Origin of the sequence: Paraburkholderia sp. BR13444, assembly GCF_040948755.1 — a bacterium.
GTDB classification, from domain to species: domain Bacteria; phylum Pseudomonadota; class Gammaproteobacteria; order Burkholderiales; family Burkholderiaceae; genus Paraburkholderia; species Paraburkholderia youngii.
The window spans coordinates 114,293-226,094 of record NZ_JBFPKM010000005.1; the positions used below are offsets into that span (position 1 = coordinate 114,293).

The following is a 111,802-nucleotide window of genomic DNA, read 5'->3' on the forward strand; positions in this document are numbered from 1 at the left end:
GTCGACGAATACCGACAAGCCCTGCGGCGTGCCCAGCAGCGGCGATGCAGTGAAGCCGCGATAGAACAGGTTCATCTGATACGGATTGCCCTGAGCGTCGGAGATCGAGACGCTAGGCAGATTCGCCGCGAGGTAATCGGTAAGCGTCTGGCGTCCCTGCCGTTGAATATCGGCCGCATGGACCGTCTGCACGTTGGCCGGCACCTGCGTAAGCGGCGTGCCGATGCCGAGCAACGGCGTGGTGCCCACGACGACGATCGGTGCGAGGGTCGTGGTGGGTGTCGTGTTGTTGTTGGCGTTGTCGTCGGCGGCCTTGGAAGGAGCCGCGGAAGACGCCGACGCCGCGACCGGCGGCTCGGCTTGCCCCTGCGCCCATACGCCCGTGGACAAACCGGCGAGCGCGCCACCCACACAGAAGGTGATGCCGGCGCGCCGCTGAAGCCGGCGTTTGCGGCGTGCTTGAGATCGCATGCTCATCGTTGTTGTCTCCTGCCGGCTTGTTATGCGCGCGTGCCGCGCGTTGTTCGACGTTGGTGTAAAGCTTCGCATACACGTCTGTAAGCCGCGCGGGAGCTTTTCCCGATCTGCCGGGGAAGCGTTCCCAAACTCGCGCGAAACCCGCTGCGCGTACCGGCGCTGAGTAGAATGCAAGCGTCATGTCAAGCGAACCGATTCATTCCTCCTCTGCTGGCCGCCCGCCGCCATCGTCACCGATATGGCGCGACCTCGGCTGGGTCGTCGCCGTGACCGTGCTCGCGGCGGCGCTCGGCGCCGCCTTCGATCTGAGCGAAAAGATCTACCGGTTCACGCGCGGCATGGAGCGCTTCCAGCTCGACGAGTTGCCTGGCACGCTGTTCGTGCTTTCGATCGCGCTCGCATGGTTCGCGTGGCGACGCTATAGCGATGCGCGCCGCGAAGCGCGCCATCGCCGCATGCTCGAGGAACAGGCCGAACGACTGCTCGCCGACAACCGGCGCCTCGCCAGTCAGGCGCTGCAGGCGCAGGAACTCGAGCGCCGCCATATGGCGCGCGAGCTGCACGACGAGCTGGGTCAATACCTGAACGCGATGTCGCTCGACGCGGCGCGCATCCGCGATCTATCGGGCGAGCGCGAGCCGGAGATTCATCGCATCGCGCTCGGGCTGATACAAAGCGCGACGCATGTGTACCGCGAGATCGGCGGCATGATCCGCCGCCTGCGGCCGATCGGTCTCGACGAATTCGGCTTGCCGACCGCGCTCGAACATTGCGTCGACGGCTGGCGCGAGCGTTTGCCCGAGGCGTCGTTCTCGGTGACGATCGAAGGCGATTTCAGCGGCCTCAGCGATGCATTGACGATCACGCTGTACCGGCTCGTGCAGGAAGGACTGACGAACGTGTCGAAGTTCGCGCGCCGCTCGCGCGTCGAACTGTTCATGGTGCGCGCGCCGCGCGAAGACAACGGCACGCAGATCGACGAGATCGTCGTCACGATGGCCGACGACGGCCCCGGCACCGATCTGACGAAGCCGCGCAGCGGGCTCGGGCTGATCGGCATGCGCGAGCGCGTCGAGGCGCTCGGCGGCGAGTTTCACGTCGCGAGCGAGCCGCAGCGCGGTTTTCTGTTCTGCGCGCGCGTATCCGCTCAAGCGGGGCTGGCCGAGCCCGTGAACTGAAGTCCGAGGCGGCTTGCCATCTGCGCGAGCTGCACGCCGTTGTCGGCGCCGAACTTCTGCCGGATCACCGATTGATGGTTGGCCACCGTCTTTTGACTCAAGCCGAGCTTTTCGGCGATGCTCGGCAGCGTGTAGCCCTGCACGAGCAGCCGCAGCACTTCGAACTCGCGCGCGGACAACTGACGCCCCGGCGGCCCTTCGTTGAACGCGGTGCGAAGCGCGAGCGCCTGCGAAATGTCCGGGCTCAGGTAGCCGGCGCGCCGGGCGATCGAGCGCACCGCTTCGACCAGCACGTCCGGCGCGCTCGCCTTGGTCACGTAGCCGAGCGCGCCTGCGTCGAGCGCGCGGCGCACGAAGATCGATTCCTCGTGCACGCTGAAGATCAGCACGCGCGCGTTGGGCTCGCGCGCGAGCATGCGCCGCATCGCTTCGATGCCGCTCGCGCCCGGCAGCGACACGTCCATCACGACCACATCGGGCCGCAGCGCGCAAAAACGCTGGTAGGCCTGCGCGGCGTCGGCCGCTTCGCCGCACACCTCGACGTCGTCGTTCAATTCGAGCAGACGCCGGTAGCCTTCGCGCACGACCGCATGATCGTCGACGAGCAGAACGGAGATGGTGTCGGCACTCATGATTGGGCTCCGGGTGATGCTCGGTTGTCGCCGGCGGCGTCAAGCTCGCGGGCCGCCGCCGCGAGCTTGCGCGAGTTGGCGTCGTTGCGGAACAGGATCGGCTGTTCGCGCGCCGCTGCTGTCGCCGCGGATTCCGACGCCGCGTGCCGCACGATCTTGACCACGTTCTCGTGAAACGGCGATTTGTCGCAGACAGGGTCGGCGTTGGCCGCGTCGCCGGTCAGCAGGTAAGCCTGGCAGCGGCAGCCGCCGAGGTCGTGTTCCTTTTCGTCGCAGCTGCGGCACGGCTCCTTCATCCACTGCAAACCGCGAAAGCGATTGAATGCGTCGCTGTCGTACCAGATCTCGCGCAACGGCATCTCCTTCACGTTCGGCAGCGTCAGGCCGGGCAGGCCGCGCGCAGCGTGACACGGCAGCGCGGCGCCGTCGGGCGCGACGCCGAGGAACACCGCGCCCCAGCCGTTCATGCAGCGCTTCGGGCGGCGCTCGAAGTAGTCGGGCACGACGAAGAAGATCTTGCAGCGCTCGCCATGAGTCTGGCGATAGCGCGCGACTACCGCTTCGGCTTCTTCGAGCTGCTCGCGCGTCGGCATCAGTTGCGCCTGGTTCTCGCGCGCCCAGCCGTAGTACTGCGTGTTCGCCAGCTCCAGATATTCGGCGCCGAGTGCCAGCGCCATCTCGATGATCTTGTCGACGTGCGGCAGGTTGTAGCGATGCAGCACGCAGTTCATCACCATCGGAAAGCCGTGCCGTTTGAGCGCGGCGGCGACGCGCTGTTTCAGCTCGAACGTGCGCGTGCTGCTCAGGAAGTCGTTCAGCTGCTGCGTCGAGTCCTGAAACGACAGCTGGATGTGATCGAGCCCGGCGGCCTTAAGGTCGCCGAGGCGCTGATCGGTGAGACCGACGCCCGACGTGATCAGGTTCGTGTAGAAGCCGAGCCTGTGCGCTTCTTCGACCAGCACTTCGACGTCGTCGCGCACCAGCGGCTCGCCGCCCGAGAAGCCGAGTTGCACCGCGCCGAGCGCGCGCGCCTCGCGCAGCACGTCGAGCCATTGGCCGGTGGTCAGTTCGCGGTTGTGATCGGTGTAGTCGAGCGGGTTGTAGCAGAACGCGCAATGCAGCGGACAGCGATAGGTCAGCTCCGCGAGCAGCCACAGCGGCGGCGGCACCGCGGCGGCCGCGCTGCTTTGCGGTTGCCCGCCGGGTTGAGAGCCTGGTTGAGAAAGATCGGTCATCGCACTACTCCAGCCAGCCGCGCCCATGCGCGTCGGCGATGAAAGCCCGCACCTCGTTGCCGATGCCGGTCGCGTTGAACGCCTGTTCGAGCTCGGCGATCAGCGTATCGATATCGCGTGTGCCGTCGCAGCGCTTCAGGATTTCTCCCGCGCTTTGATTGAGTTTCACCATGCCTTCCGGGTAGAGCAGCACGTGCGCGTTCTGCGCGGGCTCCCATTGCAGGCGGAACGGCTTCGCGATCGTGAGCGGCGTGGCGGGGTCGGCGCGTGTGGTGTCGTTCATTGCGGAAACGCCTTCTCGATCGAGTCGAGCATGGTCCACAGAATGTCGAGCTTGAACTGCAGGATTTCGAGCGCGCGTTCCTGCTGATCGCGTCGCGTGAAATGCGCGAGCGTGACTTCGAGTCCGTGCTGCACGTCGCGCTGCGCGAGCGAAATGCGCGAGCGGAAGTACGCGAGACCCTCGGGTTCGATCCACGGATAGTGCTCGGGCCAGCTCGCGAGCCGGTCGCGATGCACCTGCGGCGCGAACATCTCGGTCAGCGACGAGCACACCGCTTCCTGCCACGGCGCACGGCGCGCGAAATTCACATAGGCATCGACGGCGAAGCGCACGCCCGGCGTCACGTGTTCCAGCGACCACAATTCGTCGCGCGTGAGACCGACCGCGTCCGCAAGTCGCGCCCAGGTTTCGATGCCGCCTTCCGCGCCTTCGTAGCCGTCGTGATCGAGAATACGCAGCACCCAGCGGCGGCGCGTCGCGCGGTCCGGACAGTTCGACAGCACGGCCGCATCCTTGAGCGGAATGTTGATCTGATAGTAGAAGCGGTTCGCGACCCAGCCGCGAATCTGCTCGCGCGAGCAGCCGCCGCTATTCATCTTCACGTTGAACGGATGGTGGATGTGGTAGGCGGTGCCCTTCGCGCGCAACTGCGCTTCGAATTCCTCACGGCTCCAGGCGGGCCGGTCGATGACCTGGGTTCCCGCCGCACTTGCATCGCGTGTCGGTATCGTGTCCTGAATGTCTTTCGCGTTCATGCCGTCCGTCTCCGTTTTATCGTCGTTCACAGCCGCGCCTTGCTACCTCATCTCTTCGCACTCTTTACTGCGCACTTCAAAGCTCGAAGCTCATTCCGTCGTACGCGACCTCGATTCCATGCTCGCCTAGCATGCGCCGCTCGGGGCCGTCTTCGATCAGGATCGGATTCGTGTTGTTGATATGGATCAGCACTTTGCGCTTCGCGCCGAGCGAATCGAGCGTTTCGATCATGCCGCCCGCGCCGCTCTGCGGCAGATGGCCCATATCCGCCGAGGTCTTCTTCGACAGGCCGAGGCGGATCATTTCGTCGCCGGTCCACAGCGTGCCGTCGACGAGCAGCAGATCGGCCTCGCGCATCGCCGCGAGCACGTGCGGCTCGATCGCGCCGAGGCCAGGCGCGTAAAACACGCGCTGGCCCGATTGCAGGTTCGTCAGCACGAGCCCGATGTTGTCGCCGCGCTCGGGCGCCTCGCGATGCGGCGAGTACGGCGGCGCCTTGCTCGATAGCGGCAGCGCGTCGATGCGGATGCCAGGCAATGCGTCGACGACGAGCGGCGCGCCGTCTAGCGCGATGCGGCGATGCTCGACACCGCAGTAGTGCGACAGGATCGGCGCGACCGGAAAGCCGGAGCGCAGGTCTTGCCAGACCGCATCGGTCGCGTACAGCGGCAGCGGCGTGTCGCGTTCGCGCAGCATCAGAAGGCCGGTCACGTGGTCGATCTGCGCGTCGATCACGAGCACCGCGGCAATGCCGCTGTCGCGCGCGCGCCGCGCCGGCTGAAGCTCGGGATGCGCGGCGATCTGCGCGAGCAGATCGGGCGACGCATTGACGAGCAGCCAGTCCTCGCCGTTCGCGCTGACCGCGATCGACGACTGCGTGCGGCGCGTCGCCTTCACCGTGCCGCGACGCACGCCGTCGCAATTGCGGCAATTGCAGTTCCACTGCGGAAAACCGCCGCCCGCCGACGAGCCGAGTACCTTGATCTTCATGCCGCGTGACGCATGCTGCTGCGCTCCTCGTCGATGGTGGGAATGAACATCGCGGCGAGCGCGCTCGCGACGCGTGCATGCAGTGCGGGGTCGCTCGCCAGATGGCCCGCCGCGCTCACGGACTCGACACGCGCGGAAGGAACCGCGCGCGACAGACGCCGCAGATTGCCGTGCGGACACACCGGATCGCGGGAGCCATGCACGGCCGCGATCGGCACGCCGGCCGTGGCCGCCTGCCGCGCGAGCGACAGCAAACGCGTTTCGCCGAGCCAGCAGCGATGCGCGAGGTAGTGCGCCTGAATCCGGTATTTGCCGATCAACTTGCGAGCGGCATGGCGTTCGGAATCGTGTGCGTTTCGCTGGGCCCCGCGTTGTTGTGCCGCGGCGCCTCGCGGCGATGCACTCGCCAGCACCGCGTTTTCATAACCGCGCCAGGCCAGCGCGACCGCACGTTGCCGCGCTCCGTTCACGCCATATTGCAAGCCGGAGCCGCATCGCGCGGCCAGCGTTGCGGGCTCGTCGCAGCGGGCAGCGGCACGCAGTCTCGACCACGCACGCGGCGCGCGCTTGCGCGACGCGATGAACAAACCGCGCACTTCGCGCGCGGATGTTAGGAACAGGCCGCGCAGCACGACGCCCGTGACCGACTGCGGACACTGTCCCGCATACGCGAGCGCGAGCGCCGCGCCCCACGATCCGCCGAGCACGCCCCAGCGCGCGAAGCCGAGCCGCACGCGAATCGCTTCGAGATCGGCGATCAGATAGTCGGTGCGGTTGTGGCGCACGCTGCCGTGCGGCGTCGATGCACCGGTGCCGCGCTGGTCGATCAGCACGACGCGAAAACGCCGCAGATCGAAGAGCCGCAGCACACCGGCCTGACTGCCGCTGCCGGGGCCGCCGTGCAGCACCGCGACCGGCACGCCGTCGCGCGCGCCGGCGAGCGCATACCACACGCGATGGCCATCGCGCGTGCGCAGCGTATGCACTTCGAGCGCCGCGGCTGCCCGCGTGGGGTGCGACGAGCTTCGCATCGTCATGGCAGCATCCTCGCGAGCAGGTTGTCGCGATCGATCCACTGATGCTTGAACGCGCCCGCCACGTGCAGCACGATCAGCGCGATCAGCGCATAGCCGATCGCATGATGAAGGCCGAAGAACAGCTCGCGCAGATGCGCGTCGTCCCAGCCCCACTTCGGCAGCGGGATGCCCCAGAAGCGCGTGCCGTAGCGGTTGAACGACGAGCCGAGATAGCCGGCGAGCGGCATCGCCACCATACAGACGTATAAAAGACCCTGCGTAGTGCGCGCGGCGGCGCGTTGCCACGGTGGCATCGGCGGCAGGGCAGGCCGATGAAGCACCACCCGCGCGACGATGCGCATAAGCACCAGCAGGAAAACCGTCAGTCCGAGCGACTTGTGCAGGTTGATCAGCGTCGCTTTGACAGGCAAGCCCTTCGGCAATCCGACCATATAGAGGCCGAGCGCGAGCAGACCGATGATGCCGAGCGCGATCAGCCAGTGCAGCGCGATCAGCAGCCCGGCATAGCGCGGGCCGCCGGCGCTGGCAGTTGCGTTGACGTTGATATCAGGCTTCGCGTTTCGAGAATCCGCTGTTGTCATGCCCTGTCTCCATGCAACATCGTGGCGGGACGTTTCTTTTTTGCCGAATAGCGTTTCAGTCCTGGGCGACATAGCTGCCTCACCCGGCGATCAGTATTTCGCCGCGGCCGTCGACCGCGAGGTCGCCCGTAAAACGAACCGGCAGACGGTCCGCGCGCCAGTGCGAAAACGGCGCGATTTCGGCCGCGAGGCTGCGTATGAGCAATGACCAGAATACGTCGAAACCGTGTCCGCCGCCGGTGAACGTCGGGGGCGGCAAACCCTCGGGTCGTTGCGCGAGCAGCAGCGTGCCGCGCCTCATCGCATACGCATAGTGTGCGCCCAGTTGCCCCGCCACGCCGACGGTTCCCGCCACCAGCCGCGACGCCGCGAAGTCGCCCGCGTTGCCGCCGACCAGCACGAGGCCGCGGCGCATCCGGTCGGCGAGCCGCGCGCCCGCGTTGCCGTGGATCGTCAGCGTGCCGCCGCTCATGCCTTCCATGTCGCCCGTCAAAGCGCCGGCCGCGAAGTCGCCGCTGTCGCCGCGCACCGTCACGTGTCCGCCGCGCATTTCGCAACCGGTGAAGTGCCCCGCGTCGCCGTCGATTTCAAGCAAGCCGCCGCTCATCCTGAAGCCGCTGCTGTCGCCGACCGGGCCGCGCGCGACGAGCCGTCCCCCGTCCATCTGCGCGCCGAGCCGGTCGAGCCACCGCGCGGCGCCGTCGATCAGCAGCGTGGCCATGTCGTCGCCGGATGCGGGCGCGTCATCTCGCGAAACCTCGAATACGTCGCCGACCACGCAGCGCTCGTTGCCGGCCGGCAGCACGATGCGCTCGATCTCGGCCACGCTCATGCTCGCCAGCGCCGCCGGTGACAGTGCGGCCGCATCGACGCGAAAGCCGGGCGGTGTCTTCACGCGCAACGTGGTCGTGCTCATGCGCGTCCCCCGTTGAGTCCCGCCGCCAGCTCGTGCAGATGAAAGTGGTACGGCCCGAGCTTGCCGCCGTAGTTGCCCGCCGAAATGCGCAGCAAGCCGGCCGCGCGCCCGAGTCCGGTCGCCGCGCCGATACCGGCCGTCATCGCCGCGCCGACGTCGGCGTCGGTCAGGCCGTCGATCACGATCTCCAGCACGCAGCCCACGTCCGCGCTCAACTCGCTGCGCGATGCGAGGCCGATCAGGCTCGGACAGAACGCGTCGTTGGTCGATGCGGTCGCGCCCGCGTACTTCGAGCCGATCTTCGAGCCCGACCGCACGATGCCGCCGGGAAACGGCATGATCACGTTCGGCAGCCGGCGCATCGCGGCGACCGCGGCTTCGGCGGCGGCGAGCGCCGCGCCTTGGTCGCGCGCGAGCAGCAGCAGATTGCCGCCGCCGACGGCCTTGACCGTCGCCGCCGTGTCTTCGCAGACGAACTCGCCGTCCATCACCGGCACGCGCCAGTAACGCGTGGGGCCGTTCCCCGTGTCGATCATCTTGGCGATCTGCCAGCCGTCGCCGAAAAAGCGCAGCCCGCTGCCGAGCGGCGCCGGGTCCGACAGCGGCGCGCGGCTCGTGGCCGGATCGATGCCGCTGTAGACGGCCGTGCTCGGACAGGTGAGCACGCACTGGCCGACGCGCCGCCCGATCTGCTTCGCCAGTTCCTTCGTCGACACCGCGAACAGCAGCACCGCGACGCCGGGCCGGCCGTCGGGCGTTGCCTCGGGCGCGAGCGTGCGTTCGATGCCCGCCTCGCAGCCGCAGCCGATCACCGAGGTCGCGAAGCCCGACAGCGAGTTCGCCGCGTGCATCGCCCAGGTCGGCGTGTGCGCGGTGATCACGAGCCGGGTCGCCTTCATCGGGAAGGCTTCGGCGAAGGTCGCGTCGATCGCGGTGCCGTTGATTTCGAGCGGGGCGGGAGCGTTCATCGTGGCCGCGTCAGGTTAGACATTCGACGGGCAACAGCCGCCCGCCGCGACAGCAGCGGCAGGCTTCGTCGTCGCTGATCGCGGCGTGCGCGAAGTTGCTCGCGAGATTCGCGTCGCTATACGCGCGCAGCGTTTTCTCGATACCGCGATCGAATTCGGGCGCGACGAAATGGATGCCGCCCGTCGGCGTCGCGACCAGCGTGCCGTCGCGCGCGACCAGTTCGCCGTCCTTGAACACATAGGCGGGCGACGTGAACATCCGCTCGCGGTCCGGCTCGTCGCGATAGACGGCGATGTCCGCCGCCGCGCCCGCGCCGAGATGGCCGCGATCGCGCAGACCGAGCAGCCGCGCGGGACCGGCGCGCGTGATGATCGCGATCTCGTACAGCGAGAATTCGCGCTCGAGTTCCGGCAGCGCGCTGGCGACCTGCGCTTCGGGATGCAGCTTCGCAAGCTGCTCATCGCGAAACGGTTTGTCCATCAGCAGGCGGATCAGATGCGGATAGCTGGTGAACGGTCCGCCGTTCGGATGATCGGTGGTCATCGCGACGCGCCACGGGTCGTCGACGAGCAGGAAGATTTCGAGGCCGATGATCCATTGCAGCGCGTTCACATAGCTCTGTTCGCGATAGCGGAACGGCAGGACGCCGCATCCCGCGTCGCACTCGATATCGCCGACCACCCACTTGTGCGGCCGCGCGAGCGGCGCGTTGCGGAACTGCATCATCGTGTCACCGGAGGCCGTGACGGTCTGTCCCAAGATGATCTGGCCGACGTCGATCGACACGTTCGGCCGCGCGTTTACGGCCTCGGCAATCTGCCGCGCGCCCGACGAGAACTTGCGTGTACCCTCAGTGCCATAGCTGTGAAACTGGATATGCGTCAGATGGATCGGCAGGCCGTCGGCGGCGTCCATCGTCGCGATCGTCGATGCGAGGTTGCCGGGCACGCCGAGGTTGCTCGTATGCACGTGCAGCGGATGCGGCACGCGCAGCTCGGTCAGCGCGCGCGTCAGCGTGCGCAGCACGTCGCGTGGCGTGATGCCGTAGTGCGCGTGCGGTTCGTCGACGTTGAGCGAGCGCTGGTTGAACTTGAACGCGGAGATGCCGCCGGGGTTCACCACCTTGACGCCGAGCGCCTTGCTCGCGTCGATGGTCCAGCCGACGTAGTCGCGCAGACGTTCGAAGTCGTCGCGTGCGGCGAGCATTTGCAGGAATAGTTCGTCGTTGCCGAGCATCACGTACGCGCCGTGATCGATGATCGGCGTGTCGCCCATTTCGAGGTGCGTGTGGCGCGCGTTCGACGGCATCATCGCCGGTTCGAACGCGGCCGTGTAGCCCATTTCGGCGTAGCGATAGCCGGTCGCGAGCGTGCCCGGCGCGCAGACGCCGCACGAAGGCAGACGCAGGTAGCGGCCGTTGTCGTCGCGCGCGGCTTCGTAGGCGGCCTCGCGCGGCGCATGGGCGCCCCGCGCAATGGCGCGATGGTCCTCGGGCAGCAGCAGGCGCGACAGATTGGTCTTGCCGCCGCCGATATGCGAATGCAGATCGATGCCGCCCGCCATCACGATCATCCCGGTCGCGTCGTATTCACGATCGACGAGCGTGGTGGAGGGAACATCGACGATGCGGCCGTCGCGAAACGTCAGATCGCGCCGCTCGCCGTTGACGTTGTTGATCGGGTCGAACAGTGTGCCGCCCTTGAGCCGAACGAGAGTCATGGCTGATCCTCGCGCGGATTCAGTCGGTCGCTCACTCGTCCGTGCAACTGCGCGGCAATCGACGCCACCGTTTCCAGCGCCACCCCACGCGCCGCGGTGAGCGGCATCACGACGGTACCGTCGACGCGAAACAGATGCCCGCCGCTATCGATGCCCGGTGTCGCGACCGGCACGAACACGGTGTTCGCACCGCGTGCGCTGGCGGCAGCCGCGAGCGCCGGATGACCGAGCACGATCAGCGGAAGCGCGGGATCGAGCGACGCGGGCCACGCGTGCGGTGCGAAGCCCGCGATCCACAGCAGCGCATCGACTTCGCGTTCCGCGAGCAGCCGCGTGGTCCGATAGCGGTACGGATCGTGATCGAGCGGCGCGGTGCCGGTGACGCGCGCCGGCATCGACACGCGCGTGCGCAGCGGCAAGCCTGACAGCCACGTGACGGTCTGATTGACCGTCAACGCGCCATCGTCACCGCCGAGTGCGACACATGCCGCGCGCGTCGTGCGATTCACGGCCTTGACGATCCGGTTCAGCGCTTCGATCAGCAGCGCCGCGTGCGGCGCGGGCAGTGCGGCTGGTTCATAGACGACCACCGTGTAACGCGCGCTGGCGATGCGTGCCTGAAGTGACGCGAGCGCGGTTGCCACGTTGGCGTGGTTGCGATTGCCGTGACTTAGCGCGGCCGCATCGCGTCCTTCGGCGAGCGCCGACCACAGCGCAAGCGTGTCATAGGGATCACTGTCGCGCAGCAGCGACTCGATACGCGTTTGCGCGAAGCCGGCCGCCGCCGGGTCCGCTTCGCAGCCGACGAAGACCAGTTCGCGCGCGAGCTCGGTGCCCGCCAGCGCGCGCGTGAAGAAGCGCGGGTACCGCAGCGACGGCTGACAGCCGAAGAACACCAGCAGGTCGGCGCGCGCGCGCACTTCGGAGAGCGTCGTGAAGAACGCGCCGCGATCCTGCAACGCGAGCGTCGCGGGCGTCAGCGCATCGCCGTGCAGATGATCGAGGATCGCGCCGCAGGAGGCGGCAAGCGGATACAGCGCGCGGGTGCCGGCGACGTCGGTGGCGAGGCCGCCGAATAGCGGGCGGCGCGCGTTCGCGAGCAACTGTGCGGCGCTCGCCAGCGCGGTATCCATGTCCACTTCGCTGCCGTCGACCACGCATTTGCATTTCACATCCGCCGCGCCGTACTGCGCGAGGGCGTGAGCGAGCCGCGAACATTCGGTGTCCGGTACTTCGAGCGTGCCGTCGTCGTGGGAAGCGGCGACCAGGTCGTCGCACAGCAATGGGCAGAACGGACAGATCCAGTCGCGTGTGAGCGTCGCAGCGCGCGTTGCGCTCGGGCCAGGGGTCGATGGATCGATGGCGGGACTATGCATGGGCCAGGTTTAGCAAGCTCCATGCCGATCTCCGGACGACGCATCGGCAGGCGAGCGCCGCGCTGAAGCGGGCCGCGCTTACGGTCATGCCGCTCTGCATTCAGCGGATCGACCTGCGTGAGGTACCGGCGACAAGCGTGCCCGATCGTGCGTCGGCGCGCGGGTTCGAACGCCCGCTGCGCCATACAAAATGTGTGCCGTTCTGGAGCAGAGTGTCACACGCAAACTGTCCGGCTTGTGTTGCGTTTACAGACAGCGCTGTCAGAACGCGTGGCATGGAAATTGTATGGAAGGCCTACGCTGAACCGGAAGGCGCGCAGTCGATCTGCCGGTCGTGCAGCGCGGACGCCACCAGCCAGGCGCTTGCGCCGGTGGCCGCCGCGGCGGCCAGATCGGCGCGATTGCGGATGCCGCCCGCGCCGATCAGCGTGGTGTGCGCGGCGGCTTGCGTGCGCAGGCGCTCGAATGTCGCGAGATCGGGGCCGGCGTAGCTGCCGACCTGGTCGAGCGTCATCGCGATCACGCGCGACGGCCACCATGCCGACGAGGAATCGAGCGCGGTCGCGGCGAGCAGTTCGCCGGCGCGATGATCGAGCGACAGGATCGGCGCGAGGCCGGCGCGCTGCGCCGCGTGCACGGCATGGATTTCGCGAAGCGTCTCCGAGCCGAACACCGGCACGACGGTCGCGAGGTTGGCGAGGTTGGAATTGGCAGCACGGCGGTCGGGTTGATCAACAGCAGCGTCGATGCGCTCGAACAGCGCGCGCATCGATGCGTAGTCCGCGAAACCCGCGTCGAGCCACAGCTCGATGCCGGGCAGCGCGGCGCGCAACGCGGCGAGCGTCGAAGCATGCGCTCCGCGCTGCAGGATGGCGCCGAGATCGGCGATATAGAGCGTGCGCGCGCCGCTGGCTTCGAGTAGCGCGCGGGCGGTAGCAAGTGGGTCGCTCGTCGCGACGAGGCGGGACTGGATGGGCCGATAGGCGCTCCGCTCGCCGCGTACCGCGCGGACGACCTGGCCGTCGAGCAGATCGAGAACAGGTATCACCTGCATAGAGGGGCGCTTTCCTTTGACCAAGATCTTTGTTTATGAGTATCTCACCGGCGGCGGCATCGACCCCGCGCTCGCCGGCGCAGGCAGTCTCGCCGATTTGAGCGCGCTGATCGTCGAAGGACGCGTGATGCGCGACGCGCTGGTCGCCGCTTTGCGTGAACTGGACGGCGTGCAGGTCACGTTCGCGACCTCGCGCTTCGAAACACCAGCGCCGGGCGACGCTCATTGTATGGCCGCGCCCGGCGAATCGATGACGGCGTTCGTCGCGCGCGTCGCGCGCGAGCACGACTACGCGTGGGTCGTCGCGCCGGAATGCGACGGCCTGCTGCTGCGCTTTCACGATGCGGTCGGCACCGCCCGGTGGCTCGGCTGCGCTAAGGAAGCGATCCGCGTCGCGTCGAGCAAGAGCGCGACCGCGGCATGTCTTGCCGCGCATGGCATTGCGACGACGCCGGCGCTCGAACCCGGCGACCCAGCCGCGCAGCACGGCGGTCGCTGGGTCGTCAAACCGGACGACGGCGCGGGCGGCCTCGACACGATCGTCTACGAGCGCTTCGCCGATGCCTGCGCCGAGTACGAGGCGCGCGCGGCCGCGGCGCGCAATCCGGTGCTGCAGGCGTGGGTCGACGGCGAGCCGTTGAGCCTGTCGCTGATCTGCCGCGGCGACGCGACCAAGCTGCTCAGCATCAACCGTCAGCAGATCGGGCTGAGCGGCGGCGACGCGCCGGGCGAGGTTGCGCGGATCGTCGAGTTCGACGGCGTACTGGTCGATCAGATCGACCAGCACAGCGACATGGGCCGCGCGCTCGACACGCTCGCGCATCGCGTCGCGCGGGCCATCCCGGGTTTGCGCGGCTTCGTCGGCATCGATGTCGTGTGGCATCCGCAACGCGGGCCGGTCGTGATCGAGGTGAATCCGCGTCTGACGGTCGCTTATGCGGGGCTGTCGGCGGTGCGCGGCAGCGGCCTGACGCGCGCGCTGCTGGCCGCGCACGGCGTGCGACTCGAGCGCTGCCGGGCGGCGCGCGCCAATCCGCTCACATTCGAGGTGCGTCCTTGAGCCCCGCCCGTTCGAACCCGGCGGCGCGGTTCGGCTGGGACGTCGGCGGTGCGCACGTGAAGGTGTCGCTCATCGACGGCAGCGACGCCGTGCTCGACGTCGTGCAATGGCCGTGTCCGCTGTGGCAGGGGCTCGACCATCTGCAACGGACGATCGACCTCGTCTTCGAGCGCTGGCCGCAGGCCCGCACCGAAGCCGTGCAGCATGCGGTGACGATGACCGGCGAGATGGTCGACCTGTTCGCGGATCGCGCTGAAGGCGTGCGCGCGATCGTGGCCGCGCTCGCGCAGCGGCTCGGTTCGTCACTGCGTTTCTACGCCGGCGACGCCGGCTGGCTCGCTGCCGACGACTGCCCGGCCGGCTGGCGCCAGGTCGCGTCGGCGAACTGGCTCGCGACCGCGAGCTGGGTCGCTACCCGCATGGCGAACGCGCTGCTGATCGACATCGGCAGCACCACCACCGACATCATTCCGATCGTCGACGGCCGGGTCGTCGCGCGTGGCGCGACCGATGCGGGCCGGCTCGCGAGCGGCGAACTCGTGTATCACGGCGTCGTGCGCACGCCGTTGTGCGGCGTCGCGCATCGGATCGAATTCGGCGGCGCCACGCTGAACGTGATGAACGAATGGTTTGCGACCACCGCCGACGTCTACCGGCTGACGGGCGAACTGGACCCGCTGCACGACGTGCAGCCGAGCGCCGACCAGGGACCGAAGACCCAGGCGGCGAGCCGCGCGCGGCTCGCGCGCATGATCGGGCACGACGCGCACGACGCGTCGGACCTCGAATGGCTGCAGTTTGCGCGGCGCTGGCGGGCGCTGCAGGTGCGCGAAATCGGCGCAAACCTGATGCGCGTGGTCGCCGCGCAGCCGGCGCTCGCGGCCGCGCCGCTGGTGGGCGCGGGCTGCGGCCGCTTCCTCGTCGCCGCCTTGGCGCGGGACGAAGCGCGCGGCTATATCGACTTCGGCGCGTTGGCGGGCGTGCCCGATGCCAGCGCGGCGTGGGCGGCGACCTGCGCGCCGAGCGTGGCGGTCGCGCTGCTCGCGGCGCGCGAACCGGCAGCGCAGCGGCGAAGCGCGCGTGGCGTGGCAGCGCGAGCGGCATGAGTTGACCGGCGCGGCGCCGCCCGAAGACGGGGCGCCAGCGCACGAGTAGCGCAAAGAGGGACAGTGGGGACGATTGGGCGAGCGGGACAAGTTCGGTGATGAACGAGGTTGCGAAACGACGCGACCCAGCCGGGCACTCAACTGGACGCGAGGACAACAGTCATGTGGGTGGTCAAGATCGGAGGCAGCCTGAGTCACGACCCGGCACTGCGCCGCTGGCTCAGCGAGCTATGCGAAGTCGGCGGCGGACGCGTGGTGATCGTGCCCGGCGGCGGCGATTTCGCGGACAAGGTGCGCCAGTACCAGGGCGAATGGAACTTCGACGATCTGGCCGCGCACAACATGTGTCTGCTCGCGATGACGCAATACGCGCTGCTGATGCAAGGTGTGTCGCCCGAACTGGTGATCGCGTCGAGCGAGGCGAAGATTCGCCGCACGTTGCGCGACGGCCACGTCGCCGTGTGGGTGCCGACCGCGCTGATGCGCGACACGCCCGACGCGATGAGCAACTGGGATACGACCTCCGACAGCCTTGCTGCCTGGCTATCGACGATGCTCAACGCGGAGCGGCTGATCGTCGTCAAATCCTGTCCGATCGCCGCCGACGATCCGCTCGAAATGCTGGCCGCGTCGGGCGTAGTCGACCGCAAGTTCGTCGACTACGTGACGGATGCGAACTATGTGGTCGAACTGCTCGACAAAAGCAACGTCGCGCTGATGCGCGACCGATTGCTGAACATTCCGGTGATGTGAGCGGTGGCTATAGCCGCGTCGCGCTCGTCGAGCCCGGCAGCGGCGCACCGCCATCGACGCGGATTTCGCCAGCCGGCCGATGCAACGCGCTCGCCCATTGCGCGACGCGCTCGGGATCGAGCCGCGAGCGGCGCCCGTCGGCGCACAGCGCGGTGCGAAAACCGGCCACGTCGGGCGCCAGCGCACGGATCTGCGGCAGTTGCGCCCAGCCGAGCGCACCGGCGATGCCCACCATCGCGCCGCGCTGACGCGCGAGCCGCAACCAGCGTGCGAGCGAGTCGACATCGACGTGATCGAACAGCGTGCCGCCGTCCTTGCTCGCGGTATCGAACATCAGGCCGGCAAAGCCGAGCGCCGCGGTGTGGCTGACGAGGTCGTCGTCCATGCCGCCGTCGCACAGCAGCACCGGCACGACAGTGGCCGGCAGATTCGCGAGCTGCTCGATGCAGCGCCGCGCGGCTGGTCCGCGCGCGACCCCGACCTTCACATAGTCGACGCCGGCGTCGCTGACGTCGATCACGCGCGTGGCGATCTCGTCGAACGCATCGGCCGGCACGTCGCCGATCGCCGCGCTGATCGGCTTGACCGGATAGCGCGCCCGCAGCTGTCGCGCGATGTTCGTAATGGCGCCGACCGACAGGCCGCCGAGCGCGCCATCGTTCGGTTCTTTCAGGTCGATCAGCTCGGCGCCGGCGCGTGCGGCATCGAATGCTTCCTCATCCGAGCGGACGCTCGCAAGCAATGCGGTCATCGGGATTCTCCGCGGCAAACGGGTTGAGGGTCTAACAGACCCTAATGATGGGCGGAAGCGGCGGCGTGATTCGCCGCCGCTTCCAGATTCGCGCGGTATCGCGCGACCGCGGCGACGAGCCAGCCCCATGCGGTGCGCTCGTTGTCGCCGGCGGTTTTGTCGATCGCGATCTGCAGATAGGCCATTTCGCGATCGACCTTGTCGGCCGGCAGCATGAAAAGCCGGCTTACCAGAATGGCGCCTTCCACGACCGCAGACTGCGCGCGATTGAAGCCCGCGAACGGCGCGTGGTTTTCGCGGTGCACGCATTTCATCACCAGTACCGGGCGCTCTTTGTCGTCTTGCAGTTCGTCGAGTTCGAGTTCGGCGTGGGCCAGCGATCCGGCCAGCCGCACGCTCGCGACACGGCTTGCGGCAACGGTCGGCCAATCGGTCGCGCAGTGCGTGACGCAGCCCGCGAAGATGCGCACGTCGGTCGTGAAATTCAGCACGGCCGCGCGCGTCGCGACGATGTTGTCGAGCGTAACCGACGGTCGGAAAGGCGCAAGGACGATGCGCTCACCCTCGTAGCGCGCGCCCATCGGCGCGATATGAGGACGGCCATCGCACGCTGCCGTGGTGACGATCGTTTCGTGGATCATGGTTGGGAACGTTTGTCCCGACAGCGCCGGAAGGCCGGCCGTCAGCAGAGGTCAAACACAAACGGGAACCGCAAAGGGGCCGCGGCGTGCGGCCCGGTTGCGGGCTTAACGCGTAGCGACATACATCACGATTTCAAAACCGAGGCGTACGTCGGTGTAGCTCGGAGTCGTCCATTGCATACGTGCTTCCTCCTTCGGTTGAAACTGCGGGTGGAACTGCGGTTCGAACTGCTCTGAGCCGCCGGCCCGGCGAATTTTCATGCCCGATCTCGACGGCAGCCGGCATCACGCAATCTCCATGCCCGTGCGTGTGCCGGCCGGCCTGGCGGGCGCGCATTCGAGGGCTAATACAGCGCTCGGCGAATTGCGCCACGCCCTGGCGCTCGGGCGGCTTGCCAGACGCAAGCGTCCGCGCGGTGTGGCGGAAACGAAGCAAAGTGTTCCATCGCGATTGGCCAAACCGATTGCGCTGTCACCCGTGCCCGTCTCCCACACTAGCCGATTCTGCTCCCATTGCCGTTTCATGGCGTGAAAAAGAAACTAACGATGTGATAGCGATAATCGATCCATTAAGTCTGCCAAATAAAATCGTGAATTCCCCTTGGGCGGGTCCGTGCCTACAGTGCAACTCAAGCGCTTCGTTCTTCCGGCAGTGCGCTTGCCACCTTCGAGGACACGTCATGAACGATTTCAGTCAACCGCCGATCCAGCCCGAACATCAAGCGCGCGACCCGCACAATCCGCGCGAGCGGTACGCGGCGGGCGTGATGAAATACCGCGAGATGGGCTACTGGCAACCGGACTACGAACCGAAAGAGACCGACGTGATCGCGCTCTTTCGCATCACGCCGCAACCCGGTGTCGAACCCGAGGAAGCGGCGGCCGCGGTGGCCGGAGAATCGTCGACCGCGACGTGGACGGTCGTGTGGACCGACCGCCTGACCGCCTGCGACATGTATCGCGCGAAGGCGTATCGCGTCGAACCGGTACCGGTGTCGCGCGCCGACGAGCCGCAGTACTTCGCGTACATCGCGTATGAACTCGATCTGTTCGAAGAGGGCTCGGTCGCGAACCTGACCGCGTCGATCATCGGCAACGTGTTCGGCTTCAAGCCGCTGAAGGCGTTGCGGCTCGAAGACATGCGCATCCCCGTCGCGTATCTGAAGACGTTTCAGGGACCGCCGACCGGCATCGTCGTCGAGCGTGAACGGCTCGACAAGTATGGACGGCCGCTGCTCGGCGCCACGGTCAAGCCGAAGCTCGGGCTGTCGGGCAAGAACTATGGGCGGGTGGTCTACGAGGGTCTGCGCGGCGGCCTCGATTTCCTGAAGGACGACGAGAACATCAACTCGCAGGCGTTCATGCATTGGCGCGACCGCTTCCTGTTTTCGATGGAGGCGGTGAACCGCGCGCAGGCGGAAACCGGCGAGGTCAAAGGGCATTACCTGAACGTGACGGCCGGCACGATGGAAGACATGTACGAGCGCGCCGAATTCGCGAAGGAGCTTGGCTCGTGCATCGTGATGATCGATCTGGTGATAGGCTGGACCGCGATCCAGTCGATGTCGCGCTGGGCCCGCAAGCACGACATGATCCTGCATTTGCATCGCGCGGGGCACAGCACCTACACGCGGCAACGCAATCACGGCATCTCGTTTCGCGTGATCGCCAAATGGCTGCGCATGGCGGGCGTCGATCATGCGCATGCGGGCACCGCGGTCGGCAAGCTCGAAGGCGATCCGCTGTCGGTGCAGGGCTACTACAACGTGTGCCGCGACGCGCACAACGCGGTGGACCTGTCGCGCGGCCTCTTCTTCGATCAACCGTGGGCCGGCTTGCGCAAGGTGATGCCGGTCGCCTCGGGCGGGATTCACGCGGGGCAGATGCATCAACTGCTCGACCTGTTCGGCGACGACGCGATCCTGCAGTTCGGCGGCGGCACGATCGGCCATCCGGCCGGCATCCAGGCCGGTGCGACAGCGAACCGCGTCGCGCTCGAAGCGATGGTCAAGGCCCGCAACGAGGGCCGCGACATTCTGCGCGAAGGGCCCGACGTGCTCGAAGCCGCCGCGCGCTGGTGCACGCCGCTCAAGCAGGCGCTCGATACGTGGCGCGACGTCACTTTCAACTACGCGTCGACCGATACGCCCGATTTCGCCGCTACGCCGACTGCGGCTTAAGAGAGCCGAGCTTTACCCGCCAGCGCTTCACGAGCGCATCCGCAACGTGGTGCTACGGCACCGCGCGGGGCACCGTTGACGCCGTTCTGAACGCGACATCCATCAACGAGGTTCGTCATGCGTATTACTCAAGGAACGTTTTCTTTTCTGCCCGAGCTGACCGACGAGGAAATCGGCCTGCAGATCGACTACGCGCTGCGCCAGGGCTGGGCCTGTTCGGTCGAATTCACCGACGACCCGCATCCGCGCAACACGTACTGGGAAATGTGGGGCCTGCCCATGTTCGACCTGCACGACGCGGCAGGCGTCTTGCAGGAGGTCCGAGCCTGTCGCGAGGCGCGGCCGCAGCACTACATCAAGGTCAACGCATTCGATTCGGAGCGTACCTTCGAGACGATGCGCCTGTCGTTCATCGTCAACCGGCCGGACGTGGAGCCGGGCTTCCGTCTGTCGCGCCAGGACGCGCAGGGGCGCACGCAGCGCTACAGCATGACGGGCTATGCGACCGACCGGCCGGCGGGCGAGCGCTACGGCTCAACGGGCTGAGCCGCTGATCGAGCACGAGGGTGCAAGACAGGCACACGACAAACGCGCAAGGAGGAGCAATGACTGACGCCGCCATCGTGGACGCACTGCCCGCGTCCACCGCGCACAGCGACGACGCCACGCCCCACATCGACCTCGCGGCGCTGTACCGCGACTCGGGCATCGGCGACGTGCTCGGCGAACTCGAACGCGATCTGGTCGGGCTCGCACCCGTGAAGACGCGCATTCGCGAAGTCGCGGCGCATCTGCTGGTCGAACGCGCACGGGCTTCGCTGGGTCTCGCGGGCAGCGCGCCGACCTTGCATATGTGCTTCTCCGGCAATCCCGGCACCGGCAAGACGACGGTCGCGCTGCGCATGGCCGAGGTGCTGCACCGGCTCGGCTACATCCGCCGCAATCATCTGGTGTCGGTCACGCGCGACGATCTGGTCGGCCAGTACATCGGTCACACCGCGCCGAAAACGCGCGATGTGCTGAAGCGCGCGATGGGCGGCGTGCTGTTCATCGACGAAGCGTACTACCTGTATCGTCCGGAGAACGAGCGCGATTACGGGCAGGAAGCAATCGAAATCCTGCTGCAGACGATGGAGAACCAGCGCAGCGACCTGGTCGTGATTCTGGCCGGCTACGCGTCGCGGATGGAAGTGTTCTTCGAGAGCAATCCGGGTTTCCGCTCGCGCATTGCGCATCACATCACGTTTCCCGATTACGAGGAAACCGAACTGCTCGAAATCGCCGAGCGGATGCTCGACACCATGCACTACCGCTTCGATGCCGCGTCGCGCCGCGCGTTCGCCGACTATCTGGCGCGCCGCATCCGGCAACCGAATTTCGCCAACGCGCGCTCGGTGCGCAATGCGCTCGACCGCGCGCGGCTGCGCCAGGCGAACCGCCTGTTCGCGAGCGCGTTGCAGGGCGGCGAGCCGATCGATGCCGCCGCGCTGACGCTGATCGACGCCGCCGATGTGCGCGCGAGCCGCGTATTCGACGAGCCAATGCAGCCGTCCTCGCCACCGCCTTCCACCGCGCGCGCCGTCACGGCGCCGCCGGGCTGAATCACGACACCATCGAAGGAGAACGCCATGCAGGACGGACGCACGACACTTTCGAAGTTCCTGATCGACACGCTCGATCGCCCGCCGTGTACGGACGACACGCGGGACACGGCGGGACTCTCCGCGCTGCTCATCGACGTAGCGGCCGCCATCAAATCGATCTCGGCGATGCTGACCAAGGGAGCGCTAGGCGGCAACTACGGTTCCGCGCAAACGCTCAACACGCACGGCGAGGAGCAGAAGAAGCTCGACGTCTCCACCAACGAGATTTTCGTGCAGCAATGCGAGTGGGACGGCTTGCTGGCCGCGATGGTGTCCGAGGAAATGGAGCACGTGTACCCGATTCCTCCGGAGTATCCGCGTGGCGAGTATCTGCTTGCGTTCGATCCGCTCGACGGCTCGTCGAATATCGACATCAACGGCGTGGTCGGCTCGATCTTCTCGGTGCTGCGCACGCGCGACCCGGCGGAGGATGCAAGCAGAGAAGCCGCGTTCCTGCGGCCGGGCTGCGAACAGGTGGCGGCCGGCTATGCCGTGTATGGACCCTCGACGATGCTGGTGCTGTCGGTCGGCAACGGCACGCATGGCTTCACGCTCGAGCGCGACATCGGCAACTTCGTGCTCACGCATTCGAACATCCGGATTCCGGAAGAGACCGGCGAGTTCGCAATCAACGCATCGAACGAGCGCTTCTGGGAGCCGCCCGTGCGCCGCTACGTGCAGGAGTGCAAGGACGGCCGCAGCGGCTGCCGCGCGCGCGACTTCAACATGCGCTGGATCGCGTCGATGGTCGCGGAAGTGCATCGCATCCTGATGCGCGGCGGGGTGTTCATGTATCCGCGCGACTCGAAAACTCCGGCGATGGAAGGGCGCCTGCGACTGCTCTACGAAGCGAACCCGATGAGCTTCCTGGTCGAGCAGGCGGGCGGCCTCGCGATCACCGGCCGCGAGCGCATTCTCGAGCTCGCGCCGCGCGCGCTGCATGGCCGCGTGCCGGTGATCCTCGGCTCGAAGAACGAGGTGGAGCGCATTGCGCGCTATCACGGCGAATACGACCGCGGCGAGGACAAGCCGTTCTCGTCGCCGCTGTTCGGCACGCGCTCGCTGTTCCTGCCGGATTTCACGGCGTGATCGGCGACTGAGCGCACAGACGTACAGCGCACCGCACCAGAAACACAGTCATCCGGAGACAAGCGCATGTCAGTCAAACATCCGATCATCGCGGTGACCGGCTCGAGCGGCGCGGGCACCACCACCGTCATGAAGAGTTTCACGCATATCTTCAGACGCGAGCACATCAATGCGCAGATCGTCGAAGGCGACGCGTTCCATCGCTACGACCGCAACGGCATGCGCGCGGCGATGCAGGAGCGCGAACGCGACGGCGTGCCGAATTTCAGTCACTTCGGGCCGGAGGCGAATCTGCTCGAAGAACTCGAAACGCTCTTCACGCGCTACGGCGAAAACGGCAGCGGGCAGTTTCGCCACTACGTGCACGACGCGGCCGAAGCGCAGTTGTACAAGCAGGACGGCGGCACCTTCACGCCGTGGGAGGACGTCGCGGCCAATACCGACCTGATGTTCTACGAAGGGCTGCATGGCGCGGCGGTGACCGACAAGGTCAACATCGCGCGGCATGCGGATCTGCTGATCGGCGTCGTGCCGATCATCAATCTCGAATGGATCCAGAAGCTGCATCGCGATCAGACGATGCGCGGCTACACGCACGAAGCGGTGGTGGACACGATCCTGCGCCGTATGCCTGACTACGTGAACTACATCTGCCCGCAGTTCTCGCGCACGCATGTGAACTTCCAGCGCGTGCCGACCGTGGACACGTCGAATCCGTTCACCGCCCGCGAGATTCCGCAGCCGGACGAGAGCTTCGTGGTGATCCGCTTCGCGCGGCCGAAGGGCATCGACTTCCAGTATCTGCTGACGATGCTGCACGACTCGTTCATGTCGCGCCCGAACGTGATCGTCGTGCCGGGCGGCAAGATGGGACTCGCGATGCAGCTGATCTTCACGCCGATGATCCTGCAACTGATCGACCGACGCTCGCGCGCCTGACGTTTTTCGAAGCGCACCCGACGCATGCCGACGTTCATTTCGCAAGGAGAATTTCGATGAGTGCAGTCGCGCAACCGCTTGACGCACCCGCCACGCGCCCGATGGCCGACGCGCTGCGCATGCTCGCGATCGATGCGGTGGAAGCCGCTAAGTCGGGACACCCCGGCATGCCGCTCGGCATGGCCGAGATCGCGGTCGCATTGTGGGACCGGCATCTGAAGCACAACCCGCGCAATCCCGCGTGGCCCGACCGCGATCGGTTCGTGTTGTCGAACGGCCATGGTTCGATGCTGCTGTATGGACTGCTGCATCTGACCGGCTATGACCTGGCCGTCGACGAATTGAAACGCTTTCGCCAGTTGCACGGCAAAACCCCGGGGCATCCCGAGGTGGGCGTCACACCCGGCGTCGAGACGACCACCGGGCCGCTCGGCCAGGGGCTCGCGAACGGCGTCGGCATGGCGCTCGCCGAGGCGTTGCTCGCGCGCGAGTTCAACCGGCCCGGGCATCGGATCGTCGATCATCGCACCTACGTGTTCGCCGGCGACGGCTGCCTGATGGAGGGCATCTCGCACGAAGCGGCGTCGCTCGCGGGAACGCTGAAGCTCGACAAGCTGACGGTGCTGTACGACGACAACGGCATCTCGATCGACGGCCACGTCGCGCAATGGTTCGCCGACGACACGCCCGCGCGCTTCGCATCGTACGGCTGGCATGTGGCGCGCGAGGTGGATGGCCACGACGTCGATGCGGTCGATCGCGCGTTGCACGCGGCGCGCGAGACCGGCCGGCCGACGCTGATCTGCTGCCGCACGGTGATCGGCCAGGGCGCGCCGTCGAAGGCCGGCACGCACGACGTGCACGGCGCGCCGCTCGGCGCCGACGAGGTGGAACGCATGCGCCGCGCGCTCGGCTGGCCGCATCCGCCGTTCGAGATTCCCGACGAGATTCGCGCGAACTTCGACGCGAGCGCGCGCGGTGCCGCCGCGGAAGCCGAGTGGCGCGAGCGGTTCGATGCGTATCGCCAGCACTACCCAGGGGAGGCGGCCGAATTCGAGCGGCGTGTGCGGGGCCGCTTGCCCGCGCATTGGTACGACACGGTTCGCGCACTGCTGCGCGATGCGGATTGCGCGGCCGAATCGATCGCGACGCGCAAGGCTTCGCAAAAGGCGATCGGCGCGCTCGCGCGCAGCCTGCCGGAACTGCTCGGCGGCTCGGCCGACCTGACCGGTTCGAACCTGACGGACTGGCCGGGCGCGGTCGCCGTGCGCAGCGACGAAAACGGCTTACGCGGCGGCAATTACGTGCACTACGGCGTGCGCGAGTTCGGCATGAGCGCGGTGATGAACGGCATCGCGCTGCATCGCGGTTACCTGCCGTTCGGCGGCACGTTCCTGACCTTCTCCGACTATGCGCGCAACGCGTTGCGAATGGCCGCGCTGATGAAGACGCGCTCGATCTTCGTGTTCACGCACGACTCGATCGGCCTCGGTGAAGACGGACCCACGCATCAGGCGGTCGAACACGCGGCGAGCCTTCGGCTGATTCCGGGGCTCGACGTCTGGCGTCCGTGCGACACCATCGAGACCGCGCAGGCGTGGGCCAGCGCGGTGGAGCGGGATGGGCCGTCGTGTCTGTTGCTGAGCCGGCAGAACCTGCGTTTCGTCACGCGCTCCGACGTGCAGATCGCCGCGATTGGGCGTGGCGGGTATGTGTTGCGCGACTGGCCCGATGAAGAAGGGCAAGAGCAACCGGCGCGTGTCGTACTGATCGCCACCGGCTCGGAAGTGTCGCTCGCGCTCGACGCGATCGCGCCGCTCGCGGCCGCCGGCATCGCCGCGCGCGTCGTATCGATGCCATCGACCACCGCGTTCGACCGGCAACCGCGCGCCTGGCGCGACGCGGTGCTGCCGCCAGGCGTGCCGCGTGTCGCGATCGAGGCGGGCGTGCGCGCGTTCTGGCGGCAATACGTCGGGCTCGATGGCGGCGTGGTCGGCATCGATACGTTCGGCGAATCGGCTCCGGCCGCCGCGCTGTTCGAGCATTTCGGACTGAACGCGCAGGCGGTGATCGACGAAGCGCGGCGCGTCGCGGACAGTGCGCGTTGAGCACGCCGCTCGACAAGATTTCATTTCATATCGAGGAGCACGCAATGGCCTTCATCACCCTGCGGCAACTGCTGGATCACGCGGCCGAACACGACTACGGCGTGCCCGCGTTCAACGTCAACAACATGGAGCAGATTCACGCGATCATGCGCGCGGCCGAGGCCACCGATAGCCCGGTGATCCTGCAGGCGTCGGCCGGCGCGCGCAAGTACGCGGGCGAACCATATCTTCGCCATCTGGTGCTCGCCGCGCTCGAGGCGCACCCGGACATTCCGCTCGTGCTGCATCAGGACCACGGCGCGAGCCCGGCGGTGTGCCAGCAGGCGATCCGCTCGGGCTTCACCTCAGTGATGATGGACGGCTCGCTATTGCCCGACCAGAAAACGCCGGCCGCGTATGACTACAACGTCGAGGTGAGCCGCCGCGTGGTGGACGCCGCGCATGCGGTCGGCGTGTCGGTGGAGGGCGAGTTGGGCTGTCTCGGCTCGCTCGAAACCGGCATGGCAGGCGAAGAGGATGGCGTCGGCGCAGAAGGCAAGCTGACGCGCGAGCACCTGCTGACCGACCCCGACGAAGCGCGGCGCTTCGTCGATGCGACCGGTGTCGATGCACTGGCAATCGCGATCGGTACTTCGCACGGCGCGTACAAGTTCAGCCGCGAGCCGACCGGCGACATCCTCGCGATCGACCGGATCGCCTCCATTCATTCTCGGATTCCGGACACGCATCTGGTGATGCACGGTTCGTCGTCGGTGCCGCAGGACTGGCTCGCGGTGATCCGCGAGTACGGCGGCGAGATTCCGACCACCTACGGCGTGCCCGTCGACGAAATCCGCCGCGGCATCGTGCACGGCGTGCGCAAGGTCAATATCGACACCGACATCCGTCTCGCGATGAGCGGCGCGATGCGCAAGTCGCTCGCCAATGCGCGCTCGGAATTCGATCCGCGCGCGGCCCTGAAGGCGGCCACCGCCGCGGCTAGCGCGATCTGCATCGAGCGTTTCGAGGCGTTCGGTTGCGCGGGGCAGGCGGCGCGCATCAAGCCGCTGCCGCTCGACACGATGGCGAGCCGCTATCACTGAGGCCACCGGTACGGAGAACGCAATGCGCGAGTTCCTGATTGCTCCGTCGCTGCTGTCGGCGGATTTTGCCCGCCTCGCCGACGAGATTCGCGACGTGACGGCGGCCGGCGCGGACTGGATTCATCTGGACGTGATGGACAACCACTATGTGCCGAACCTGACCGTAGGGCCGCTCGTGTGCTCGGCGATCCGGCCGTACACGTCGCTGCCGTTCGACGTGCATCTTATGACCACACCGGTTGATCCGCTGGTATCGGCGTTTGCCGAGGCCGGCGCGAACCTGATCAGCTTTCATCCGGAGGCGACGCTGCACGTGCATCGGACCATCGAACTGATCCGCTCGCACGGTGCGCGCGCCGGGCTCGCGTTGAATCCGGCGACGCCGCTCACGGTGCTCGATCATGTGCTGGAGATGCTCGACGTCGTGCTGGTGATGTCGGTGAATCCGGGCTTCGGCGGCCAGGCGTTCATTGCCGAAACGCTCGATAAGCTGCGGCTGCTGCGCGAGCGCGTCGATACGACGATGCAGCGCACCGGCCGGCCGTTGCTGATCGAAGTGGACGGCGGCGTGAAGGCATCGAACATCGCGCGTGTCGCCACGGCGGGCGCCGATGTGTTCGTCGCGGGATCGGCCGTGTTCGGCGCGAGCGATCGCGCGCAGGCGATTCGCGGCATGCGCGGCGAACTGGCTACCGTCGACGAACCCGCGAGCGTAGCGGCCATGCAGTGACGGCGCGGCGGGTTCAGCGCTTTTTCATCGTCTCGCCCGGCCCGCACCAGACGCTGAGATCTTCTTCCGGCCGGTCGATCGCGCAGCCCCAGTCGAGCGGCTGGTCCTGATCGAAGCGCTTGCCGAGCCGCCACGCGATTTCCGCGCGGGCAAGCTGCACGCCCATATAGAACGCGTGGCCGCCGTCGGTTTCGAGGTTCAGCTGCGGGTACAGCGCGAACGGATCGTCGCCGCGTCGATGGCCGTCGCGGTTGTACACGTGAATGCCGTCGGCGCTGATCTGCACGCGGAAATTCGGATCACGCACGGCGCGCGCGAATTCGTCGATTTCTTCGGCGCTGTACGGAAACGGCCGTTTCGCGTGGACCGTCGCGAGTTCGCTGCTGATGCCCTTCGGTAGCACTTGCGCATCGCGCGCGGCATGCATCACACGGCGCGCGACATCGGCTTCGCGCAGCGCGCGCCGCGCATGCAGACTCACCGAAGTCGTCAGCACCGCGCCAACGCGCAATTCCGCCGCCATGCCGAACAGCACCGCATTGATGCCGCTCGTGTCGGCCTCGGTCAACTCGGTCACGTTGCCGATGCCCATCATGATCGCGATGTCGGGATAGCGCTCGCGCAAGCGCACGTAGCGTGCGATCGACGTGGCCAACCCGAACGGAATCGGATCGAGAATCGGATCGGCGAGAAACGCGCGGCCGCGCGCGCTTAGCGCGTCGATCGCGGCGTCGAGCGAGGCTGGGTCAGCGGGTTCGCGCGCGACGAGGATCGGCGTCGACGGCACTTCGTCGGCGATCCACAGCGTATCGACGTTCAGGCTCATCAGATAGTCGGCGCCCGCGCGGCCGCCGCGCAGCAGTTCGTCGTTGCGCATCGAATCGACGCTGACGCGATAGCCTTCGGCCTTCAGGCGGCGCACCGCGTCTTCGAGATGCGGAAACGGCGTGTCCGGCAGACAGCCGATGTCGATCACGTCCGCGCCCTGGGCCGCATACTCGCGCGCCCTTGCCGCGATGCCGTCGAGGTCGAGCCGCGGCGCATCGACGATCTCCGCGAAAATCTCCGTGTCGTAGCGGCTCAGGTCGAACGGCTTCGCCTTGTGGCCGAAAAACTGCGGCAAGTCCTTGACCTCCTCGGGGCCGCGTTCGAACGACACGCCGTAGTGCGCGCTCAGCGTGTCGAGATCGCCGCGGCAGCGGCCCGGCACGATCACGCGCTGCGCGGCAAGCGGCGTGGGCACGCGGCGCTGGATCATGTCGGCGGTCATCAGCGCGGCGACCTGCAGGCCGATTTCGCGCACCTCCCAACTGAACGGCGCCGGCGCCATGCCGTCGAGCACGCGCCGCAGGCTCGGTTCGGCAAGCCGGCCGGTCAGGAAGAGGATGTGGTCCATGCGAGATCGAGGGTCGCGAGGCGTTGGGCGAGCGCCGCTTCGAGTTCGTCGAGCGAGCGCGCGAGCGTCGTGTATTCGAAGCGCGCCAGACGCTCGACGTTGTCGAGTTCGATCGCCCGTGGCCGCAGTTCGACCCATTCGTCCGGGCTATGCGTGATCACGCTCGGTTCGGTGTCGCATGCAAAGACGATGCCGGGAATGCATTGCTTGCCGGCCTGCGCGTACATGTTGGTCGGCAGCGTATCGGAGATGCCGTAAGCGCATTTGGCGACCGTGTTGCTGGTGGCCGGCGCGATCACGACCGTGTGATAGACGCCGTGATACAGCATGCCGACCGGCACGCCGCTCGCACTGTTGTCGCGCAGCACGCGGAACTGTTCGCGCAGCTTGTCGAGCGGCCAGCCGTACAGCGGCAGCACTTCCTCGGCCGCCGCGGACAGGAACAGATCGACGCGCGGCAAGCGCCGCGCGAGCGCGATCGATTCTTCGAGCATATGACCGGAGCCGGTCACGCACCACGCGAAGCGCGCATCCGGCTTGAAGTCGGTGAGATCGCGGGCGGCCTTGGGCGCTGACTCGTTGGGGGACGACTGGGTCATGCGTCGAGATCGAGCGGCATGCCGTCCGGCGGCGAGCCTTCGTGCGACAGCCGGATATGCAGCCGGCGCATCTTGCGGTACAGCGTGTTGCGGCTGATGCCGAGCGCCTTCGCGACGTTGCTGACGTTCCAGCGATGCTCGTCGAGCAGCGACAGCACCGTCTCGCGCTCGTTCAGCTGGATCGCGTTCAGCGAAGAAATGTCCGCTTCGTCGGCGAGTTGCCCGTCCATGTCCGCGTTTGCGAGGCGCAGCGCGGTCGGCAGATCGACCGCTGACGTGCGTTGCGTGACCTCGGGCGGCAGATGCTCGCAGCTGATCGGCTCGCCGTCGGACAGCGCAATGGCCATCTGCAACACGTGACGCAGCTGACGGATGTTGCCGGGCCACGCGTAGGTGAGCAGCGCGCGTTCGGCTTCCGGCGTCAGATCGGGCGGATCGTCGGTTTCGCTGGCGAGCAGATGATGGATCAGCGGCAGCTTGTCGACGCGCTCGCGCAGCGCCGGCAGATTCAGCTCGACGCCCTTGAGCCGGTAGTACAGGTCCTCGCGGAACTGGCCGCTCTGCACGAGTTCCATCAGATTGCGGTGGCTCGCGCTGATCAGCTGGAAATTGACCTTGACGGTGGTCTCGGCGCCGAGCGGCGTGACCTCGTGTTCCTCGATCACGCGCAGCAGGCGCGCCTGCAGCACGAGCGGCATGTCGCCGATCTCGTCGAGGAACAGCGTGCCGCCGCTGGCCTGCACGATCTTGCCGCGCCGACCTTCGCGCTGCGCGCCGGTAAATGCACCGGCGCGATAGCCGAACAGCTCGCTCTCGATCAGGTTCTCCGGCAGCGACGCGCAGTTCACCGGCACGAACGGACCGTCGGCGTGCGGGCTGATGCTGTGCAGCGCCTGCGCGAAGACTTCCTTGCCGGTGCCGGTCTGGCCGCGCAGCACGATCGGAATCTTGCGCTGGATCACGCGCGCGGCCAGCTGGATCTGCGAGGCCATGCGCGGGTCGCCGAATTCGAGGTGTGCGATCTCGTCGAGCTTCGGCACCGGCGCGTGCTTGTCGTGCTTCTCGTGTTTTTCCGGGGCGCTGCTGCGGATCGCGGAGTCGGTGACGATCACGCGCGTCACGCGCCCGCTGCCGTTCTGCGGCGTCTGCGCGACGAGGAAAAAGCGGTTCGTCGCATTCGCGCTGTAGACGGTGACCGGATGGAACGAGCCGCGAATGCTGCGCGCGATCATGTCTTCGAGCGACGCGTTGAACGCTTCCTCGATGCGCCGGCCGCGCAGCTCGGCGAGCGAGCGGAAGCCGAGCTGGAACAGCGCGCTGCGGTTCGCGGCGAGCACCGTGCTGTCGTCGCCGACCGCGAGCTTGCCGCCGTGCAGCGTGCCGACGAATTCCGGGCGGCTGTGGAAATGGATCATGTTGGCGTGCCGGTAGCGCGCATCGAGCAGACGGTTTTCGATCATCTGCCGCGACATGCCGACCAGTACCAGCGAGTGCTGCTGCAGCAGCTTCGAGCGGCTGGTGACGTCGAGCACGCCGGCGATTTCGCCGCCGTCGTCGAAGATCGGCGCGGCCGAGCACGTGAGCGACGTATAGCGCGGATAGAAATGCTCGTGCTGACAGACGGCGATGCAGTCGCGCTCCGCGAGACAGGTGCCCATGCCGTTGGTGCCGGCTTCGCGTTCGCTCCACAGCGCGCCGACGCGAAAGCCGTCGGCGGCGACCGCCTCGGCGAACGGCACGGACGACACCTGATGCACGATCACGCCGCCGGAATCTACGAGGACGACCGCGAGCTCGGGGTCGGCGAGCTGCTGATAGAGCGTCGTCATCTCCAGTTTCGAACACGCGATCAGATCGCCGAGCGCCTCACGGCGCGCGCTGAGTTCGTATTCGGTGAGCACCGGCGGCGGCACGAAACGCGCGGGGTCCAGCTGGAATTCGTTGATGCAGCGCGTCCACGACTGAGCCACGGGTTCGCTTGTCGGGCGCGTGGTCAACTGATGGTTGACCACGTTCAGAACTTCCCGGACGTGCGTACTGCTGTCAGCGAGCAACGACATGGGATTCGTCTCCGTTGCGTCATTTCGCAAGCGTGCCTGCATTGCACGCTGCGAATGCCGCTTTATCAAGCCTGTCTGCCCTTGGTGCGGCGGGTTCTGGGTCCGCCTGCTCCCTCGCGACCGGCCCTGCTACGAGGCGGGTATTTAAAACTGTACGCTCGATGCAAGACAGGTTCAACAGAAAGTGACTGTGGGTTTACCTCACCGTGCCCGGAATTTGCTTTTCTCGATGCGCGATGCGTTAAACGTTTTGCAGGTTGCATGCCTGTCGCAGCTTCGGAACAGAGTGTGCCGCGCGTCGCTCAGTTCTGCTGCTCAACTGTTGCACCGTTTGCTCTTCATCAAAGGTTGTTCAACCTTGGGCCGCGCCGCGGCGGAGACCATCATGGATCGTATCGATACTGTTCGCCTTGCCGCATTTTCCAGCCTCGGCGCCAATCCCGGCTCGCAAGCCGGCGCGTTGCCCGAGCGCCTCGACATCGTCTTCATCGAGAACTTCATCGGCCAGACGGTCATCGGTATCGACAGCAGCGAGTTGCATGTTGCGCAACCGGTGCGCGTGAATCTGGCGATCGGCGTGCCCGCGATCCGCGCGTGCGCGACCGACCGGATCGAAGATACGGTCAACTATGCGGCCGTGCGCGAGGCGCTGCTCGAGCTATTCGCGTCGCATCGCGTGCGGCTGCTGGAGGCGCTCGCCGAGACGATCGCGCAACTGTTGATTACCGACTTCGGCGCGCACTGGGTGCGGGTGTCACTCGCAAAGCCGGCCAAGTTCGCCGACCTCGCGGCCGTCGGCGTGCAGATCGAGCGGCGTCGCGGCGATGGCCCGGCGGCCGCCGTGGGTCTCCCGTGTTACGCGTCGCTCGGCAAGGGGCTGGTGCCGAATTGACGGGGAGAGCGGGGCGCGCCGGACGCCCGGCGCGCCTCGAACCGTCGTCATTTCGCCACGGTCGACGTTTTCTGCGGACCGAGTCCGCACGCCTGATACGCGCTCGTTTGCAGCGCGCGGAATTTCCTGGTTTGAGCCTTGGCGTGATCGACGCGGAATTCCGCGCCGCCTTCGCCGCCGAGCGTCGCGTACTTCGAGAAGGTCGACTGGTCGACGAATTCGTCGTACGGCAACGACGCGGCCATCTTGTCGATCACGCACGAGCACTTGTAGACGTTCGCGAAATCGTGGCCGTTATCGTCCATGCAGCTGAGCACGTATTCGACGCGGCCCTCGGTCGGATAGTTGTAGCCGCCCGCCCACGCGAGCGGCGCGGCGAGCATGAGCGAGGTAAAGGCGAGAAGCGCGCGACATCTGTTAGTCATTGAATGCCTCTGCGAGAGCATTGAAGCCGCTTCGCGAACCCGCTGCGCGAGGGCCATGCCTTGCGGCCGCGAGGCGACGGGATGCGCGAGGAGGCGGGGCCGCGAGCGGCGCCGCGTCTCCTGCGCTGCCATGCACCGTCAGTTCGGCGCGAACGGATGCGCGACGGTGCCCTTCTTGGATACTACTTCAGCCGCGCTCGGCTCGCCGCTGACCGCGCGCTTGATGGCCTCGCGCGTCGCCTGATAGTTGAACTGCTGGATCTTCTTGTCGTCCTCCGCCTGCCAGTGGATGAAGACGCCGACGCAGAGGAACAGATCGTCGGCTTCTTCCTGCGGGATCGTGCCGTCCTCGACGCTGTCGGCCACTGCTAGCGCGACCGCGTGCTGCGCTGGGCCGAACATCTGCACGGCCTGCTTGGCGCCTTTGATCGTCACCTTGTTGAACAGGATCGTATTGGGCTTCGTGATGAGATTCGGCGCGACGACGGCGAGCAGCGACGTGAAACCGTCCTTGTTGTTGGTGAGCGCGTTGCAGAACGCGGTTTCCGCAGCCGAACCTCGCGGTCCGATCAGCAAGTCGATATGCGCGACCTCGTTGCCGTCGCCGACTAGCGACTCCCCGATCATGACGCGGTTGATCTTGGCCATTCTGTTCCTCCAATGAGTAGGTATGGACCTGCTGACGAGGCGCCGCCCGCGATCGAGTCCAGATCAGCATCGCGAGAGCGGTGCGGGATTGCACGGCGGTACTAACTAACAGGTTCCGTGCCAGTTCTGGCACCCGGCATGCTGACGCGCCTGTTCGGGGCGTGTTCAGTGCAGACGATTCAGGGTTAACCGCGCCCTTCGACGCAGCGCGCAACGAACAGCGTGGCCACCGCGAGGTCCGCGCTGGTGCCGGGATTGATCGCGCGGGCCTTCAATTCGGCGTCCCAAGCATCGAGTTGCGGATCGCTTGCCGAGCGGCGCGCGGCGGGTCGCGTTTGGCGCCAGCGCGCGTGCTGTTCGCGTGCCACGAGCGTGACACTCTGCGCCAGCGCGAGGCCGTGCTTGCGCACAATGTGAGAGTCGGGCCAGCCGGCGAGGAACGCGAGAAACACATTGAGCATCGCGATTTCGCCTGGATCGACGGGCGCGGGTTCGGACGCTGGCGTCGAGGCTTCGAAGCAGGCGGTGAGGCCGGTGTCGAACAGGTCCGCGAAACCGTTCGCGTACTGCCGCGCGATGCTGTCGCGCTCGCTGGCGAGCCGCATCGCGGCGCGCAGGCCGATCGTCGGCGCTGCGTGGACCGATTGCTCGGGCGCGTCGCCGAGGCCGCCGGGATTGGCGAGCGCGATCGCGCGATAGGCGAGCCGCGCATCTTCGACGTCGAGCCGGCTCAGCACGTCGCCGACGGCCGCGCGCCACGCTGGCGCCGTCAGCGGCCGTTCGCCGGTTTCGTCGAGAGCCGCGGCGAGCGGCGCGATCAGCAGCACGATGCCGAGATTCGTATTGCAGCCTACCGCCGCGCGCGTGCGCGTGACCGCGTCGAGAATGCGCTGTCCGACACGGGCGCCGCGTGCGAACAGCGCGTCGAGCGATGCGTCCGCGCTGGCGAGGAACTGCGCCGCGTTCATGCCGTGGCCGGGGCTCTGGGTGCTGACGTTGCCGGGTTTCGGCGTGGTGACATCGAGCGCGCAGGCGGCGAGGAAGGCTGCGCGCGCACGCTCGACTGAGATTGCATGACGGACGGGCATGACGCTCAAGCCCGGCGCTGCGGAGACTGCACGGGCAACCCGGCGCTAGCGGCTTGCTCGGCTTGCTCGTTCGCGCGGCGCTGCGCGGCGAGCTTGCGATCGAGCAGATCGTCGACCAGCGCTGCGGCGACATCGAGCGGCACGACCGACTGCAAACCCCGCCACGCGGCCACGCCGTTGACTTCGAGCACGAGCGGCAGCGCGGCGTCGTCGGGATTCGGGATCAGGTCCACGCCCGCGTAGTCGAGCCCGAGCGCGGCGGTGGCGCGCACGGCGGTCTGCGCGAGCGGGACCGTCAGCTCGTCGGCCTCGCAGCGCGCGCCTTGCGCAACGTTGTGAATCCAGCCCTTGCCGCCGCTGCGCCGCATCGCCGCGACCGCCTTGCCGCCGATCACGAGCACGCGCCAGTCGAAGCCGGGCCGGGCGCCGGCAACGAAGCGCTGCAGATAAGCGACGTGCCGATAACGCGCGAGCGACGGCAGCGGCGCGAGCAGCCCGCCGCGCGCGCCGAGCCGTTTGAGCCCGTGGCCTTGCGAGCCGAACAGCGGCTTGAGCACGACCTGGCGGCCGGCGGCCGCTTCGCGCATCAGGACGCGTTGCGCGAACGCGGCGGACTCGCCGGCCCAGGTGGCCGGTGTCGGCACGCCGGCGCGATGCAGCAGGAAGCTCGTCATCGACTTGTCGACGCTGCGCTCGATCGCGCGGGCGTCGTTGTAGACCGGCACGCCCGACTCGCGCAGCGCGTGCAGGATGCCCAGGCGAAGCGTCACCTGCTCGAAGGTGCCACCGGCGATGCCGCGCACGAACACCGCATCCGGCAGCGTGCGGCCGAAGCCCGGGATCACGAGGCCGTGCGGCAGCCACGTGGTGTCGATGCGGCAATCCGCGAGATCGACGCAACGCGCTTCGGCGCCGCGCGCGCGGAACGCTTTTTTCAACCGGCCGGTGTGCCAGCCGGTTTCGTCGCTCATGATCGCGATGCGCAGGCCCGCTGTGATCATCATCGCGCGACGGGCTCGCCGCCCCACTGTTGGCGCAGCAGGCCGCCGTCGAGCTGGCCGCCATGATAGGTCGCGCCGCTTTCGAGGCTGCTGACCCATACCTCGGCGGGCGCGAACAGCGCGGGGTCGATCTGGTAGAAGTCGAAGTTGACGGCCGTGAACACCTCCGCGAACGGTCGGCCGTAGTCGCGCGAATGGGTGGACGGCAGGGTGTCGGCGAGACGTCGCGCGATCTCGTCGTGCCGGACCGTCAGATGCACGCGGCCGCCGTACAGGATCGCGTCGTTGGTGCGGCCCATCGCCTGAATGCCGTCGGGCGCGGGCGGCGGCAGCGGCGCCGAGCCCGTGCCGGCGACGATCTCGTCGAGCGGCACGCCGAGCACGTGCACCTTGTGCAGCGCCACTTCGACGACGCGGGCCACGACCTGTACCGTTCCCGCGACAGAGTGTGTCGGCGTGACGATCAGCGTCAGGTGGTCGGGCGCGAGGCCGCAGTCGTGCAGCACCTTGTCGATCACGACCTGCGGCGGCAGACGGTCCACTTCGAGCACCAGCGCGCCGCGTTCGTGGCGGTCGCGATAGCCGAGTTCGTCGAATAGCGGTTCCTTGACCGCGAGCGCGCGCGCGGGCCCTGAGCCGAGCGAAAAGAACTTCTTGCCGCCGGTCTGCTCCCCGGTCGCCGACAGGCTCCAGCCCGCGTACTGGCTGCCGAGGCAGGCGAGCACCGGCGCCGAGGTGCTGACCTCGAGCATCGTCGGCCACAGCGGCGCGGCGTCGAAGTTCGCGCGTACCGCGACGCTGCCGAGACCGCCCATGCAGATGCGCGCGATCAGCACGCCGGCGTCGAGACTGCCGCGGGCGTCGACGCCGGCATCGGCGATCACGGTGCCGGCGGGCGTACGAGTGAGCGCGACGCCGAGATGTGCCGCCTGATCGACGAGCCGGGCGACGAGGCGCTCTGACAGCGCATTCACGCTCGGCGGCGCGGTGGGCGGGGATGTCTCAATGGGCGTGGAGGCAGGCATGGTCGGGTTCATCGCAGGTTTCGATTCGTTGGACGACGCGTTCGTGCTGCGCATCGAGCGCGGTGCGCACCGCGTCCGTCGACGCCGCTCGCACGAGCAGCGTGCAGACCGGCTGCCCGACGTCGATGCGGGTATCCGGCATCGGCACGTCGCGGCATTGCGGATCGCGCAGGCAGGCGTCGGAGAACGCCGCGGAGACGTTGAACGGCCGCTGCGCGAACAGCACCCGCTGGCCGGCGCGCCAGCGCGGCGCGCGGGCGAGCGCGAGGCTCCCGGCCGACGGCGCGCGGCCGTGTCGGCACGCGTCGAGGTGGCAGGCGAGCAGGCCGGCTGGCCACGCATCGGGCGACGCGGTTTCGTAGAGCGCCATCGTCGACGAAGGGCGCGGGTTGATTTCGAGCACGTCGAACGAGGTACCGTCCGACAGAAAATCGCAGCTGTTGATGCCGACGAGGCCGGTGCTTGCGCATAGCGCGTCGAGCGCTTGCTGCACGAGCGCAACGAACGCTGGCGGCAAGTCCATCGGCCCGATCGAGCCCGCATGCACGAAGCGCAGATCGTCGATCGCGCAGGTGAGCTGCTCGGCGAAACCGATCAGATGCGCGCGGCCGTGCGCGCCGATGAACAGCGCCGACAGCGAGCGGCCCTGGCCAATGCGCTGGAAGTAGCCGTGCGCGGAGGCGGTCGTCAGGTCGATAGAGTCGGCGGGCTGGATATGCGTGCCGCCACAGCCATCCGCCTGCTTGAATAGCCAGCCCTCGGCTGTCGCCGGCCGCTCGAACGACACAGCCGGATGCCCGATGCGCAACGCGTCGAGCAGCGCGAAGAAACGCCGCGGCTCGCGTACGGCCGCGATCGCCTCGGCATCGTTGCCGAGAAAGCGCGGCAAGCCGGGTTCCCGGCACAGCTCAGGCATCAAAGCTTCGAGCCCGCTGCCGCAGATCCAGCCAAGCAGACCGGGCAGGCGCGCGACCCGCGCAAGCGCATCGACGAGCTGCGCCCGGTCGATCCCGAGCGCGCCATCACCGCCGCCGATGTCGAACCACAGTTCGGCGGCCTCGCGCGTGTCGCAGTCGCCGAAGATATCGAGCGCGGCGACATGCAGGCCGGCGCGCGCCGCGGACTGCGCGAGCAGGCGCGCGGACTGCCCGACGACCGCGACGATGGGCGCATGCATGAGCGGCCGGTGCGGCTTCATGACGGCCACTCTCAGCCGAGACCGGCCGCGACCGCGCGGGCCTCGTCGTAGGCTTCCGGGAAGCCCAGGTAGACCGGCTTGCCGCCCGTGCGCATGCGCATGAACAGGCGATGCTCGACCTGATACTTGACGTTGCCGATCGCGAGCGCGCCGATGCCGACCGCGCCCGCGTTCGGCACGCCGTCGATCGGCTTGCCATCGTTCATCACGTTCACGCCGGCGATGCCTTCGGGCGGCACCGCGTTGACGTCGGCGGCGACGAGCAGGCGTTTTGCATGCGCGAGGTCGTCGCGGCCGACCACCTGCACGCCCGCGACAGCAGTGGCAATCGCGATTTCCGCTTCGGCGAGGGCGCCGCGCAGCTCGTCGGACGTCGTGGTGCCGATGCCGTTGGTGACGATGCCGAAGCGCTCGTTCAGTTCGGCCGACGCGGCGAGCGCGCGACTGCGGTCGGTGTGGCTCGCGATCGTCACGTCGGCGCCGCGCGACGCGGCGATCGCCGCCGCGATGCGCCCGACCGCGCCGGCTCCGCCGAGAATCAGCACGCGCTTGCCGCCGAGTTCCACGCCGTGCTGCTTGCCCAGATGCCGCTCGACCAGCGCGACGAGCGCGGCCGCGGTCGTGTACGAACCGCTCGGATCGGCGAACACGGAGACCTCGAACGGCGGGAACATCGCGCGGCGCGCGGTGTCGAGCATGGCGACGGCCTGCATCACGTCGCGTCCGCCGATGAAGATGCCGGTGCGCGACACCCCCTTCGGGCCGCGCGAGAAGATCGCGTCCTGCGTGAGGTTCGCGACCATGCCGGCTTCGACGTTGCAATACGGCACGATGACCTGGTAGCCGGCGTCGGCGGCCATATTGACGTCGAACGGACTCATCTGCGGCGTGGCCGTGAACATGTGCAGGATGTAGGGCCTTTCAATGGTTTCTGACATGGAGGGCTCGTTGTAGTGGCAGTCTCGGGAAGGCGCGGGGCAACGCCGCGCCGCGCGTGGCAGCGCGTCAGGTGAGCGGCGGCCTGAGCGGCGACCTGAGCGGGGCCGCGCATCATGCGGCGTCGATGTGCGGCGCGCGCACCTCGGCGCCGCTGATCGCCGCGCCGCTATTGCGGCCCGCGACGACGCTGCATTCGATATGCGGCAGCGCGCTTGCTACGGCGCGCGCGGTCGCGAGCGCGCGCTCGGCCTCGCGCGCGTTCGCGAGCACCGCGAAGCCCGTCGGGCCCCACGAGGTCTGGCCGATGCCGGCGGTGCGCTCGGCGGCGACCGCGCGCAGCACGCGCTCAACGTCGGGACTCGCGAACACGCCGCCTTGCGCGCTCGCGAAGTATTCGCCGATGGTCTGCTGCAGTTCGGTGAGGCCGTGCGCGAACGGCGCGAAGTTATGTTCGGCGGCGCCGGGCAGGATCTGCATCAGCACCAGATGGCACAAATGCGCGGCGAGCCGCTGCGGAAACGGTGCGAGCGATGCGAGCGCGCTGCGTTCCTCGGCGCCGTGCAAGCCCTCGCGGCTGTTGTCGCTGACGAGCAGCACGCGCCACGGCTGCGGAAACGTCTGGCGCGACAGCAGCGGCGGCATGCTCTGGCGCAGATCGCCGGGCGGGCCGCCATCGAGCAGCAGGCCGCCGCACTCGAAGCCGAGTATGCCGATGCCCGAGCGCGCGCCGCGCCCGAGCAGGCTGGCGAGCTCGGCGCTCGTCGCCGGCTGGCCGACGAGGCGCGTGAACGCGGTGCCCACGGCGAGCGCCAGTTGGGTGCCGGAACCGAGGCCAGTATGGGCGCGTGGCGCCTCCAGCACGTCGATCGCGAGGGTCGCCGGCCCGTAGGCGGCCTGCAGCCGCGCGAGACTCAGCGCGATCCGTTCGCGCTCGGCCTCGCTCGCCACCCCGCCGATCTGCTCGCGCTCGGCGAGCCGCGCCTGGATCCGCGTGCCGTGCGTATCGATGACGAGCCCCAGGCTGCCGAACGCGCGCCCGAGCGACGCGTTCGGATCGAGAAAGCCCAGATGCAGCCGAGCGGGCGCATCGATCGTGATGGGGGCGCGTGGCGGCAGGCGGCGGAGCTGAAGCGGCATCTCGAGTGTCCTCAGGTGTCCTTGCGGGTGCGCGAAACCGGGTTCGGCCGCGGGGTGTGCGCAACGCGTCGTATCGCGTCGCGGGTTCCAGCGACAGTGCGCCCGGCGACGTCAAGCGAAAGCCGTACCAGGCGCGCGCAACGGCCACCGCAGCGGACTCGGCCCACGGGAACCTCTGAACGGGCGCGGCGCGCGCCACCCGGTTTCGCCGCTGCATGGACGCTGTGTGACGCCGAAGGCGCACTGTGTCACGCGCTGTTTCATCCGGCGGCAGGCGCGCGCGTCAACTGCCTTGCGCGGTTTTCGGCGCGTCGTACTTGATATAGCGGAAGCGCTGATCGTCGGACGGCGTGCCTTCTAACGGGCCCTCCTCGTGGCCGGGCTGCCAGTGGACCACCGATTCGATCTTCGTCGCGAGCGCGAAGTCCTTGTCGGTGATGCCCTTGGCGGTGTGCGTTTTGAGCTTCACGATCACGAACGCATACGAGACCGTCAGATCGGGGTGATGCCACGCGGCTTCCGCGAGGTGCCCGACGGCGTTGACCACCATCAGCGTTCCCTTCCAGCCCTCGGTGCGGTATTTGCGCCGCAGCCAGCCATCTTCCAGATACCAGTGCTGCAGCGGACCGACGAGGCGTTGCTGGATCTCTTCGTCGGTATAGACATGCTCGGTGTTTGCCATGGCGGTTAGCTCCTCGAATGCGCGAATCGTTCGCCGAACGAAGCTTCGTTGCAGGTGACAGGCCCGTGCTGCGGCGCGTGATTCGCAAAGGACACGATTCGTATCACGCAAGTGACACAGTATGTGCCGCATCGCGTGACGCAACCCCTTCAGCTTACCGCCGTGCAAGCATCGGCGTGCAACGCCCGTGTGCCGCGACAGGTCGCGCGTGCCGGATCGGCGGGCCACCGCACGCAAGAGCGGCAGCGTTGCCGCTATTCCGGCATGGAATATGCGTTGGCCGTTCATGCGTCGCGAAGCCCGACATCGAATCGGGATAGCGCGTTAATCGTTACCTGCAATCGAGAAGGCGCGCACGATGCGATGAGGTAGCGTGGGTCATTCGTGAGTTGAACAGCAGGACAATTCTGGAGGAGACATGAACTTACGCACTGTAGTTCTTGGGCTCGCGATCCTCGCATCCGCAGCCTTTAGCTCTCTGGCTGCGCAGGCCGATTCGCAGCTCGACGGACTGATGAAAAACCCTTCCAACTGGGCGGCCCAGGCGGGCGATTATGCGAATCACCGCTACAGCCCGCTCAAACAGATCAACGAGAACAACGTCGGCAAACTGCAGGTCGCATGGACCATGTCGACCGGCGTGCTACGCGGCCATGAAGGCGCGCCGCTCGTGATCGGCGACACGATGTATATCCACTCCCCGTTTCCGAACAAAGTTATTGCAGTCAACCTGAAGGATCAGACGTTCCTCTGGCAGTATCAGCCGAAGCAGGATGAACAGGTCGTCTCCGTGATGTGCTGCGACACCGTCAATCGCGGTCTCGCATATGGCGACGGCAAGATCTTCCTGCAGCAGGCCGACACCAAGCTCGTCGCGCTGAACGCGAAGACGGGCGAGGTGGTGTGGACCGCGCAGAACGGCAATCCGAAAGCCGGTGAAACCAACACCAACGCGCCGCACGTATTCGGCGACAAGGTGCTGACCGGTATTTCGGGCGGCGAGTTCGGCGTGCGCGGGCGTCTGATCGCGTACGACATCAAGACCGGCAAACCGGTCTGGACTGCGTACAGCACGGGCCCCGACAACGAAATGCTGCTCGACCCAGAAAAGACGATGACGTACTCGAACGGCCAGATGGTGCCGGTCGGCGCGGATTCGTCGGTGAAGTCCTGGAAGGGCGATCAGTGGAAGCTCGGCGGCGGCACCACATGGGGCTGGTATGCGTGGGACCCGAAACTCAACCTTGTTTACTACGGTACTGGCAATCCGGGCACATGGAACCCGACGCAACGTCCGGGCGACAACAAATGGTCGATGTCGATCTTCGCGCGCGACCTGAATACCGGCACGGCCAAATGGGTCTACCAGATGACGCCCCACGACGAATGGGACTATGACGGCGTCAACGAAATGATCCTGTCCGACCTGACGATCAACGGCAAGAAGGTGCCCGCGATCGTGCACTTCGACCGTAACGGCTTCGGCTACACGCTGAACCGCGAAACCGGACAACTGCTGGTCGCGCAGAAGTACGACCCGGCAGTGAACTGGGCCGATCGTGTCGATCTGCAAAGCGGCCTGCCGATTCGCAACGCGGCGTACTCGACGCAGGCGGCCGGGTCCGACCACAACGTGAAGGGCATCTGCCCGGCGGCACTCGGTTCGAAGGACCAGCAACCCGCGGCGTTCGATCCGAAGACGAGTTTGTTCCTCGTGCCGACCAACCACGTCTGTATGGACTATGAGCCGTTCGATGTCGACTACGTGTCGGGACAGCCGTATGTGGGCGCCACCCTGTCGATGTATCCGGGCCCGAACGAGGGCAACGCGATGGGCAACTTCATCGCGTGGGATGCGAGCAAGGGCAAGATCATCTACTCGAAGCCGGAGAGGTTCTCGGTATGGTCGGGAGTGCTGGCGACCGGCGGCGGCATCGCGTTCTACGGCACGCTGGAAGGCTACCTGAAGGCGGTTCGCATCTCGGACGGCAAGGAACTCTGGCGCTTCAAGACGCCGTCGGGAATCATCGGCAACGTCTTCACGTATGAGTATCAGGGCAAGCAGTACGTCGGCGTGTACTCGGGCATCGGCGGCTGGGCCGGCATCGGCATGGCGGCGGGTCTCGAGAAGCCGACCGAAGGCCTGGGCGCGGTCGGCGGCTATAAGGATCTCGCGAAGTACACCGCGCTCGGCGGCACGCTGTTCGTGTTCGCTATTCCTAACGAAAAGAGCTGAACGAACGGCTGAAATGAAAGGCTGAACCAGTGGGGCGGCTTGAACAGGCACGGCCGCCCCGTCAGCCTCGCGCAAAGCATTGAATTACCCCCACATCGCGCCCGTTGGCGGATGCGTCGCTGAAACGCATCGGGGCGCGGCTTTTTCCCAGATGGAGACACGTGCATGAAAGGCCGATCTATCCTGTTGCTCACCGCGTTGCCCGTAGCGCTCGTCATGCTGCCCGTCGGATACGCGCAGAACAATCCTTCGATTGCGCAGGTCGCGTACAAGGTAGTCGACGGTAACAAGGTCGACAGCAATACGCTGCAGGGCTGGAAGACGTGGCGCGCGCTCGCTTGCGAACGCTGTCACGGCGCGCAGCAGCAGGGCATGGTCGGGCCGTCGCTGATCGACGCGTTCAAGACGCTGGACAAGAACGAATTTCATCGCACCGTGTTCGGCGGCCGGGTAGATAAGGGTATGCCCGATTTCAGCGCGAGCCAGATGATGCAGAAGAACTGGGAAAATCTCTATGCGTATCTGAAAGGACGCTCCGATGGACAGATCAAGCCGGGCGATCTGCATGCCATCGACTCGAATTAACGCCGCGCCGTCATTGTTCCGGAGGCTCACGATGCGTGATAAGAGAAGCATGTCCGTGCATGTCAGCGTGCTCGCGGCCGCGTTGTGTGGTGCGGCGCTCGCGAGCGCCGCGGTCCGGGCGGATGGCCCCGCGCTGCCGAACAACGACGGCGCGGACGGCGTGCTCAGGGTATGCGCGGACCCGAACAACATGCCGTTGTCGAACGACAAGGGCGAGGGCTATGAGAACCGCATCGCCGCCCAGATGGCGAGCGACTTCGGCTACAAGCTCGAATACACGTATTTTCCGCAGCGCATGGGCTTCGTGCGCCACACGTTGCGCGAGAAGGCGGAGGGCAGCGAGCGCTATCGCTGCGACCTGATCATCGGCGTGCCGAAGGGCTATGACATGACGTCGACGACGCAGCCGTATCTGCGCTCGACCTACGCGATGGTGCTGCCGAACCGCCCCGAGTTCGCGAGTATCAAGACGCCCGACGACCTGCTGAAACTGCCGCCCGATCAGCTGCACAAGCTGCGCTTCGGGATCTTTTCGCAAACTCCGGCGGTGGACTGGCTGCTCGCCCACAACCTGATCGAACAGGCGGTGTCGTACCAGGTGCAAAGCGGCGATCCGGGCGTATACCCCGGCCAGATGATCGAACACGACCTGCACGAGGGCAACGTCGACGTGGTGTTCCTGTGGGGGCCGATCGCCGGCTACTTCGCCAAGCGCGCCGGTGATTCGGTCAGGCTCGTGCCGTTCCCGCCGCAGCCCGGCATCCGCTTCGACTACACGATTTCGATGGGTGTGCGCTACGGCGAGAAGGACTGGAAGGACAAGGTGGATCAATGGATCGGCGCGAATCACGACAAGATCGACAGCATCCTCGCGACCTACCAGGTGCCGATGCTCAAACCGGTCGACGCGCCGGCGGGCAAGCCCGGCGACGCATCGCAATGACGCGCGCGCGCGGCGCCTGGCTGCGCGCGGCACGCGCTGCGCTGATGGGGACGCTGTGCGTGCTGTGCCTCGCGCCGGCCGCAAGCCGTGCGGCAAGCCCGGCGAGCGCCGCGTCGGCGCCGGGCGGCGACGATATCACGCCGGCGGAGCGGCTGATTTTTCTGACCGATCATCTGCACGGCGTCGCCGCGCAGACCGAGCTCGACTACGCGCTGATCGATTCCGCGCAGCCGTCGCGCAGCACCGACGTCGTCAAGGTGCTGGTGGTCAGCGAGAACAACGCGAAGGGCGACGCACAGGTGACCGACCATACCGGCAGCGTGAACCTGCCGATCGGCGGCCTGCAGTGCAATCCGGCGATCATTTATTTCCTCGAACGCGACATCGCGGAGATGCAGGGTCTCACCGGCGGGCAGCGCCGCTATTTCCAGCAGCGTTTGCGTCTCGCGCTCGCCGCGGGGCCGCAGATCGAGAGCGTGCCGGGGGAGCTTGGCGGCAAGCCGGTCAGCGCGCGGCGCATCGTCGTGCAGCCTTATCTGAACGATCCGAACGGGGCGCGCTTCGCGCAATACACGGGCAAGCGCTACACGTTCGTGCTCGCCGACGGGGTGCCGGGCCAGGTCCTGCAGATTCGCACCGACGTGCCGGGCCCCAACAACGACTTTGCGCATCCGGCGCATTCGGAGTCGTTGAGTTTTCAATCCGCACTGAACAAGTTGCCATCGGGCAAGGTGCCGGCGAAGCCGTCGAATGCGCCGCGGGCGAGCCGTTGAGTCTTCGATGCAGAACGCGAGTTTCGCGACGAACCGGGTCAAGCTGAACTTCGTTCGCACGCTGACCCTGCGGCAGTTGCAGATCTTCGTCGTCGCTAGCCGCTATACGAGTTTCGCGCGCGCGGCCGAGGAGCTGCATCTGACGCAGCCAGCCGTGTCGATGCAGATTCATCAGCTCGAAGAGGCGGTCGGCCTGCGGCTGTTCGAGCGCGTCGCGCGCAAGCTCACGCTGACCGAAGCGGGCGAGGTGCTGACCCATCACGCGAGCCGCATTCTCGGCGAAATCAAGGACACCGAAGACGCGATGATGTCGCTGAAGCAGGCCGACAGCGGCTCGATCAACGTCGGCATCGTCAGTTCGGCGACCTACTTCGCGCCGAAACTGCTGGCGATGTACTCGCATCTGTACCCGAAGGTCGACGTGCATTTCTCGGTCGGCAATCGCGACGCGCTGCTGCGCATGTTGCAGGACAACGCGATCGATCTCGCGATCATGGGCCGCCCGCCGCCCGAACTCGATACGACGGCCGAGCCGCTCGCGAGCCATCCTCAGGTGGTGATCGCGCCGGTGCAACATCCGTTGTGCGGCGCGCGCCGCTTCGATCTGCAGGAGTTGAGCAACGACACCTTTTTGCTGCGCGAGCCGGGCTCAGGGACGCGCATGGCCGCCGAGGCGATGTTCCGTCAGCATCTGTTCACTCCCGCGAAAACCGTCACGCTCGGCAGCAACGAAACGATCAAGCAGGCGGTGATGGCGGGCATGGGCGTGAGCCTGATCTCGCTGCATACGCTGCAGCTGGAGTTGCGCACCGGCGAGATCGCGCTGCTCGACGTGAACGGCACGCCGATCGTACGAACGTGGCAGATCGTGCATCTGCGCACCAAGCAGCTTTCGCCGACCAGCGTGATGTTCCGGCAGTTCCTGCTCGAACATGCGGCGGTGCATCTGGAGCAGGAATATGCGCAGTTTGCGGGGGTGTTTGCGAAACGACAGGTCGGGGCGCAGCGGTAGCGCGATGCGTGCGTTGCGTGCGGCGCGGCGCGAGCGCGCTCGTCGGCTTGCTGATTAACGATGCGTAATAGGCGGCATCGATGGCACAGTCTGTACCCGTCTGTCGTGACAGGCTGCCAACTTTTCGCATTCGATTTAACTCTTGCGTCCCGCGCGTGCGAGCGGCATAAACCATGCTTGAACGGAAGGCTGGCGAGTCTTGAAGCGCGTCGACGTTCGGGCGTCGCGCAAATAAACGCCAGCCACCACGGAAGGGGATCGCAGCGATGGTTTCTGGCGAGCAGCTTCAGGACTGGCGTTCTCACGCCCAGCAGATCGAAAACGAAGTGGCGAGAGTCGTCGTCGGTCAGCAGCAAACGCTGAGGCTCATCAACGTCGCGCTGTTCGCACGCGGCCACGTGCTGCTCGAAGGCGGCGTGGGGGTCGGCAAGACGACCGTGTTGCGGGCGTTCGCGCGTGTGGTCGGCGGCGATTTCGAGCGCGTCGAAGGCACGATCGATCTGATGCCGGGCGACCTCGTCTATCACACCTATGTCGACGCCGACGGCAAGCCGCGTATCGAGCCCGGCCCGCTGCTGCGCCACGGCGAGCAGCTGACCACCTTCTTCTTCAACGAGATCAATCGCGCCCGCCCGCAGGTGCAATCGCTGCTGCTGCGTGCGATGGCCGAGCGTTCCGTGTGGGCGTTCGGCCGCGAGCATCGCTTTCCGCACATGACCGTGTACGCCGACCGCAACAAGGTCGAGAAGGAAGAGACCTTCGAGCTAGCGTCGGCGGCGCGCGACCGCTTCCTGTTCGAGCTGAACATGCCGACCCCGACCGACGAGGAGGCGCGGCGCAGCCTCGTGTTCGACACGAGGTTTCATGACGTCGACGACCTGCTCGCGCAACTGACACCGTCGATCGTGGCGTGGGAACAGTTGAACCGGATCGGCGCGGCGATCCAGCAGGGCGTGCGGGCGAGCGAGACGATCGAGCGCTATGTGCACGACATCTGGCAGGCGACGGAAACGCCGGCGCGCTTCGGCATCGCGCTCGACGGCGTCGACATGGAGCAGCTGATTCTCGCGGGCGCGAGTCCGCGCGGCATGAGCGCACTGGTGCGGGCCGCGCGCGTGGTCGCGTGGCTCGCGGGACGCACGCATCTGCTGCCGGAGGACATCCATGAGGTGCTGCTGCCGGCTCTGGGTCATCGCGTGTTTTTCACGCCGATCTACGAGCTGCGCCGCCAGGAGCTGGCCGAGGCGCTGATCGCGCGGATCGTCGCGAACGTCGCCGTGCCTCGCTGAACGCCGACGCGCATACACGATGAACGGCATCGCTGAATTCCACTATCGTCTGCCGATGCGCGCGGCCGGTGCGCGGCCCGGCTCGCATCCGGGCTCGAGTTTCGGCTCGGGCCAGCAGTTCGCGATGCACGGCCGGCTGTTCGACTATCCGGACCCGCGCCGGCTCGATCTGCGCGCGAGCTTGCGCGCGGCGCGCGACGAGTGGCTCGTGCGCGTGCATTTGCAGCGCGTCGCGGTTTCCGTGTTCGTGATCGTCGACGTGTCGGCGTCGATGCAGTTCGGCACCCGTAAAACGAAGCTGCAGGTCGTCGCTGATTTTGTCGAAGCGCTCGGCCATAGCGCGTTCCGGGTCGGCGACCGGCTCGGCATGCTGGCCTTCGATCGCGGCGAACGCGACGATCTGTTCATGCCGGCGCGCACCGGACGGGGCACCGGCTCGCTGCTCGCGAGCATGCTGCGCGAAGGCGTCGCTGATATCGCTGATCGTCAGGCGAATGGTCACGCCGAACGTCACGCTGAACGCGGGGCCGTCGAAGGATTGCGGCGTTGCGCGATCCGTATCGCCGGACGCCAGGCGCTGGTGTTCGTGGTGTCCGATTTCCACTGGCCGCTCGCGCGACTGTCGCCGGTGCTCGACATGCTGGTGCATGCGTGCGTGGTGCCGATGGTCGTATGGGACGCGGCCGAGACCACGCCGCCGCAGCACGCGTCGCTGCTGGCCGTCAACGATGCGGAGTCCGGCGAGGAGCGTCGCGTGTGGCTCTCGCGCGGCATGCGGGAGCGCTGGCGCGAAGGCGTCGCGCGCCGGCGCGACGAACTCGCCGCGGTGTTCGGCGCACGCGGCATCCAGCCGTTCTTTGTCGAAGGCGCGTTCGATCCGGAAGCGATGTCGCGCTACTTTCTGGAGCTGACGGTATGAGCGCGCGCGGGGTGCGCGGCGGCTGCGCGCGTCGGGCGGCGCTGCGCGTGCTGATCGCGTCGCTATGCGGCGGCGGCGCCTGCGCGATGGCCAGTGCCGCCGAGGTGGCCGCGCTCGTTCAGGAGCCGCGCGCATTCGGCTATGTGCTCGGCGATGTGCTGACGCAGCGCGTGCTGCTGGAGGCCAACGGTCGCGACCTCGGACCGGTCACGCCGCCTTCGGTCGGACGCACGGGCGTCTGGCTCGAACGCCGGCCCGTGACGCTCGAAACCGATGCGAACGGCCGCAAGTGGATGGTGATCGGCTATCAGGTCGTCAATGCCCCGCAGACGCTCACGCAGATCACGTTGCCCGCGTTGACGCTCACGTCGGCGGCCGGCACGCAGTTGCAGGTCGCCGAATGGCCGGCGAGCATCGGACCGCTGACGCCGCAAACCGCGTTCGCCGCGGGGGACTTGCAGCCGCTGCGGCCCGACCGGCAGGCGCCGATGCTGGGCACGGCCGGCTGGCGCCGGCAGATCGCGTGGGCGCTCGGCCTGTTGCTCGCGACGCTGCTCGTGTGGGCGAGCTGGTGGTGGGCGCGCAATCGGCGCGAGGCGGCGCGGCTGCCGTTCGCGCGGGCGTGGCGGCAGATGCAACGGCTGCCGGAGGCGCCCGCCGCTTCATCGAACGATGCGTGGGTCTGCCTGCATCGCGCGCTGAACGAAACCGCCGGCCAGGTCGTGCATGCGGCTTCGCTATCCGCGTTGCTGGCGCGTGCGCCGTATCTGCAACCGCTGCGCACGCAGCTCGAACGTTTCTATCTGGCCTCGGCCGAGCGCTTTTTCGGGCCGGCGCCGCATGCCGTCGAGAATGCCGGCGAGCTTTCGCTGCACGCGCTGTGCCGTGCGTTGTATCGAGCGGAGAGGCGCCATCAGCGATGACCATGAGCTTCGATTTCGCCCTTCCGTGGATGCTGGTGCTGCTGCCGCTCGCCGCGCTGCCGCTGCTGCGGCGGCGCAGCGACACGCTGGTGTTTTCGAACGTCGCATGGCTGCCCGCTGACGACCTCGGGCGCGTGGCGGGCTGGCTCGTCCGCGGTGGCGCGGCGCTGGCGATCGCGGCGATCGTCGTCGGCCTGGCGGCGCCGGGGCGCTCGCAGTTGCAGGTTCTGCGCACCGGCAGCGGCGCGCAGATCCTGATCCTGATGGACCGCAGCCAGAGCATGGACGAGCCGATAGGCAGCAAGGGTGTCGAGTCGCCGCGCGGCGACTCCAAGAACTTCGTGGCGCGCGCGGCGCTGACGCGCTTCGTCGAGCAGCGGCCGAACGACCGCCTCGCGTTCATGATGTTCGGCACCAACCCGGTGCTGGCGATGCCGTTCACCTACAACCATCGCGTGATCGAGGCCGCGGTCGCGGCCACGGCGATTGGCCGCGGCATGCCGGACACCGAGCTCGATCGCGGCATGCTGGCGGCGATCGCGCAGTTCGACGAGCGCTTGTCGTCGGGCCGCCGCGCGATCGTGCTCGTCTCCGATGGCGGCGCGTTGCTCGACGAAACGATGCGACGGCGCATCGAGGAGGGACTGCGACGCAACCGGATCGCGCTGTACTTCATCTACCTGCGCAGCAGCGTCTTCAGTCCCGATCTGAACGCGACGCAGCCCGCCAGCGGAAGCTCGGCCGAAGCGCAGCTGCATCGCTTCTTTCTGACGCTGAAGACGCCTTACAGGCTGTTTCAGGCCGAAGACCCGAAGGCGATGATGGCGGCGATCGCGGAGATCAACCGGCAGCAGAACGCAACGACGACGTTCGTCGAGCATCTGCCTCGCCAGGATCTGAGTCCATACTGTTTCGCGCTCGCGCTGTTCTGTGCGGCGCTGCTGGTGCTGTTGCACCAGTTGCAGGTCAGGAGCTGGGCATGAAGCGCGCGCTGATCCACACGCTGTTCGGCACCGCGGCGATCTGTTGCGCCGCGTGGGCCGGGTATGGCTTCGTTCGTCTGCAGCACGCGGAGCGAGTCAATCAGGCCATCGTCGCGACGAACGCCGCCGCGCGTGACAAGCAAGCCGGCGGCGACGCGCGCGAGGTTCAGCTGGCCCGTGCGATAGCGCTATCGAAAGCGGGCTCCTACGACGCGGCGGCGCGGCTCTATAACGGTCTGCTCGCCGAGGGCAGCCCGCCTGATGAAGTCGGCCGCGCGGCGCTGTTCGATCTCGGCAATCTGTACCTGCGCGAAGGCAGCGGCGACAACGCGCAAACAGTCAGGTCTCTGGCGATGATCGGCGAGGCCAAGGCGCGCTACCGGCTCGCGCTGCGCGCGGCGCCCGACGATTGGGACGTGCGCTACAACCTCGAGCGCGCGCTGTGGCTCGCGCCGGAAACGCCGTCCGCGCTCGCCGGACCCGATGTGAAAGAGCAGCACAACGTCACAGTGCGCGACGCGCGCAGCCAGGACCTGCCATGAGCGGCGTTCGGCGCGAGCGTGGCTTCGCAAAATGGCGTCATGCGTTGACGCCGCTCGCGCTCGTCGCGTTGATCGCGGCGGTCGCGATGCCGGACGTCACGTTGCCGCGCAGCACATTCAACTACATCGTCACCTTCGATATCACGCAAAGCATGGACGTCGAGGATGTGGTGCTCGGCGGCGCCCCGGTCAGCCGGCTCAAGTTCGCGCAGGCTGCGATGCGCGACGCGCTCGAGCGTTTGCCGTGCGGCTCGAAGGTCGGCTGGAGCGTGTTCACCGGGCAGCGGGTGTTGCTGCTGATGGCGCCGGTCGAAGTCTGCGGCAACTACGACGCGCTGCTGGTATCGCTCGACGGCATCGACGGGCGCATGCGCTGGACCAACTGGAGCCGCATTGCCGAAGGCGGTGTGTATTCGGCCGTGCGCGTCGCGAAGGATGTCGGCGGCGGCGCGGCCATCGCGTTCGTCACCGATGGGCAGGAGGCGCCGCCGCTGTTGGCGTCACGCCCGCTGATGGAAGGCATCAATGCGGCGCGGATCAGGGGCTGGCTGATCGGCGTGGGCGGCGACCAGCCCGCGGCCATTCCGAAGACCGATGCGAATGGCAACCGGATCGGCGTCTGGCAGGCCGACGACGTGATCCAGGTGCCGCCTACGCCCGGCTCCAGTGTGGCGGCGCAAACGCACGAGGAATTGTCCGAATTGCGCGGTGAGTACCTCGCTTCGGTGGCTCGGCAGACGGGCCTCGACTACCGGCGTCTGCTGAACGTGACGTCGTTCGGCGATGCGCTGCTCGAAGCGCGCTTCGCCCGCCGCGAACCCGTGCCGACCGATCTGCGCTGGTGTCCCGCGCTGCTCGCGTTGCTGCTGCTCGTCGCGCGCTTCATGCCCGACGCCGTTCTCGCATGGCCGCGCGCCTGGCGAAAGCGCTTTCAAACGATCGCTTTGCGCATCGCGCCGGCATTCAATGGCCGGCCAACACGCGTCGACTGACTACCGCGAGCGCGACCGTTGACGCTGCAACGGTTGAAGATGCAGGTATCCGATCTGACCGCGCAGTTGCCTGGGAAACCTCGCAAGAGTTGCCGGGGATCGTTCGATTCGCGACGCTTGGGCCAGAAGCTTTTGCCGGTCTTCGCCACACTGGCGAGATACCTCACACATTGACCTACCGGTACGCAAATCACTGACTACAATGTCTGAATGCAAGCGACGCTGCGAGGCGCGCGGTTCGAGTGACGCGCCGTGTCATGTGACGTTTCAATTCCTTCATGGAGGCATGCCGATGACGTGCCAAAGCGAGAGGATTGTCGGAGTGGTACTCGTCTTGATGAGCGGCTACGCGTTTGCGGGAGGCCTCTTCGGCGATGTGCCGCAAGCGATGATGGTCGCCAACATCGTCGCGTCGCCCGTCGAAGTCGTGCCGCCCATTCCCGAGCCTCGGCGCTACTTCGAGCAGCAGCGCTATGCGATGGAGTATCAGGGGGATCGGGGCAAGCCGTTCTACGCGCAAATGGAAAATTACTATAGCGTGGACCTTGCGCGCGATACCCAGCTCGGCACCGCGAAGGCCTTGGTGTCGTCCGGACCGGAGTTCGCAACGGTGTCCGAACCGGGCGCGAATGCCGCCGCGCAGAGTGCTTCGAATGCTCTACGTATGGGTCCATCTACCGCACCGCAAATATCCATCGTTCAGATGAACAGTTCAGTGTTGTCGATTGGCCAGTCACCGCAGCGACGCTTGTCCTTGACGGTCGACAACTGGGTGTTCTCCGGCACCGCGCGCGTCGCGATTCTGCATTCTCACGATACGGGCGCGACGCTGATCGTCAAACGCCGCTACTGAGTGATGTCGAGCGGCTGCGCCGCCCGCGCATGTCACGTCGACGAAAAGCGCTCGCGATACACCTGCGGCGCCACGCGCAGCTGACGCACGAAGCTGCAGCGCATCGTTTCCTCGCTGCCGAATCCGCATCGCGCCGCGATCCGTTTGATCGACCAGGATGTTTCGCTCAGCAAGCGTTGTGCTGCTTCGATGCGTAGCTGCTCGACCGCGCGCGCGGGCGTGCGGCCGGTTTGCGCCTTGTAGTGGCGCATGAAGCTGCGCTCGCTCATATGCAGCCGTTGCGCGAGCGCGGGCACTGACAGGTCGGCTGCGAGGTGCGACGTCATCCATGCGTGCAATTCGCCGAAACGGTCGTCGGCATGTTGCAGCGACAGCGTCGCGCTGAATTGCGACTGACCACCCGGGCGCTTCAGAAACACGACGAGTTCGCGCGCGACGTCGAGCGCCAACGCGCGCCCGTGATCGTCTTCGAGCATCGCTAGCGCGAGGTCGATGCCGGCGGTGACGCCTGCCGAGGTCCAGATATCGCCGTCGCGAATGAAGATCGGATCGGCTTCGACTTGCAGTTGCGGATAGGCCTGCGCGAGTTCGTCGCAACGCGCCCAATGCGTGGCGACGCGCCGGCCGTCGAGCAGGCCCGCCTCGGCGAGCAGGAACGCGCCCGAGCAGACCGACGCGACGCGTCTGCAATGCGGCGCGTGGCGTTGCGTCCAGCGGATCAGGCGTTGATCGGCCGACGCCTCCCGAATGCCTCGGCCGCCGGGAACGATCAGCGTATCGAGCGGCGTCTTCAGCGAGCGCAGTGAGGCGGCAAGCAGCGCGACTCCCGACGACGATGTGACGGGCCCGGCCTCGGCCGCCACGACGCGGGGTGAGTAGAGCTTGCCGAGCCCGCGCTGCGCGACGAGTTCATTGGCCGACGCAAATACCTGCAGCGGACCGCTGATGTCGAGCAGTTGCATGTTGGGGAAGGCGAGCAGCACGATGGAGCGGGGAGCGCTGGACATGTGAGCAAATCGGTGGCAGAAATCAAGGGGATAATGTAAGTCTTGCCAAACACTACGCGCATAGAATCGATCCGTCCAGCTGGAAGAAATGACAGACGGTGTATTTCGACTTCTCCTTCAATGCGACCCTGCGTCGTGAAGATCGGCGCGAACCCCCTTATCACCGGCTACGTTGACCGCGTTGCGGGATCATTGAGTGCGACGACACACGCGCTGTCCATATCGGGGCGCGGCAAGTGCGAGGACCTGGCGGGCTGCGCCGCGCAGTTCGATTCGTTCCAATTCACGAACATGGCTACCGCCGACATAGCGCCAACTGTCACCGGAAGACACGGCAGCGATTCTCGCTGACGCTACGGAACACGCGAACGCGAAACTGGCGGCTATAGATGCTTCATGGACGCAACACTAACGAGTTTCGACCCCCGACGAATAAGGCGGTTCAGCACAGCTTTTTTGTCCCGCGCCAGCAGGAATATGCAAAAGAAATTGAGATAACCGACGCCATCGTAAATAGTTGTCAAAACGGGCTTATCCCGAATTAATGCGGTTGACCGTGGTCCGTTTCGATGATTAATTGGCGAGGTATCGCCTGAAAACTCTAGAGGAGTGTAATGGAGCAACTGAGACAGCAAAGCAGCGGAAAGGATTGGACAGTCGAGGAAGAATGCGACCTTTGCCGTATCACCTATTCGATCTACTCAAAATTCCCGCCGATGCCGCACGCACAGGCCCTGAACGCCGAAACCGGCGAGTTTTTTCCGTTTGACAGGGTTCGTAATATGAAATCCGGCTACGCCATGGCCGAAGCCCTGGGTTACGCATGGGCGTGCAACTGTCGCGGACGCAAGCCAGCGTCAGCGCTAACGTCGAAGGATCGCACTCACGACGAGCAATACATACTCAAAGACGGTGACGGCCGGGTTATGCACGACACGTATTATACGGTTCGTCTGCCGTCTGGTTCTCTCGTCCACGGCGTGACGGATGGTTTGGGGCGCACTAAACGCTATAAAACAAACGGCGCTCAATCGATATATGTTTATCTTGGTCACAGAGAGGAGGCGTAATGCCGGACGCACTTGGAACGGCGGTAACGAACACAAATCCGAATTCATGCGTGGCAGTCCAATCGGGCAGACTCTGCAAACCTTGGCATGTCAGTCCGGAAGGATTGTCCTTTACTGCCGTATGGGAGTCCGGTGTATTAAATGGCATATACCAGGGGCACCAGGTGACAGAGGGGTTCATCTTAAAAGCCTATTTGGACAACGTTGGAATTCCCACGGTTGGATGCGGCCATCGCATTATTGCTGCTGATCATATTGAGGTTGGACAGGTAATTAGCCTCGAACGCGCAAGAGAATTTAGGCGGCGTAATGTTGCTGAGGTCGAAAGACGGCTGAATTCCGGTATTCATGTTCCCCTGTTTCAATATGAATACGATGCGCTTGTCAGCATTGTATATAACAGCGGGCCAGGTCGCGGTGCGGACGTGATTATCGGGAAAATTAATGCAGGCAATTATCGGGGTATGCATGAATTTATCCTTACGTATCGAATTGGAGACAACCACGGCGTTAGAAATCGCCGTTTTGCCGAGGCTCGCCTATTTTCGTCAGGGGTTTATGATGCGTCGCACTAAGACTCGATTTTTATGTTTAATCGCAGGAATACTGCTTCCTATTTTTGCGGCAGCAAAATCAAATTATGATTTTTCGGTGAAACTTTCAAATTCTGATTGTCTGCAACATTTGGGAGGCGGCAATGGAGACGTTGAATGCTATTCAGCATTGCAAAAAAAACTGGTGACCGATAGTCAGATTTTATATAAAAAGCTGTGCGCAACCATACCAAAAGGCAATATTCATGCGAAATTGCTGGACAAATACATGGCAACGCAGAATGCATCTGTCAAGTATTGCGAATTGCCGCGCAATGCGGGGGCGGAGTGGGAAACCGAGCACGGGGGCTCCATGTTTCCTGCCTTGCAGGCGGAGTGCATTTACAATCTACGCAAGGCACAAAACGAATTCTTAAGGGGCTTGCTTGATATGGCGGAAGGAAAATAACGAATGCACGAGCAGCACGATAGAACGAGGAGCGCTGAACATGCGAAGACGTGGCAGAAATCAAGGGAACAATGGCAGCCTTGCCAAACACTACGCGCATAGAATCGATCCGTCCAGCTGGAAGAAATGACAGATGGCGCGTTTCGATTTCTCCTTCGATAAGGTATCCCCATGAGCCTCCAAATCGGTTTTCTGGTGTTTCCGAAAGTACAGCAACTCGATCTGACCGGCCCGCATGACGTCCTCGCATCGGTGCCGGGCGCCACGATGCATCTGGTCTGGAAGACGCGGGAGCCGGTGGTGTCGAGCAACGGCCTCGTGCTGACGCCGAGCGTGACCTACGAAAGCTGCCCGCCGCTCGACGTGATCTGTGTGCCGGGCGGAAGCGGCGTGACCGCGCTGTTGCAAGACGAGCAGACGATCGACTTCGTTCGCCGGCAGGCCGCGAGCGCGCGCTACGTGACGTCGGTCTGCACCGGCGCGTTGCTGCTGGGTGCGGCCGGTGTGCTGCGCGGGCGGCGCGCGACGACTCACTGGGCGTTTCACTCGTTGCTGGAACCGCTCGGCGCGATTCCGACGCATGCGCGTGTGGTCCGCGACGGCAATCTGATTACCGGCGGCGGCGTCACGGCGGGCATCGATTTCGGGCTGACCGTGGCTGCCGAACTGGCGGGCGTCGAAGAGGCGCAGGCGATCCAGCTCGAACTCGAATACGCGCCAGCGCCGCCGTTCGACGCGGGCGATCCGGCGCTGGCGCCGCAAGCGGTGGTGGAGCTGGTCCGGCAGAGGTCGGCGGAAGGACTGGCGGCGCGGCGTCGCGTCGTGATGGAGATCGCAGAGAGAAGCTAGGTCTTGCTTGCGGGTGCGGGCCTTCCATTAAACTGTGAGGCTCCACCCGTTTTCCGCCAGTCGGATCGATGCGATGAAGTACCGCGAATTCTCCCGGGGGCACTCCCCATGCGTGTAGGCAAGCCCGTCAAGGCACTGCCGCAGCCGTCATGCGACTACTGCGGCAACCGCGCTTTGCTCGCGCGTTACGGCGACGAGTCCTACCCGTATCGCAGCGATCAAGGCCCGCTGTGGATCTGCACCGGCTGTCAGGCGTGGATCGGCGTGTATTCGCGCAGCAAACACAACCTGCCGCTCGGCCGCCTCGCCGACGCGGCGTTGCGCGAGTCGAAGAGCAGGCTGCACGACGCGCTTGAACCGCTCGTCGCCGCGAAGGTGCGCCGCGATGGCGTGAACGCATTCGAAGCCCGCGCGAAAGCGATCCGGTGGGTCGCGACCGAGCTTGGCTTCGATCCGGTTCCGGCGAGCATTCACGCGTTCACGCCCGAGCAGTGCGAACAGGCGCTGCGTTATGTCGAGGCGTTTGTCGAAGCCCGGCGTACCAGATAGCGCGATTTTCCGCAGCCCCGCTACATCTCCAGCAAAACCTCGCGCAGCGCATTCAACGACACATCGCGCGGATTCCTCGGCCGCTGTAACGCAATCGGCAGTTCGCGCGCGATGCGGCTCGGGCTGCCAACGCCCGCCGGGGACAACAGCAGCACGCGATCGGACAGACTCAGTGCTTCGTCGAGATCGTGCGTGACGAGCAGCACCGTTGTGCCGCGCGCGTGTTTCAACGCCAGCAGCAACTGCTGCAGTCGCGCGCGCGTGATCGCATCGACGGCGCTGAACGGTTCATCGAGCAGCAGCAGTTCCGGCTCGTTGAACAGACCTCGCGCGAGCGCGACGCGCTGCGCCATGCCACCGGATAGTTGCTTCGGCAGCGCGTCGCGCACGCCAGCGAGACCCACTTCGGCGAGCAGCGCATCGACGCGCGGATCGTCTCCCGCGTGCGGCCCCGCGGCAAACGCGATGTTGTCGGCCACGCTGAGCCACGGCAGCAGGCGCGGTTCCTGAAAGATCATGCCGACGCGCGGCGACGGCGCGAGCAAGGGCACGCCGTCGATCAGCACGGCACCCGTGGCTGCGCGATCGAGTCCCGCCACCGCGCGCAGCAGTGTGCTTTTACCGCAGCCGCTAGGACCGACCAGACTGACGATCTCGCCGCGCGATAGCGCGAACGATACCTTCTCGAACACATTGCGCTCGCCAAAGCGCCGCGTCAGTCCACGTACTTCGAGTAACGAAGCAGGTGCCCGATTCATCGCGCGGCCTCCGACACCCGGTGCGCATCGCGCCACGACAGCGCGCGTACCTCGATCGCTTTCAGCATGCCGTCGCTCAGTTTGCCGAGCAGCGCGAGCAACAGGATCGCGCCGAACACGAGATCCGGGCGGCCGGTTTCGCGGCCATCGCTGAGCAGATAGCCGAGCCCGCGCGTCGCCGCGATCAGTTCGGCGGCCACCATGAACATCCACGCGAGGCTGAGCCCCGTGCGCAGTCCGGTGAAAATCTGCGGCATCGACGCGGGCAGCAGTATGCGCGTGAACAGCGCGCGCCGGCTCAGCCGGTTCAACTCGCCGAATTCGATCAGCTTGCGGTCGACGCCGCGAATGCCCGCCACCACGCTCAACTGCACCGGGAAAAACGCGCCGATCGCGATCAGCGTGATCTTCGGCGCTTCGTCGATGCCCATCCATAGCAGCAGGATCGGCACCCACGCAAGCGACGGAATCGCGCGGAAGGCCTGAAACGCGGGGTCGAGCAAGGCATCGACGCGCCGGCTGAGGCCCATCGCCGCGCCGATCAGCAGCGCGAGCACGGCGCCGATCGCAAAGCCGCCGTACACGCGGATCACGCTCGCGCCGATATGGCGCGCGAGCCGCGCCGCGCCGAGATCCCATAGCGTCTGCGCAATCGCGCTGGGCGCGGGGACCAGATGCATCGGCAGGATCGACGCGCGCACCAGCATCTCGATGACAGCCAGGAACACGACCGGCAGCGCGAGACCGGCATAGCGCCACAGTCGTAGCGGGTCGATCGCGCGCGGCGGATGCGCGAGTTCGCTACACGACGGACAGGACGAATCCCTCCGTGCGAGCGTGAAAAAGTTCTTCGCGGTGCTCATCGGCAGGCTCGGATCTGGCGCGTGTGCTTCATTTGGAGCCGTTGCTCGCCGTCGCAATCACCGGCTGCGCGACTTTAGGGTCGACCAGTGCATCGATGATCGCGTTCAGATCGGTGCCGCCCTTCACGAGTTGCTCGTCGACCAGGATCGGCGCAGCGGCTTTGAGCGCGGCAATCTGCCGGGCGCCGGGCTGAGGCTGGGTGAAGTCGTTGCGGCTCAATTGCAGTTTCGCGACCGGCAGCGAAACCTTGGATTCCTCCGCGACGATCCTGGCGGTGTCATCAGGGTGAGCGGCGATCCAGACGCGGGCTTTTTCATAGACCTTCAGCACGCGCGCGAGCGCGTCCTGATGGTCGCGGATGAAGTCTTCGCGCGCATTCAGGAAGCCCCAGGTGTTGAAGTCGACGTTGCGATACAGCAGCCGCGCGCCATCGTCGATCTGCGCGGCCGCCATGTGCGGATCGAGCCCGGCCCACGCGTCCACCTGGCCATTGGCGAGCGCGGTGCGGCCATCAGGATGCTGCAGGTTGACGATCTCGACATCGTCGCGCGACAGCCCCGCCGTATGCAGCGCACGCAACGTGAACAGGAACGGATCGGTGCCCTTGGTGGCCGCGATCTTCTTGCCCTTCAGATCGGCGACGGTTTTGATCGGCGAGTCCTTGCGCACGACGAGGGCGGTCCACTCGGGCCGCGAATAGATGTACACCGCGCGAATCGGATTGCCGTTCGCCTTGCCGAGCACGGCGGCGAGGCCCGCCGTCGAGCCGATGTCGATCGCGCCGCTGTTCAGATATTCGAGCGCGCGGTTGCTGCCGAGGCTCAGCACCCACTTTACTTGCGTGTGGTCGGCGGCGAACTCCTGTTCGAGCCAGCCGTTGCGCTTGATCACGAGGCTTTCCGGCGAATAGTACGCATAGTCGAGTTTCAGCTCATCGAGCGGCGCGGCGTGGGCGGTGTGGGCTGCGCCGAAGACGCCGAGTGCGAGCGCGGCCGCGGCGGTCTTCAGCCAACCGCGTCGGCTGCGGTTGCGCTCGCCGACGGTGGCGATTGCGTTGCGCGCTGTCGTGAAGAATGAAAATCCCCGGGTCGATGTCATCGATTGTCCTTATGGTCGCGTGTGGTGGTCGCCCCAATGTAACCAGGGCGGTGGCGCGAGCGAACCAACAAATGCTCAGAATCAAAGCAGTTTTGGCGCTATGGCGGATAGTCGCGACGCAAAAGCAATGCTGCGTTCCAGTGATTAGCTATGCATGATTCGTTGGAACCGCGCCGGTCGAAAGTGCCTATAGTCGGAACCTTCTTCGTATCCAGACCAACCCGAAGGCTTCCGATGAATCACTCTCTCCGTCAGCTGCGGCGTGCGTTGCGCGCCGCTGCCTTCGTCGCGGCGTCGGCCGGCATTGCCGCGTTTTCGCCGTTCGCTTCATCCGCGCACGCGCAAAGCCGAGAAGTCGTGATCGGCTATCAGGACATGGTCGTGCCGTGGCGTTACGCGCAAGCCACCGGCGCCGTGGAAAAAGCGACCGGCTACAAGGTCACGTATCGCAAGCTCGGCAGCGGCGCGGATGTGGTGCGCGCGCTGGCGTCAGGCTCGATCCAGCTGGGCGAGGCGGGATCGAGCCCGATCGCGGCGGGCCTGTCGCAAGGCGTCGACCTGTCGCTGTTCTGGATTCTCGACAACATCAACGACGCGGAAGCGCTGGTCGCGCGCGACGGTTCGGGCGTGACGAAGATCGCTGACCTGAAGGGCAAGACGATCGGCGTGCCGTATGTGTCGACGTCGCATTTTCATGCGCTGGTCGCGTTGCAGCAGGCGGGTGTCGATCCGTCGTCGGTGAAGATCCTGAACCTGCGTCCGCCAGAGGTCGCCGCCGCCTGGCAGCGCGGCAATATCGATGCGACCTACATCTGGGACCCCGTGCTCGCGAAGGTCAAGCAGAACGGCAAGGTGCTGATCACGTCGGGCGAAGTCGCGAAGGGAAGCGGCAAGGCAACCTTCGACGGCTTTGTCGCGTCGCGGCAGTTCGAGCGCGACAACGCGGCCTTCATGGCGGGTCTCGTCAAGGTGCTCGCCGATACGGACGCGCTGTACCGCGATCACAAGGCCGACTGGACCGCGGCTTCGCAGCAGGTGCAGGCGGTTGCGCAGGAGTCGGGCGCGGCACCGGCCGACGTGCCCGCGAGCCTCGCGCTGTACGCGTTCCCGAGCGCCGCGGAGCAGGCGTCGCCGACCTGGCTCGGCGGCGGCAAGCAGTCGGGCGCGGCGCAATCGCTCGCGGCCACGGCGGCGTTCCTGAAGACGCAGGGCACGATCCAGAACGTGTTACCCGACTACTCCGCGGCCGTGAATCCGCGCTTCGCGCAGCAGGCCGCGCGATGAGCATGCTCGACATCCGCGGACTGCGCGTGACCTACGCCGGTGCGAGCGAGCCCGCGCTCGCGGGTGTCGATCTGCGCATCGAGCGCGGCGAGTTCGTGGTCGCGCTCGGGGCATCGGGTTGCGGCAAAACCACGTTGCTGAACTGCATCGCCGGCTTCGTCGATCCGAGCGAAGGCGAGGTGCGGCTCAACGGCACGCCCATCGACGGACCCGGTGCCGAGCGCGGCGTCGTGTTCCAGAAGCATGCGCTGATGCCGTGGCTCGACGTGCTCGACAACGTCGCGCTCGGCTTGCGGTTTCGCGGCATCGCGCGTGCGCAGCGACACGAGATCGCGCGGCGCACGCTGGCGCTCGTCGGGCTCGAACGGCATGCGAACGCGAAGATCCATGCACTGTCGGGCGGCATGCAGCAGCGCGTGGGTATTGCGCGCGCGTTGGCGAGCGATCCGCAGATATTGCTGATGGACGAGCCGATGGGTGCGCTCGATGCGTTGACGCGCGAGACGGTGCAGGAACTCGTGCTCGACGTGTGGACGCGCACGCACAAGACCGTGTTCTTCATCACGCACAGCGTCGAGGAAGCGCTGTTTCTCGCGACGCGTCTGGTACTGATGACACCGGGGCCCGGACGCATCGCCGAAGTCCACGCACTGCCATTCGCGCGCGAATATCTGGCGACTCGCGATGCGCGCGCGGTCAAGTCGTCGCCGGCGTTCATCGAGTGGCGCGAGCGCCTGACGCGGCGGCTGCACGATACATTGCGTGAGGCCGCCTGATGAGCGTGATCGATTCGTCGCAACAACACGCGCCGACACGTCCGGACACAGCGCGCAGCTCGACCCGGCTACGCCGCGCGGCGCACGGCCGCAGACCTTATCGCGGCATGCCGGGTGAAGGCCCGACCGCGTGGCTCAGTGTGATCTGCGTCGCGGTGTTTGCGCTGCTGTGGTGGACCGCGACTCATCTGCACTGGATACCGCCGCTGTTCCTACCCGCACCGGACGCGGTCTGGCATGCGTTCGTCGATGCATGGCACGGCCGCATTCAGGGCGGCTTGCCGTTGTCCGAGCATCTGCTGTGGAGCGCGATCCGCGTGTTCGGCGCGTTCGCGCTCGCGAGCATCACCGCGATACCGGTCGGCATTCTGATGGGCGTGAGCCGCGTCGCGCGTGGACTGCTCGATCCGCCGTTGGAGTTCTACCGGCCGCTGCCGCCGCTCGCGTATCTGCCGCTCGTCGTGATCTGGTTCGGCATCGACGAGACTGCGAAGATCGTCGTGATCTGGCTCGCGTGTTTCGCGCCGATCGCGATGGCCGCGCGTGCCGGCGTGCGCAGCGCGAGCGTCGAGCAGATCAACGCGGCGTGGTCGCTGGGCGCGAATTTCCGCCAGGTGGTATTGCACGTGGTGTTGCCTGCCGCGTTGCCCGAAATCCTGACCGGCCTGCGCATCGCGATCGGCTTCGGCTGGACCACGCTGGTCGCGGCCGAAATGGTCGCCGCCACTGCCGGGCTCGGTCAGATGGTGCTCAACGCGTCGAGCTTCCTGCGCACCGACGTGGTCGTGATGGGGATCGTGCTGATCGGCCTGATCGCGTGGCTGTTCGATCTCGGCATGCGCGCGCTCGAACGCAGGCTGGTGCCGTGGAAAGGCAAGCAATAGGCACCTGCCGCATATCTGAATCGCCGCTTAGCTCGTGACGTTTAGTTGGTTCGCCATTGCGATGCGCGTTGTTACAGTCTGTGCGTCGTTGTCGTGAGGCAGTCGTGAATCACGTCGTACATAAAACATCCAATACCAAGGCCTAACCATGAAAATCAGATTCGTTGGCGCAGCAGTGATGGGGTTGCTGCTCGCGATTTCCGGCGCAGCGCACGCCGATCGTCTCGACGACATCAAGAAGGCGGGCGTGCTGCGCGTCGCCACCTTCGACAGCAACGCTCCTTTCGGTTTCGTCGATCCGAAGACCAATCAGATTGTCGGGCTCGACGTCGACTATGCGCGTGCGGTCGCGAACAAGCTCGGCGTGAAGCTCGAAATCCAGCCGACCAATCCGGCGAACCGCATCGCGTTTCTGAAGTCGGGCAAGGTCGACCTCGTGTTCGCGAACTTCACGATTACCGACGAGCGCAAGAAGGAAGTCGATATCAGCACGCCGTACTTCGCCTCGGGTACGCAGTTCATCGCGAAGAAGGGCGTACTGACGTCGCCGCAGCAGGTGAACGGCCTGCGCGTGGGTGCCGACAAGGGCACCACGAACGAACAGCAGGTGCGCGCGCAATTCCCCAATGCGACGATCGTCGCCTACGACGACACGCCGTTCGCGTTCGCCGCGCTGCGCGCCGGCAACGTGCAGGCGATCACGCAGGACGGCCCGAAGCTCGTCGCGCTGCTCGCGAACGTGCCCGATAAGGCGAACTACGAGATCCCGCCGTTCACGATCTCGAACGACTATGAAGGTGTCGGCGTGCCGAAGGGCGAGACGCGTCTGTTGAACGTCGTCGACGATACGCTGAAGGGCCTCGAAGCGGACGGCAGCGCCGCGAAGATCTACGACCACTGGTTCGGACCGCAGAGCCGCGCGCCGTTGCCGCGTCTGTTCAAGATCGGCGATCCGCAGAAAAGCTGATCCGACGGAAGTTTTGGAGCCGGCCTGCCGTGTGAAAACGGCGGGCCGCTTTTCATTGCGCAACGAAAGCGCTGGAGTAGAAGAGCAGAATGAACGGCTGGCTGGAACCGAAGTACCTCGGGTGGATCGCGCATGGCTTTCTGATGACGCTGGTGTTGTCGGCCTGCGCGGGCGCGGCGGCGACGTTTGCCGGTTTCGGGCTCGCGCTCGCGCGTAATGCGCGCAACGGCATGCTCGCGCGCGCGGCCGCGCTATACGTACTGGCGTTTCGCAATTCGCCGTTGCTCGTGCAATTGCTGTTCTGGTATTTCGGGGCTGCGACGCTGTTGCCGCAGCCGTGGATGGAATGGCTCAATGCGTCGCACACGGTCTCGCTATTTGGCTGGACGATTGCGTGGCCGTCGTTCGAATTCGTCGCGGGCTGGGTCGGGCTTACGTGCTATACGACCGCGTTTGTCGGCGAGGAATTTCGCGCGGGTATGCGCGGCGTCAAGGACGCGCAGCATCAGGCCGCCGCGGCGCTGGGCCTTACGCCGCTCGCGGCGTTTCGTTACGTGATCCTGCCGCAGGCGATCCGGATCTCGACGCCGCCTCTTGCTGGGCAGTACATGAACCTCGTGAAGAACTCGTCGCTTGCGATGACGATCGGGCTCGCGGAACTGTCGTATGTATCGCGGCAGGTCGATACGGAAACCTTCAAGACGTTTCAGGCATTCGGCGCGGCGACGGTGCTCTATATCGCGATCATCGCGGTTATCGAAGCGGTGTTGCTGGTGTGGAAACGTGGCGCCCTGCGGCTCTGGCAAGGAGGGCTTTGATGAGCGCGCTCGAATGGCTGCCGTCGCTGCGTTATCTGCTGCTCGGCACGTTCCCCGATGGGCCGCTCGGCGGCGCGGCGCTGACGGTCGTGATGTCGATCGTCTCGGCGTTGCTGTCGGCTTTGGTCGGTCTCGCCGGCGGCATTGCATTGTCGCTGACGCGCGGCGCCGCGCATCTGGCGCTCACTGCCCTGGTCGGCTTCTTTCGCGCGATCCCGGTGCTGATGCTGATCTTCTGGACCTTCTTTCTGATGCCGATACTGCTGCACATCGACGTGCCCGGCCTCGCCACCGTGGTTTGCGCGCTCGCGCTGATCGGCGGCGCGTATCTGTCGCATTCGGTGCAGGCAGGCATCGCTGCGGTCGGCGCGGGGCAGGCGCAAGCGGCCGCGTCGCTCGGCATGACGCGCTGGCAGGCGCTGCGGTACGTGCAACTGCCGCAGGCGATACGGATCATGATGCCGTCGTTCGTCAATCAGTGGGTCACGCTGATCAAGGACACGTCGCTCGCTTATATCGTTGGCGTGCCCGAGTTTACGTTTCTCGCCAATCAGGTCAATAATCGGCTGATGGTGTATCCGGTGCAGATCTTTCTGTTCGTCGGCGTCGTTTATCTGCTGCTGTGTTCGACGCTGCAGTACGGTGCGACGTGGCTGCTGAAGCGCCGCTTTCGTTCGGGCCATGCGGCGGCGAACGGCGAAACGAAGTTCAAATGGCAGTTTCCATTCGGCGTCTAGCTGCAACGGCTAGAAGGCCGTTACTTGCGCGAGCGAAGCAATGAGTTCAACCGTTACGCCGAGCAATCCGATTCGCAGTGAACTCGATCTGGATGCTCAGGGCAAGCATGCGGGCTATCTGCGGCTGCCGCATTCCGTGCATCGGTCCGCGTATGGCTGGCTGCCGATTCCGATCGCTTCGATACGCAATGGCACGGGTCCGGTCGTGCTGATCATGGCCGGCAATCATGGCGACGAGTACGAAGGACAGATCCTCGTGTCGACGCTGATCCGCGAAATCGACGCGGCCCAGGTTGCCGGTCAGCTGATCCTGTTGCCGCAAGCGAATGCGCCAGCGGCCGAGGCGGGCCTTCGCACGTCACCGCTCGACGACGGCAATCTCAACCGCACGTTTCCGGGCGATCCGCAAGGTTCTCCGACGCAGGTGATCGCGCATTACATCGAGCATGTTCTGCTCGCGCGCGCGGACTATCTGATCGATCTTCATTCCGGCGGCAGCTCGCTGCTTTATCGCGGCAACAACATGCTCGCGATCGATCCGCGCGACGACGCAGAGAATGAGCGGCTGCAACGCGCATTACGCGCTTTCGGGTTGCCGAACGCGTTTTTGCATGCGGAGAACCCGGTGCATGCGGCGACTGCCGCGCGCCGGCAAGGGGCGCTGTCGATCACGGCTGAGCTGGGCGGTGGCGGGACAGTCGATGCGGCGCTGCTTCGCGAAGCGCGCCACGGCCTGCTGCACTTTCTCGGCGCGATCGGCGCATTGAGCGGTCCGCTCGTGCCCGATGCGCCGCCTGCCGACACGCGCTTCCTGCGCGTCGCGGGCGCGCGTCACTATGTGTACGCCTACGACAACGGTCTGTTCGAGCCGCTGGTTGAACTCGGCGAGCGGGTGGTCGCAGGGCAGCCCGCGGCGCGCATTCATTTCCCGGACACGCCGCTCAAAGAGCCGGTGACCTGTCATTTCGCGAGCGATGGCGAAGTCGTATGCAAGCGGGTGCCCGCTCTTGTCAGGCGAGGGGATTGCCTATTTCATCTCGCTGAAGAAGTGGTCCGCTGAAGAGGGTGGGGGCGCATTTGGATCGCTTGACGCTGTCTCGACCGACGTCCGCGAGACGCCGGCACCTGCCAGCGCGGCACGCGCTTGGCGTTCGTGCGATAGCCAGTTGCCCTCACTAAGGCCGCTTCGCGTCGCCGGAAGGGCATTCGCGCGAAGATGCCAGCATTCTGCTGCCAATTGGAACAATGCCTTCGAATACTAGGGGTTAACCCTCGGGCGGAAGGCTCCTAGACTTTCGCTGTCGGTGCAGACACGTCGTCGCACCGCTAACGAAAGTCGATGGAGCATCATGAAGTCCCTCATCCAAGCCGTTGCAGTTGCCGTTGCAGTCGTAGTGCCGGTTGCCTCGTTCGCCCAGTCGAATGGCCCGATTACCCGCGCCCAGGTGCGCGCGGAACTTGTTCAGCTTCAGAAGGCGGGTTATCGCGGTGGTGATGGCGATCAAGCGCACTATCCAGACGCGATCCAGGCCGCGGAAGCGACGGTCGCCGCGCAGCAAGTTGCAACAAACGGTGGTTACGGCGGTGCCGCAAGTGGTTCGTCGGACGAAGGTCGCCCGGCGGTGTCGAGGGCTGACTGGAACGCGATGTACAACCACCCGTAACTTGACGGTGTTGAGCGCCTGAGCGCATGTGCGCATGTGCTCAAGTGCGCGATTCCGGATTTCGCACGGCCCTTCCGCGCTCTGCGTCGTCGGAGTCGGGTTTAACGTCTGTATTCCGCGATCATTGGCGCTCACACACGCTAAAGAAACGGCGGCAACGGGTCCTTGCATTGACTGCCTCGCGCGATACCACTGCGATAGCTTCATGATCGTCGCATAAGACAGCGCCGCCACGATCAGTTCAATCGTCTGCCTCCAGACCTTCGCAATTGCTCCCCAGAGCTTCACGATTTTCCTGCGACGAACCTTTATTCGCCCAGGAGAGTTGACGACCATCACCCACGCCCCGGGCTTTTCGGAGTCGTCTGAAACCTGCACCCGGCACATACACCTAGTATTGAACTGTCGCCTCGCGGTATGTCGTTCCCGCTGAGGTGGCGGTTCTTTTGGCTCTTCTATCTGAGATGCAAATGATTTGCGCGCCCCTGTGGCGCGTCTTTTTTGCCCCGGTGAAAGCAGCGGCCAATCCGGAATCGACCTGTATCGCGCCAGCGGCATGCGCGCTTACGGTCAGGGTGCACCAACGGGAGGAACCTATGCAGCACGCAATGACCTATCCAGCCCAATCAGGAGGCGTGACACATGGCCTATCACGGCAAGTTTTTGGTGAATAACGAGCATTTCTCACCGCTAACAATTTTCGGTCTGGGCACGTTCAACGCGTATTCAGGCAACAACCAGTAGCGCAATCGGGGCGGCTGTACGGCGGTGCCCTCTAACGGTCCGATTCCTGCAGGTAAATACTGGATCGTCGCACGCCCTACCGGCGGCGTACGCTCCAAGGCCTTATCGTGGTTACTGGATGAATGGAATTTCTATAAGGGGAATCCGACCGATCACGCTGAGTGGTTCGCGCTGTATCGGGACGATGGGAGGATTGATGATTGGACGTGGGTCAACGGCGTTAAGCGAGGGCAGTTCCGGTTGCATCCGGCAGGTGGTCGGGGTGTTTCGCTAGGGTGCATTACCCTGCCGAGCCGTGTTGACTTCCTGAGAATCCGCTCGGGGTTGCTGCACACGAAAACAATCCCCGCCGGTAACTCCGGGCTTGACGCATACGGAACTATTGAGGTCGCAACGTATGGCAACACTTGCCCGTAAGGTGTTAAAGATCGCGCTGTTTATCGGATTGTTTCTGATTTCAGTTCGTTATATCCCGCTATCGAGTGAGTGGTCAGCAAGCGAAGCCCGTGCATGGTGGCGCGCTTCGGATTGGCTCGGTGTCGGCGATCCCGATGATCTGTATTTCGTGTTCTGGGTGACGATCGAACTGATCGTGGCGGCGCTGGCCTATCTGGCAATTATCAAGATATGGCGGTGGTATCGCACGAATTAGATGAAGCTACTTCACGGAAGCTTCTTTACCCCAGACCAAAAAGACGGCGCCCGATGAAATGCCCTTGTCGAGCGCGATATCGGGCGAATGGTCGTTGCCCCGCACCATCGACGCCGTGATCTGCGACATGGCCGAATACAGAATCTTGTCTTTCGCGTTGACCGTCGTACCTTAGAGTTTCGTAAAGCCCATGCTCGCGCCGCGCAGTGCGGCGTAGCGGTGCGCCTCCAGGAATGCGGCGGCTTTTTCCATGCCAGGCTTCAGGCGGATCCAGTTGAATTTGGCGCCGAAGTGAGTCCGGGTGAACGTCGGATCGGTAGGCGGGTTCTTCTCGTCGGTGACGATGTCCATGATGTCCGTGATGGTCAGCGTATCGGCGAGCGCCTCGATTTCATCGCTGGTCGCGTGACCGATTTTGAGCCACGTCAGCGTCGCGGCGCCGGCACCCGCCGACGAGCTTTGCGCCCACTTGGCGACATACAGCGTGCCTGCCGACAGGTCGGCTTCTTTGTCCGCGATGAACATGAACAGGCCGCCGTTGGTCGCGTCATCGCCCATCAGCACGGTGCGCTTGTCGGGCATCACCTGAATCAGCTCATGCGAAATGCGGCGTAGGCAGTAATGCTTCTTTACCGTACCTGTGCCGTCAGGGTGCACGGTATTTGACAGCAGCTTGTAATATTTCCGGCAAGCTATTGTCACCGTGTTTCGACCGGAGCATCTCGGCGTGACATGGGCGTTGCACTACGCAATTGCAGCGCGTTTGCCGCAATCGCAGCCAATCGTGAGACCAGATAAAGATAGAGAAATTGCTTGGTTAGCGGCAACGCGGCTGCACGCTATCGTATGAGCTCCTGACTATCCGACGACCTCGCGTCGATCGTTCATGAGCACTCTCGTCGTTGACACCACGCCACTCGATCCCCGCGCGCAACCGCTGCTCGACGCGCTGCTGCACGAATACGCGACCCGCTACGAAGATTATCGAAAGGACGGCGGCGCGGCCGCCGCGCAGGAGATGGCGCGCTATCCGGCCGACCTGTTCGCACCGCCGCACGGCGCATTCATTCTGCTGATTCGCGACGGCGAGACGATCGGCGGCGGCGCGTTCAAGCGCTACGACGCGCGTACCGCGGAACTCAAACGCATCTGGACGCGCGACGTTCTGCGCCGCCAGGGACTCGCGCGACAGGTCGTGCGGGAACTGGAAGCGCGTGCGCTCGCGCAGGGCTACTCGCGCATCTATCTGACTACCGGTTTCAAGCAGCCCGAAGCATGGGCGCTTTACGAACGCACCGGCTATACGAAGCTGTTCGATGCCGCGTTGCCTCCCGAAGTGCACGTGCATCTTCGCTTCGGCAAGAACCTGCTCGCGCCGCAACGCATCGACACGCTCGACGACCTGCGCGCGAAAGACGCCGATCTGGTTGTCCGCTAAACGCCGCACTCCTATCTCCTCACACTTCGACGGATATCTCATGAAAACAGGTCTGCAGTTGTCGTCGCTCGTATTGGCGGCCATGTTCTACGTCAGCGGCAACGCGTTCGCCGCGACGGGCTTCGATCTGAGTCCCGACCAGCACGGCCGCGTGCGCGCCGAACAGGATGCAGCCGCGACCAAGGCGGTGCCGGCGAACTTCCCGTTCGTCGCGAAAGACGAACTGACCGTCGGCATCGTCGTTGCGCATCCGCCGATCAGCACCTATGCCACCGATGCGAAGACCGTGGTCGGCTTCGATCCCGATCTCGCGCAACTCGTCGCGGACAGCCTCGGCCGCAAGCTCAATGTCGTGATCCTCGCGTGGCCGGACTGGCCGCTCGCGCTCGCTTCCGGCAAGGTCGACGCGGTGATTTCGAACGTGACCGTGACCGAGGAGCGCAAGGCCAAGTTCGACTTCTCGACCTACCGGCGCGACGAGGTCGGCTTCTTCGTGAAGACCGACAGCCCGATCAGATCGATCCGCGAACCCAAGGATGTCGCGGGCCTGCGCGTGATTACCGACGCCGGCACGAACCAGGAAAAGATCCTGCTCGAATGGGACAAGCAGAATGTCGCGCATGGATTGAAGCCGATCCAGGTGCAGTACTACGACGACGATGCGGTCAAATCGGTGGCGCTGCAATCGGGGCGTGCCGACGCGATCTTCAGCGTCAACGCGGCGCTGCTGTACGACTCGGCCACACATGGCAAGACGCGCCAGGTGGGCACCGTCAGCGGCGGTTGGCCGCGTACCGCCGAAGTCGCGGTAACGACGCGCCGCGGCAGCGGTCTCGCCGCGCCGGTAACGATCGCGCTGAACGATCTGATCGGCAAAGGCCAGTATCGCGCGGTGCTGGAGCGCTGGAATCTCGGCTCCGAAGCGATCGACAAGGCCGCGACCAATCCGCCGGGATTGCCGAAATCCTGAGTGCGTCAGCGCTTTTTCTCTTTCTTCGTCGATCTGCCATCCCATGACCTTTTCGCTATCGCTGCTGGATAAAAGCCCGATTGCCGCGGGTGCGAGCGCGGCCGAAGCGTTGCGCTTCACGGTGTCGCTCGCAAAGCGCGCCGAAGCGCTCGGGTTCAAGCGCTTCTGGATCGCCGAGCATCACGGCGCGCCCAACCTCGCGAGTTCGGCGCCGGAGATCGTCGTCTCGCATGTGCTCGCGCATACGTCGCGGATCCGCGTCGGCTCGGGCGGTGTGATGTTGCAGCACTACAGCCCGTTCAAGGTCGCGGAGACCTTCAGGCTGCTCGCGGCGCTCGCCCCCGGGCGCGTCGATCTCGGCATCGGCAAGGCGCCCGGCGGACTGCCGCAGACCACCCGCGCGCTGCAATGGCTGCACGACAAGAAGAGCAAGCCCGGCTTCAACACGCAGCTCGCGCAACTCGATGCGTTTCTCGGCGCCGGCGTCGAACCGGACCATGCGCTCGCCGGCGCGCTCGCGTTTCCGACTCCGCCGACGCTGCCTGAGCGCATTCTGCTCGGAGGCAGTCCGGATAGCGCGGCGCTCGCGGCAAAGCAGGGCTGGCAGTTCTGCTACGCCGGACACTTCAACGGCGACGAGGCGAACCTCGAGCGCACCGTGCAGACGTACCGCGATGCGAGCGGCCGTGCGCCGCTGCTCGCACTGTACGCGGTCGCCGCGGCGACGCGCGACGAAGCCGAGCGGCTCACCGGGCCGCTGCGCATCTTCAGGCTGCAACTGGCCAGCGGCCAAAGCCTGAATCTGGCGACGGCCGAAGCCGCGGAAGAATACGCGCGCCAGGCGGGCGCAAGCGGCTACACGATCGAAGAGCGCCATCCGCACGTCGTCAAGGGCACGGCCGACGATGTACGCGACCAGCTCGACGCCTTGAGCCGCCGCTACGGCATCGACGAATTCGTCATCGATTCGCCGTTGCAACACTATCCGGCGCGCCTGCGCTCGGTCGAACTGCTCGGCAGCGCGATCGAGCCGGCCTACGCGTGATCTCTCCAACGAACACTCAACGATTGGCGGACTATCCGATGAGCCATCGCAAACTGAATTTCGGCATCATGCTGCAGGGCGCCGGCAGCCATATGAATTCGTGGAAGCACCCGGCCGGACCCGCCGATGCGAGCGTGAACCTGAACTTCTTCGTCGATACGGTGCGCAAGGCCGAGGCACACGGCATCGCGTTCGCGTTCGTCGCCGATGGTTTGTACATCAACGAGAAATCGATTCCGCACTTTCTGAACCGCTTCGAACCGATCTCGATCCTGTCGGCGCTCGCGACGGTCACGTCGAAGATCGGGCTTGCGGGCACCGTATCGACGTCGTATAGCGATCCGTTCACCGTCGCGCGCCAGTTCGCGTCGCTCGATCTGATCAGCGGCGGGCGCGTGGGCTGGAACGTCGTCACGACGCCGCTCGAAGGCACCGCGAAGAACTACGGCGGCTCGCATCCCGAGCATGCGCTGCGCTATGAGATCGCCGACGAATACCTGAGCGTCGCGCAAGGCCTGTGGGATAGCTGGGACGACGACGCGTTCGTGCGCGACCGCGAGCGCGGCGTGTTCTTCGAACGCGACCGGCTGCACACGCTCGATCACGAGGGCAAGTTCTTCCAGGTGGCGGGGCCGCTCAATATTCAGCGCTCGGCGCAGGGTCAGCCGGTGATTTTCCAGGCGGGCTCGTCGGATGCCGGCATCGCGCTCGCCGGCAAATACGCGGACGCGGTGTTCACGCATTCGGTGTCGATCGAAGAAACGCGCGCGTTCGCGCAGCGCGTGAAAGACAGCGCGGTCGAACACGGCAGAAGCCGCGACGACGTGAAGATTTTCCCCGGCATCAGCCCGATCGTCGGCGCGACACAGGAGGAAGCGGAAGCGAAATACCGCGCGATTCGCGAGCTATTGACGATCGACGAAGCGCTCGCGTATCTCGGCCGTTATTTCGATCACCACGACTTCACGCAGTATCCGCTCGACCAACCGTTCCCCGAGCTAGGAGAGATCGGCCGCAACAGTTTCCGTTCGACCACCGACCGCATCAAGGCCGAAGCGCGCAGCAAGGGTTCGACGTTGCGCGAGGTCGCGCTCGAAGTCGCGACGCCGCGCACGCATTTTCTCGGCACGCCCGCGCAGATCGCGGACGAACTGATCCGCTGGCTCGACGCCGGCGCAGCCGACGGTTTCATCCTCGGCTTCGCGGTGCAGGCGCAGGGTCTCGCCGATTTCGTGCGCTACGTAGTCCCTGAGCTCGAACGACGCGGGCGCTATGAGCGCACGTTGACGGGTTCGACGCTGCGCGATCATCTCGGCTTGCCGCGCAAGGCGAGCCGCTATGCGGCGGCGGCGGCGGGGTTGGCAAACCCGGCAAACCCGGCCGACACGGCCAACGCGGCTGCCGTGGCCTGAAAGCGCGGAGCAGACGACGATGAACGACACCGCTGAACTCGCGAATCCGCAACTCGCCGCCGCGCACGCCGACACGTTGCGCGAGCGCGCCGACTATCGCATCGTGCCCGCGAAAAACCGCGCACGCCTCGCCGGCACCGTGGCGGCCGTGGCGCTGATCGGCATCGTGCTCGAATCGGTCTTGGGCAATCCGCGCTGGGGCTGGAATGTCTTCGCGCAATGGTTTCTGTCCGAGCCGGTATTGTCCGGGCTCGGCCGCACGCTGCTATTGACCGCGCTCGGCGCGGTGTTCGGCTTCGCGCTCGGCATTCCGATCGCGCTCGCGCGCGTATCGCGTTCGCCGCTGCTTGCGGGCTGCGCGTGGGCGTTCGTGTGGCTGTTCCGCTCGATTCCACTGATCGTGCTGCTGTTGATCCTGAACAATCTCGGCTATCTGTACGAGACGGTACATCTAGGCGTGCCGTTCACGAGCCTCGTCGTTCTCGATGTGCCGACCACCGAGCTGATCAGCCCGTTTCTCGCCGCGGTGCTCGGCCTGACGCTCAATCACGCGGCGTTTTCGGCGGAAGTGATTCGCGGCGGCATTCAGTCGGTCGACCACGGTCAGCTCGAAGCGGCCGCCGCGCTCGGCTTGCCGCGCGAGCGCCAGGCCCGGCGCATCGTGCTGCCGCAGGCGATGCGCGCGATCCTGCCCACCGCGTTCAACGATCTGATCGCGCTCGCGAAGGGCTCGTCGATGGTCTATGTGCTCGCGATGCCGGAGTTGTTCTACACCGTGCAGATCATCTATCGACGCAATCTCGAAGTGATTCCGCTGCTGATGGTCGCGACGGTCTGGTATCTGATCATTCTGACCGTGTTGTCGGCGATACAGGTTTATGTGGAGCGATATTTCTCGCGCGGCGTCAGGCGTAGCGCGGTGCCGTCCGCTTTCGGCGCGCTGCTGAAAAGCGCGGGTATTGCGCGCGGTGGCGGCGTTGCGCCCGCCGAGCCGCTTGGAGAAGCAAAAGACAATGCACGTGCAGGCGCCTGCCTGGATCAACGCTGGGCCGATCAACGCGACGGCGCGCGTATCGCGATCCAGCAGGTATCGAAGAGTTTCGGCACGCTGAAGGTGCTCGACAACGTGTCGCTGACGATGCGCCCCGGCAGTGTCACCGTGATTCTCGGCCAATCGGGCTCGGGCAAATCGACACTGCTGCGCACGATCAATCATCTGGAGCGCGTGGACGGTGGACTGATCGACATCGACGGCGAGCTGATCGGCTATCGACGCGATGGCGATACGTTGTACGAGCTCAAGGAGACAGAGATCCTGCGACGCCGCGTCGAGGTCGGCATGGTGTTTCAGAGCTTCAATCTGTTCCCGCATCTGACCGTGCTGGAAAACATCATCGAGGCGCCGGTCGCGTTGGGACGTCTGTCGCGCGCGGAGGCGGAGAGTCTTGCGCTGAGTCTGCTCGCGCGTGTCGGTCTCGAAGCGAAGGCGCATGCATGGCCGCGTCAGTTGTCGGGCGGGCAGCAGCAGCGCGTGGCAATTGCGCGCGCGCTGGCGCTGAAACCGAAGGTGCTGCTGTTCGACGAGCCGACTTCGGCGCTCGATCCCGAACTCGTCAACGAAGTGCTCGACGTGATCAAGGCGCTCGCGCGTTCCGGCACGACGATGGTGATCGTCACGCACGAGATCGGCTTTGCGCGCGAGGTGGCCGACACGATCGTGTTCATGGATCGCGGACGCGTGATCGAGTCGGGCCCGCCCGCGCAAGTATTGAACGAACCGCGCCATGCGCGCACGCGCGAGTTTCTGTCGCGCGTCCTGTGATTGCAGACTGATCCCTATCAATGACCAATCGACGTCAATTCATTCTGGCCGGTACGGCGCTCGGCGCGCTGCTCGTGCGTAATGCGCTCGACGTAGCACATGCGGCGCAGGCGCCGCACGGCACGGTGGACCTGAGCCCCGAGCAGCCAGGGCGCGTTCGCGTGCCGAAGAATCCGGCAGCGATCGCGGCTATCGGCAACCACTACCGCTTTGCGAACGACGGCAACTTCACGGTGGCGATTTCGCCGCACCTGCCGCCGACTGCGACCTATGCGACCGATGCGCGTACCGTCGTCGGTTCCGATGCCGACTACGCCCAACTGATCGCCGATTCGCTCGGATTGAAGCTGAACCTCGTGCCGATCGCATGGGCCGACTGGCCGCTCGGCCTCACCTCGGGCAAGTACGACGCGGTGATCTCGAACGTCGGCGTCACCGAGCAGCGCAAGGAGAAGTTCGATTTCACGACGTACCGGCAAGGACTGCACGGCTTCTACGTGAAAACCGCGAGTCCGATCAGGAAGATCGCTCAGCCGCCGGATATTGCGGGCCTCCGCCTTATTACGACCTCGGGCACGAACCAGGAAAAGATCATCCTCGAATGGAACCGGCAGAACGTCGCGAAGGGTTTGAAGCCGGTCGAGTTCCAGTACTTCGACGATGACGCCGCGAGCCGCATTGCGTTGCTATCGGGCCGCGCCGACGTCGTATTCAATCCGAACGCGCCGCTTGCCTACGATGCGGCCACTACCGGCGCGATCCGCGAGGTGGGTACGCTGAACGCCGGCTGGCCGGCGCGCGCGGATGTGGCGATCGCCACCCGCAAGGGCAGCGGCTTGATGGATGCGCTGACGGTCGCGACGAACGGACTGATCGCGAATGGCGCCTATCGGCGCTCGCTCGCGCACTGGGGCATCGAGTCGGAAGCGTTGGCGCGCTCCGAAAGCAATCCACCGGGTCTGCCGAAGTTCTGATGCGCCGAAAGACATTGCAGCATCGGGTTTATCACTCCAGCAGATAACCGTATCGGATTTGCTTCGTTGGCATCGCGCGCGCGGGCCGGTACATTCGTCGCACTGACCGCGCCGTTAGGCGCCCGCTGAATAGTTTCGACGAAGAGACGCCTGTGACGACTACCGCCGCTGCTTTTACCGCTTCCGCTACTGCGACGCAATCCTTCGAGATTCGCGCGTTCGATGCGCCGCTCGGCGCCGAAGTGCTCGGCCTCGATCTCGGCCAGCCGCTCGGCGACGACGATTTCGCGCGGATCCACCGCGCGCATCTGGACCACCACGTTCTCGTGTTTCGCGACCAGCGCATCACGCCGGAGCAGCAGATCGCGTTCAGCCGCCGCTTTGGCCCGCTGCAGATTCACGTGCTGCATCAGTTTGGCCTCGCAGGTTATCCCGAGGTGCTGGTCGTATCGAACGTGATCGAGAACGGCAAGCCGATCGGTCTCGGCGACGCCGGCCACTACTGGCACTCCGACCTGTCGTACAAGGAAAAGCCGAGCCTCGGCTCGCTGCTGCACGCGCAGGAGCTGCCGGCCGAAGGCGGCGATACGCTGTTCGCGAACATGCACCTGGCGTGGGATACGTTGCCCGCGCATCTGCGCAGCGCGGTGGAAGGACGCAGCGCGGAGCACACGTACCTGGCCAAATACGCGGAGTTGCAGAAGCGCAGCCCGTGGCGGCCGAATCTGTCCGCCGAGCAGATCGCGCAGGTGAAGCCGGTCGTGCATCCGATTGTGCGTACGCATCCGGAGACGGGGCGCAAGGCGCTGTTCGTCAGCGAGCACTTCACGACGCGCGTGATCGGTTTGCCGGAAGACGAGAGCCGCGCGTTGCTCGACGAGCTGTTCGCGCACAGCGTGCGGCCCGAGCATCTGTACCGGCATCGATGGGCCGAGCACGACATGGTGTTCTGGGACAACCGCTCGTTGATGCACCTCGCCGCCGGCACGCCCGACCATCTGCGCCGCAAGCTGTATCGCACGACGATCGAGGGCGACGTGCCACGCTGAGCGACGCTTTCCATCACAACGACACCATCACACCGCACGCCGACCGGAGTTTCAATGCTGAGCCGATTTCACCCGACCGCCGCACGGCCGTCGTTTGTCCGCCGTTTGACGGCAGTACTTCTGAGCCTGTCGATAGGCGCCGTCGTCAGCGCTCCCGCGCACGCCGAGGGCGAAATTCGCGTGGCCGAGCAGTTCGGCATCGTGTATCTGCTGCTGAACGTGGCGCGCGATCAGCATTTCATCGAAAGCGAAGGGCGCAAGCAGGGCCTCGACATCAAGGTCGATTGGGTCAAGCTGTCGGGCGGCGCGGCGGTGAACGATGCGTTGCTGTCGGGCGCGGTCGATATCGCCGGCGCGGGCGTCGGCCCGCTGCTGACGATCTGGGATCGCACGCACGGCAAGCAGAACGTGAAGGGCGTCGCGTCGCTCGGCAATCTGCCGTACTACCTGGTCAGCAACAATCCCGACGTGAAGACGATCGCTGACTTCACGCAGAAGGACCGCATTGCGCTGCCGGCGGTCAACGTGTCGGTGCAATCGCGCGTGCTGCAATACGCGGCGGCGAAGCGCTGGGGCGACAAGGAATACAACCGGCTCGACAAGTACACGCAGGCGTTGCCGCATCCGGACGCGGCCGCGGCGATCATCGCGGGCGGCACTGAAATCACCGGGCATTTCGGCAATCCGCCGTTCCAGGAGCAGGAACTGGCCGGCAATCCGAAGGCGCATATCGTGCTCAATTCGTACGATGTACTCGGCGGCCCGAGCTCGGCGACGGTCCTCTATGCGACCGAAAAATTCCGCCATGACAACCCGAAGACGTATCGCGCGTTCGTCGATGCGCTCGCCGATGCGGCGAAGTACATCAACGCGAATCCGCAGGGCGCGGCCGATATCTATATCCGCACCAATCAGTCGAAGATCGATCGCGAGCTGCTCGTAAAAGTCATCACGAACCCGCAGGTGCAGTTCAAGATCGTGCCGCAGAACACCTTCGGGCTCGCGCAGTTCATGTATCGCGTCGGCGCGATCAGGAACGAGCCGTCGTCGTGGAAGGACTATTTCTTCGACGATCCGGCCACGGCGGCGGGGAGCTGAGCATGGCGTTGCGCGTTTTCGTGGCGCTGCGCGGTACGCGGCAACACTCGCCGGTCGATCCGGTTCACTCGCAGGGAGCGCTTTGATGGTGGCCAATCCCACGCTTCTGTTTCCCGACGACGCCGCACGGAACGCCGCGGCAACCAGCGGCAAACTGCTCGCGGTCAAGAACGTCAACCTCGAGTACCGCACACGCGAGCGCATCGTGCGCGCGACGCACGACGTCAGCTTCGACGTCTACGGCGGCGACCGCTTCGTGCTGCTCGGGCCGTCCGGTTGCGGCAAGTCGACGCTGCTGAAGGCGGTGGCCGGTTTCATCGAGCCGAGCGCGGGCAGCATTTCGCTCGACGGTAAGCGCGTGCGCGGACCGGGCGCCGATCGCATCGTCGTGTTTCAGGAGTTCGACCAGTTGCCGCCGTGGAAGACGGTCGTGCAGAACGTCGCCTTTCCGCTCCGAGTCGCGAAGAAACTGTCGAAGGCCGAAGCTCGTGAACGCGCGCTGCATTACCTCGACAAGGTCGGGCTCGCGGCGTTCGCGCACGCGTATCCGCACACGTTGTCGGGCGGCATGAAACAGCGCGTCGCGATCGCGCGTGCGCTCGCGATGCAGCCGCGCGTGCTGCTGATGGACGAACCGTTCGCCGCGCTCGACGCGCTGACGCGCCGCAAGATGCAGGAAGAACTGCTGCGGCTATGGGAAGAGGTGAACTTCACGCTGCTGTTCGTCACGCATTCGATCGAAGAGGCGCTGGTGGTCGGCAACCGGATTCTGCTGCTGTCGCCGCATCCGGGCCGCGTGCGCGCGGAACTGAACAGCCATCAATATTCGCAGGACAGCTTCGGCCGCGCCGATTTTCAGCGCAGCGTCGCGCGGATTCATCACCTGCTGTTCGAACAGACGGAGGCCGTGCAATGAGTACGCCTGTCACGTTGCTGCCGCCCGTGCGCGACGAATACGAACGTCCGCTCGAAGCGCCCGGCGACCTCGCGATCGAAGCGCCGTTGCCAGCGACGAGGCGGATCTTCGCGCACGGCTGGCTGCGCAAGACACTGATCGCACTCGTGCTGATCGCCGCGTGGGAAATCGCCGCGCGCGTGATCAACAACGATCTGCTGCTGCCGACCTTCGGCGCGACCCTGAGCGCGTTCGTGCAAGGCGTGTGGTCCGGCGAACTGCTCGCGAAGACGGCGGTATCGATGTCCGTGCTGCTGCGCGGCTATCTGCTCGGCGCCGCGTTTGCGTTCGTGCTGACATCGCTCGCGGTGTCGACGCGCGTGGGCCGCGATCTGCTGTCGATGCTGACCGCGATGTTCAACCCGCTGCCGTCCATCGCGTTGCTGCCGCTCGCGTTGCTGTGGTTCGGGCTCGGCACCGGCAGCCTGCTGTTCGTGCTCGTGCATGCGGTGCTGTGGCCGCTCGCGCTGAATACCTTTTCAGGCTTTCAGTCAGTGCCCGCGACGCTGAAGATGACCGGACGCAATTACGGTCTGACGGGCTTGCGTCATGTGCTGTTGATCCTCGTGCCGGCGGCGCTGCCGTCGATCCTGGCCGGCCTGCGCGTGGGCTGGGCGTTTGCATGGCGCACGCTGATCGCCGCGGAGCTCGTGTTCGGCGCGAGTTCGGGCAGCGGCGGGCTCGGCTGGTACATCTTTCAGAATCGCAACGAGCTGTATACGGATCGCGTTTTCGCGGGGCTCGCGGCCGTGATCGTGATTGGTCTGCTGGTCGAGCATCTCGTGTTCGATACGCTCGAACGCGTGACCGTGCGGCGCTGGGGCGTGCAGCAGTAACGCGTCGCGTGGGCTCGAATGCGCGCTTCGCGGCGTCGGCGCGAGCGCTTGCGGCGCGGTGCGCTTAGCTGTCGGATCGCATCCTGCGTTCGGGTGCAAATATCCGGTTGCGTCCGTCGCTGTCGTGAACTACAAATGTAAGGTTACGCGCTGGCTCGATTTTTGGCGGGCCGGGCTTCCGTTCAGAACGACAGGGAGAGTGCCGTCATGGGAATGCGCCCCGATCCTACCTTTCATGCATCGCCGAAGCTTGCGATGGATGCGCCGGCGGAAGAATACGCATACACGGTGCTGCTAAGTCCGGATTCCTCGCAGCCCGACGCGCTCGCCGTGATCGACGTGAAGCCCGGTTCGCCGACCTATGGCCAGGTGGTCCACACGGTGCCGGTGCCGAACAAGGGCGACGAATTTCATCACTTCGGCTGGAACGCGTGTTCGTCCGCGTTGTCGCCATTGACGGGCCACGCATTTCTCGAGCGACGCTATCTGATCATTCCGGGCATGCGCTCGTCGCGCATCTATATCGTCGATACGAAGCCGCATCCGACCCAGGCGAAGATTCACAAGATCGTCGAGCCAGAGGAAATCTTCCGCAAAACCGGCTATTCGCGTCCGCACACCGTGCATTGCGGACCGGAGGGCATCTACGTGAGCACGCTCGGCGGTGGCGGCAAGGACGGCACCGACGGGCCGCCCGGAATCTTCATCATGGATTGCCAAACGTTCGAGGTGTTGGGACGCTGGGAAATCGAGCGCGGCGCGCAGGAAAAGCACTACGACTTCTGGTGGAATCTGCCGCGCGATTACATGGTGTCGACCGAATGGGCGCTGCCGCCGCAATTCGAAAACGGCATCGTGCCTGAAGACCTGCTTTCGAACAAATACGGCCACCGCGTGCACTTCTGGGATCTGCGCGCAAGACGCAACGTGCAGACGCTCGATCTCGGCGCGAACCATCAGATGGCGCTCGAAGTGCGGCCCGCGCACGATCCGAGCCGCGAATACGGATTTATCGGCGTCGTGGTCGATACCACGAATCTGGAAGGGTCGATCTGGACCTGGTGGCGCGAAGGCGGCCACTTCCACATCGAAAAGACCGCGACCATTCCGCCGGAGCCCGCGCACGCCGACGAGTTGCCGCCGTTGCTGCAAGGTTTCGGCGCGGTGCCGCCGCTCGTCACCGATATCGATCTTTCGATCGACGACAAATTCCTCTACGTCTCGTGCTGGGGCACCGGCGAGATGCGCCAATACGACGTGACCGAACCGCGCAAGCCGAAATTGACGGGCTCGGTGCGCATCGGCGGCATCGAACGTTGTACGCCGCATCCGAACGGCAAGGCTTTCGCCGGCGGTCCGCAGATGGTCGAGATCAGTCGCGATGGCAAGCGCGTCTACTGGACCAACTCGCTCTATTCGACGTGGGACGACCAGTTCTATCCGGACGGTGTGCCCGGCGTGCAAGTGATGGCGCACGCCGATCCGAATGGCGGTCTCAAACTCGCCGAAGATTACTTCGTCGAATTTCCCGCTGGCTATCGCGCGCACCAGATCCGTCTCGAAGGCGGCGACTGTTCTACCGATTCTTTCTGCTATCCGTCGGTGGGCATTTGAGCGGCTCGGTGTCGCCGCAAGCGGCACTGTGGCTCGCCGTCGTCGCGAGCGGCGTGTACCACGGGCTCAATCCGGCAATGGGGTGGCCGCTCGCGGTGTCGAACGCGCTGATGCAGCGACGCTCGCAAGCGCTGGTAGTCGCGCTTCTTTATCTCGCGGCCGGACACGCGCTCGCGATACTGCTGATGATGCTGCCGTTTGCGATGCTTGCGAGCTTGCTTGCGTGGCAGCGTCAGATGCAGATCGGCGCGAGTTTGCTGGTGATCGGCTTCGGTCTGGTGTTGCTGATGCGCCGCCGTCATCCGCGCGTGCTGGCGAGAATTCCGCCATCTCGGCTCGCGCTATGGTCGTTCGCGGTGGCGATCGCGCACGGGGCCGGCTTGATGCTGGTGCCGATCTATCTCGGTCTGTGCCGCGCCGACGCGATGGACAGCGCGCACCAAGCCGCCCAAGCGCTGATCGAAACGAGTCTGCGCATGGCGCTGTCGGTCTCCGCGGTGCATGCGGCGACGATGACGATCGCCGGCGGCGTGCTGGCGTGGCTCGTTTATCGCTATCTCGGACTCAGGTTCGTGTCGCGCAGCTGGTTCAATCTCGATGCGGTGTGGGCCTCGAGTCTGATTCTGGTGGGGGGCGTGTCGCTGGCGTTGAATGCGTCGGCAACGGGTGTTTCCGGGTGATTTCGACGAACTCGCGGGCACGGCGTATGCTGCGCAGTTTCGGTGCAGGAACGCCATTGCGTGCGGGTCCTGATTTTTCCTTTCGTCATCTACACCCGGAGAAGATCATGCCGCTGAAGAAAGGTACATCGAAAGAGACCGTGTCGCACAACATCAAGACCGAGACGAAGCATGGCAAGCCGCACAAGCAGGCTGTCGCGATCGCATTGAATCAGGCGCGCAAGTCGGGCGCGAAGATTCCGAAGAAGAGCGAGAAATAAGCTGCTTCGGCACGCGCGGTCGTACCCATGACCGACAAACCGCAGAAAAAGCGCGCGCATGGCGACGCGCAATCGGAGCCAGCGGATGTCGAACCCGATCAGCATCCGGCGAAGCTCGGCGATTGCCGCCGCTGCGCGCTCTGGCGCAACGCGACTCAGGCCGTGCCCGGCGAAGGGCAGCGGCATGCGTCGATCGTGCTGGTCGGCGAGCAGCCCGGCGATATGGAAGATCTGCAGGGCAAGCCCTTCGTCGGGCCGGCCGGCGCGTTGCTCGACCGAGCGCTCGAAGAAGCCGGCGTCAAGCGTAACGACGTGTACGTGACCAACGCGGTCAAGCATTTCAAGTGGATTGCGCGCGGCAAGCGTCGTTTGCACAAAACGCCCGCTCAGCGCGAAGTCGAAGCATGCAGCTACTGGCTCGAACAGGAACTCGACATGCCGGATGTGCGCGTGGTCGTCGCACTCGGGGCGACCGCGTTGAAAGCGGTTGTCGACGATCCGCACGCGCGTTTGCAGGACGCGTTCGACAAAACGCTCGAACGCGGCGAGAAGCGTGTGGTCGCGACGTACCATCCATCGTATGCGCTGCGCGCGCCGGACCCTGAAACCCGTCGCGAGGTGTACGAGCGCATCGTCGCGGCGCTGCGCACCGCGCAGAAGCTGGCCCACGGCGGCAAGCGATCAGGGTAATGCTGGCGCTTTCGTCGCTTGCATTCCGAGGTTTTTCATCAATCGTTGCGCGTCGAACGGCGCCCGCGCTTTTACGTCATTGTCGAAGTAGCAGTAGACGTCTCGCGTGGCCCGCCGGCGCGGCGCGAGTTGCGGCGCGATCAATCGCGCGTCGGCCGGTTGTGAGCCGCCGCGCCATGCATCGATTCGCTCGGCCCATCGTTGCAGAGCTTCGTCCCCATATGAACCCGAGTATTTGGCTTCGCTGCCGTGCAGGCGGATGTAGACAAAGTCCGCCGTCAGATCTTCGGCGACGGGCCATGGTTCGGTGGAATCGGAAACGACGAGCCCGACGCCGTATTGCCGCAGCAAGGCCACGAACGCCGGATCGACGAAGCTCGCGTGGCGCACTTCGACCGCGTGACGCAGCACCCGCTTGCGATCGATGTCGACGTAGGGCGTCTTGACCCGCTTATCGTGTTGACTGGCGAGCGCCGATGCACTCGCGGTGTCGGGCGGCAACTCGTGCAGAAAGCGCTCCATTGCGTCGGGCTCGAATCGGAAGGACGGCGGAAATTGCCACAGGATCGGGCCGAGCTTTTCGTTCAACGCGAGCAGGCCCTGCGCGAAGAAGTTCGCGATGCCGACGCGCGCGCTCGCATCGCGAAACCGCAGCATATGAGTCAGATAGCGCGCGCCTTTGATGCCAAACACGAAGCCGTCAGGCGTTTGCGCATACCAGCGCTGCCAGCTACCGAGCGATTGGAGGCTGTAATGCGTGCCGTTGATTTCTATCGTGCCGAATCGCGCCGACGCGTACTGCAATTCCGATGCATGTTTCAGATCCTCGGGGTAAAAGCTGCCGCGCCAACCTTGATAGCGCCAGCCGGAAATGCCGATATGCACATCGCCGGCCTTCTTCGTTCGCGCGTCGAGTGTGGCGTGCGTCATTGAATACGCGCGATTTCCTTCGCGACCGAGGCCGGACTGTCGAAATTGTGATCGGGCAGACGGTCGACCAGATCGACGATGTCGGTATTCGCGTGATTCTTGCGCGCCTGCGCGACCAGCTTTTCGCGCGTGGTCGGGTAATTCACGCCACTGAGTGCCTTTTCGATGTCAGCGGGATTCGGCTGGCCGGGATGACGATGATCCTGGGAATGAGCGGGGTGCTGTGACATGGTTCCTCCTTGAATGAGTACATCACGACTGCGCGCCTATCGTTACGTGTCGCATATGTCGTGCCGCGGCTCGGGGGCTCGTTGAGGAACGCGGCTTGCGGTCAGCCGGAAAACGCAGCGCCGCTGACACACGACCTTTCAAGGAGAAGGCTCATCATGAGCACGATGCTCGCTTATCGCATTCACAGCTTCGGCGGTCCCGAGGTGTTCAAGGCCGAGGAGATCGAGATCCCCGAGCCAGGCGCCGGCCAGGTGCTGGTGCGCGTGCGCGCGGCCGGCGTCAATCCGGTCGACCTGAAGACACGCGCGGGCCAGTACCCGTTGATCCGCGAAGAACAGCTGCCCTATACGCTGGGGCGCGATTTTTCCGGTGTGGTCGAACGGGTCGGCGAGGGCGCCGCGCAATGGCGCGCGGGCGAGCAGGTGTATGGCTTCGTTGGCCAGGGGCAGGGTGCGTACGCGGAATTCGTCGTCGTGCCCGCGAGCGCGCTAGCGCATGCGCCCGAAGAACTGGACGCGGGGACCGCGGGCGCCGTGCCGCTCGCCGCGTTGACCGCGTGGCAGGGCCTGTTCGAGCACGGCTGCCTCGAAGCGGGCTGCCGCGTGCTGATTCACGCGGGCGCGGGCGGCGTTGGACATTTCGCCGTGCAGTTCGCGAGGCAGAAGGGCGCGCAAGTGTACGCGACGGCGTCCGGCGACGGCATCGAGTTCGTGCGCTCGCTCGGCGCGGATCGCGTGATCGACTATCACGCGCAGCGTTTCGAAGACGTCGCGCGAGATATGGACCTCGTGTTCGATCTGGTCGGCGGCGATACGCAGCGCCGCTCTTGGTCGGCCGTCGCGACCGGCGGCGCACTGATCTCGACGCTCAACGAGCCGTCGCAGACCGAGGCGTCGAGTCATGGCGCGCGGGCCGCGCGTTATACCGCGCGGCCCGACGGGCGGCAATTGACTGAGATCGCGTCGTTGATCAATAACGGCAGCGTGCGAGTCGGGGTCGCCGAACGGTTTTCGTTCGATGCCACGGCCAGGGCGCTGGAACGGCTCGCGAAAGGCCACGTGCGCGGCAAGATCGTGGTGGACATCGCGCCGTAGCACGGACAGCGCGCAGGATGCCAGCGGGCTAGTCCGGAGTCGCGTCGTCGCTCGCACTGCGCAGCGGCGCGCGGCTCTGGTCGTTATTCAGATGCACGAACTTTCTCAATAGCCTCAATAGCTCTCGCGCATCCTCGTCGCCCATGCCGTCGAGCAGGCCGTGATTGAGTGCGTTGACGCCGGGGATCAATTCATCGAGCAACTGCTCTCCTGCCGGCGTCAGTAACAGACGACGCTGGCGGCGCGGCAGAACTTCGCGCACGATCCAGCCTTTCGCTTCGAGCCGCACCGCGATATCGGCGGTGGTGGACGTGTCGAGACCGACTCGCTGCGCGAGCGTGACCTGATCGAGCCCGGGCAATTCCTGCAGCATTCTGAGCACCGCATACTGCACTGGTGTCACTTCGCGCCCGATCAGATCGTGAAACATGGACACGGAAATCTGATGCGCGCGTCGGATCAGATGGCCGGGCTGGTCGTACAGATCGATGCTGATCGCGGAAGTGCTGGTATCGGTTGAAGTGACCATATTAGTTCTGAAGACCTGGTGCCCTTTCGTAGCGAATGGAAATGGCAAATTGATCTTCGTGTTACCTGATTGAAAGTTGGTCTAGGGGAAAACCTTCATTTAATCATTAAAGGCGCATTGAGTACACTGAATCTCAATGAGTGGACTGAATGAAGTGCGCGAACTAACAACAAGGAGTGAGACTGACATGTTTCCCAAGAACGCGTGGTACGTCGCATGTATGCCCGATGAAGTCGCGGATAAGCCGCTCGGCCGGCAGATCTGCGGTGAGCCGATGGTTTTCTATCGCAACGCGGAAGGCGCCGTGGTCGCGCTCGAAGACTTCTGTCCGCATCGCGGCGCGCCGCTGTCGCTCGGTTTCGTGCGCGACGGCACGCTCGTGTGCGGCTATCACGGCCTCGAAATGGGCTGTCAGGGCAAGGCGACCGGCATGCCGGGCCAACGCGTCAACGGCTTTCCGTCGATTCGCCATTATCCGGTGATCGAGCGCTACGGCTTCGTCTGGGTGTGGCCCGGCGATGCGGCGCAGGCCGATGCCGCCAAACTGCATCATCTGGAATGGGCCGAGAGTGCCGAATGGGCATATGGCGGTGGTCTTTATCACATCCGCTGCGATTACCGGCTGATGATCGACAACCTGATGGATCTGACGCACGAGACCTATGTGCACGCGAACAGCATCGGGCAAAAGGAAATCGACGAAGCCGCGCCAAAGACGGTGGCCGAAGGCGATACCGTGCGCACGAGCCGTTTCATGGAAAACGTCGCGGCGCCGCCGTTCTGGAAGATGGCGTTGCGCGGCAATGGTCTCGCCGACGACGTGCCCGTCGACCGCTGGCAGATCTGCCACTTCACGCCGCCGAGTCACGTGCTGATCGAGGTAGGGGTCGCGCATGCCGGGCATGGCGGCTATCACGCGCCGGCTGACAAGAAGGCGTCGTCGATCGTGGTGGATTTCATCACGCCTGAAACCGAAACATCGATCTGGTATTTCTGGGGCATGGCGCGCAATTTCCGTCCCGACGATGCCGCGCTGACCGCCAGCATCCGCGAAGGACAGGGCAAGATCTTCAGCGAAGATCTGGAGATGCTCGAACGTCAGCAGCAGAACCTGCTGCGCTGGCCCGAGCGCAATCTGCTGAAACTCAATATCGATGCGGGCGGTGTGATGTCGCGTCGTGTGATCGATCGGCTCGTCGCGCAGGAGCGCGCGGAGACCGGCGCGCCGCAGGCTGGCGCGCCCCGGGTTGAAGCGACGCGCGTCATTCCGGTGCGGACGGCGACATGAATCATCCCGTGCTGAATGTGGTGGTCGCGCGCCGGCGCGACGAAGCGCCCGGTATCGCCAGCTTCGAACTCGCGAGCGAAAGCGGTCAGGCGTTGCCCGCTTTCGACGCCGGCTCGCACGTCGACGTGCATTTGCCCAACGGGCTCGTGCGTCAGTACTCGTTGTGCAACGATCCGCGCGAAACGCATCGCTATCTGATCGCTGTGCTGCGCGACGAAGCGGGGCGCGGCGGATCGAAAGCGGTGCACGATTTGCTTCGCGAGGGCGATCGCCTGCAGATCAGCGCGCCGCGCAATCATTTCGCGCTCGCTGACGATGCGGCACATCATCTGCTGCTCGCGGGCGGCATCGGTGTCACGCCGATTCTTTGCATGGCCGAGCGGCTCGCCGCCACGGGCGCTTCGTTCGACATGCACTATTGCACGCGCTCGAAGGAACGCACGGCGTTCGTCGAACGTCTTGCACAGGCTGGCTTCGCGAAGTCGGTCCAGCTTCATCACGATGATCATCCGGGCGGCTCGACGTTCGATATCGAACAGACGCTAAGCGATGCACCGCCCGGCACGCATCTGTATGTGTGCGGTCCGCGCGGCTTCATGGATTTCGTGCTCGAGACCGCGCGCGCAAAGGGCTGGCCGGAAAACAGGCTGCACTACGAGTTTTTCGGCGCGGCCGCGAATCAGCCGGCGAAGGGCGGCAGCTTCCAGGTGCGCATCGCGAGCAGCGGCGCGACGATCGACGTGCCGCCCGAATGCACGGTGGTTCAGGCGCTGGCCGCGCATGGCGTCGAAGTGATCACGTCGTGCGAGATGGGTGTGTGCGGCACCTGTTTGACGCGAGTGCTGTCTGGCGAGCCGGATCACCAGGATTCTTATCTGACCGACGAGGAGCGCGCGGCGAACGATCAGTTCCTGCCGTGCTGCTCGCGCGCCAGATCGCCGCTGCTGGTGCTCGATCTGTGATCTTCTGCGGACGACGGGCGGGTCGCCCGTCATACCGCTTATTGCCCTTTCCCCTCGGAGTCCGACGAACTAACCGTGCGCACATTCAACGCCGGATCGCGCGCAATCGCTTCTTCGGAGAACGGAAAAATCGTCCAGCGCTGGGCCGCGTAATCGCGCGTGCCGTCGGCATAGTGCGGCGACGCCGGATCGTCGGATTCAGACGGCGCGAGCAGCGTGCGGGCGGTCACCTGATCGCCCGAGAACCACACGATCTGCAGATACGTGTCGCCCATCGGCTTGACGTTCATCGAATAGCCGCTCGCGTCGAATGGATGCGCGGCACACGCGGAGGTGAAATAGCCACCGGCGTCGCAACCGCCGAATAGCGGAATGCGCTCGTCGCTGCGTTGCACGTAGAGGGCGGCGCTACGCGGCGCATCGATCGCGATGCCAGCGCGTTGCAGTGCCGCGAGCGCGTCATGCAGCGCGGCGGCGAGCTTCGCCGGTTCGGCGGCGATGCCCGCGGGCGTGGTCAACGGCTTCGCGGGATCGAACGGCACCGCGTATAGCTGCGCGGGCGGAAACGTCAGCAGACGTCGCCACAGTTCGTCCCACAAGGTTGCACCCACTGCGCCCGCCGCGGCCGTATCGTCCCATGCGGCCAGTACTTTGCACGCCGCGTGCTGTTGCTCCGGGTTGGGGTCGGCCGGCAGGGCCGCGAGCGCGCTGTTGTTGCACAGACGGTCGAGCACCGGCTGCTTGAACAGCAACGCCGACATCGAGCGACTGTCGAGCGCCGCGCGGCCGAGTGCATCGGCGGAAACGCCATGCGGGTCGTTCTGCAATTGCGCGGCGATCGTATGGCCGAGCCGTGTGCGCAGCGTCTGCGGCGTATCGGTCGCGCCGATGATCTTCGCGTAGCCCGTCATCGGTGCGGCCGGGTTGGTGAGCCAGTAACTGTCGTTGAAGTTGCCGACATAGTCGCGCCGAAGCAGCGACGGCATCCGCGCGACCGGCAACGCACGGTGCTGTACCGCGCCAGGCTCGTTGCGCCAGTCGCAGTCGCTGCGCGAACCGTCGAGGACCGGCACGCCGGGCATGATCTGCGCCACTGCCCGGCTGACCGGCGGCGTGCAACGTTGCGCCAACTCGTCGGGCACGTCCGGGATCGCGCCGATGTCCGCGTACCACACGCGCGGATCGTCGCGGCCGATCGCGAGCGTGTTGACCCACGGCACCGCCGCGTTCTTCTTCTGGATGCGGATGAAATCGTCGAGCGAGGCCGCCTGGTTCCATTCGAGGAAGTTTTCGAACGTGCGGAAATTGTCGGTATTGATATCGCGCAGCGCGAAGGCCTGCTGCGCATTCCACGCTAGCGCGGGCGACATCGCGCCGAGTTTGACGAGCGGTCCGAAGCGGGAGCGATACAGCGTGCGCGACACGGTATGCAGCGAACCGTCGGCGGCGCGCACTTCGACGTTCACGCGCGTCGGCGTCATTGCTTCGCTGTTGCCGTCGACCTGGTACCGGGTCGGCGCGCCAGGTTCGAGCGTCAGCCTGAACAGGCCGAAGCGCTTCGCGGTGGACACGGTATGCGTCCACGCGACGTTGTCGTTGAAGCCGATCACGATCAGCGGCACGCCTGCAAACGACACGCCGCTGACGTTCAGCTTACCGGGAATAGTGAGTTGAGCCTGGTAGAAGCGATCGGGGCCGGTCCAGAACCAGTGCGGATTGCCGAGCAGCAGCGCGCTGCCGGTGTGCGTCGCGTCCGCGCCGAACGCGAGGGCGTTGCTGCCGATGCCAGCTAGGCCGCCGAAGTCGGCGAGCGGTGCAGCGACGGCGGCGTCACCCTGCAACCCGCTTTGCGGCGGGTTCGCCATCGCCTGTGGCGGTTGCGCGGTCGCGATCGCATTGATGAAGCGGGCCTCGCCACCGGCCAGATTCGCCGCGATCTGACGCCGGTAGACGTCCGCGTTGCTGATCTTGCCGAGCCACGGCGCCGCGCGGCAGGCCGCATGCGCGCCCGGAAAATCGCCATGCGCGAGATCGACGACGTAGCGGTTATAGCCGGCGACGAAGCCGTCGATCAGCGCACGCATGTCGTCGGTCTGGCTTTTGCGGTAGCGCGCGACGGTCGCATCGTCGACGATGAAACGGAAGAAGAAATCCGAGTCGAGGTTGTCGGGCTGGCCGAACGTCGCGCCTAACGCGGGGCGCGCGTCGGCGCCGAAGAAGCGCGAGCGTTCGCCGCGATAGGTGACGAAGCTTTCGGTCATCGTGCACAGATTGTCCTGGGCCTGCGCGTAGCCGTACCCGTAGCCGAGGCTGCCCCAGTCGTCGGCTTTGATGTGCGGAATGCCGAGCGCGGTGCGGCGGATATCGGCGCGATAGGGGCCGGTACGCGCGACGTTGTCGGTGTCCTGACTCGCGCAGCCTTGCAAAGCGGCGGCGAGGGGCAGAGCGACCAGCAGGCCGGCGAGGCGGCGGAGCCGCGAGACGTTCGAACGCATGGCTTTTTCGGCCGGGCGGACGTTGAGTGGTGATGCGCGTGGCGATCTCGCGAGCTTAGCGGGTAGTTGAAGGCGGGTCACCGTGGTGAAGCCCAAAAACGACAAAGCCCGCTGGTCGGCGGGCTTCGGGCGCAACGCTTAATGCGGAGGCAGCGATTATTTCCACCGTGAGATGGCTAGTTGTCAAGCTTTCGCTGACCACGCTTCTTGCTTCGCCACACAAGCAGAACTGCTGCGGCGAAACCTAGCACGATAGCGGCCGACGACATGAGGAAGGCGAGGTCGGATTCCTGATATGCCGTCTTGACCCCGTACATACGAACCGCCAATTTCCATATCGGATTCGAAAAGTTCAAGGGCGCTTCTGGATTCATCATCCACCACAGCGCATTGGCAAAGATTGCGAGCAGTAAGGCGAAACCGACCGCGAGACAAATTAGGACTTTTTTCATCTCACAATCACCTCACCGTACGCTTTAAGTTCCGATCCAGGCACTGATACTTTTGGCGTGTTGGTAAATATCGAACGAATATGATGCCAGTCTGCGAGTCGGTCGATAGTTATGCAGCCCTCGCTCCTCCCCAATCGGCCCTTCGGATGCAATCGGAACTGGCCACGAATAATGCCGTCGCATAAGACTTTATCGTCGTCGATATTAGCGTCGATAGCGTAGAGCGCGAACCATTCGCTCTTGTTATTGCCATTCAGGTTAAGCCGATCTTTCCACGGTCCCAGAATGCCGCCGGATCTACGGTCAAAATATAGTACCTGCCGACGGGAATGGCGCCGATCCTCGGCGTGCACATTCCAGCCGCCTTATTGATATAACTCCCCTGCCCGGAGTATGCAGGAAACGATAGAGCGCCAATCCTAAATTCGCTCATTGGCTTACCATTCAATTCGAACGTGCATTGAAACACCTGTCCTCCAGATTGTCCGATAACAGTGAACTCGTAAATAATTAAGTTATGCAGAGCGGCATTCTAAAGGCGATTTTTTTTGAGAAGGAAACTATTAAACTAAATTATTCACGGTAAAAGCTCGGCACACGCGGCCTGATTTTTGCTGACCTGCTTGGGCGTCGTCTCGTTCGCAGGGGACGACGCGTGTTGAAAGCTCATTCACCAGCGGGGTCCCCAGTGGCAGCAGCGCAAGCATCCGGAACGTCAGGACGGCGCATCAGGCGGGGCAGCGTCACGTCGTTAGCGGCGCTGGCTAGCGCGTCCGCAAACTCCGCGCACGCCAACCCGGTGGCACCGCTGAACTACTTCCTGCACGCGGCGGGCCCGGCGGCCCGTCCGACGCTTTACCTCGGCTGGGTTTTCACCGCGATCGTGACGCTGGTCACGCTGATCGTCGCCGGTCTGTTGATCGGCGCGATGGTCCGCAAGCGTCCCGCGACGCAACCGGATGCGCTGAGCGCCGAGCCCGGCGGCATCCGCTGGGTGTTCATCGGTACCGCGGTGTCGTCGGCCGTGCTGCTGGCGATGTTGGTTTACGCACTTATCACGCTCGAATCGGTGGCGTCGCCCGCGTCGTATTCGCAATTGACGATCACCGTGACCGCTTACGACTGGTGGTGGAAGGCCGATTACAGCGACGATCCGAACCCGGCCCGCAACTTCAGTACCGCGAACGAGATTCACATCCCGGTCGGTGAACCCGTGAAGATCCAGCTCAAAAGCGCGGACGTCGTGCACGCGTTCTGGGTACCGCAACTCGCGGGCAAGACGCAGACGATTCCGGGGCAAACCAACGAGCAGTGGATTCAGGCCGACCGGCCCGGCATTTATCGTGGGCAGTGCTCGCAGTTCTGCGGCGCGCAGCACGCGCATATGGCGTTCGAGGTGATCGCGCAGGACGCTGCCGCCTTCAACGCGTGGCGCGACGCGCAGGGACGCGCGGCCAGCGTGCCCACCGGCGATGCGGCGGTCGCGGCCGGCCAGCATCTGTTCGAAGAGCGCTGCGCGGGCTGCCACACGATTCGCGGCACCAAGGCCACCGGCGCGCAGGCCCCCGATCTGACGCATCTCGGCTCGCGCCGGATGATCGCGGCAGGCGCGCTCAGCAACACGCCCGACCATCTGCTCGACTGGATCGAGCACGCGCAGCGAATCAAACCCGACGGATTGATGCCCAGTATCGCGCTGACCACCAGCGAGGCCGCCGCGATGTCGGCGTATCTGGCGACGCTGCATTGAAGCGCATCGCACTCGAGGAGCCCGTTCAATGTCCGATCATCCCGCTTCCGCTTCGCTGCCCGCACTGACCCGCACGCCGCGGCGCGGCCGCGTCGAGCCCGGCAGCGAACAGGAAAAGCGGCTGCGCGAAATCTGGGAGTCGCGGCCCGGCTGGCGTGGCTGGTTCTCGACGGTCGATCACAAGACCATCGGCCTGCGCTACCTGGTGACCGCATTCGTCTTCCTGCTGATGGGCGGCGTCGAAGCGCTGATCATGCGCGTTCAACTGGCGCGTCCCAACGCAACGGTGCTCACGCCCGAACAGTACAACCAGCTGTTCACGATGCACGGACTGACGATGATCTTTCTGTACGCGCTGCCCGTTCTGTCCGGCTTTTCGAACTATATCTGGCCGCTCGTGCTCGGCGCGCGCGACATGGCCTTTCCGCGCCTGAACGCGCTGTCGTATTGGGTGTTCCTGTTCGCCGGCATTTTCCTGTATGCGAGTTTTCCGACCGGCCAGGCCCCCGACGCAGGCTGGTTCAACTACGTGCCGCTGTCCGGGCTCGAATACAGCAACGGCCCGAACATCGACGTGTATGCGCTCGGCATGGTGCTGCTCGGCATCTCGACGACGGTCGGCTCGATGAACTTCGTCGTCACGCTGCTGAGGATGCGCGCGCCGGGCATGTCGCTCGATCGCGTGCCGGTGCTCGTGTGGGGCACGCTGACCGCGTCGGGCGGCAATCTGTTGGCGGTGCCTTCGGTGAGCCTCGCGTTTCTGATGCTGTGGATGGACCGCCGCATCGGCACGCATTTCTTCGACGTGCTCAATGGCGGGCGTCCGTTGCTATGGCAGCACCTGTTCTGGATCTTCGCGCACCCGTGGGTCTACGTGGTCGTATTGCCGGCGATGGGCATCGTGTCGGATGCGCTGCCGGTCTTTTGCCGCCGGCCGCTGGTCGGCTATGGGCCGGTCGCGTTGGCGACGGTCGCGACGATGGTGCTCGGCTTTGCCGTGTGGATCCACCATATGTTCGCGACCGGCATCCCCGCGCTCGCGCTGTCGTTCTTCGGCTCGGCCAGCATGGTCATCGCGGTGCCGAGCGCGGTCGCGACGTTCGCGTGGGTCGCGACGATCTGGACCGGCCGCCCCGTGTATCGGGTGCCGTTCCTGTTTTTCGCGGGCTTCGTGCTGCTGTTCGTGATCGGCGGCGTCTCCGGCGTGATGACGGCGGCGGTGCCGTTCGACTGGCAACTCACCGACACCTACTTCGTCGTCGCGCATCTGCACTACGTGCTGCTCGGCATCAACGTGTTTCCGGTGATCGGCGGCATCTACTTCTGGTTTCCGAAGTTCACCGGCAGGATGACGAACGAGCGTCTCGGCAAGCTCGCGTTCTGGGTGCTGTTCATCGGCTTCAACGTCGCGTTCTTTCCGATGCATATCGCGGGACTGCTCGGCATGCCGCGCCGCATGTACACGTATCCCGCCGACATGGGCTGGAATACGGTGAACCTCGTCACGTCGCTCGGTTCGTTCCTGTTTGCGGCCGGCGTGCTGCTGTTTCTGATCGATATCGCGGTGAGCCTGAAGCGCGGCAAGCTCGCCGGCAACAATCCGTGGGATGCGCCGACGCTCGAATGGTCGGTCAGCTCGCCGCCGCCGCCGTACAACTTCGCGGTGGTGCCGACGCTCGCGAGCCGGCATCCATTGTGGGAAGGACGCGTCGAAGAGCCGGGGGAGGGGGTTCAAGCGCGCTCGCAACTCGACGAAGGCTATCTGCTCGCGCAAGGTCGCGAAGCGTTGGGCACGACCGCACTGGAGGCGAGTCCCGACGTGATCCTGAAGATGCCCGAAGATTCATACGCGCCGTTCTGGCTCGCGGTCTTCGCCGCGCTACTGTTCGCGGGGCTCGCGTTGACCGCGTGGGTTTTCGTGGGCGCGATGCTGGCCGGTTGCGCGGTGTCGATCATCACGTGGCTGTGGCCCGAGCGAGCGCTGCTCCAGCGCGAGCCGGTCGCGGTCGAGGACGCGGGAGGCTGACATGAGCGATGCACTGAATTTCAATCGCGCATCGAGCGAACCGGACCAGACCGCGCGAGCATTGCCGGTTGGCAGCGCGGGCGAGCGATCGAGCGGCTGGTGGGGCTGCTTCACGCTGATCGCCACCGAAGGTGCGCTGTTCGGTTATCTGATCTTTTCGTATCTGTATCTGGCGTCGCAGAGCCAGCAGCATTGGCCGCCCGAGGGCTTGCCGGAGCTCGGGCTCGGCGGCGCGAATACGGTCATTCTGCTGTCGAGCAGCGTGTTCGTCTGGTTCTGCGAGCGCTGCGTGCGCCGGCGGCGGTTGCGGCTGGGTGTCGCGTCGATGGCGGTGGGCATCGTGCTGGGCTGCATTTTCATGGGCATTCAGTTGCGCGAATGGCACAACCACCCTTATGGCCTGACCTCGCATCAGTATGGCTCGCTGTACTTCACGATTACCGGCTTTCACATGGCGCACGTGCTGGTCGGCGTCGTCGTGCTGACCTTGCTGGCGATCTGGACCGCGCTCGGCTATTTCGACGACAAGCGCTGCGCGGCGCTGTCGATCGGCGGGCTGTATTGGCACTTCGTCGATGTCGTGTGGCTGTTCATTTTCAGCACGCTGTATCTGACGCCGTATCTGTTCCGGGAGTGGTCATGACGACGGTGCCCCGAGACTCGCACATCTCGATGCGGTACGTGCTGATCGGTCTGCTCGCGGCACCGTTCGCGTGGCTGTTGCAGATGATGCTCGCGGAAACGCTCGCCGCGCAGGCCTGCTATCCGCACGACCATCCGCTCGGCGCGCCGCTCGTGTCGTGGATGCGTCCGGCGATCGTCGCGCTCGGCACGGTGTGTCTGGTCACGGGCGCGTTCGGCACGTGGGTCGCATGGCGCAATCTGCGCCGCGTCGCGCCGCTGAAACTCGGTGGGCTGAACGGCGAGCGTCGCACGCGCGCCGAACTCGACTGGTTTCTGACGCACGTCGCGGTGATGACCAGCATGCTATTTCTGTTCGCATTGATCGCGACGGATGTCGCGGTCGCGATCGTGTCGCCGTGCAGGTGGTGGTGATGAAGCGCGACGTTCTCGACACGGTCAGATACGGCATCGTGGCCGCATGCGCGCTGACGATAGCAGCGGCGGCACACGCCGCCAGCGCGGCCGACGCGACGGCAAACGCCGCCAGCACCGCCAACGACGCCGCGCAGATCGCCCGCGGCGCATATCTCGCCAAAGCCGCCGATTGCGCCGGTTGCCACACCGCCGCGCCGCGCGTCCCGCATCCGGGCGCGGCGCCTGAAGCTACGCCGCCGTTTGCCGGCGGGCTCGGCATGGGATCGCCGTTCGGCACGATCTATACGTCGAACATCACGCCGGACCCGCAATACGGCATCGGCCGTTATAGCTATGACGACTTCGCGCGCGCGTTGCGCGAGGGTCTCGCGCCCGGGGGCAAGCGGCTCTATCCGGCGATGCCGTACCCGTCGTTCGCGAAGATCACCGACGACGACATGCACGCGCTCTACGCCTACTTCATGCACGGCGTGCAACCGGTCGCGGTGCCGGCACCGCAAACGCGCTTGCCGTTTCCATTCAATCAGCGCTGGGTGTTGATGTTCTGGGACTGGGTGTTCGCACCGAAAGGCCAGTTCAAGGCCGATGCGAAACATGACGCGCAGTGGAATCGCGGTGCGTATCTGGTGCAATCGCTTGGCCATTGCGGCGCCTGCCACACGCCGCGCGGACCCGCCTACGAAGAGCGCGGCTATGACGAGTCTGCATCGGCCTATCTGACGGGTGGCACCAACGACCACTGGTTTGCGCCGAACCTGAGCGCCGACCCAGGCTCGGGGCTCGGCCGAAGTTCCGCGGCCGACATCGTCGACTTCCTGCGACACGGTCACGGCGGCGGACTCATCACGTTCGGCAGCATGGTGCAGGTCGTCGAAGACAGCACGCAGTACCTGAACGACGACGACCTCGCGGCGATCGCCGCGTATCTGAAGAGCCTGCCGTCGCACGCGCCGAGCGGCAATTTCAACGCACGCTCCAGCGCTGCGCAGCAAACCGTGCAGGCGCTGAAAACCGGCGATGTGGAAAGACCCGGCGCGGGCATCTATGCGTCGTATTGCGCGCGCTGTCATCAGATGGACGGGGCCGGGGTGCCGCATAAATACCCGCGCCTCGCGGGCAACCCCGCGGTGCTGTCGGCATCGAGCGCGTCACTGGTGCGGTTGCTGGTCGAGGGCGGCAGCGGTCCGCATACCGAGTCGGGACCGGAGCCGCACAAGATGCCGTCTTTCGCCGGCAAGCTCACGGACACGGAAATGGCCCGTGTGCTCACCTTTGTTCGAACCACATGGGGAAATGCGGCCGGACCAGTCACGCGAAACGATGTATCTGATGTGCGCGGCGCATTGCACAAGTAAATGCCAATACGCGTCGTTATGCGGTGTTCTCGCTGTCGACGTCACCGTGGCCATTGGCGGCGCTGAACAGGGTCTTCAGCTTCGCGTTGACCGCGATCAACTCTCCCACTGGCGTCATCGCGAGTTGCTGATCGAAGAGCGTGAGGACCTGACCGAGCAGCGCGTAGGCGTCGTGATCGACCACGCAGATGCCGGTTTCGAGTCCCGCCTGGCGGCAGCGCAGAATCACGCCCTCCGCGTCGCGAAACAGCTCGGGCACGGCCGAACCATAGCCGCGCTGATTCAGCAGCATTGCCATGTAAATGGCCTGCGCCATGCTGCCGACGTGATATTGATTGGCGACGCCGCTGCGTAATGCTTCGAGCGTCATGTGATAGTCGAGCGAGATTTCGCCTGCTTTGGCAGGCACGATCGGGCGCAGCATCGCCTTCGGGCGGGTGCGCGGCGACTTCGCGGGTGCGGCGCGAGTAGGGCTCGCTTTTCTGGTCATATGCTCACTGAGGCGGCCGGCTTGCGCCGGGCCGCTAAACCATCACGGAACCTGACAACGTCGATAACGGAACACGGCTGCGCCGCATCACACGCGGCGCCGTTCCCGTTAGCCCATATGCAGACCGCCGTTCAGCGAGAAATCCGCTCCGGTCGCAAAGCCCGCTTCATCCGATGCGATCCACGCGACGATCGACGCAATCTCTTCCGGCGTACCGAGACGCCGTACCGGAATCGTCGCGACGATTTTTTCCAGCACCTCCGGACGGATGGCCTTGACCATGTCGGTGCCGATATAGCCGGGCGACACGGTGTTGACCGTCACGTTCTTGGTGGCCACTTCCTGCGCGAGCGCCATCGTGAAGCCGTGAATGCCGGCCTTGGCGGTGGAGTAGTTGGTCTGCCCGAATTGGCCTTTCTGGCCGTTGACCGACGAGATGTTGATGATGCGTCCAAAGCCCCGGCCGACCATGCTCTCGATGACCTGTTTGGTCACGTTGAACAGACTCGTGAGATTGGTGTCGATCACCGCTTGCCAGTCTTCGTAGGTCATCTTGCGGAACATGCCGTCGCGCGTGATGCCCGCGTTGTTGACGAGCACGTCGACTTCGCCCACTTCCGTCCTGACCTTCTCGAACGCTTTCGCGGTGGACTCCCAATCCGCGACGTTGCCTTCCGAGGCGATGAAGTTAAAGCCGAGCGCCTTCTGATCTTCCAGCCATCGGGCTTTGCGCGTCGAGTTCGGTCCGCAGCCCGCAATGACGGTGTAGTTCTCTTTGTGCAAGCGCTGGCAGATGGCGGTTCCGATACCACCCATGCCGCCGGTTACGTATGCAACACGATTTGCCATAAGTCCTCCTTCTTGTTAGGGGTGAGTTGAGCAAGTTTGATTGGAGGATGGACCTATTATTGGCAGCGGCAAACGGCCGGGACGATGGGCATTTTCACCTACGGGTTAACTGCCAATTGGATGCCGGAATCGTTGTTTGACGAGGCAATTAATTATCTTGATTGACGGTTGAATGCTCTGCGAACTCCGCGGTCCCGATGCCGCCGGCCGCTTTCCTGTCCTTGCCTGCGCGCCGTCTTCCTCATACCCTTAGCGTTAGCCTTAAGTAGCTGCCCCGGAAACAGCGCGGCAGACCGCCGGCACGGTCGTCGATCCCGGGGAGCGAAGCCGTCCCTTGCTCCCGCATCTATTCGTGTGATCATCAGAGGCACATCAGGATGACTGATTATCTTGCTGACATCGATCCCGACAAGTTGAACATCCTTGGGATCTTCGGGCTGTTGATCGGCGGCCTCGCGCTGTTTCTTCTCGGGCTGGAGTTCTTGACGGGCGGGCTTAAGGCGATCGCGGGATCGAAGTTGCAGTCGTTGATCGGCGTGCTGACCGCGAACCGGTTTCGCGGCGTGTTGGCGGGTGCCATCGTGACCGCGCTGCTGAACTCGTCGACCATCACGACGGTGCTGATGGTCGGCTTCGTGTCCGCCGGGCTGATGACACTTGCCCAGTCGGTGCCGATGATCATGGGCGCGAACATCGGCTCGACCATCACCGCGCAGATCATCGCCTTCGACGTTTCGCGTCTGACGCCCTACATGCTCTCGATCGGCTTCGTGCTGCACGCGTTTGCCCCGCGCGAACTGCTGCGGCAGATTGGCCGCGTCGTGATGGGGCTAGGCCTGCTGTTCATGGGCATCCAGCTGATGGGCGAATCCACGCATCCGTTGCGCACGTACCAGCCGTTCATCGACGCGATGCAGGATATGCGCAATCCGCTCGTCGGCGTCATCGTGGGGGCGGTCTTTACGGCGATCGTGCAAAGCTCGGCGGCGACGCTCGCGGTCGTGATTGCGCTGAGCGGGCAGGGCCTGATGCCGCTCGAAGCCGCCATCACGCTGATTCTCGGCGCGAATGTCGGCACCTGCGGCACGGCCTTGCTCGCTTCGATCGGCAAGCCGCCGGAGGCGGTGCAAGTCGGCGTCGTGCATCTGGTGTTCAATGTGCTCGGCGTCGTGATCGCGCTCTTCCTGATTCCTCAGATGGCGGAATTCGTGCGCTGGATATCGCCGTCGCATCCGGACCTGCAGGGCCTCGAGCGCCTCGCGGCCGAGGCGCCGCGCCAGGTAGCCAATGTGCATACTTTGTTCAGCGTCGCAAATACGCTGCTGCTGATCTGGTTTACCGGTCCCATCGCGCGGTTCGCGCAACTGGTCGTGCCGCAGCGCGCGAAGCCCGCCAAACCCGCGGGCGATCCGCAGTATCTCGACGAGTCGGTGTTGACGGTGCCGGCGCTTGGATTGCAGCGCGTGCGCATCGAGCTGACCCGGCTCGGCATGCAGGTGCTCGAAGTCGTGCAACGCGGCTCCCAGATGGTGTCGACGGGCACGATGGAAGAGATCAATCAGATGCTCGATAAGGACAAGGAAAGCGACCGGCTTTCCTTCGAGATTCTTCAATATATCGGCCGCCTGTCGAAGGGGGAGCACTCGGAGGAGGAAGGTCAGCAGATGGTCGGCTATACGCAGGTCACGAGCCACCTCGAAAGCATCAGCGGCATTGTCGGCACGACGCTGCTCAGCGTCGCGCAGCAGCGAATGACGCAGCAGATCGACCTGTTGCGCCTGCGCGATGCGGCGACCACGCAGTTTTCCGAGGCGGTGATCCGCAATCTCGAGCAGGCGATCCGCACGATCGAGGCGCCCGATCCGGAGGAAGTCGCGAAGGTCATCGACGCGAAACCCGGCATCGAGAAACTCGCCGCGACCGCGCGTCAGGTCGTGCTCGCGAAGCTTCAGTTGGCCGACAAGACGGACGTCGTCACATTCCGGCTCGCGATGGATCTGATCGAGCAGGGCCGGCAAATCGCGCAGTTTGCGCGGGCCATTGCGAAAAACGTGGCGGCGCTTCAATAGATTCAATGGCGATCGATATATTCGTGCGGAACTGATCGCCAGCACACGTAGGTGCGGGTTGCACGACGGTTAAACTTGTGGCGTGTCATCCTCGTGACACGCTTTCAAAGAGAGTGGGATTGCCCGCCTTTGCTGTGCGGGCTTTTTTCTTGTCGCGCGGGTTGTGGTATCAGTAGTGAAGCTTGCAACGCCTGTAACGATTTAACACACGCCGCGTCCATTATTTGATAGCCTTTGTCGCAGCAGAGCATTGAACTCAAGGAGGGATTCACCATGATAAGGTGGCTTGCTAACTGGGCTTCACAACATGCTCCTACTCCCGAGAAACAGGCCGAACGTGCGCTGAACAACTTGCGCATGGAACTGTTTCAGGCCGAACAGCTTGTGCTCGACGCACAGCTGCGTGCCGATTACTATCGGGCTCGCCTGACCTTCCTCGAAGAAGTTACGAGAAAGGGAATCGAACAGGTATCGGACGAACGCAAGGCTCCTCTGGAGCCCCCCCAGCCACTGCGGCCGGGACTCAAGCTCACCGCGGCGCAATAGCCGCGTATATTCCATCGCAATCTGTTCGGTCAGCCGCGTTTGAATACGTGGGCTGACGGCAATCGTGCTGTCCAGGGCGCGTGCAATGCGCGTTTTTTGCCAGCCGATTGCGCGAGCATTGATTGCCGCGCCGTGAAGTTTCGAGTTGCCCGGTTCAGTGATCCGACCGGGCAACTTCGTTTGAGCGATTGATTTTTACTGCGGGACTTCCACTGCGCTGCGCTTCGCTTTCTGCGAGACGCCTGCTTTGTCGTGCTTAGCTTGCCAGATCGGGCGGCAGCTTGCCGCCGTTTGCAGCGAGCGCCTGCATCACCTGCTTGTGCAGCCAGATGTTCATGCTCGCTGAGTCGTTCATATCCCCGCTGTACTTCAATTCCTGCGCAAGCTGCTTGCGGTGTTCGAGACTGCTGTCGACGCCGAGCGCCTTCATCGTGTCGACAATCGACGTACGCCAGTTCAACGTCTGTCCGCTTTCGCTGACGAGTTGATCCATCACGGCGGCCACGTCGACGTCGGTCAGCGGTGCGGGTGCGGCGGGCGCGTTGGGCGTCGCGGCTTGCGCGGCGGCCGGGTCGGGGGTGGCTTCCGTCGCGGGGGGAGGTTGGTCCGGCTTCGCTTTGCCGAACAGCTTGTGCACGATGTCACCAAAAATACTCATTTCCGAAATCTCCGCGGTTGAATGACGAATGCGAGTGGGGGCGCTCGCGGGACATGCCCCCGATATGCTACGCGTCTAGCACGGCAAAAAACGTAATATTTTGTCAGCCCGTCGTCATTCGGCGTGCTCACGGTCGAACTGGCATACCGCTGGGAAGCCCATCAACTTGCACATTTCGGAGAATGGGTACATGGTGTTTTCCACGTGCCTGGTGCCGCGCTGCGCCTTGATCTGGCCGTAGACATCCTGCAGCGCTTTCGCGACCGCCAGAAAGCCCGATGCCGGATAAATCGCAATCGAAAAACCGAGCTCCCGCAATTCAGCCGGCGTCAGTTGCGGCGTGCGCCCGCCTTCGACGATGTTCACGAGCAGCGGCGTATCGAACGTGCGTGCGATCGTCTCCAACTCGTCGACCGTTTCCCGGTATCAGAAGTGCGTATGCAAGCCGACTCGTGCGATAGCCTGGGTCTGGCCGCTCGATGTGCCGTCCGCGCTGTTCATGCCGTTGATCTGCGCGAAGCCGACCGAGCTTGCGCGCTGATACAGGCCCATCACGTAGACGCTCGTGCGCTTCGACAGCGAGTAGTCGACAATCGCCGCGACCTGGTGCGCGTGATTGTTGTCGACGACCGAATTGCCCTTCATGTACATATACGACGCGCCGGTGGCGAGTGCCGGTGTGAACCGGTACTGCACGCCGACCGAGGCTTCATAGACCGAGCCGCCATTCGCCGAGTTGTGCACCCGTGAGAATGGCGAGCGCGATCTGCATCTTCTTCATTGATTTGATCTCCTTTTTATATTTCGTCATGCAAAGCGAAGTCGTGTCGAAGATCACCAACTGGGTCGAAGAATCCAAGGTGCCGACTTCGGTGATGACGTATCGGACCGATTCGTCGAACAACGTAACGGCCTCGCGTCCGGTCTATCCGTACCCGGCGGTCGCGAAGTGCACCGGTTCGGGCGACTGGCACGACGGCGCGAACTACACGCAAGGCGCACCGCTCTACACGGCAGCCTCGCGTACGTGGGCGGGTTCGAGCTTCTACGCCACGCCTGATACGCCGGCGACGCGCGGTGTCGCGGCGCCCTGAACCGGGTCTCGCGCAGCGCTAACTGAGTACGAGCCGGTCCGCGAGGCCGGCTCATTCCGAAGCTGCATGGCCGTGGCACGGTCATCCTCTTTTTCTTTTGAGCCCTTTTTTCGTGGGGCAAATCCGCTGCCGGCGCGGCGCATTCACGTCGATCGCAAAAGCGGGGCGTCGCGCTGCGGTTCTATGCGAGTTCGTTCCCGCGTCATCTGTTTTGTTTATCAGTTGGTGTGCCAACTGGCGTTCGGCAAGGCCCCTTCGAAGGGCGGTGGCCCTAGGTCGAACGCCTGTCCGGCGCCGCTTTGCGCAAATCGGACAGACTTCAACGATGCTATGCGGAACGCTGAAAATGCGGATACTCGCTTCGACCATATGGTTAACCCGCGCTTTGGCCCGCGAAGGACGAAACGTACCGTCACGCCAGTTGTTTGAGTAGGGCGTGTAGGGGCCGCATCGCCACGATGGTAACGACGCCTTTGCGAAGCAACCCGCGTCCAGCGCGCGATGACGCCATTGAAGGAGACAGGAGAGTTTTGATGAGTACTACCAGCGGTAACAGAATTGATATCAAGAAGTTCATCGATGAACGGCCAATCTCGCCCTACCAGTGGCTGCTGGTAGTGCTGTGTTTTCTGATCGTGACCGCCGATGGCATGGACGTCGCGATCATGGGTTTCGTCGCACCGTCCATCATTCATGATTGGGGTATTTCGCGTCCCGAATTCGGACTCGTGATGAGCGCGGCGCCGATCGGTCTCGTGATTGGCGCATTGTTCGCGGGTCCGGCATCGGACCGCATCGGCCGCAAGTGGGTGCTGATTACGTCGGTGTTTCTGTTCGGCGTGTTTACGATCGCAACTGCGTTCACGCAATCGCCGTTTTCGATGGCGGCGCTGCGTCTGTTGAGCGGTGTCGGCCTCGGCGCGGCGATGCCGAACTCGACGACGCTGCTGTCCGAGTACGCACCGCAACGCAAGCGCGCGCTGCTGATCACCGTGATGTTCACGGGCTTCAATCTCGGCTCGGCATTGATCGGCTTCGCGGCCGGCTGGCTGATTCCGGTTCACGGCTGGCGCTCGGTGCTGATTTTCGGCGGCGCGCTGCCGCTCGTGCTGATTCCGATCCAGATCTGGCTGCTGCCTGAGTCGGCCCGTCTCCTCGCGGTGCGCGGCGCGCCTGCGCAGCGTATCGGCAAGGTGCTCGGCCGGATGTGCGGCGTGCGTTTCGCCGGCAATGAAGTGTTCGTGTCGAACGAACCGCCGCTGCCGACGCGCAAGCCGATCGGCGTGCTGTTCTCGCAAGGCTATGGCTCGATGACGATCGCGCTGTGGGTCACGTATTTCATGGGCCTGCTCGTGATCTATCTGCTGACCGGCTGGCTGCCGACGCTGATGAAGGATGCGGGTCTGTCGGTCACCACCGCGGCCAACATCACGGCGATGTTCCAGATCGGCGGCACGATCGGCGCGGTGCTGGTCGGCTGGGTCATGGACAAGGCGCGTCCGGCGCCGGTCATCAGCGCCGCGTATATCGGCGGGGCAGTGTGCGTGCTCGGGCTCGGCCATATCGGCGCGATGTCGTCGTCGCTCGCATTGCTGGTGTTTGCCGCTGGCTTCTGCATGAGCGGCGCGCAAACCGGTCTGAACGCATTTGCGCCCGGCCGCTACCCGACCGTTGCGCGTGCGACCGGTATGAGCTGGATGCTCGGCATGGGCCGCTTCGGCAGCATCTTCGGCTCGGCGATCGGCGGCGCGCTGCTCGGCTTCGGCTGGCAGTTCGGCGCGATCCTCGCCATGCTTGCGATCCCCGCTACGCTCGCCGCGATCGCCATCCTGGTGAGCCAGCGCGCGGGCGGCACCGGTACGGCGGCGCAGCCGAATACCGCGCATTGACGCACGCAGGTACGTGGCGCGCGTGCGGTTCGCGCGCGTCGCTGGTTAAATTCATCTACTGAGGAATCACGGTGATCATCGACATTCACGGCCACTACACCACCGCGCCCAAAGCGTTGGAGGCGTGGCGTAACCGCCAGATCGCAGGCATCAAGAGTCCGTCCGAGATGCCGGCGGTGTCGGAATTGCAGATCAGCGACGACGAGCTGCGCGAGTCGATCGAAAACAACCAGTTGAAACTGATGCGCGAACGCGGCCTCGATCTGACGATCTTCAGTCCGCGTGCGAGCTTCATGGCGCATCACATCGGTGACTTCGAAGTCTCCAGCACGTGGACCGCGATCTGCAATGAACTGTGCTATCGCGTGAGCCAGCTGTTTCCCGCGAACTTCGTGCCGGCCGCGATGCTGCCGCAAAGTCCGGGTGTCGATCCGGCCACCTGTATTCCTGAACTCGTCAAATGCGTCGAGCAGTACGGCAATGTCGCGATCAACCTGAATCCCGATCCGTCGGGCGGCCACTGGACCAGCTCGCCGCTGTCGGACCGCTCGTGGTACCCGATCTACGAGAAGATGGTCGAGTACGACATTCCCGCGATGATTCACGTGAGCACGAGCTGCAATGCGTGCTTCCACACCACCGGTTCGCACTACCTGAATGCGGATACCACCGCGTTCATGCAATGCCTGACCTCGGACCTGTTCCGTGATTTCCCGACGCTGCGGTTCGTGATTCCGCACGGCGGCGGCGCGGTGCCGTATCACTGGGGTCGTTTCCGCGGCCTCGCGCAGGAAATGAAGAAGCCGTTGCTGAAGGACCATCTGCTGAACAACGTGTTTTTCGACACCTGCGTCTATCATCAGCCGGGTATCGATCTGCTCACGCGCGTGATTCCGGTGGACAACATCCTGTTCGCGAGCGAGATGATCGGCGCGGTGCGCGGCATCGATCCGGAAACCGGCCACTATTTCGATGACACGAAGCGCTACGTTGAAGCCGCGGATATGAACCCGGAGCAGCGCTACAAGATCTACGAAGGCAACGCGCGGCGCGTCTATCCGCGTCTCGATGCCTTGCTGAAAACGAAGGGGTTGTAATCATGTATGAAATCGGAGTCGTGTATCGCAACATCCAGCGCGCGGATGCGGACGTGGCCGCGAAACTCGGCGCGCTCGGTTCGGCCACCGTGCATGAAGCCATGGGCCGCACGGGCTTGCTCCAGCCGTATATGCGTCCGATCTATACCGGCGCGCGCGCGAGCGGCACAGCCGTCACGGTGCTGCTGCAACCGGGCGACAACTGGATGCTGCACGTCGCGGCCGAACAGATCCGGCCGGGCGACGTCGTCGTCGCGGGTGTCACCGCGGAGAGCACCGACGGCTACTTCGGCGATCTGCTCGCAACCAGCTTCCAGGCGCGCGGCGCGCATGCGCTGATCATCGACGCCGGTGTGCGCGACGTCGGCGTGCTGACCGAAATGAACTTCCCGGTCTGGAGCAAGGCGATTTCCGCGAAGGGCACGGTCAAGGCGACGCTCGGCTCGGTGAACATTCCGGTCGTGTGCGCGGGCGCACTGGTCACGCCGGGCGACGTCGTCGTTGCCGATGACGACGGCGTGGTCGTGGTGCCGGCGGCCGCCGCGCAAGCGGTGCTCGACAAGGCTGCGGCGCGCGAGTCGAACGAAGCCGAGAAGCGCGCGAAACTCGCCTCCGGCGTGCTGGGTCTCGATATGTACAACATGCGCGGGCCGCTCGAGCAGGCTGGACTGCGTTACAAGGACTGACAGGCGTGGTCGCAGAGATCAACGGTCAAGCCGCGCGCGCGCCGATCACCGGCATTTCGTCGATGGCCACGCGCCAGGTGCTCGCCGAACTCGCCGCGTCGTACGAGCGGCGCACCGGGCAGGGCGTCACGATCGAATCGGTCGGCGGCGTCGATGCGGCGCGCCGGGTCGAGGATGACGAAGTCTTCGATATCGTCGTGCTCGCAGCGGACGCGATCGAGCGGCTCGTGGTGGCGGGTTGCGTCGAAGCGGCGAGCCGCGTCGGGCTCGCGCGCTCAGGCATCGCGGTCGCGGTCGCGGCTGGAGCGACACACCCGGACATCGCGACCGAAGCGGCGCTGCGCGACGCGATTCTCGGTGCGCGCAGCATCGGTTACTCGACGGGGCCGAGCGGCACGCATCTGCTGAAGCTGTTCGAACGTTGGGGCATTGCCGGGCAGATCGCTTCGCGTATCGTGAAGGCGCCGCCGGGTGTGCCGGTCGGCACGCTCGTCGCGCGCGGAGACGTCGCGCTCGGCTTTCAGCAGATGAGCGAATTGATTCACGTACCGGGTATCGATGTGCTCGGCGAGCTTCCTGCCGCCATCCAGTCCACCACGACTTTCACCGCCGCGATCTGCACGGCGGCGCGCCACCGCGAAGCGGCGCAGGCGTTGCTGGCGTTTCTGGTCTCGCGCGAGGCCGATGGCGCAAAGCTGCAAAACGGCATGTCGCCGGCTTGATGGGGGAGCGGCGCTCGCCCTGGCTCGATGGCGGAATCCAAACGCCGCGAATGAAAGCGGATTCAAGCCATCAGCTTGCCCCACTCGTAATCGATACTGTCCGGAGTGAAGGGCAGCACGCCTGCACCGGGCGTAAATGTCAGTTCGCCGAAATAAACGCGGTCGTCCGGCGCATACAGGTCCACTCGCACATAGTCGAAGTCTTCGCACAGACGGACCGCGATATCGAGCACGGCATCCAGATTGGGCGGGCGCGGACCTGGTGCCGCACTGCGCTTGTAGTCGCCGATTGCGATATCGAGGTGATTCCAGTCGACGTCGTACACGTCGCCGTGCGTCGCGGTGCCGAACCGGTCGGAGATCACGAGGATATAGATGATCGGCCCCCCAGGCCGGCCGCCGAAGCAGTGCATCTTGAGATCCGCCGGAATCTGGCCGCGCTGATCGAGCAGCAGCTTCTCGAAGAAGACGCGAGGCTCGATCGACCGATAGTGGCGCTCGCGCCCAACGTAATAGAATTCGGTGCGCAGCCACTGGTCGGCAAGCTTCTTCAGCTTGTCGAACGAGGTCTCCGATTTGTTTCTCACCACTTCGACGAAGCTGCTGCCGTGATTGGCTTTCATTACGAAAGCATCCGGCAGCGCGTCGAACACTTCGGGCGTGAATACATCGGGCGCTGCAATCAGCGGTATCAAATGCTTGTCACCGATCTTCCGGGCAATATAGTCCCGCACCAGCAGCTTGTCGGTCAGCTCGATATAGCGAGGATCAGGGTGAAGATTGCGCTGCAGGATCTTCTCATTGAACGTCACTGGACGAATCAGATTCGGATAGCGGCCAGTGCATTTGTGATGTAACAGGCTTAGGAAAAGGGCATCCGGCAATAAGGTCTTCGCCGCTTCCTTGATCTTTCTCACGGTAGATGGCGCTTGCCCTTGCGCGAAATGCGCGCTTGCGTGCAGGCCCGGCATCTCACAGGGCGCAGCCACGGCACTGTCAACGGATTGTAGGGAGGCCATGTTTTCCGGCGCGACGGCGGCGTCCTCCGCGGCCAGTTCGGCGGTTTTGATGATCGTCATGTTCTTATCCCTTTTGCGGTCGAGCCGGCGATTCGTGCTCGGAGTAATAGGGAATTGAAATTAAAGCGTCAGCGGCGCTTGCCGCAACATCTCGGTCGCGGCACTCCAGCTTTCCTCCGGTGTCAGCCAGCGTTCTTCCGCGTCCACATGCTGTTGCGCGCGGAATTGCGTCGGCGACATGCCATAGCGCTCCTTGAATAGCCGCCCGAGCCGATTACCGTCGCCCATTCCGCAGCGACGCGCGATCTTATCGACCGGCAAATCGGTGTTCTTCAGCATCGAGCGAACGATCTCGAAGCGTGTGCGCAGCAGATATTCGAGTGGCGTCATGCCGAACTCGCATTTGAAACGGCGCTGAAAATTGCGCTTGCTCATCGCCACCGACTCGGCCGCCTGGGCAACCGAAATAGCCTTGCTGTAGTTCTCCTTGATCCAGCGCGCCGATTCGCGAATCTTCTCGGTCGTCGTCGTGATATTGACGTCGTCGAGCTCCGAACGGCTCCTCTCGGCGTAGCCGGTTTGCAGGATGCGGCCGATTTTGCGGGCCGTGTCGGTATTGATGTCGCGTTCGATCTGCGCGAGCGCGAGATCGGTCGGCGTCACATTGCTTTGCGTGCGCGCGGCATCGCCGCTGTCGTCGAACAGAAAAATCGGCACGATCGATTGCAGCGGATCGTTGCAGACGACCGCGAGATTCGCACCCTGTTGCATGCCGAAAGATGCGATCGATCCTTGCAGTGAGATCCACGACAGAAACCGATCGTTGGATTCCGCCACTTCGGTGACGTCGCGGCAGGCCACGAAGAACGCGTGGAAATCCGCGAGGCAATAGCGTTCGAGGCCTTGCGTCCAGATCGATATACCGGAAGAACTGGTCACCAGACCGCCGCCATCGGATACCACGGTAAACCGGTATGGCGCCTCTTCGCCAGCCGTTCTCTTGAACTCATTGGCAAGCCGGAACGCGTCGCCGATCGCGCCGGTACTTGCCATCGAACAATCCTGAAAGACGAATAGACCAATGTGCTTCATCACGCCAGCTTCTCCAGACAGGAAAATCTACGCATTGAGATTAGCGCATCGAATTCTGTCGGACGAGCTTGGCCGGCATGCGCGGGTGTTTTGGCGTAATCGTCAAGATTCGAGAAATTCTTACCTCACTATTCGCTAAATTGCGTGCTACTAATTAACGTTGGGCGGAATTTTTTTCCAGCACGATTAGCGCGATTTTTGCAGGCGAGAAGCCAGGGCATCGGCGGAATGCGCCGAGCAGCGTGGATTCGGCACGATTTGCGGGATATCAACGGCATTTTTTGCACACGAACCGCCCATTTGGCGTTCTGTCGCGATGTACGGCGGCTATCGTATAACTCTGTTACAGCAATTGCAGATCGCAACAAGGCTTTCCAGCATCTGTTTCATTTGTAAAAGGCTCCGCATTATCGGCCAATAGCACCTTACTTTGGGCCGCCGGCGAATGCCCCGATCCTTTGCGGACTATGCTTCACCGCAACATCGAGAGAGAAATTGTCAATCGCGAATTACGTGAATGGCGGGTACCGCATTCGCTGATTCGTGAGAAGAACAATCGGCAATGCCGCGGTGGATAAGCAATAGGTGTGTAGCCTTCCGTGGTTCGAGAGGTCCCGAACACGGCTCCCCGACCTAACCCGACACAGCACGTCGCTTCGCCGTGCTGCCAGCCAATCCAGGGTCTATCCGGCCGGCGGCATAAATAGCGACGTGGCGACGCAAAGCGATCGCCGATCGCTTTGTTTCATCAACCTGCAAGGATCAGACCGGTGGATTACTATCCGCAAAACTCGCTCTATCCCGCTGTTGATACCGAGCGCAGACAACTCAGTGCCAGCGGGATGCTTACGCTAATGCGTGACCACATCTGGGAGATCGTGGTGACGACGGTCGTCGTCCTCACGCTCGCGGTCGCGTATCTTCTGATTACTACCCCCATCTATTCCGCCGACGTAATCGTTCGTGTGGACCCGCCCGAGCCGAATGCGCTCGGACTTGCGTTGCAGAACCAGGATCTGTTGCCGCCCCCGACGCCGTCGTCGGTAACGGAAATGGCGGTGATGGAAAGCCGGTCGGTTTTGCAGCCGGTGATCGACCAGTTCCGTTTCGACATTTCGGTAAAGCCGCACAAGCTTCCGGTGCTCGGCGACATCGCCGAAAAATTTGCTACACCGGGACAGCCTTCGGCGCCGTGGCTCGGCCTGAAATCGTATGCATGGGGCGGTGAGCGCGTGCAGATCGCGGCGCTCGACGTGCCGCGCGAACTCGAGGAAGAGAAGCTGACCTTGACCGCGCTCGACAATGGCGGCTTCGAATTGCATGGCCCGTCCGGCGAGTTGCTGGCGAGTGGCACGGTCGGCATGCCGGTCAAGCAGAACGGCGTGTCGATGCTCGTGAAGGAACTCGCTGCGCGGCCCGGCACGAAATTCGAAGTGATCCGCTGGAATGATCTCGATGCGATCAAGCGCTTCGAGAGTCTGATCAAGATCGGCGACAAGGTGAAAGACTCGGGGTTGCTGCAAATTCAGTACCGCGACAAGAGTCCGGACAAAGCCGCTGCCGTCGCCAATGCATTGGGACAGCAATACCTCGCCTCCGCGGTGGCGAGCCGACAATCGAACGACACGCAGACGCTCGCGTTCATTAACGGCGAACTCCCGCGTCTACTCGCCGATCTGCGAAAAGCCGAGGAAGCGCTGAAGAGCTTCCGCTCGAACTCGCAATCGATGCAGCCGACCAACGAGGCGCAAGCCTATTTGCAGGGCGGCCTCGATCTCGACAAGCAGATCGCGACGTTGCAATTGCAGCGCACGCAAATGCTCGAGCGCTATACGCCGCAGAGCCGCTGGGTGCAGAACATCGACGAGCAACTGGCGCAATTGAAAGAAGCGAAAGCGAAATTCTCTGACCATTTCAACGGCATGCCGGCGTCGGAGCGCGAGAGCGTCGATCTGATCCGCGCGCAGAAGGTGGCTGAAACGGTGTATCTCGGCATGGTCCAGAAGGCTGAGCAATTGCAGGTGCGCCGCGCCAGCACGACGGGCGGTGCGCATATTCTCGATCCGGCGATGAGACCGCATATGCCGGTCATGCCGCAGCCGGTTCTCGTGCTCGGCGGCGGATTGGTGCTCGGTATCCTGTCCGGCGTCGTGTTGGTCTTCATGCGCCGCCACGTGATGATCGGCGTGACTGATCCGCGCTACGTCGAGCGCCAGATGAGCGTGCCGGTGTTTGGCGAGATTCTGTTCAGCCATCAGCAAGTGCTGCTCGATCGCGATGCGACCGCAGGCCGAAAATCTCTGCCGCCAGCGACCGGGCGTGCCCATCCGCCGCTGCAGAAGAGTCTGCACGAGATTCAGCTCGATACGGGCATTCCGAACAGGATTCTCGCCGCGCGCTTTCCACACGACGCGTCGGTCGAAGCGCTG

General features: G+C 64.8%; 115 protein-coding genes and 3 pseudogenes (2 of these 118 cut by a window edge). 71 read left to right on the plus strand and 47 right to left on the minus strand.

Going from position 1 to position 111,802, the window contains the following annotated elements; genetic code table 11:
• Positions 1-477: the 5' end (the start) of a TonB-dependent receptor gene (locus tag AB3X95_RS16275; RefSeq protein ID WP_368621894.1), read on the minus strand. The gene continues 1,893 nt to the left of window position 1, outside the view; only the first 477 of its 2,370 coding nucleotides appear in the window; its start codon is at positions 475-477; its stop codon lies off the left edge, out of view.
• A 179-nt stretch (positions 478-656) separates the two neighbouring features.
• Here AB3X95_RS16275 and AB3X95_RS16280 point away from each other — a divergent pair, with 179 nt between their 5' ends.
• Positions 657-1,655, plus strand: coding sequence for a histidine kinase (locus AB3X95_RS16280; RefSeq protein WP_176107451.1), 999 nt, complete (start codon positions 657-659; stop codon positions 1,653-1,655).
• On the opposite strand, the gene AB3X95_RS16285 is transcribed toward AB3X95_RS16280, so the two are convergent.
• From AB3X95_RS16285 to AB3X95_RS16340, 12 genes are all read right to left on the minus strand, one after another.
• Positions 1,625-2,287, minus strand: coding sequence for a response regulator transcription factor (locus AB3X95_RS16285; protein WP_176120552.1), 663 nt, complete (start codon positions 2,285-2,287; stop codon positions 1,625-1,627). The two genes, AB3X95_RS16280 and AB3X95_RS16285, sit on opposite strands and share 31 nt — an antisense overlap.
• The gene (gene pqqE / locus AB3X95_RS16290) at positions 2,284-3,522 is read right to left on the minus strand and encodes a pyrroloquinoline quinone biosynthesis protein PqqE (protein WP_368599032.1); all 1,239 of its coding nucleotides are present in this window, start codon (positions 3,520-3,522) and stop codon (positions 2,284-2,286) included. The genes AB3X95_RS16285 and pqqE overlap by 4 nt, the downstream gene beginning before the upstream one ends.
• 4 nt (positions 3,523-3,526) lie before the next feature.
• Positions 3,527-3,805, minus strand: coding sequence for a pyrroloquinoline quinone biosynthesis peptide chaperone PqqD (pqqD, locus tag AB3X95_RS16295; protein WP_176107454.1), 279 nt, complete (start codon positions 3,803-3,805; stop codon positions 3,527-3,529).
• A complete protein-coding gene (gene pqqC, locus AB3X95_RS16300) occupies positions 3,802-4,560 on the minus strand; it encodes a pyrroloquinoline-quinone synthase PqqC (RefSeq protein WP_368621895.1) in 759 nt (252 codons plus the stop codon). Before pqqC ends, pqqD begins: the two co-directional genes overlap by 4 nt.
• 76 nt (positions 4,561-4,636) lie before the next feature.
• A complete protein-coding gene (gene pqqB, locus AB3X95_RS16305; RefSeq protein ID WP_176107456.1) occupies positions 4,637-5,551 on the minus strand; it encodes a pyrroloquinoline quinone biosynthesis protein PqqB in 915 nt (304 codons plus the stop codon).
• Positions 5,548-6,588, minus strand: coding sequence for an alpha/beta fold hydrolase (locus AB3X95_RS16310; RefSeq protein WP_368621896.1), 1,041 nt, complete (start codon positions 6,586-6,588; stop codon positions 5,548-5,550). The genes pqqB and AB3X95_RS16310 overlap by 4 nt, the downstream gene beginning before the upstream one ends.
• The gene (locus AB3X95_RS16315; RefSeq protein WP_368621897.1) at positions 6,585-7,241 is read right to left on the minus strand and encodes a cytochrome b; all 657 of its coding nucleotides are present in this window, start codon (positions 7,239-7,241) and stop codon (positions 6,585-6,587) included. The genes AB3X95_RS16310 and AB3X95_RS16315 overlap by 4 nt, the downstream gene beginning before the upstream one ends.
• Positions 7,242-7,248: 7 nt before the next feature.
• Complete coding sequence (locus AB3X95_RS16320) at positions 7,249-8,085, minus strand: formylmethanofuran dehydrogenase subunit C (protein ID WP_368621898.1); 837 nt, start codon at positions 8,083-8,085, stop codon at positions 7,249-7,251.
• Positions 8,082-9,053, minus strand: coding sequence for a formylmethanofuran--tetrahydromethanopterin N-formyltransferase (gene fhcD, locus AB3X95_RS16325; protein ID WP_368621899.1), 972 nt, complete (start codon positions 9,051-9,053; stop codon positions 8,082-8,084). Before fhcD ends, AB3X95_RS16320 begins: the two co-directional genes overlap by 4 nt.
• A gap of 10 nt (positions 9,054-9,063) precedes the next feature.
• Complete coding sequence (locus AB3X95_RS16330; RefSeq protein ID WP_368621900.1) at positions 9,064-10,773, minus strand: formylmethanofuran dehydrogenase subunit A; 1,710 nt, start codon at positions 10,771-10,773, stop codon at positions 9,064-9,066.
• Positions 10,770-12,149, minus strand: a complete 1,380-nt coding sequence (locus tag AB3X95_RS16335; protein ID WP_368621901.1) for a formylmethanofuran dehydrogenase — start codon at positions 12,147-12,149, stop codon at positions 10,770-10,772. Before AB3X95_RS16335 ends, AB3X95_RS16330 begins: the two co-directional genes overlap by 4 nt.
• A 295-nt stretch (positions 12,150-12,444) precedes the next feature.
• On the minus strand, positions 12,445-13,203 hold the full coding sequence (locus AB3X95_RS16340; protein ID WP_368621902.1) for a HisA/HisF-related TIM barrel protein: 759 nt from the start codon (positions 13,201-13,203) through the stop codon (positions 12,445-12,447).
• Positions 13,204-13,219: 16 nt separating this feature from the next.
• Here AB3X95_RS16340 and AB3X95_RS16345 point away from each other — a divergent pair, with 16 nt between their 5' ends.
• From AB3X95_RS16345 to AB3X95_RS16355, 3 genes are all read left to right on the plus strand, one after another.
• The gene (locus tag AB3X95_RS16345) at positions 13,220-14,263 is read left to right on the plus strand and encodes an ATP-grasp domain-containing protein (RefSeq protein WP_368621903.1); all 1,044 of its coding nucleotides are present in this window, start codon (positions 13,220-13,222) and stop codon (positions 14,261-14,263) included.
• Complete coding sequence (locus tag AB3X95_RS16350) at positions 14,260-15,369, plus strand: hydantoinase/oxoprolinase family protein (protein ID WP_368621904.1); 1,110 nt, start codon at positions 14,260-14,262, stop codon at positions 15,367-15,369. Before AB3X95_RS16345 ends, AB3X95_RS16350 begins: the two co-directional genes overlap by 4 nt.
• A gap of 162 nt (positions 15,370-15,531) precedes the next feature.
• On the plus strand, positions 15,532-16,122 hold the full coding sequence (locus AB3X95_RS16355) for an aspartate kinase (protein WP_176367488.1): 591 nt from the start codon (positions 15,532-15,534) through the stop codon (positions 16,120-16,122).
• 7 nt (positions 16,123-16,129) lie between these two features.
• Here the strand turns inward: AB3X95_RS16355 and AB3X95_RS16360 are convergent, their stop codons facing one another.
• The 3 genes from AB3X95_RS16360 to pqqA all read right to left on the minus strand — a co-directional run bounded on the left by AB3X95_RS16360 (position 16,130) and on the right by pqqA (position 17,775).
• Complete coding sequence (locus AB3X95_RS16360; protein ID WP_368612394.1) at positions 16,130-16,873, minus strand: (5-formylfuran-3-yl)methyl phosphate synthase; 744 nt, start codon at positions 16,871-16,873, stop codon at positions 16,130-16,132.
• Between the two features lie 41 nt (positions 16,874-16,914).
• Positions 16,915-17,514, minus strand: a complete 600-nt coding sequence (locus tag AB3X95_RS16365; RefSeq protein WP_368621905.1) for a DUF447 domain-containing protein — start codon at positions 17,512-17,514, stop codon at positions 16,915-16,917.
• 105 nt (positions 17,515-17,619) lie between these two features.
• Positions 17,620-17,775: a pyrroloquinoline quinone precursor peptide PqqA gene (gene pqqA / locus AB3X95_RS16370; protein WP_368621906.1), complete on the minus strand. Its 156-nt coding sequence runs from the start codon at positions 17,773-17,775 to the stop codon at positions 17,620-17,622.
• Here pqqA and AB3X95_RS16375 point away from each other — a divergent pair.
• From AB3X95_RS16375 to rpe, 9 genes are all read left to right on the plus strand, one after another.
• Positions 17,774-18,046, plus strand: a complete 273-nt coding sequence (locus AB3X95_RS16375; RefSeq protein ID WP_368621907.1) for a hypothetical protein — start codon at positions 17,774-17,776, stop codon at positions 18,044-18,046. The genes pqqA and AB3X95_RS16375 overlap by 2 nt on opposite strands.
• A 148-nt stretch (positions 18,047-18,194) precedes the next feature.
• On the plus strand, positions 18,195-19,694 hold the full coding sequence (locus AB3X95_RS16380; protein ID WP_368621908.1) for a form I ribulose bisphosphate carboxylase large subunit: 1,500 nt from the start codon (positions 18,195-18,197) through the stop codon (positions 19,692-19,694).
• A 117-nt stretch (positions 19,695-19,811) separates the two neighbouring features.
• Positions 19,812-20,240, plus strand: a complete 429-nt coding sequence (locus AB3X95_RS16385; RefSeq protein ID WP_176107487.1) for a ribulose bisphosphate carboxylase small subunit — start codon at positions 19,812-19,814, stop codon at positions 20,238-20,240.
• A gap of 59 nt (positions 20,241-20,299) precedes the next feature.
• Positions 20,300-21,295 (plus strand): CbbX protein, encoded by a 996-nt coding sequence (cbbX, locus tag AB3X95_RS16390; RefSeq protein WP_368621909.1) that lies wholly within the window; start codon positions 20,300-20,302, stop codon positions 21,293-21,295.
• Positions 21,296-21,322: 27 nt separating this feature from the next.
• Entirely contained in the window at positions 21,323-22,426 is a 1,104-nt protein-coding gene (locus AB3X95_RS16395; RefSeq protein ID WP_368621910.1) for a class 1 fructose-bisphosphatase, read from the plus strand.
• Between the two features lie 66 nt (positions 22,427-22,492).
• Positions 22,493-23,365, plus strand: a complete 873-nt coding sequence (locus AB3X95_RS16400; RefSeq protein WP_176107493.1) for a phosphoribulokinase — start codon at positions 22,493-22,495, stop codon at positions 23,363-23,365.
• Between the two features lie 56 nt (positions 23,366-23,421).
• Positions 23,422-25,473 carry a transketolase gene (gene tkt / locus AB3X95_RS16405; protein ID WP_368621911.1) on the plus strand — a complete coding sequence of 684 codons (2,052 nt, stop codon included), beginning with the start codon at positions 23,422-23,424 and terminating at the stop codon, positions 25,471-25,473.
• Positions 25,474-25,517: 44 nt separating this feature from the next.
• On the plus strand, positions 25,518-26,555 hold the full coding sequence (gene fba / locus AB3X95_RS16410; protein ID WP_176367494.1) for a class II fructose-bisphosphate aldolase: 1,038 nt from the start codon (positions 25,518-25,520) through the stop codon (positions 26,553-26,555).
• 22 nt (positions 26,556-26,577) lie between these two features.
• The gene (rpe, locus tag AB3X95_RS16415; protein ID WP_176367495.1) at positions 26,578-27,285 is read left to right on the plus strand and encodes a ribulose-phosphate 3-epimerase; all 708 of its coding nucleotides are present in this window, start codon (positions 26,578-26,580) and stop codon (positions 27,283-27,285) included.
• Positions 27,286-27,298: 13 nt separating this feature from the next.
• Here the strand turns inward: rpe and AB3X95_RS16420 are convergent, their stop codons facing one another.
• Genes AB3X95_RS16420 through AB3X95_RS16430 form a run of 3 tightly spaced genes read right to left on the minus strand, consistent with a single transcriptional unit; the run spans position 27,299 to position 31,340 of the window.
• Complete coding sequence (locus tag AB3X95_RS16420) at positions 27,299-28,681, minus strand: DUF6513 domain-containing protein (protein ID WP_176367496.1); 1,383 nt, start codon at positions 28,679-28,681, stop codon at positions 27,299-27,301.
• Complete coding sequence (locus AB3X95_RS16425) at positions 28,660-29,280, minus strand: flavoprotein (RefSeq protein WP_176367497.1); 621 nt, start codon at positions 29,278-29,280, stop codon at positions 28,660-28,662. Before AB3X95_RS16425 ends, AB3X95_RS16420 begins: the two co-directional genes overlap by 22 nt.
• Complete coding sequence (locus tag AB3X95_RS16430) at positions 29,277-31,340, minus strand: sigma-54-dependent Fis family transcriptional regulator (RefSeq protein ID WP_176120573.1); 2,064 nt, start codon at positions 31,338-31,340, stop codon at positions 29,277-29,279. Before AB3X95_RS16430 ends, AB3X95_RS16425 begins: the two co-directional genes overlap by 4 nt.
• A gap of 385 nt (positions 31,341-31,725) precedes the next feature.
• Here AB3X95_RS16430 and AB3X95_RS16435 point away from each other — a divergent pair, with 385 nt between their 5' ends.
• Positions 31,726-32,232: a dihydroneopterin aldolase gene (locus AB3X95_RS16435; RefSeq protein WP_176367498.1), complete on the plus strand. Its 507-nt coding sequence runs from the start codon at positions 31,726-31,728 to the stop codon at positions 32,230-32,232.
• Positions 32,233-32,279: 47 nt separating this feature from the next.
• On the opposite strand, the gene AB3X95_RS16440 is transcribed toward AB3X95_RS16435, so the two are convergent.
• The 9 genes from AB3X95_RS16440 to AB3X95_RS16480 form a co-directional block, all read right to left on the minus strand.
• Positions 32,280-32,657 (minus strand): hypothetical protein, encoded by a 378-nt coding sequence (locus tag AB3X95_RS16440; RefSeq protein ID WP_176120575.1) that lies wholly within the window; start codon positions 32,655-32,657, stop codon positions 32,280-32,282.
• A gap of 138 nt (positions 32,658-32,795) precedes the next feature.
• Positions 32,796-33,305 (minus strand): formaldehyde-activating enzyme, encoded by a 510-nt coding sequence (fae, locus tag AB3X95_RS16445; RefSeq protein ID WP_176107508.1) that lies wholly within the window; start codon positions 33,303-33,305, stop codon positions 32,796-32,798.
• A gap of 185 nt (positions 33,306-33,490) precedes the next feature.
• Entirely contained in the window at positions 33,491-34,393 is a 903-nt protein-coding gene (locus AB3X95_RS16450) for a triphosphoribosyl-dephospho-CoA synthase (protein ID WP_176367499.1), read from the minus strand.
• 5 nt (positions 34,394-34,398) lie between these two features.
• Positions 34,399-35,397 (minus strand): RimK family alpha-L-glutamate ligase, encoded by a 999-nt coding sequence (locus tag AB3X95_RS16455; protein ID WP_176367500.1) that lies wholly within the window; start codon positions 35,395-35,397, stop codon positions 34,399-34,401.
• On the minus strand, positions 35,394-36,431 hold the full coding sequence (gene mch / locus AB3X95_RS16460) for a methenyltetrahydromethanopterin cyclohydrolase (RefSeq protein ID WP_368621912.1): 1,038 nt from the start codon (positions 36,429-36,431) through the stop codon (positions 35,394-35,396). The genes AB3X95_RS16455 and mch overlap by 4 nt, the downstream gene beginning before the upstream one ends.
• Positions 36,397-37,617 carry an ATP-grasp domain-containing protein gene (locus tag AB3X95_RS16465; protein WP_368621913.1) on the minus strand — a complete coding sequence of 407 codons (1,221 nt, stop codon included), beginning with the start codon at positions 37,615-37,617 and terminating at the stop codon, positions 36,397-36,399. Before AB3X95_RS16465 ends, mch begins: the two co-directional genes overlap by 35 nt.
• Positions 37,618-37,628: 11 nt before the next feature.
• Positions 37,629-38,555: an NAD(P)-dependent methylenetetrahydromethanopterin dehydrogenase gene (locus AB3X95_RS16470; protein ID WP_176367503.1), complete on the minus strand. Its 927-nt coding sequence runs from the start codon at positions 38,553-38,555 to the stop codon at positions 37,629-37,631.
• Between the two features lie 112 nt (positions 38,556-38,667).
• Complete coding sequence (locus tag AB3X95_RS16475; protein ID WP_184226846.1) at positions 38,668-39,693, minus strand: beta-ribofuranosylaminobenzene 5'-phosphate synthase family protein; 1,026 nt, start codon at positions 39,691-39,693, stop codon at positions 38,668-38,670.
• 283 nt (positions 39,694-39,976) lie between these two features.
• On the minus strand, positions 39,977-40,375 hold the full coding sequence (locus AB3X95_RS16480) for a 4a-hydroxytetrahydrobiopterin dehydratase (RefSeq protein ID WP_176107517.1): 399 nt from the start codon (positions 40,373-40,375) through the stop codon (positions 39,977-39,979).
• A 418-nt stretch (positions 40,376-40,793) separates the two neighbouring features.
• Between AB3X95_RS16480 and AB3X95_RS16485 the strand changes: the two genes are divergently transcribed.
• From AB3X95_RS16485 to AB3X95_RS16540, 12 genes are all read left to right on the plus strand, one after another.
• A complete protein-coding gene (locus AB3X95_RS16485) occupies positions 40,794-42,611 on the plus strand; it encodes a methanol/ethanol family PQQ-dependent dehydrogenase (RefSeq protein WP_176107519.1) in 1,818 nt (605 codons plus the stop codon).
• Positions 42,612-42,776: 165 nt separating this feature from the next.
• On the plus strand, positions 42,777-43,196 hold the full coding sequence (locus tag AB3X95_RS16490; protein ID WP_013091077.1) for a c-type cytochrome: 420 nt from the start codon (positions 42,777-42,779) through the stop codon (positions 43,194-43,196).
• Between the two features lie 31 nt (positions 43,197-43,227).
• Positions 43,228-44,139 (plus strand): substrate-binding domain-containing protein, encoded by a 912-nt coding sequence (locus AB3X95_RS16495; protein WP_368621914.1) that lies wholly within the window; start codon positions 43,228-43,230, stop codon positions 44,137-44,139.
• Positions 44,136-44,912 carry a hypothetical protein gene (locus AB3X95_RS16500; protein WP_368621915.1) on the plus strand — a complete coding sequence of 259 codons (777 nt, stop codon included), beginning with the start codon at positions 44,136-44,138 and terminating at the stop codon, positions 44,910-44,912. The genes AB3X95_RS16495 and AB3X95_RS16500 overlap by 4 nt, the downstream gene beginning before the upstream one ends.
• Before the next feature lie 7 nt (positions 44,913-44,919).
• Complete coding sequence (locus AB3X95_RS16505; protein ID WP_176120585.1) at positions 44,920-45,924, plus strand: LysR family transcriptional regulator; 1,005 nt, start codon at positions 44,920-44,922, stop codon at positions 45,922-45,924.
• A gap of 266 nt (positions 45,925-46,190) precedes the next feature.
• Entirely contained in the window at positions 46,191-47,213 is a 1,023-nt protein-coding gene (locus tag AB3X95_RS16510; protein WP_176120586.1) for a MoxR family ATPase, read from the plus strand.
• Between the two features lie 19 nt (positions 47,214-47,232).
• Complete coding sequence (locus tag AB3X95_RS16515; protein WP_368621917.1) at positions 47,233-48,132, plus strand: DUF58 domain-containing protein; 900 nt, start codon at positions 47,233-47,235, stop codon at positions 48,130-48,132.
• The gene (locus AB3X95_RS16520; RefSeq protein ID WP_176120588.1) at positions 48,129-49,055 is read left to right on the plus strand and encodes a calcium incorporation protein MxaA; all 927 of its coding nucleotides are present in this window, start codon (positions 48,129-48,131) and stop codon (positions 49,053-49,055) included. The genes AB3X95_RS16515 and AB3X95_RS16520 overlap by 4 nt, the downstream gene beginning before the upstream one ends.
• The gene (locus AB3X95_RS16525; RefSeq protein WP_368621918.1) at positions 49,052-50,038 is read left to right on the plus strand and encodes a VWA domain-containing protein; all 987 of its coding nucleotides are present in this window, start codon (positions 49,052-49,054) and stop codon (positions 50,036-50,038) included. Before AB3X95_RS16520 ends, AB3X95_RS16525 begins: the two co-directional genes overlap by 4 nt.
• A complete protein-coding gene (locus tag AB3X95_RS16530) occupies positions 50,035-50,580 on the plus strand; it encodes a tetratricopeptide repeat protein (protein ID WP_368621919.1) in 546 nt (181 codons plus the stop codon). The genes AB3X95_RS16525 and AB3X95_RS16530 overlap by 4 nt, the downstream gene beginning before the upstream one ends.
• Entirely contained in the window at positions 50,577-51,572 is a 996-nt protein-coding gene (locus AB3X95_RS16535; RefSeq protein WP_368621920.1) for an MxaL protein, read from the plus strand. Before AB3X95_RS16530 ends, AB3X95_RS16535 begins: the two co-directional genes overlap by 4 nt.
• A gap of 322 nt (positions 51,573-51,894) precedes the next feature.
• Complete coding sequence (locus AB3X95_RS16540) at positions 51,895-52,425, plus strand: hypothetical protein (RefSeq protein WP_368621921.1); 531 nt, start codon at positions 51,895-51,897, stop codon at positions 52,423-52,425.
• Between the two features lie 32 nt (positions 52,426-52,457).
• Here the strand turns inward: AB3X95_RS16540 and AB3X95_RS16545 are convergent, their stop codons facing one another.
• Positions 52,458-53,432 (minus strand): GlxA family transcriptional regulator, encoded by a 975-nt coding sequence (locus AB3X95_RS16545; protein ID WP_368621922.1) that lies wholly within the window; start codon positions 53,430-53,432, stop codon positions 52,458-52,460.
• Between the two features lie 120 nt (positions 53,433-53,552).
• Here AB3X95_RS16545 and AB3X95_RS16550 point away from each other — a divergent pair, with 120 nt between their 5' ends.
• The 6 genes from AB3X95_RS16550 to AB3X95_RS16575 all read left to right on the plus strand — a co-directional run bounded on the left by AB3X95_RS16550 (position 53,553) and on the right by AB3X95_RS16575 (position 56,902).
• Complete coding sequence (locus tag AB3X95_RS16550; RefSeq protein ID WP_368621923.1) at positions 53,553-53,783, plus strand: phage baseplate assembly protein; 231 nt, start codon at positions 53,553-53,555, stop codon at positions 53,781-53,783.
• A 263-nt stretch (positions 53,784-54,046) separates the two neighbouring features.
• Positions 54,047-54,502, plus strand: a complete 456-nt coding sequence (locus AB3X95_RS16555) for a hypothetical protein (protein ID WP_368621924.1) — start codon at positions 54,047-54,049, stop codon at positions 54,500-54,502.
• Positions 54,502-55,077 carry a lysozyme gene (locus AB3X95_RS16560; RefSeq protein ID WP_368621925.1) on the plus strand — a complete coding sequence of 192 codons (576 nt, stop codon included), beginning with the start codon at positions 54,502-54,504 and terminating at the stop codon, positions 55,075-55,077. The genes AB3X95_RS16555 and AB3X95_RS16560 overlap by 1 nt, the downstream gene beginning before the upstream one ends.
• The gene (locus tag AB3X95_RS16565; protein ID WP_368621926.1) at positions 55,061-55,504 is read left to right on the plus strand and encodes a hypothetical protein; all 444 of its coding nucleotides are present in this window, start codon (positions 55,061-55,063) and stop codon (positions 55,502-55,504) included. The genes AB3X95_RS16560 and AB3X95_RS16565 overlap by 17 nt, the downstream gene beginning before the upstream one ends.
• A gap of 171 nt (positions 55,505-55,675) precedes the next feature.
• Positions 55,676-56,353, plus strand: a complete 678-nt coding sequence (locus tag AB3X95_RS16570; RefSeq protein WP_184226859.1) for a DJ-1/PfpI family protein — start codon at positions 55,676-55,678, stop codon at positions 56,351-56,353.
• 108 nt (positions 56,354-56,461) lie between these two features.
• Positions 56,462-56,902, plus strand: a complete 441-nt coding sequence (locus AB3X95_RS16575; RefSeq protein ID WP_368621927.1) for a zinc-finger-containing protein — start codon at positions 56,462-56,464, stop codon at positions 56,900-56,902.
• A gap of 20 nt (positions 56,903-56,922) precedes the next feature.
• Here the strand turns inward: AB3X95_RS16575 and AB3X95_RS16580 are convergent, their stop codons facing one another.
• The 3 genes from AB3X95_RS16580 to AB3X95_RS16590 are packed head-to-tail and all read right to left on the minus strand — an operon-like array spanning position 56,923 to position 59,622.
• Complete coding sequence (locus tag AB3X95_RS16580; RefSeq protein ID WP_176120599.1) at positions 56,923-57,660, minus strand: ABC transporter ATP-binding protein; 738 nt, start codon at positions 57,658-57,660, stop codon at positions 56,923-56,925.
• Positions 57,657-58,523, minus strand: coding sequence for an ABC transporter permease (locus AB3X95_RS16585; RefSeq protein WP_368621928.1), 867 nt, complete (start codon positions 58,521-58,523; stop codon positions 57,657-57,659). The genes AB3X95_RS16580 and AB3X95_RS16585 overlap by 4 nt, the downstream gene beginning before the upstream one ends.
• A gap of 28 nt (positions 58,524-58,551) precedes the next feature.
• Positions 58,552-59,622: an aliphatic sulfonate ABC transporter substrate-binding protein gene (locus tag AB3X95_RS16590; protein ID WP_368621929.1), complete on the minus strand. Its 1,071-nt coding sequence runs from the start codon at positions 59,620-59,622 to the stop codon at positions 58,552-58,554.
• A 234-nt stretch (positions 59,623-59,856) separates the two neighbouring features.
• On the opposite strand from AB3X95_RS16590, the gene tauA reads away from it, so the two are divergent.
• The 10 genes and pseudogenes from tauA to AB3X95_RS16640 all read left to right on the plus strand — a co-directional run bounded on the left by tauA (position 59,857) and on the right by AB3X95_RS16640 (position 68,148).
• Positions 59,857-60,906, plus strand: coding sequence for a taurine ABC transporter substrate-binding protein (gene tauA, locus AB3X95_RS16595; protein ID WP_176120602.1), 1,050 nt, complete (start codon positions 59,857-59,859; stop codon positions 60,904-60,906).
• A complete protein-coding gene (locus AB3X95_RS16600) occupies positions 60,903-61,682 on the plus strand; it encodes a taurine ABC transporter ATP-binding protein (protein WP_184226863.1) in 780 nt (259 codons plus the stop codon). Before tauA ends, AB3X95_RS16600 begins: the two co-directional genes overlap by 4 nt.
• A complete protein-coding gene (locus AB3X95_RS16605; RefSeq protein ID WP_368621930.1) occupies positions 61,682-62,566 on the plus strand; it encodes an ABC transporter permease subunit in 885 nt (294 codons plus the stop codon). Before AB3X95_RS16600 ends, AB3X95_RS16605 begins: the two co-directional genes overlap by 1 nt.
• A 148-nt stretch (positions 62,567-62,714) precedes the next feature.
• Positions 62,715-63,533, plus strand: a complete 819-nt coding sequence (locus AB3X95_RS16610; RefSeq protein WP_368621931.1) for an ABC transporter substrate-binding protein — start codon at positions 62,715-62,717, stop codon at positions 63,531-63,533.
• Positions 63,534-63,622: 89 nt separating this feature from the next.
• On the plus strand, positions 63,623-64,351 hold the full coding sequence (locus tag AB3X95_RS16615) for an amino acid ABC transporter permease (RefSeq protein WP_368621932.1): 729 nt from the start codon (positions 63,623-63,625) through the stop codon (positions 64,349-64,351).
• Complete coding sequence (locus tag AB3X95_RS16620) at positions 64,351-65,088, plus strand: amino acid ABC transporter permease (protein WP_176379671.1); 738 nt, start codon at positions 64,351-64,353, stop codon at positions 65,086-65,088. Before AB3X95_RS16615 ends, AB3X95_RS16620 begins: the two co-directional genes overlap by 1 nt.
• Before the next feature lie 40 nt (positions 65,089-65,128).
• The gene (locus tag AB3X95_RS16625) at positions 65,129-66,148 is read left to right on the plus strand and encodes a succinylglutamate desuccinylase/aspartoacylase family protein (RefSeq protein ID WP_368621933.1); all 1,020 of its coding nucleotides are present in this window, start codon (positions 65,129-65,131) and stop codon (positions 66,146-66,148) included.
• A 289-nt stretch (positions 66,149-66,437) separates the two neighbouring features.
• On the plus strand, positions 66,438-66,752 hold the full coding sequence (locus AB3X95_RS16630) for a DUF4148 domain-containing protein (protein WP_368621934.1): 315 nt from the start codon (positions 66,438-66,440) through the stop codon (positions 66,750-66,752).
• 642 nt (positions 66,753-67,394) lie between these two features.
• A pseudogene (locus AB3X95_RS16635) lies at positions 67,395-67,913 on the plus strand (DUF2778 domain-containing protein).
• Positions 67,894-68,148, plus strand: coding sequence for a hypothetical protein (locus tag AB3X95_RS16640; protein ID WP_368621935.1), 255 nt, complete (start codon positions 67,894-67,896; stop codon positions 68,146-68,148). The pseudogene AB3X95_RS16635 and the gene AB3X95_RS16640 overlap by 20 nt, the downstream one beginning before the upstream one ends.
• A gap of 33 nt (positions 68,149-68,181) precedes the next feature.
• Here AB3X95_RS16640 and AB3X95_RS16645 read toward each other — a convergent pair.
• Positions 68,182-68,919: pseudogene (locus tag AB3X95_RS16645) on the minus strand (alkaline phosphatase PhoX); the annotation flags it as partial.
• 115 nt (positions 68,920-69,034) lie between these two features.
• On the opposite strand from AB3X95_RS16645, the gene AB3X95_RS16650 reads away from it, so the two are divergent.
• The 14 genes from AB3X95_RS16650 (at position 69,035) to AB3X95_RS16715 (ending at position 82,991) form a co-directional block, all read left to right on the plus strand.
• A complete protein-coding gene (locus AB3X95_RS16650) occupies positions 69,035-69,586 on the plus strand; it encodes a GNAT family N-acetyltransferase (RefSeq protein WP_368621936.1) in 552 nt (183 codons plus the stop codon).
• Between the two features lie 82 nt (positions 69,587-69,668).
• Positions 69,669-70,556 carry an ABC transporter substrate-binding protein gene (locus AB3X95_RS16655; protein WP_260332240.1) on the plus strand — a complete coding sequence of 296 codons (888 nt, stop codon included), beginning with the start codon at positions 69,669-69,671 and terminating at the stop codon, positions 70,554-70,556.
• Positions 70,557-70,599: 43 nt separating this feature from the next.
• The gene (locus tag AB3X95_RS16660; protein WP_368621937.1) at positions 70,600-71,601 is read left to right on the plus strand and encodes an LLM class flavin-dependent oxidoreductase; all 1,002 of its coding nucleotides are present in this window, start codon (positions 70,600-70,602) and stop codon (positions 71,599-71,601) included.
• A 38-nt stretch (positions 71,602-71,639) separates the two neighbouring features.
• Positions 71,640-73,013, plus strand: coding sequence for an LLM class flavin-dependent oxidoreductase (locus AB3X95_RS16665; protein WP_368621938.1), 1,374 nt, complete (start codon positions 71,640-71,642; stop codon positions 73,011-73,013).
• 19 nt (positions 73,014-73,032) lie between these two features.
• A complete protein-coding gene (locus tag AB3X95_RS16670; RefSeq protein ID WP_368621939.1) occupies positions 73,033-74,835 on the plus strand; it encodes an amino acid ABC transporter permease/ATP-binding protein in 1,803 nt (600 codons plus the stop codon).
• Positions 74,836-74,855: 20 nt separating this feature from the next.
• The gene (locus tag AB3X95_RS16675; RefSeq protein ID WP_368621940.1) at positions 74,856-75,809 is read left to right on the plus strand and encodes an ABC transporter substrate-binding protein; all 954 of its coding nucleotides are present in this window, start codon (positions 74,856-74,858) and stop codon (positions 75,807-75,809) included.
• Positions 75,810-75,961: 152 nt separating this feature from the next.
• A complete protein-coding gene (locus AB3X95_RS16680) occupies positions 75,962-76,858 on the plus strand; it encodes a TauD/TfdA family dioxygenase (RefSeq protein ID WP_184226876.1) in 897 nt (298 codons plus the stop codon).
• Between the two features lie 54 nt (positions 76,859-76,912).
• Positions 76,913-77,956: an ABC transporter substrate-binding protein gene (locus AB3X95_RS16685; protein WP_184226877.1), complete on the plus strand. Its 1,044-nt coding sequence runs from the start codon at positions 76,913-76,915 to the stop codon at positions 77,954-77,956.
• An 85-nt stretch (positions 77,957-78,041) separates the two neighbouring features.
• Positions 78,042-78,872 carry an ABC transporter ATP-binding protein gene (locus AB3X95_RS16690; protein ID WP_184226878.1) on the plus strand — a complete coding sequence of 277 codons (831 nt, stop codon included), beginning with the start codon at positions 78,042-78,044 and terminating at the stop codon, positions 78,870-78,872.
• A complete protein-coding gene (locus AB3X95_RS16695; RefSeq protein WP_184226879.1) occupies positions 78,869-79,747 on the plus strand; it encodes an ABC transporter permease in 879 nt (292 codons plus the stop codon). The genes AB3X95_RS16690 and AB3X95_RS16695 overlap by 4 nt, the downstream gene beginning before the upstream one ends.
• A gap of 207 nt (positions 79,748-79,954) precedes the next feature.
• A complete protein-coding gene (locus tag AB3X95_RS16700; RefSeq protein ID WP_368621941.1) occupies positions 79,955-81,361 on the plus strand; it encodes a selenium-binding protein SBP56-related protein in 1,407 nt (468 codons plus the stop codon).
• Entirely contained in the window at positions 81,358-82,041 is a 684-nt protein-coding gene (locus AB3X95_RS16705) for a hypothetical protein (protein WP_176367532.1), read from the plus strand. Before AB3X95_RS16700 ends, AB3X95_RS16705 begins: the two co-directional genes overlap by 4 nt.
• A 107-nt stretch (positions 82,042-82,148) precedes the next feature.
• A complete protein-coding gene (locus AB3X95_RS16710) occupies positions 82,149-82,301 on the plus strand; it encodes a DUF6496 domain-containing protein (protein ID WP_176107560.1) in 153 nt (50 codons plus the stop codon).
• Positions 82,302-82,328: 27 nt separating this feature from the next.
• Complete coding sequence (locus tag AB3X95_RS16715) at positions 82,329-82,991, plus strand: UdgX family uracil-DNA binding protein (RefSeq protein ID WP_176107561.1); 663 nt, start codon at positions 82,329-82,331, stop codon at positions 82,989-82,991.
• Here the strand turns inward: AB3X95_RS16715 and AB3X95_RS16720 are convergent.
• Both AB3X95_RS16720 and AB3X95_RS16725 read right to left on the minus strand, forming a co-directional pair.
• Positions 82,983-83,921, minus strand: a complete 939-nt coding sequence (locus AB3X95_RS16720; RefSeq protein WP_368621942.1) for a DUF72 domain-containing protein — start codon at positions 83,919-83,921, stop codon at positions 82,983-82,985. The two genes, AB3X95_RS16715 and AB3X95_RS16720, sit on opposite strands and share 9 nt — an antisense overlap.
• Positions 83,918-84,151 (minus strand): DUF2795 domain-containing protein, encoded by a 234-nt coding sequence (locus AB3X95_RS16725; protein ID WP_176107563.1) that lies wholly within the window; start codon positions 84,149-84,151, stop codon positions 83,918-83,920. Before AB3X95_RS16725 ends, AB3X95_RS16720 begins: the two co-directional genes overlap by 4 nt.
• A 156-nt stretch (positions 84,152-84,307) precedes the next feature.
• On the opposite strand from AB3X95_RS16725, the gene AB3X95_RS16730 reads away from it, so the two are divergent.
• Positions 84,308-85,246 (plus strand): NADP-dependent oxidoreductase, encoded by a 939-nt coding sequence (locus AB3X95_RS16730; protein ID WP_368621943.1) that lies wholly within the window; start codon positions 84,308-84,310, stop codon positions 85,244-85,246.
• 28 nt (positions 85,247-85,274) lie between these two features.
• Here the strand turns inward: AB3X95_RS16730 and AB3X95_RS16735 are convergent, their stop codons facing one another.
• Positions 85,275-85,775, minus strand: a complete 501-nt coding sequence (locus tag AB3X95_RS16735; protein WP_176107565.1) for a MarR family winged helix-turn-helix transcriptional regulator — start codon at positions 85,773-85,775, stop codon at positions 85,275-85,277.
• Positions 85,776-85,962: 187 nt separating this feature from the next.
• On the opposite strand from AB3X95_RS16735, the gene AB3X95_RS16740 reads away from it, so the two are divergent.
• A complete protein-coding gene (locus AB3X95_RS16740; protein ID WP_368621944.1) occupies positions 85,963-87,063 on the plus strand; it encodes a Rieske 2Fe-2S domain-containing protein in 1,101 nt (366 codons plus the stop codon).
• Entirely contained in the window at positions 87,060-88,025 is a 966-nt protein-coding gene (locus AB3X95_RS16745; protein ID WP_368621945.1) for a 2Fe-2S iron-sulfur cluster-binding protein, read from the plus strand. The genes AB3X95_RS16740 and AB3X95_RS16745 overlap by 4 nt, the downstream gene beginning before the upstream one ends.
• Before the next feature lie 38 nt (positions 88,026-88,063).
• Here AB3X95_RS16745 and AB3X95_RS16750 read toward each other — a convergent pair whose 3' ends face one another.
• The 3 genes and pseudogenes from AB3X95_RS16750 to AB3X95_RS16760 all read right to left on the minus strand — a co-directional run bounded on the left by AB3X95_RS16750 (position 88,064) and on the right by AB3X95_RS16760 (position 91,441).
• Positions 88,064-90,520, minus strand: a complete 2,457-nt coding sequence (locus tag AB3X95_RS16750) for a penicillin acylase family protein (protein WP_368621946.1) — start codon at positions 90,518-90,520, stop codon at positions 88,064-88,066.
• Positions 90,521-90,696: 176 nt separating this feature from the next.
• Positions 90,697-90,972 carry a hypothetical protein gene (locus AB3X95_RS16755; protein ID WP_176120629.1) on the minus strand — a complete coding sequence of 92 codons (276 nt, stop codon included), beginning with the start codon at positions 90,970-90,972 and terminating at the stop codon, positions 90,697-90,699.
• Positions 90,969-91,441 (minus strand): annotated as a pseudogene (locus AB3X95_RS16760) (DUF2778 domain-containing protein). The gene AB3X95_RS16755 and the pseudogene AB3X95_RS16760 overlap by 4 nt, the downstream one beginning before the upstream one ends.
• 291 nt (positions 91,442-91,732) lie before the next feature.
• Here AB3X95_RS16760 and coxB point away from each other — a divergent pair.
• From coxB to AB3X95_RS16785, 5 genes are read left to right on the plus strand one after another with little or no spacing between them, the layout of a single operon-like run.
• Positions 91,733-92,722 (plus strand): cytochrome c oxidase subunit II, encoded by a 990-nt coding sequence (coxB, locus tag AB3X95_RS16765; protein WP_368622110.1) that lies wholly within the window; start codon positions 91,733-91,735, stop codon positions 92,720-92,722.
• Positions 92,723-92,750: 28 nt separating this feature from the next.
• On the plus strand, positions 92,751-94,748 hold the full coding sequence (gene ctaD, locus AB3X95_RS16770) for a cytochrome c oxidase subunit I (RefSeq protein ID WP_368621947.1): 1,998 nt from the start codon (positions 92,751-92,753) through the stop codon (positions 94,746-94,748).
• A gap of 1 nt (position 94,749) precedes the next feature.
• Positions 94,750-95,391 (plus strand): heme-copper oxidase subunit III, encoded by a 642-nt coding sequence (locus AB3X95_RS16775; protein WP_368621948.1) that lies wholly within the window; start codon positions 94,750-94,752, stop codon positions 95,389-95,391.
• Positions 95,388-95,804, plus strand: coding sequence for a hypothetical protein (locus AB3X95_RS16780; protein WP_368621949.1), 417 nt, complete (start codon positions 95,388-95,390; stop codon positions 95,802-95,804). The genes AB3X95_RS16775 and AB3X95_RS16780 overlap by 4 nt, the downstream gene beginning before the upstream one ends.
• Complete coding sequence (locus AB3X95_RS16785) at positions 95,804-97,162, plus strand: cytochrome c (protein ID WP_368621950.1); 1,359 nt, start codon at positions 95,804-95,806, stop codon at positions 97,160-97,162. The genes AB3X95_RS16780 and AB3X95_RS16785 overlap by 1 nt, the downstream gene beginning before the upstream one ends.
• A gap of 16 nt (positions 97,163-97,178) precedes the next feature.
• Here the strand turns inward: AB3X95_RS16785 and AB3X95_RS16790 are convergent, their stop codons facing one another.
• On the minus strand, positions 97,179-97,652 hold the full coding sequence (locus AB3X95_RS16790) for a Fis family transcriptional regulator (protein ID WP_368621951.1): 474 nt from the start codon (positions 97,650-97,652) through the stop codon (positions 97,179-97,181).
• A 108-nt stretch (positions 97,653-97,760) separates the two neighbouring features.
• Positions 97,761-98,501: a 3-ketoacyl-ACP reductase gene (locus tag AB3X95_RS16795; protein ID WP_176107575.1), complete on the minus strand. Its 741-nt coding sequence runs from the start codon at positions 98,499-98,501 to the stop codon at positions 97,761-97,763.
• A gap of 377 nt (positions 98,502-98,878) precedes the next feature.
• Here AB3X95_RS16795 and AB3X95_RS16800 point away from each other — a divergent pair, with 377 nt between their 5' ends.
• Complete coding sequence (locus AB3X95_RS16800; RefSeq protein WP_176120635.1) at positions 98,879-100,570, plus strand: Na/Pi cotransporter family protein; 1,692 nt, start codon at positions 98,879-98,881, stop codon at positions 100,568-100,570.
• A 300-nt stretch (positions 100,571-100,870) separates the two neighbouring features.
• On the opposite strand, the gene AB3X95_RS16805 is transcribed toward AB3X95_RS16800, so the two are convergent.
• From AB3X95_RS16805 to AB3X95_RS16820, 4 genes are all read right to left on the minus strand, one after another.
• Positions 100,871-101,290, minus strand: coding sequence for a hypothetical protein (locus AB3X95_RS16805; protein WP_184226894.1), 420 nt, complete (start codon positions 101,288-101,290; stop codon positions 100,871-100,873).
• Between the two features lie 82 nt (positions 101,291-101,372).
• On the minus strand, positions 101,373-101,774 hold the full coding sequence (locus AB3X95_RS16810) for a DUF3597 domain-containing protein (RefSeq protein ID WP_176379642.1): 402 nt from the start codon (positions 101,772-101,774) through the stop codon (positions 101,373-101,375).
• 114 nt (positions 101,775-101,888) lie between these two features.
• Positions 101,889-102,179, minus strand: a complete 291-nt coding sequence (locus AB3X95_RS16815; RefSeq protein ID WP_368621952.1) for a hypothetical protein — start codon at positions 102,177-102,179, stop codon at positions 101,889-101,891.
• Between the two features lie 21 nt (positions 102,180-102,200).
• Positions 102,201-102,518: a porin gene (locus AB3X95_RS16820; protein WP_368621953.1), complete on the minus strand. Its 318-nt coding sequence runs from the start codon at positions 102,516-102,518 to the stop codon at positions 102,201-102,203.
• Positions 102,519-102,598: 80 nt separating this feature from the next.
• On the opposite strand from AB3X95_RS16820, the gene AB3X95_RS16825 reads away from it, so the two are divergent.
• The 5 genes from AB3X95_RS16825 to AB3X95_RS16845 all read left to right on the plus strand — a co-directional run bounded on the left by AB3X95_RS16825 (position 102,599) and on the right by AB3X95_RS16845 (position 107,262).
• A complete protein-coding gene (locus AB3X95_RS16825; protein ID WP_368621954.1) occupies positions 102,599-102,868 on the plus strand; it encodes a hypothetical protein in 270 nt (89 codons plus the stop codon).
• A 533-nt stretch (positions 102,869-103,401) separates the two neighbouring features.
• Positions 103,402-104,757 carry an MFS transporter gene (locus AB3X95_RS16830; RefSeq protein WP_368621955.1) on the plus strand — a complete coding sequence of 452 codons (1,356 nt, stop codon included), beginning with the start codon at positions 103,402-103,404 and terminating at the stop codon, positions 104,755-104,757.
• A 71-nt stretch (positions 104,758-104,828) separates the two neighbouring features.
• Complete coding sequence (locus AB3X95_RS16835; protein WP_368621956.1) at positions 104,829-105,854, plus strand: amidohydrolase family protein; 1,026 nt, start codon at positions 104,829-104,831, stop codon at positions 105,852-105,854.
• Between the two features lie 2 nt (positions 105,855-105,856).
• Positions 105,857-106,540, plus strand: a complete 684-nt coding sequence (gene ligK, locus AB3X95_RS16840; RefSeq protein ID WP_368621957.1) for a 4-carboxy-4-hydroxy-2-oxoadipate aldolase/oxaloacetate decarboxylase — start codon at positions 105,857-105,859, stop codon at positions 106,538-106,540.
• A 5-nt stretch (positions 106,541-106,545) separates the two neighbouring features.
• A complete protein-coding gene (locus tag AB3X95_RS16845; RefSeq protein ID WP_368621958.1) occupies positions 106,546-107,262 on the plus strand; it encodes a substrate-binding domain-containing protein in 717 nt (238 codons plus the stop codon).
• Between the two features lie 62 nt (positions 107,263-107,324).
• Here AB3X95_RS16845 and AB3X95_RS16850 read toward each other — a convergent pair whose 3' ends face one another.
• Entirely contained in the window at positions 107,325-108,341 is a 1,017-nt protein-coding gene (locus AB3X95_RS16850) for an ATP-grasp fold amidoligase family protein (RefSeq protein ID WP_368621959.1), read from the minus strand.
• 60 nt (positions 108,342-108,401) lie between these two features.
• Positions 108,402-109,334 carry a GlxA family transcriptional regulator gene (locus AB3X95_RS16855; protein WP_368621960.1) on the minus strand — a complete coding sequence of 311 codons (933 nt, stop codon included), beginning with the start codon at positions 109,332-109,334 and terminating at the stop codon, positions 108,402-108,404.
• 881 nt (positions 109,335-110,215) lie between these two features.
• Here AB3X95_RS16855 and AB3X95_RS16860 point away from each other — a divergent pair.
• Positions 110,216-111,802, plus strand: partial view of a polysaccharide biosynthesis tyrosine autokinase gene (locus tag AB3X95_RS16860; protein ID WP_368622111.1) — the 5' portion only. Its footprint extends 663 nt past the window's final position; only the first 1,587 of its 2,250 coding nucleotides appear in the window; it begins with the start codon at positions 110,216-110,218; its stop codon lies off the right edge, out of view.

Coding starts and splice junctions, on each gene's coding strand:
- AB3X95_RS16280 (WP_176107451.1), top strand. CDS start 657: ATGTCAAGCGAACCGATTCATTCCTCCTCTGCTGGCCGCCCGCCGCCA.
- AB3X95_RS16285 (WP_176120552.1), bottom strand. CDS start 2,287: ATGAGTGCCGACACCATCTCCGTTCTGCTCGTCGACGATCATGCGGTC.
- pqqE (WP_368599032.1), bottom strand. CDS start 3,522: ATGACCGATCTTTCTCAACCAGGCTCTCAACCCGGCGGGCAACCGCAA.
- pqqD (WP_176107454.1), bottom strand. CDS start 3,805: ATGAACGACACCACACGCGCCGACCCCGCCACGCCGCTCACGATCGCG.
- pqqC (WP_368621895.1), bottom strand. CDS start 4,560: ATGAACGCGAAAGACATTCAGGACACGATACCGACACGCGATGCAAGT.
- pqqB (WP_176107456.1), bottom strand. CDS start 5,551: ATGAAGATCAAGGTACTCGGCTCGTCGGCGGGCGGCGGTTTTCCGCAG.
- AB3X95_RS16310 (WP_368621896.1), bottom strand. CDS start 6,588: ATGACGATGCGAAGCTCGTCGCACCCCACGCGGGCAGCCGCGGCGCTC.
- AB3X95_RS16315 (WP_368621897.1), bottom strand. CDS start 7,241: ATGTCGCCCAGGACTGAAACGCTATTCGGCAAAAAAGAAACGTCCCGC.
- AB3X95_RS16320 (WP_368621898.1), bottom strand. CDS start 8,085: ATGAGCACGACCACGTTGCGCGTGAAGACACCGCCCGGCTTTCGCGTC.
- fhcD (WP_368621899.1), bottom strand. CDS start 9,053: ATGAACGCTCCCGCCCCGCTCGAAATCAACGGCACCGCGATCGACGCG.
- AB3X95_RS16330 (WP_368621900.1), bottom strand. CDS start 10,773: ATGACTCTCGTTCGGCTCAAGGGCGGCACACTGTTCGACCCGATCAAC.
- AB3X95_RS16335 (WP_368621901.1), bottom strand. CDS start 12,149: ATGCATAGTCCCGCCATCGATCCATCGACCCCTGGCCCGAGCGCAACG.
- AB3X95_RS16340 (WP_368621902.1), bottom strand. CDS start 13,203: ATGCAGGTGATACCTGTTCTCGATCTGCTCGACGGCCAGGTCGTCCGC.
- AB3X95_RS16355 (WP_176367488.1), top strand. CDS start 15,532: ATGTGGGTGGTCAAGATCGGAGGCAGCCTGAGTCACGACCCGGCACTG.
- AB3X95_RS16360 (WP_368612394.1), bottom strand. CDS start 16,873: ATGACCGCATTGCTTGCGAGCGTCCGCTCGGATGAGGAAGCATTCGAT.
- AB3X95_RS16365 (WP_368621905.1), bottom strand. CDS start 17,514: ATGATCCACGAAACGATCGTCACCACGGCAGCGTGCGATGGCCGTCCT.
- AB3X95_RS16375 (WP_368621907.1), top strand. CDS start 17,774: ATGCCCGATCTCGACGGCAGCCGGCATCACGCAATCTCCATGCCCGTG.
- pqqA (WP_368621906.1), bottom strand. CDS start 17,775: ATGAAAATTCGCCGGGCCGGCGGCTCAGAGCAGTTCGAACCGCAGTTC.
- AB3X95_RS16380 (WP_368621908.1), top strand. CDS start 18,195: ATGAACGATTTCAGTCAACCGCCGATCCAGCCCGAACATCAAGCGCGC.
- AB3X95_RS16385 (WP_176107487.1), top strand. CDS start 19,812: ATGCGTATTACTCAAGGAACGTTTTCTTTTCTGCCCGAGCTGACCGAC.
- cbbX (WP_368621909.1), top strand. CDS start 20,300: ATGACTGACGCCGCCATCGTGGACGCACTGCCCGCGTCCACCGCGCAC.
- AB3X95_RS16395 (WP_368621910.1), top strand. CDS start 21,323: ATGCAGGACGGACGCACGACACTTTCGAAGTTCCTGATCGACACGCTC.
- AB3X95_RS16400 (WP_176107493.1), top strand. CDS start 22,493: ATGTCAGTCAAACATCCGATCATCGCGGTGACCGGCTCGAGCGGCGCG.
- tkt (WP_368621911.1), top strand. CDS start 23,422: ATGAGTGCAGTCGCGCAACCGCTTGACGCACCCGCCACGCGCCCGATG.
- fba (WP_176367494.1), top strand. CDS start 25,518: ATGGCCTTCATCACCCTGCGGCAACTGCTGGATCACGCGGCCGAACAC.
- rpe (WP_176367495.1), top strand. CDS start 26,578: ATGCGCGAGTTCCTGATTGCTCCGTCGCTGCTGTCGGCGGATTTTGCC.
- AB3X95_RS16420 (WP_176367496.1), bottom strand. CDS start 28,681: ATGGACCACATCCTCTTCCTGACCGGCCGGCTTGCCGAACCGAGCCTG.
- AB3X95_RS16425 (WP_176367497.1), bottom strand. CDS start 29,280: ATGACCCAGTCGTCCCCCAACGAGTCAGCGCCCAAGGCCGCCCGCGAT.
- AB3X95_RS16430 (WP_176120573.1), bottom strand. CDS start 31,340: ATGTCGTTGCTCGCTGACAGCAGTACGCACGTCCGGGAAGTTCTGAAC.
- AB3X95_RS16435 (WP_176367498.1), top strand. CDS start 31,726: ATGGATCGTATCGATACTGTTCGCCTTGCCGCATTTTCCAGCCTCGGC.
- AB3X95_RS16440 (WP_176120575.1), bottom strand. CDS start 32,657: ATGACTAACAGATGTCGCGCGCTTCTCGCCTTTACCTCGCTCATGCTC.
- fae (WP_176107508.1), bottom strand. CDS start 33,305: ATGGCCAAGATCAACCGCGTCATGATCGGGGAGTCGCTAGTCGGCGAC.
- AB3X95_RS16450 (WP_176367499.1), bottom strand. CDS start 34,393: ATGCCCGTCCGTCATGCAATCTCAGTCGAGCGTGCGCGCGCAGCCTTC.
- AB3X95_RS16455 (WP_176367500.1), bottom strand. CDS start 35,397: ATGATGATCACAGCGGGCCTGCGCATCGCGATCATGAGCGACGAAACC.
- mch (WP_368621912.1), bottom strand. CDS start 36,431: ATGAACCCGACCATGCCTGCCTCCACGCCCATTGAGACATCCCCGCCC.
- AB3X95_RS16465 (WP_368621913.1), bottom strand. CDS start 37,617: ATGAAGCCGCACCGGCCGCTCATGCATGCGCCCATCGTCGCGGTCGTC.
- AB3X95_RS16470 (WP_176367503.1), bottom strand. CDS start 38,555: ATGTCAGAAACCATTGAAAGGCCCTACATCCTGCACATGTTCACGGCC.
- AB3X95_RS16475 (WP_184226846.1), bottom strand. CDS start 39,693: ATGCCGCTTCAGCTCCGCCGCCTGCCGCCACGCGCCCCCATCACGATC.
- AB3X95_RS16480 (WP_176107517.1), bottom strand. CDS start 40,375: ATGGCAAACACCGAGCATGTCTATACCGACGAAGAGATCCAGCAACGC.
- AB3X95_RS16485 (WP_176107519.1), top strand. CDS start 40,794: ATGAACTTACGCACTGTAGTTCTTGGGCTCGCGATCCTCGCATCCGCA.
- AB3X95_RS16490 (WP_013091077.1), top strand. CDS start 42,777: ATGAAAGGCCGATCTATCCTGTTGCTCACCGCGTTGCCCGTAGCGCTC.
- AB3X95_RS16495 (WP_368621914.1), top strand. CDS start 43,228: ATGCGTGATAAGAGAAGCATGTCCGTGCATGTCAGCGTGCTCGCGGCC.
- AB3X95_RS16500 (WP_368621915.1), top strand. CDS start 44,136: ATGACGCGCGCGCGCGGCGCCTGGCTGCGCGCGGCACGCGCTGCGCTG.
- AB3X95_RS16505 (WP_176120585.1), top strand. CDS start 44,920: ATGCAGAACGCGAGTTTCGCGACGAACCGGGTCAAGCTGAACTTCGTT.
- AB3X95_RS16510 (WP_176120586.1), top strand. CDS start 46,191: ATGGTTTCTGGCGAGCAGCTTCAGGACTGGCGTTCTCACGCCCAGCAG.
- AB3X95_RS16515 (WP_368621917.1), top strand. CDS start 47,233: ATGAACGGCATCGCTGAATTCCACTATCGTCTGCCGATGCGCGCGGCC.
- AB3X95_RS16520 (WP_176120588.1), top strand. CDS start 48,129: ATGAGCGCGCGCGGGGTGCGCGGCGGCTGCGCGCGTCGGGCGGCGCTG.
- AB3X95_RS16525 (WP_368621918.1), top strand. CDS start 49,052: ATGACCATGAGCTTCGATTTCGCCCTTCCGTGGATGCTGGTGCTGCTG.
- AB3X95_RS16530 (WP_368621919.1), top strand. CDS start 50,035: ATGAAGCGCGCGCTGATCCACACGCTGTTCGGCACCGCGGCGATCTGT.
- AB3X95_RS16535 (WP_368621920.1), top strand. CDS start 50,577: ATGAGCGGCGTTCGGCGCGAGCGTGGCTTCGCAAAATGGCGTCATGCG.
- AB3X95_RS16545 (WP_368621922.1), bottom strand. CDS start 53,432: ATGTCCAGCGCTCCCCGCTCCATCGTGCTGCTCGCCTTCCCCAACATG.
- AB3X95_RS16550 (WP_368621923.1), top strand. CDS start 53,553: ATGCGACCCTGCGTCGTGAAGATCGGCGCGAACCCCCTTATCACCGGC.
- AB3X95_RS16555 (WP_368621924.1), top strand. CDS start 54,047: ATGGAGCAACTGAGACAGCAAAGCAGCGGAAAGGATTGGACAGTCGAG.
- AB3X95_RS16560 (WP_368621925.1), top strand. CDS start 54,502: ATGCCGGACGCACTTGGAACGGCGGTAACGAACACAAATCCGAATTCA.
- AB3X95_RS16565 (WP_368621926.1), top strand. CDS start 55,061: ATGATGCGTCGCACTAAGACTCGATTTTTATGTTTAATCGCAGGAATA.
- AB3X95_RS16570 (WP_184226859.1), top strand. CDS start 55,676: ATGAGCCTCCAAATCGGTTTTCTGGTGTTTCCGAAAGTACAGCAACTC.
- AB3X95_RS16575 (WP_368621927.1), top strand. CDS start 56,462: ATGCGTGTAGGCAAGCCCGTCAAGGCACTGCCGCAGCCGTCATGCGAC.
- AB3X95_RS16580 (WP_176120599.1), bottom strand. CDS start 57,660: ATGAATCGGGCACCTGCTTCGTTACTCGAAGTACGTGGACTGACGCGG.
- AB3X95_RS16585 (WP_368621928.1), bottom strand. CDS start 58,523: ATGAGCACCGCGAAGAACTTTTTCACGCTCGCACGGAGGGATTCGTCC.
- AB3X95_RS16590 (WP_368621929.1), bottom strand. CDS start 59,622: ATGACATCGACCCGGGGATTTTCATTCTTCACGACAGCGCGCAACGCA.
- tauA (WP_176120602.1), top strand. CDS start 59,857: ATGAATCACTCTCTCCGTCAGCTGCGGCGTGCGTTGCGCGCCGCTGCC.
- AB3X95_RS16600 (WP_184226863.1), top strand. CDS start 60,903: ATGAGCATGCTCGACATCCGCGGACTGCGCGTGACCTACGCCGGTGCG.
- AB3X95_RS16605 (WP_368621930.1), top strand. CDS start 61,682: ATGAGCGTGATCGATTCGTCGCAACAACACGCGCCGACACGTCCGGAC.
- AB3X95_RS16610 (WP_368621931.1), top strand. CDS start 62,715: ATGAAAATCAGATTCGTTGGCGCAGCAGTGATGGGGTTGCTGCTCGCG.
- AB3X95_RS16615 (WP_368621932.1), top strand. CDS start 63,623: ATGAACGGCTGGCTGGAACCGAAGTACCTCGGGTGGATCGCGCATGGC.
- AB3X95_RS16620 (WP_176379671.1), top strand. CDS start 64,351: ATGAGCGCGCTCGAATGGCTGCCGTCGCTGCGTTATCTGCTGCTCGGC.
- AB3X95_RS16625 (WP_368621933.1), top strand. CDS start 65,129: ATGAGTTCAACCGTTACGCCGAGCAATCCGATTCGCAGTGAACTCGAT.
- AB3X95_RS16630 (WP_368621934.1), top strand. CDS start 66,438: ATGAAGTCCCTCATCCAAGCCGTTGCAGTTGCCGTTGCAGTCGTAGTG.
- AB3X95_RS16640 (WP_368621935.1), top strand. CDS start 67,894: ATGGCAACACTTGCCCGTAAGGTGTTAAAGATCGCGCTGTTTATCGGA.
- AB3X95_RS16650 (WP_368621936.1), top strand. CDS start 69,035: ATGAGCACTCTCGTCGTTGACACCACGCCACTCGATCCCCGCGCGCAA.
- AB3X95_RS16655 (WP_260332240.1), top strand. CDS start 69,669: ATGTTCTACGTCAGCGGCAACGCGTTCGCCGCGACGGGCTTCGATCTG.
- AB3X95_RS16660 (WP_368621937.1), top strand. CDS start 70,600: ATGACCTTTTCGCTATCGCTGCTGGATAAAAGCCCGATTGCCGCGGGT.
- AB3X95_RS16665 (WP_368621938.1), top strand. CDS start 71,640: ATGAGCCATCGCAAACTGAATTTCGGCATCATGCTGCAGGGCGCCGGC.
- AB3X95_RS16670 (WP_368621939.1), top strand. CDS start 73,033: ATGAACGACACCGCTGAACTCGCGAATCCGCAACTCGCCGCCGCGCAC.
- AB3X95_RS16675 (WP_368621940.1), top strand. CDS start 74,856: ATGACCAATCGACGTCAATTCATTCTGGCCGGTACGGCGCTCGGCGCG.
- AB3X95_RS16685 (WP_184226877.1), top strand. CDS start 76,913: ATGCTGAGCCGATTTCACCCGACCGCCGCACGGCCGTCGTTTGTCCGC.
- AB3X95_RS16690 (WP_184226878.1), top strand. CDS start 78,042: ATGGTGGCCAATCCCACGCTTCTGTTTCCCGACGACGCCGCACGGAAC.
- AB3X95_RS16695 (WP_184226879.1), top strand. CDS start 78,869: ATGAGTACGCCTGTCACGTTGCTGCCGCCCGTGCGCGACGAATACGAA.
- AB3X95_RS16700 (WP_368621941.1), top strand. CDS start 79,955: ATGGGAATGCGCCCCGATCCTACCTTTCATGCATCGCCGAAGCTTGCG.
- AB3X95_RS16710 (WP_176107560.1), top strand. CDS start 82,149: ATGCCGCTGAAGAAAGGTACATCGAAAGAGACCGTGTCGCACAACATC.
- AB3X95_RS16715 (WP_176107561.1), top strand. CDS start 82,329: ATGACCGACAAACCGCAGAAAAAGCGCGCGCATGGCGACGCGCAATCG.
- AB3X95_RS16720 (WP_368621942.1), bottom strand. CDS start 83,921: ATGACGCACGCCACACTCGACGCGCGAACGAAGAAGGCCGGCGATGTG.
- AB3X95_RS16725 (WP_176107563.1), bottom strand. CDS start 84,151: ATGTCACAGCACCCCGCTCATTCCCAGGATCATCGTCATCCCGGCCAG.
- AB3X95_RS16730 (WP_368621943.1), top strand. CDS start 84,308: ATGAGCACGATGCTCGCTTATCGCATTCACAGCTTCGGCGGTCCCGAG.
- AB3X95_RS16735 (WP_176107565.1), bottom strand. CDS start 85,775: ATGGTCACTTCAACCGATACCAGCACTTCCGCGATCAGCATCGATCTG.
- AB3X95_RS16740 (WP_368621944.1), top strand. CDS start 85,963: ATGTTTCCCAAGAACGCGTGGTACGTCGCATGTATGCCCGATGAAGTC.
- AB3X95_RS16745 (WP_368621945.1), top strand. CDS start 87,060: ATGAATCATCCCGTGCTGAATGTGGTGGTCGCGCGCCGGCGCGACGAA.
- AB3X95_RS16750 (WP_368621946.1), bottom strand. CDS start 90,520: ATGCGTTCGAACGTCTCGCGGCTCCGCCGCCTCGCCGGCCTGCTGGTC.
- AB3X95_RS16755 (WP_176120629.1), bottom strand. CDS start 90,972: ATGAAAAAAGTCCTAATTTGTCTCGCGGTCGGTTTCGCCTTACTGCTC.
- ctaD (WP_368621947.1), top strand. CDS start 92,751: ATGTCCGATCATCCCGCTTCCGCTTCGCTGCCCGCACTGACCCGCACG.
- AB3X95_RS16775 (WP_368621948.1), top strand. CDS start 94,750: ATGAGCGATGCACTGAATTTCAATCGCGCATCGAGCGAACCGGACCAG.
- AB3X95_RS16780 (WP_368621949.1), top strand. CDS start 95,388: ATGACGACGGTGCCCCGAGACTCGCACATCTCGATGCGGTACGTGCTG.
- AB3X95_RS16785 (WP_368621950.1), top strand. CDS start 95,804: ATGAAGCGCGACGTTCTCGACACGGTCAGATACGGCATCGTGGCCGCA.
- AB3X95_RS16790 (WP_368621951.1), bottom strand. CDS start 97,652: ATGACCAGAAAAGCGAGCCCTACTCGCGCCGCACCCGCGAAGTCGCCG.
- AB3X95_RS16795 (WP_176107575.1), bottom strand. CDS start 98,501: ATGGCAAATCGTGTTGCATACGTAACCGGCGGCATGGGTGGTATCGGA.
- AB3X95_RS16800 (WP_176120635.1), top strand. CDS start 98,879: ATGACTGATTATCTTGCTGACATCGATCCCGACAAGTTGAACATCCTT.
- AB3X95_RS16810 (WP_176379642.1), bottom strand. CDS start 101,774: ATGAGTATTTTTGGTGACATCGTGCACAAGCTGTTCGGCAAAGCGAAG.
- AB3X95_RS16830 (WP_368621955.1), top strand. CDS start 103,402: ATGAGTACTACCAGCGGTAACAGAATTGATATCAAGAAGTTCATCGAT.
- ligK (WP_368621957.1), top strand. CDS start 105,857: ATGTATGAAATCGGAGTCGTGTATCGCAACATCCAGCGCGCGGATGCG.
- AB3X95_RS16850 (WP_368621959.1), bottom strand. CDS start 108,341: ATGACGATCATCAAAACCGCCGAACTGGCCGCGGAGGACGCCGCCGTC.
- AB3X95_RS16855 (WP_368621960.1), bottom strand. CDS start 109,334: ATGGCAAGTACCGGCGCGATCGGCGACGCGTTCCGGCTTGCCAATGAG.